The following is a 112,973-nucleotide window of genomic DNA, read 5'->3' on the forward strand; positions in this document are numbered from 1 at the left end:
TCGCTGTAGGTGCGCTCGTAGTCCTCGAGACTCGTCGCCTCGCCCCACACCTGGTTGAAGAGCGTGAGCACGCCCTGCACCACGCCGGGGATCCAGACGACGGTGAACGTCCGGTCACCGCCCGCGATGATCGCCACCCGCCGGTCGACGATGACCGCCTCGTTCAGGTCACGGGTGGTGATCCGCACCTCGGCGCCCGTCGCGGCCACGTGCCGTGCGTGCTGGGCGCTGGTCGGGTCGAGCAGCACGCCCGGCCGGTAGAGCTTGCGGATCCTGCCCTGCATCGGCGGCTGGTTGTGCGAGGCCCACGTGCGCACGTCGCAGGCGGCGAACGTGACTTCGCGGGCCTTGTCGAAGAGGTGCCACGTGCGCTGATACAGCTCGCGGTGCCCGCGTAGCACGACGACTCCAGCACGTGTCTCCATGAGGCTTCTGAGTCTTGTCTCGCCGACCCCACTCCGTCAACGGCCGGTCTTTTGGACACGATTGGGTGAACTGGGATCGACCTGTAGGCGAACAACGCCCAGAACGGTGTCGTGGGGATCACGGAAGGCACTTCGGACTAGTACAACCGGCCCTCTGCCTGCTTACCATTCGGCTGTGACCGCACCGGCCTACCTGGCCTTGTCGATCTGCGCACTGCTGATCGGCGGCATCGTCGGTTACCTCCTCGGACGGGCTCGCAGCCGCAAAACGGCGCGCAAGCCGTCCGGGCCGACGGTGGCCGACCTCATCCAGCGCCTTGTCCACGACTCCCACAACGGCGTAGCCGTCGTGAACCCGTTCGGCGGAGTCGTCCTCTTCAACCCGCGAGCCGACGCGCTCGGTGTCGTGTCGAACAACAGACTCGACGACCGGGCCCGCCTGGCGGCGGAGGGGGTGGCCGAGAGCGGCGAGGCCGTCGAGATCGACCTGATGCCGCTGGAGACGCGAGGCAGGCAACCATCGGCCGTCCGCGCCGAGATCCGGCCGCTGGTCGACGGCTTCACCGTGGTCGACGCCTCCGACGAGTCCGAGTCCGTCCGGCTGGAGGCGACCAGGCGCGACTTCGTGGCCAACGTCAGCCACGAGCTCAAGACCCCGGTCGGCGCGATGGCCCTGCTGGCGGAGGCCCTGCTGGACGCGACCGACGACGTCGAACAGGTCCGCAGCTTCGGCAGCAAGATCCTGCGCGAGGCGACCAGGCTGGGCACGCTCGTCACCGAACTGATCGCGTTGTCGCGGCTGACCGGCGCGGAGAAGCTGCCCGAGCTCAACTCGGTCGACGTGGACGGGGTCGTCCAGGAGGCGCTCGGCCGGACCACGCTCACCCTTGAGCACAGCGGTGTGGAGATCGCCACGGACGAACCGAGCGGCCTGCTCGTCGACGGCGACCGCACGCTGCTGGTCACCGCGTTGAGCAACCTGCTGGAGAACGCCGTGGCGTACTCGTCGCCCGGCAGTCCGGTGTCGATCAGCAGGCGGATGCACGACGGGTATGTCGAGATCGCCGTGACCGACCGCGGCATCGGCATCGCCGAAGACCACCAGCAGCGCGTGTTCGAACGGTTCTACCGGGTGGACAAGGCCCGCTCGCGCGTCACCGGCGGGACGGGCCTGGGCCTCGCGATCGTCAAGCACGTGGCCGCCAACCACGGCGGTGAGGTCAAGCTGTGGAGCAAGCCGGGGACGGGCTCCACGTTCACCCTGCGGATCCCGGCACGACGGGTCAACGGGGACAAGGTTCTCGCGCGGGTACCCGCGCCGAGTGCGGAAATCGGAACTGGAGGAGCGCTGTGACGAGGGTTCTCATTGTCGAGGACGAGGAGTCCTTCGCCGACCCCCTTGCCTTCCTGCTGCGCAAGGAGGGCTTCACCGCGGCCGTGGCGGGCACGGGCCAGCAGGCGCTCGAGGAGTTCGACCGCAACGGGGCGGACATCGTGCTGCTCGACCTGATGCTGCCGGGCATGAGCGGCACGGACGTGTGCAAGGCGCTGCGCCAACGCTCCGCCGTCCCCGTGATCATGGTCACGGCCCGCGACAGTGAGATCGACAAGGTCGTCGGCCTCGAACTGGGCGCCGACGACTACGTCACCAAGCCCTACTCGGCCCGTGAGCTGATCGCGCGCGTGCGCGCCGTGCTGAGGCGTGGCGGCGAGGGCGGCGCCGAGGGCGAGCTGCTGCCGCAGGTCCTGGCGGCAGGCCCGGTCCGGATGGACGTCGAGCGGCACGTGGTGACTGTGGACGGCGCCGAGGTGTCGTTGCCGCTCAAGGAGTTCGACCTGCTCGAGTACCTGCTGCGCAACGTCGGCCGGGTGCTGACCCGCGGCCAGCTGATCGACCGGGTGTGGGGAGCCGACTACGTCGGTGACACCAAGACGCTCGACGTGCACGTCAAGCGGTTGCGCTCGAAGATCGAACCGGACCCGTCGTCCCCGCGGCACCTGGTCACTGTCCGAGGGCTCGGGTACAAGTTCGAGTCCTGACGAGCATGTGCCAGGCGGGCCGTTCCCACCGCCAGGTAACGTTTCGGTTTATGCGCCTTGGCGTACTGGATGTCGGTTCCAACACCGTCCACCTCCTCGTGGTGGACGCGCACCGTGGTGCCCACCCGCTCCCGGCGCGTTCCGAGAAGACGGTGTTGCGGCTGGCCGAGCGCATCACCAAGGCAGGCGACCTGTCGAAACACGGCGCAGACGAGCTGGTGCGCACCGTGGCGACGGCCAAGCGGTCGGCGGCCGAACTCGGCTGCGAGGACTTGATGGCGTTCGCCACATCCGCCGTCCGCGAGGCCGACAACGCTGTTGGCGTACTCGAACGTGTACGCAACGAGACCGGTGTGCACCTGCAGGTGCTGTCCGGTGAGGACGAGGCGAGGCTCACATTCCTCGCCGCCCGCCGGTGGTACGGCTGGTCCGCGGGCAGGCTGCTGGTGCTCGACATCGGTGGCGGCTCGCTGGAACTGGCGGTCGGCCGGGACGAGAATCCGGATCGAGCGATCTCCGTGCCGCTCGGCGCGGGCAGGCTGACCAGGACCCGGTTCCGCGGCGACCCGCCCACCCGCGACGAGATCGCCGAGACAGCGGGCTGGCTGGAAGATCAGCTTGCGCCGGTGGCCAAGAAGATGCTCAAGTACGGCGAACCCGATCGGGTGGTCGCGACGTCGAAGACCTTCCGGTCACTGGCGAGACTCACCGGTGCCGCGCCATCCTCGTCGGGACCACGGGTGCGCCGGGTGCTCACCGACGCCGGCTTGCGCCAGTTGCTCGCGTTCATCTCCAGGATGTCCGCGCACGACCTGGCCGAGCTGGAGGGCGTGAGCGCGAGCCGGGCGCACCAGTTGGTCGCGGGCGCGCTTGTGGCACAGGCCACGATGCGCGCGTTAGGACAGCCGGAACTGGAGATCTGCCCGTGGGCTTTGCGCGAAGGTGTCATCCTGCGGCGGTTGGACCAGGAGCCGAAATGACAACGCGGAGCACTGGACTGTTGCGCCCGCATTGGGCACGGTGGAGGAGATGACTCGAGGAGAGGAAGGCCCGGAGCGCAACCAGCGCACGGTGGCAGAGCTGCTCGCCAAGTACGGCGGCAGCTCCGAGGAGGCCGCGCCGCCGAGACGGCGCCGCCGCCGTGCCGATGACGCCGAGGAGACCGCTCCCCAGGCCATCATCGACCGGGTCATGTCCGACAGCGGCAACCTGCCGAGGATCCCGGCGGAGGAGCCACCCGCCCCGGCCGGCCGACGTCCGCCGCCGCCCGTGACCGGCCGGAGGCGGTCCGGTCCCGGCCACCAGTCGTCGGCGCAGCTGCCGCTGCCCAAGCCGCAACCGCAGGCGCCGTCGCCCGCGGCGCAGCCGACCCAGCGGCAGATGCCGCCGGTTCCGCCGCCGCCCGGCACAGCGGAGCGGCGTCAGCCGACCGAGCAACGCAGGCTGCCCCAGAACCCGGCCCAGGGCTCGGTGCAGAACTCGCAGTCGATACCGCGCCCGAAGCCGCAACCACCGGGCCCGCAGGGCCAACAGAGCGCGCAGTGGCCGACGCCACCGCCGATGGCCCCACCGCCGCCCGCTGCCGAGGCGGGTGGCCTCGCCGCGCGTCTCGACGGCCGTCAGGACAGCCGCGCGGACATGCGCCCGCCGGTCGATCAGCCGCCGATGCCCATGGAGGGCGTCACCGAGCAGATGCCCCGCATCCCGGACGAGCTGCCGCCGGGACCGTCAGGCGGTCCGGGTACCCGCACGGGCCAGCACCCCGCGCCGCACCGCGTCGCACGGACCCAGCGGTCCATGCCGATGCCCCAGCCGGGCTTCCCGCCTCAGGAGTTCCCGCCGCAGGAGTTCCCGCAGCACGAACCGGACGAGCAGGACAACTACCCGACCGAGTTCCACGGTTTCAAGCCGGTCGGCGGGGACCAGTCGACGCAGTTCGTCGAGGGCATCGAACGCGAGGAGGACGACGAGTACGACTCGCGTCCGTCGATGCCGTCGATCGAGCACGACGAGCCGCTCGTCGCGGACGACGACTTCGACGACCTCGACGAGGACGAAGCCGAGGACAAGCCCGAGTCGCCGGTCAAGGAATGGCTGTCCATGGCCGGGCAGCTCGCGATCGGCGTGGTCGGCGGTGCCGCGCTCTGGCTCGGCTTCAACTGGCTGTGGGGCAAGCTGCCCGCGGCCGCGCTGGTCGTCGCGCTGGTCGTGATCGTCGGTCTGGTCTGGGTGGTCCGCAAGATCCGGCGCGCCGACGACCTGCAGACCACGGTCCTGACAGTGCTCGTCGGCCTGGTCGTCACGGTCTCGCCCGCAGCCATGCTGCTGCTCAACAAGTAGTGGGCCGCATCCCGGTCGGGCTGTCGACGGCGTCGGTGTGGCCGCAGAACGCGGCCGCCGGGTTCCAGATCGCGGGCGCGCTCGGCTACGACGGCGTCGAGGTGATGGTCTGGGCGGACGCGATCAGCCAGGACGTGGACGCGTTGCGGCGCTGCGCCCGCAACCACGGCGTGCCCGTGCTCGCGGTGCACGCGCCGTGTTTGCTGATCACGCAACGGATCTGGTCGCCGGACCCGGAGGTGCGGCTGCGCCGTGCGGTGGAGGCGGCGACGGACCTGAACGCGCCGACCGTCGTCGTGCACCCGCCGTTCCGGTGGCAGCGTCGTTACGCCGACAAGTTCCCGGACCTGGTGGCGTCGCTGGAGGACGAATCGGGTGTGGCGATCGCGGTGGAGAACATGTTCCCGGTCAAACCGTTGGCCCGCGCGAGAAGCGTGTCGGCGTTCAAGCCGTCGATCGACCCGACCGAAGCCGGGCACCGGCACTACACACTGGACCTGTCGCACACAGCCGCCGCGCAGGAGGACGCGATGGCGTTGGCGAAGCGGATGGGCCGGGGACTCAGGCACGTGCACCTCGCGGACGGCACGGGCGCTCCGCGGGACGAGCACCTGATCCCCGGGCACGGCACCCAGCCGTGCGACCAGGTCTGTGAAACGTTGGCAGCAAACGGTTTCGACGGCCAAGTGGTACTGGAGATCAATACCCGCAACGCGCGCAGCCCCGCCGAACGGGCCAAGGACCTCGCCGAATCGCTCCTTTTCGCACGTCTGCACCTGGACGCCGGCGAGAACCGTTAACTGTTCGCGCATTCGCCCGGATGCCTGATTGACACTGGATCACCTGCGTACAAAAGGGATACGGCCGAAAGTGATCTTGGTACGTGGTCGTAGAGTCTGTTCGTGCACCCGCTGCGATCGCTGATCCTCGCGGCGGCCGGCAACGACGCGATCCGTCGTCTGGTGGCCACCGCTCCGGTCAGCCGAGAAGTCGTCCGGCGGTTCGTCGCGGGCGAGCGGACAGCCGACGCGATCCGCGTGACGCGGGAAATCGCCGCGTCCGGCCGTTGCGTCACGCTCGACCACCTCGGCGAGGACGTGGCCGATGCGGCACAGGCCAACCGGAACGTGCGCGCCTACACGGATCTGCTGGACGCGCTGCACGCGGAAGGACTCACGGCCAGAGCCGAGGTGAGCGTGAAGCTCTCCGCCGTCGGCCAGAAACTCGACGAACGGCTCGCGCTGGACAATGCGTCGCGCGTATGTGCCGCCGCGGAACAATGCGGCACCACGGTCACGCTGGACATGGAGGACCACACAACCACCGAATCGACTCTGCGTGTGCTGCGCGAGTTGCGCCGCAGCTGGCCGTCGACAGGCGCCGTGCTGCAGAGTTGCCTGCGGCGTGCGCTGGCTGACTGCGAGGCGCTCGCGGACAGCCGGGTCCGGCTGGTGAAGGGCGCTTACGCGGAACCGGAGTCAGTCGCGTTCGACGGTCACGAGGTGGATCGGAACTACGTGCGTTGTGTGAACGCACTCCTTTCCGGCGATGGGTACCCGATGTTCGCAACCCACGATCCCCGTCTGGTGCGTATTGTCGCTGAACGGGCGCGTTGGTATGACCGGAAGCCGGGAACCTACGAGTACCAAATGCTTTTCGGAGTCCGGCAGGACGAACAGCGCCGGCTGGCCAGGGAGGGGGAGACAGTGCGGGTATACGTGCCCTATGGCTCTCAGTGGTACGGGTATTTGATGCGCCGATTGGCCGAAAGACCGGCCAACACAGCATTTTTCGCGCGTGCACTGGTCAGCCATTCGTGAACGGGCGTGGAAGCAACGTGATCTCGTTCAGTACAGCCGCAGCCATCCGCCCACTGGGCGATGGCACATTCACCGCGGAATTGCCGGCCGAATGGACAGTCGGTGGCAAACCGCACGGTGGTTTCCTGCTCGCGCTGCTCGCCAAGACGGCGGTCGCGCTGCACACAGGCAACGGCACACCGCTCGTGGACCCGCTCGCGGTCAGTGCCCAGTTCCTGCACTCGCCCGGTGTCGGCCCGGCCCTGCTGCGCACCGAGGTGCGCAAGACAGGCAGGCAGGCGACCGTGGTCGCGGTCAATCTCGAGCAACGCGGCCGCAGCTGCGTCGAGGCCGTGATCACCACAGGCCGCCTGCCCCGTGACCGCGCGGCGTGGACGGACCTGCCCAACCAACCGGCCGAGCCGCCCGGCAACGCGATCGACATCTCGAACCTGCCGTCGGCGTCGATGTTCCGGCTGACCGAGGGCTGCGACGTCCGCCTGGACCCGTCCGGCGCGGGCTTCCTGCACGGGCACGTCGGCGACCCGCTGCGGCTGCGGCTGTGGGCCAGGCCACGCGGCGAGCACGCGGATCCGTTGTTCGCGCTCGTCGCCGGTGACATCTCGATGCCGGTCACGTTCAACCTCGGCCGCATGGGGTGGTCTCCCGCCGTGCAGCTGACCGCGTTGCTGCGGTCCAGGCCCGCGCCGGGCTGGCTGCGCATCCAGGTCGACTGCCGCGCCGTGCACGGCGCGTGGTTCGACTCGGACGCCACCGTGGTGGACTCGACCGGTCGCCTGGTGTGCCAGGCACGGCAGCTGGCCCTGACAGCGACAACGGGCTGATCTGGCACGCTAATGGGTCATGACGACCATCGCTGTGCTGGGGGCTGGCAAGATCGGTGAGGCGCTGCTGTCCGGGTTGTTGTCCGGTGGGCGCAGCCCGGACGAGCTGCTGTTCACCGAGCGCTACGAGGAGCGCGCGGTGGCGCTGAGCAAGCAGTACGGCGTCCGGGCGGTGGACGTGCCGACCGCGGCGCTCGAGGCCGACGTGCTCGTGGTCGCCGTCAAGCCGCAGGACATCGACCCGGTGCTGGAGGAGCTCGCGCCGGTCGTGAGCGATCGCAACCTCGTCGTGTCGCTCTGTGCCGGCCTGCCCACGTCGTTGTACGAGCGCAAGCTGCCCGACAGCGTGCCGGTGGTGCGCGTGATGCCGAACACGCCGATGCTGGTCGGTCAGGCGATGAGCGTGATCTCCGCGGGCAAGCACGCCCAGCAGCGGCACCTCGAGCTGGTCGAGGAGCTGTTGTCCACGGTCGGCGAGGTGATCAGGGTGCCCGAGGCGCAGCAGGACGCGGTCACGGCACTGTCCGGTTCCGGCCCGGCCTACTTCTTCTACCTGGTCGAGGCCATGATCGACGCGGGCATCCTGCTCGGCATCCCGCGCAACGTCGCCGAGAAGCTGATCATCCAGTCGGCCGTCGGCGCGGCGACGATGATGGCCGAGACGGGCACGCACCCGGTGATCCTGCGTGAGGCCGTCACGTCACCCGCGGGCACCACGATCATGGCCATCCGCGAGCTCGAGCGACACGGTGTGCGCGCCGCGTTGCTCGCCGCGATCGAGGCCGCGCGGGATCGTTCCCAGGAGCTGGGCAAGGCCCACGAGGGTTGACTCGGCGTGTCTGCCCGCCGGTATGCACAAACGCGTTTGGCGGGTCGCATGTGTCACACGTGTCCCGCTACTCTCTGGAGAAGCACGTGCGTGTCGATACTGTCGATGGGGAAGATCGGCAGCGCGACGCGTGGCTAAGGACGCGTGAACCATGCCGACCAACAACAGAAGTGAGCCGACTTCGATCACCCAGGTCCAGTTCCTGACGGTGGCCGAGGTCGCCAAGATGATGCGGGTCTCGAAGATGACCGTCTACCGGCTCGTGCACTCCGGCGAGCTGCCGGCCGTGCGGGTCGGGAAGTCGTTCCGGGTGCCGGAAAAAGCTGTCCACACCTACCTCGAGAACGCCTACTTCGACGCTGGATGAGGGAGCTCGGTGACCGCCGGGTAAACTCGGCGGTCGCTGCGTGTGCCCTGATGTGGCCCTGCGCGGATACGAACCAATCGACAGGTAAGGCGAGGACCCCGTATGGGCTCGGTTATCAAGAAGCGCCGCAAGCGCATGTCCAAGAAGAAGCACCGCAAGCTGCTGCGCAAGACCAGGCACGCGCGTCGCAAGCAGGGCAAGTGACCCCCGGTCTAGACCGATCGGGTGAGAATCGCAAAACCCTGTGTGACCTGCGTTAACACCTCGTATCTCCGGGCCGGTTCAGGCACCTGGGCCAGGTAGGCTACCGGCGGTCAGTTGCGCCTGTAGAGGGGATCGAATGACGCCGAAGGTCGTCTTGGTCACCGGAGCAGGCGGGTACGTCGGAGCACATCTGGCCGCACGCCTCGCCGCCAACCCGGATATCGAACGAGTTCTCGGAGTGGACACCGCTCCGCCCGCCAAGGATCTCCTGAAGACCATGGGGCGGGCGGAGTTCGTCCGCGCCGACATCCGCAACCCGCTGATCGCGAAGGTCATCTCCTCCGCCCGTGTCGACACGGTCGTGCACGCCGCGACCACGGCCAACCCACCGGGACCGGCCCGTCGCACGGCGATCAAAGAGATGAACGTGATCGGCACCATGCAGCTGCTCGCGGCGTGCCAGCGTTCGCCGCAGCTGCGCAAGCTCGTGGTGAAGTCCACCGCCGCTGTCTACGGCGCGGGCGCGCGTGTACCGGCCGTCTGCAGCGAGGACATGGCCCCGAAGGACATCTCCAGCGGAGGCTACGCCAAGGACGCGGTCGAAGTCGAAGGCTACGTGCGCGGTTTCACACGCCGCCGTCCTGACGTCCGTGTGACGACCATGCGGCTGACGAACATGATCGGCCCGGGCATCGACACGGTGCTCACGCGGTACTTCGCGTTGCCCGTCGTGCCGACCGTACTCGGCTACGACGCGCGCGTTCAGCTGTTGCACCCCGAAGACGCGTTGGCCGTTCTCGAGCGCGCCACCACAACTGACCTCCCCGGCGTGTACAACGTAGGTGGGGACGGTGTGCTCACGTTGTCCCAGGCGATTCGCAGGGCCGGTCGCGTTGGTGTGCCGGTGCCGCGAGTCGCGATGCCCACTGCCGCGCGGGTGTTCCGCAACGCGCGGGTCGTGGACTTCTCGGACGACCAGATCCAGTTCCTGAACTACGGCCGGGTTGTGGACACCACCAGGCTGAAGCAGGATTTCGGCTTCACACCGCGGTGGAGCACACGACAGGCGTTCGATGACTACGTACACGGCCGGGGCCTGCGTCCGGTGCTCGATCCGGGCCGCCTCGCCGCACTGGAGAACAGGATCCGCCGAACCGATGGGTGAAAGGGTCATGCAGGAAGCCCGAGTGATTCCGCTGCGCAGCCCCGGACAACGTCGTCGGATGAACCGATCTGTGCCGTCCCCGGTGGACAGTCGCCCACCGGTCGACCCCACCCCGTTGCGTCCCGCACCGGAGCCGACCGGCGTGCAGCAGCAGCTCGCCAACGCCATCGGTTTCCTGCGCAAGCGGCTGACCGGGGACTACGCGGTCGACGAGTTCGGATTCGACGAGCAGCTCACCGAGAACGTCATCCTGCCGCCGCTGCGGATGATCTACGAGAAGTGGTTCCGGGTCGAGGCGATCGGCACCGAGAACCTGCCCGCCGACGGCGGCGCGCTGATCGTGTCGAACCACTCCGGCACGTTGCCGCTGGACTCGGTGATGACCGGCATCGCCGTGCACGACAACACGTCGCCGAACCGCTACCTGCGGATGCTCGGCGCCGACCTGGTGTTCCAGGTGCCGGTGCTCGGCGCGCTGGCCCGCAAGACCGGCCAGACGCTGGCGTGCGGCGCGGACGCGGAGCGGCTGCTCACGGCGGGTGAGCTGGTCGGCGTGTGGCCGGAGGGCTTCAAGGGCGTCGGCAAGTCGTTCAAGGACCGGTACAAGCTGCAGCGGTTCGGCCGGGGCGGGTTCGTCTCGGCGGCGCTGCGCACGGGCGTGCCGATCATCCCGGTGTCGGTGGTGGGCGCCGAGGAGATCTACCCGAAGATCGGGGACATCAAGCCGCTGGCGAGGCTGCTGGGGTTCCCGTACTTCCCGGTCACGCCGACGTTCCCGTTGCTCGGCCCGCTCGGCGCCGTGCCGCTGCCGTCGAAGTGGTACATCGAGTTCGGCGAGCCGATCAGGACCGACCGGCACGACCCGGCCGACGCCGACGACCCGATGATCGTGTTCAACCTGTCCGACCAGGTGCGGGAGACCATCCAGCAGACGCTGTACCGGCGGCTCGGACAGCGGCCGGGCATCTTCAGGGGCTAAAAGGGATCCCGGACGCGTAACTGTCGGTCGTTCCGATTCGTTGTCCGGGTGTGGACAGCGGACCGAGTAGGGACCAGGCCGAGCGTTTCGCCCGTGCGCTGGAAGCCGACGCTGTCGACCCCGAGTTCGCCGCCGAGCTCGCGATCGTCGCCGCACTGGAAAACCTCGACGTAGGCCCGGACGAGCAGGCCCGCGAGCGCATGCTCGCCAAGGCGACGCCGCCACCGGCCGGTTCACGCCGGAGCCGGTTTCTCGTCGCCGCGGCCGCGGCGCTGGTGTTGGTGTTCGCGCTGGCCGGGATGAGCCTGCTGTTGTCACGTGACGCCCTGCCGGGCGACACGTTGTACGGCATCAAGCGGACGGCGGAGGCCGCGTCGCTGGGCCTGACGTTCGGTGACGCGTCGAGAGCGCTCAAGCACCTGGAGTTCGCCAACGCCAGGGTCGACGAGGTGGAGACGCTGGCACAGCGCCACACTGATCCGGCGGAGGCGCCGGTCGGCGGGCATCTGACGGCGTTGACCGACTTCGACGCCGACGCCTCGGAGGCGTCACGCCAGCTGATCGCGCTCGCGACACGCGGTGACGTGCAGCAACTCGATTCGCTGCGCACATGGGCAACGCAGCAGAACACGCGGCTGGGCGCGGTCAACCCACGGCTGCCGGAACAGGTGCAGGCGCGGGTGGCGGCATCACGGCAGCTTCTCGACAGGATCACTGACAGGTCGGCCACGCTGCTCGGGCGGGCGAACTGCTACCAGATCACCACGGGCAACTCGGACGACGTGGGCGCGCTGCCCGCCACCGGTGCCTGCCACCGCGACACCGCGAGCACCATCACATCGGGTGTTCCGACCGTGCCTCCGTCCACCGTGCCGCCGCGTGTGCGGGCCACGTACACGTCACCACCGCCCGTCGCGCCCGAGCCGACGCCGCCCGCCGCCACCGCACCGGCGTTGCCCCTGGTACCGCAGCCTCCGCTGCCCACACCGAGCACACAACGGCCGCCTTCGCCGACGCCTCCGCAGCTGCCCGTTCCGATCCTCGAACTTCCCCCACTGCTGCCCGGACTCCCGGCGATCCGCGTCGGGTAGCTGTGTCGCGGTCAGTACCCTGTGTCGATGGGGGTAACTCGCGATTTTCCCGGAGGCTCGGTGGTGACCCGCAGGCGCGACAAGGAACAGCACCCGGAGCTCGAGCGGCTGGCCGCGCTCGCCGGTGCGGCCTCCGCCGAGGCCGCGGTCGCGATGGAGACCGAGGCACCGCCGGTGACCGGCCCGCCCGATCTGACGGCGGCGGCGTTCTTCGACGTGGACAACACCATGATGATGGGCGCGTCGATCTTCCACTTCGCGCGGGGAATGGCGGCGAGGAAGTTCTTCACCACGGGTGACCTGGCGAAATTCGCGCTGGAACAGGCCAAATTCCGCCTGTTGGGCAGCGAGAGCAAAGAAGGCATCCGCAAGAGCAGGGAAACGGGTCTCGGCTTCATCGCCGGTCACGGCGTCGACGAGATGCGCGCCCACGGCGAGGAGATCTACGACGAGCTGATGGCCGACAAGATCTGGTCGGGCACGAGAGCGCTCGCCCAGATGCACATGGACGCGGGGCAGCGGGTCTGGCTGGTCACGGCGACCCCGGTGGACCTGGCGGTGATCATCGCGAAACGCCTGGGCCTGACCGGTGCGCTGGGAACGGTCCTCGGCAGCGAGAACGGCGTCTACACGGGCAAGCTCGTCGGCGACCTGCTGCACGGCCGCGCGAAAGCACACGCGGTCCGGGCACTGGCCGCACGGGAAGGCCTGGACCTGCGCCGCTGCACGGCGTATTCGGACTCGGTGAACGACGTGCCGATGCTCTCGGTCGTGGGAACCGCGGTGGCGATCAACCCGGACGGCGAACTGCGCGACGAGGCGAAAAGACGCGGCTGGGAGATCCGCGATTTCCGCACCGGCAGGAAAGCCGCGAAAATCGGTGTCCCGTCGGTACTGGGCGCGGGCGCGATAGCGGGTGCGATAGCCGCGGGCATGGCCTACCGCCGCCGCCTGTCCTGACGTTCCGCACCGTGGCCCGAACTGTCACACCCCGCCCATACCGTGGTTGACCGGGGGCACTGAAAACGGAATGTCACACCCCTGTGGTAAAGCCGCCATGGGGTGAATGAGTCGATTACCGCAGGCCGGTCGGCAGCAGTTGGGCCAGCCGCCGCACAGCCCGGTGCTGCAGTGCCTTGATCGCGCCTTCGTTGCGGTGCATCAGCTTGGCCGTCTCGGCGACCGAGAGGCCCTGCAGGAACCGCAGCGCGATGCATTCCCGCTGGTCGTCGCCGAGTTGTTCGATGCACTTGAGCAGTTCGGTGTTGGTGATCTTGGACAGCACCTGTTGTTCGGGCCCGGCCTGCACGGTCCGGTCGTCGTCGACTTCCGCCTTGGTCACCTCGAGGCGGAACCGGCTCGACTTGACGTGGTCGAGCACCAGGTTGCGGGCGATCGTCACCAGCCACGCGCCCACGTCCCGGCCCTGGTAGGTGACGGACGTGATCCGGCGCAGCGCTCTGAGGAACGTCTCGCTCGTGACGTCCTCCGCGAGTTCTCGGTCACCGACTCGGATCAGGACATACCGGTAGACAACGTCGACGTAGCGCCCGTACAGCTTGCCGAACGCCGAGGTGTCGCCGCGCTGAGCACTGTGGACCAGGTCCCAGGCCTGGCGGTGCTCCGCGTCCGGCTCCTGTTCCGCGCCGGCATCCGGCCGTGCCGCGGCGCGGGAACGCGCCTGCCACGACGGTGAAGGCATCGGTACTCCCTCGTCGGTTCTCCGGGCGACCGCACCGCCGCACCAGAGCCAACCGCAGCATACGTGTTGTTACTGCAAAGTAGGTAGCGGGTCGAGCTACTGAGGATGAGACAAGATGGGAGCAGCTGTATGACGGGAGTGGGGCATGCCACACTCCGTGTCGCGATGTTGCCCCGATCGAAGTGAGGTTCGCATGCCAGAGGCGCCGCGGAACGTGTCCGACCTGGTCGCCATCGCGGCCGAGCAGGCCCCGGACCACCTCGCGTTCGCCGAAGTGGCCACTGACCAGGCGTTGAGCTGGGCGAAGCTGGACCGCGCGGTCAACGCGGAGGCCCGCCGCCTGCTCGACGCGGGCATCGAGCCCGGTGACCGCGTCGCCATCCAGCTGCCCACCGGCATCGGTTTCGTCGTCGCGCTCTTCGGCGCGTTGCGGGCAGGTGCGACCGCCGTGCCGATGGCCGCCGAGCTGCCCGAGCGCGAACGCGACCGCGTGATCGGCAGCAGTGAACCCAAGATCGTTATCGACGCGAATCCGGATCTTGACGCGACGGCGGAGGCCGTCCGCTCGGCGCCGGGCGGCGAGGACATCGCCCTGCTCTGCTACACCTCGGGTACGGCGGGCACGCCACGTGGCGCCATGCTGTCGCACCGGGCGCTGCTGGCGAACGTGCAGCAGTGCGCGGCGCTCAGGCCCGCGCCGGTGACGTCCACCGACCGCGTCCTGCTCGCGGTTCCGCTTTTCCACGCGTACGGCCTCGGGCCCGGCTTGTTCCAGGTCGCCTCCGCCGCGGCCAGTGCGGTGCTGATGGACCACTTCAGCGTCGAACCCGCGCTGCAGGCGTGCGAGGACTTCCGGATCACCGCGATCGTCGGCGTGCCGCCGATGTACCAGGCGTTCGCGCAGGTCCCGGCCGAGCGCCTGTCGTCGGCCCTGTCGACCCTGCGGCTGCTGACGTCGGGCGCCGCGCCGCTGGACCCCGGCGTGCTCAGGGCGATGTACCAGGCCACGGGCCTGAACGTCTACGAGGGCTACGGCCTCACCGAGACCGGACCGGTGCTCACCTGGACCCTCGTCGGCGGCGTCGCCAAACCGGGGTCGGTCGGCCGCCCGCTGCCCGGCGTCGAACTGCGCCTGGTCGACAGCGACGGCACGCCCGGCGGCGGTGACGACGATGACGACGACGACGAGGACGCGGGTGTCGTGTCGGTCCGCGGCGCCAACCTGTTCAGCGGCTACTGGCCGGACGGCGCACACGGCCCGGACGCCGAGGGCTGGTTCCGCACCGGTGACGTCGGCTACCTGGACGGCGACGGCGACCTGCACCTGGTCGACCGCGCCAACGACCTGATCATCGTCAACGGCTTCAACGTCTACCCGCACGAGGTCGAGCAGGTGCTCGCCGAACTGTCCGAGGTCGTCGAAGCGGCCGCGGTCGGCGTCCCCGACGAGCGCACAGGCGAGCGGGTCAAGGCGGTTCTGGTTCTGCGCGACGGCGCCGGGCTGACCGAGGACCAGGTCCGCGACCACTGCGCCACGCGGCTGGCGAAGTTCAAGGTCCCCGGTCTCGTCGAGTTCGTCAGCGCGCTGCCGCACTCGATCACCGGCAAGCTGCGGCGCGCCTCGCTGCGCAAGGCGGATAGCGTGTAGCCGTGGCACATGTGACCGTGATGACCAGGGAAGGCTGTCACGCCTGCGAGATCGCCGAGGCGGACATCGCACGCATCTGCGGTGACCTCGGCGTCCCCTGGTCGGCGGAGGACGTCGACGAGGACCCGGAGCTGCGCGCCGAGTACGGCGACCGGGTCCCCGTCATCCTGATCGACGGAACGGAACACGGGTACTGGAAAGTCGAGGAGCCGCGCCTGCGCGCGGCCCTCGGAACGTAACGGAGTTCTTACCGCTGGGTCCGCGACGTGCGATCCACCGGTCGGAGGGCGTCGAATAGAGGGTGTGGAGACCTCTGACGACAGGCTGTCCGCCGGACGCGCGATCTGGGCGGGAGTCCTCGGTGTCGTCGCGGCTGTTGCCGTGGGGCATCTCGTGGCCGGCCTGCTCGACGCCAACGCCTCGCCCCTGCTCGCGGTCGGCAACACCGCGATCGACCTGACCCCCGCCGCGGTGAAGGACTGGGCCATCGCGACGTTCGGCACAGCGGACAAGGCGGTGCTGCTGACCGGCATGGCCGTGGTGTTGTTGGGCGTAGCCGCGTTGGCCGGACTCATGTCACGGCAGAGCCCGGCGCCGGGGACGGTGCTGGCTGTCGTGGTCGGCGCGCTCGGTCTGATCGCGGTCATGGTCCGGCCGGACCTCGGCCAGTTGTCGATCCTCGCGCCGCTCGCGAGCCTGTTCGCGGGCGTCGGGGTGTTCCGGCTGATGCACCGCCTCGCCCGGCCACCGGTGGAGTCGGCCGACCGCCGGAGGTTCCTGCGGGCATCCGCAGGTGTGGTCGCCGGTGTCGGCGTGGCCGGCCTCGGCGGCCAACTCCTGGGCGACCGGACCGACGTGGAGGGCTCACGCGCGGCGGTGGGAGCGCTGACACCGGCCCAGCCCGCCTCGCCGCTGCCGCCAAGTGCGGATTTCCTCCCGAGAACACCGCGCTTCATCACGTCCAACCGGGACTTCTACCGGATCGACACGGCACTGAGCGTGCCGAAGGTACGCGCGGAGGACTGGGCACTGCGCATCCACGGCGCGGTGGACAGGGAACTGACCCTGCGGTACGCGGACATCCGCCAGATGCCCCTCGTCGAACGGACCGTGACGCTCGCGTGCGTGTCCAACGAGGTCGGCGGCGACCTGATCTCGACGTCGAACTTCATCGGAGTGCCACTGAAGGACATCCTCCAGAACGCGGGCGTGAAACCCGGCGCGGACCAACTGTTCTCCACCAGCGCCGACGGCTGGACGTGCGGCACCCCGGTCGCCGACATCATGGACCGGGGCCTGCTCGCCATCGGCATGAACGGCGAACCGCTGCCCGTCGAGCACGGCTTCCCGGCGCGAATGGTCGTCCCAGGCCTCTACGGCTACGTCTCGGCGACGAAGTGGGTGGTGGACATGGAGTTCAACCGGTTCGCCGACAAGCAGGCCTACTGGCTCAACCGAGGCTGGTCCCAGCGCGGCCCGATCAAAACCCAGTCCCGCATCGACACACCGAAAGGCGCGGTGAAAGCGGGAAGGGTCACCATCGCGGGCGTCGCATGGGCCCAGACACGCGGAATCGCCAAGGTGGAAGTCCGCGTGGATGGAAAGGACTGGCTCCCGGCGAGGCTGGCGACCGAGGTGAACCTGAACACGTGGCGAATGTGGGAACTCGACGTCGACCTGGCACGGGGTGAGCGAACGGTGGAATGCCGCGCGACCGACCGAACCGGATACACACAGACGGATGCGATAGCCCTCCCTGCTCCTGATGGCGCCACGGGTTGGCACAGCGTGAGCCTGAGCGTGGAGTGATGTCCGGCTACCCCATCGGGTGATTGCGGTGTGCGGGCGCCACCGCCGCCCCACCCTGTCCACAACTCATCAGTAACCCCTTTGACCAGGCGTTATCCTCGGTAGACTGGAGCAGGGCTGTCCCCCCGGGTTGGGTGGGGGACTGTGGGTGGGCGGGCTTCCTGGAACGGAATTCGCATGGGGTGGCGGGCGGGGCGTGTCACCTAGGTGTGGGTGGCCCAAGAATCGATTTCTAGCTGAAGTCCGTCAACTCACATTCCGTCCACGGCGTGCACGGGGGATGCTGGATGGGTGTGGGCTGCCGGCCTCCTTCCGATCGGACGTGGTGTGAGCCGCGTCAAGCCCGGTTCCAGCGACTTTGTGCATTCGTTCACAAGTGGCTACCGTAAGCACATCGCCCCGGACGCCTTCCAGTCTCCGGTGGTTGTGCGAACAGTCCGGGTTTCGGTGAGGAGTAGCAGCGTGGCGGCAGCGCGTGGGCAGCGTGGCGGTGACCGGGATGTTCCTGCCGCACCCAACGCAGCCGAAGTCACCATGCCGATCCCGCCCATCTCGGACGCTCCCATGCAGCGCGCTCGTGCCATTCCCGAGGCCGCTGTCGCTCGACTGGCCGTCTACCTGCGTGTTCTCTCCGGCATGGCTGAGCAGGGCATCGTCACGCTTTCCAGCGAGGAGCTCGCCGCTGCCGCCGGTGTGAACTCCGCCAAGCTCCGCAAGGACCTTTCGTACATCGGTTCGTACGGCACTCGGGGCGTCGGGTACGAGGTCAGCGTGCTGGTGGACCAGATCGAGCGCATCTTGGGTCTCACTCGCAGCCACAGCGTCGCGGTCGTCGGAATCGGTAACCTCGGACATGCGCTCGCCAACTACGGCGGGTTTCCGAGCAGGGGGTTCCCAGTGGCCGCGCTCTTCGACGTCGACCCCGATCTCGTCGGCGTACCCGTCGGCGGCCTCCCGGTGTCCCACATCGACGACATTCCCCGGATCTGCACCGAGCGGGAGATCTCCATCGGCGTGATCGCCACTCCTCCCGCCGCCGCGCAGGCCGTCTGCGACCGCCTGGTCGCCGGTGGTGTCGCCAGCATCGTGAACTTCGCTCCTGTTGTCCTCCAGGTTCCCGACCACGTCGAGGTCCGCAAGGTCGACCTCGCCGTCGAGTTGCAGATCCTGTCGTTCCACGTCGCGCGCAGGGCGGACAGCATGAACGTCAACGGGTCGGCGTTGGGCAACGTCGACGGGGTGGTGATCGGGCGATGAGTGTCCTCGCGGTTGGCGTGTCGCACCGCACCGCGGACGTGGACCTGCTCGAGCGGGTCGCGGTCCCGGCCGAGCGGGTCGACAAGGTCCTCGCCGACCTCCTCCAGTGCTCGACTGTCTCCGAGGCGATCCTCGTCTCGACCTGCAACCGGGTCGAGGTCTACGCCGTCGTCGAGGCGTTCCACGGTGGCCTGTCCGACGTCGTCGAGGTTCTCTCCCGGCATTCCGGTCAGCCCGTCTCCTCGCTCTACCGGCACCTGTACGTCCACTACGCGGGCGCCGCTGTCGAGCACCTCTTCACCGTCACCGCGGGCCTTGACTCCATGGTCGTCGGTGAGGCGCAGATCCTCGGCCAGGTTCGTACCGCCTACAACGTCGCGCGGGAGCAGGGCACGGTTGGTCGTGTTCTGCACGAGTTGACGCAGAAGGCCTTGCGCGTCGGCAAGCGGGCGCACTCGGAGACCGATCTCGACCAGGCCGGTGGCTCCGTCGTCTCGGAAGCCCTGTCGGACGCCGAGAACGTCCTCGGCGGGCTCGCCGGGCGGACGGCGCTCGTCGTCGGCGCCGGTTCGATGGGTGGTCTCGCCGTCGCGGCCCTGCGCCGCGCGGAGATCGGCTCGGTCGTCATCGCGAACCGCTCGCGTGCCAACGGTTCCCGCCTCGCGAACACGCTCGCCGAAGACGGAATCCCCGCCAGCGCCGTCGGTCTCGAGGACCTCGCCGGTCACATCGCCGCCGCGGATCTGGTCGTCTCGTGCACCGGGGCGATCACGGCGGTCATCCGCCAGACGCACATTCTCAAGCGCGACAAGCCTTTGGTCATCTGCGACCTCGGCCTGCCGCGCGACGTCGAGCACGGCGTCGGTGACATCGCCGATGTCACCGTCGTCGATCTGGAGAGCCTGCAGCGGCGGCTCGCGGACGCGCCCAGCGGCCAGGGCGCCGCCAGGGCCGGGCAGATCGTCGCCGAGGAAGTGCAGGCGTACCTCGCCGCGCAGCGTTCCGCCGAGGTCACCCCGACCGTCACCGCGTTGCGCCGCCGTGCCGCCGAGGTCGTCGACGCCGAACTGCTCCGGCTCGACTCCAAACTCCCCGAACTGGATGGCGTGGTGCGCGAGGAACTCGCGCGGACAGTCCGGCGGGTTGTCGACAAACTGCTGCACACTCCCACTGTCCGGGTCAAGCAACTCGCCGCGAACCCCGCGGGCGCCGGGTACGCCGACGCGCTGCGTGAGCTGTTCGCGCTCGACCCCGCGAAGCCGGACGCCATCACGAAGTCCCATGTGGACGGTGAAATCTGACATGAAGCGGACCATCAGGATCGGAACCCGCGGCAGCGCGTTGGCGCTGACGCAGACCACAATGGTCGCCGACGCGCTTGAGCGCGATGGCGACGTGAACGTCGAGCTCGTCACCGTGAGCACGCCCGGTGACCGCTCGTCGAAGCCGATCGCCGAGATCGGCGTCGGTGTGTTCACGTCGGCCCTTCGCGACGCGCTCGCCGACGACGAGGTGGACGTCGCTGTCCACTCCTACAAGGACTTGCCCACCGCACCGGACTCTCGGCTCGCGCTCGCGGCTGTGCCGCAACGCGAGGACCCGAGGGACGCGTTGGTGGCGCGGGACGGGCTGACGCTCGGCGAGCTGCCGCCCGGATCGACCGTTGGCACGGGTTCCCCGCGCCGAGCCGCCCAGCTGGAAGCGCTGGGCCTCGGGCTGCGGATCGTCGGCCTGCGGGGCAATGTGGACACTCGGGTGCGCAAGGTCACCGACGGCGAACTGGATGCGGTCGTCCTTGCCAAGGCCGGTCTTTCCAGGCTCGGCCGCCTCGACGTGATCACCGAGGTGCTCGAACCGATCCAGATGCTGCCCGCCCCCGCGCAGGGTGCGCTCGCGGTCGAGTGCCGTGTCGACGACGTGGACGTCGAACACCTTCTTCGCTCCATTGTGGACGATCAAGCCACCAGGGCTGCTGTAGCCGCTGAGCGGGCCATGCTGGCCAAGCTCGAAGCGGGCTGCAACGCGCCCGTTGGCGCACTGGCCGATGTCGTGGAGGACCTCGACGACGACGGGCGCGTGGTGATGCGCCTGTCGTTGCGCGGTGTCGCTGCGGTGTACGCGAAGGACGACAGCGGCAACCCCGTTGTCGTCGACCTGATTCGCGCTTCGGCCACTGGTGACCTGACCGCTGCCGAGCAGCTTGGCCGTGACCTGGCCGCGGAACTGCTCGACCTCGGCGCCGGAGTGCTCTCCGGCCCCGAGAGCCGTAGTTGATGGGAAGTGCCCTGAAATGACGACCAATGCACGTAAGGCCCCTGGCCGCGTCGCATTCGTAGGCTCCGGCCCCGGCGACGCCGGGCTGCTGACGGTTCGCGCACGCGAGCTGATCGAGCGTGCCGAGCTCGTGGTGACCGACCCGGACGTACCGGCGGGTGTGCTGGCGTACGCCAAGGCGGACGCGGAGGTGCGGCCCGCTGTCGGCCAGCCCGCCGATGTCGCCAAGGACCTCGCCAACGAGGCGAAGGCCGGCCGTTCGGTGGTCCGCCTCGTCTCCGGTGACCCGTTGACGCAGTCCGCCGTGGTCGCCGAGACCCAGGCGGTCGCCAAGAGCACCGCCTCGTACGACGTGATCCCCGGTGTGCCCGCGGGCACGGCGGTCCCGGCGTACGCCGGTGTCGCGCTCGGCTCGCAACACACCGAAGTGGACGTTCGCGGAACTGTGGACTGGGCCGGTCTCGCCGGTGTGCAGGGCCCGCTCGTCCTGCACGCCAGCGCGAGCCACCTCGCCGAAGCCGCGTCCTCCTTGGTCGAGCACGGTCTCGCGCCGCAGACCCCGGTCGCCGTCACCTCCGACGGCACGGGTTCGTCGCAGCGCACGATCGACACCACGCTCGCTTCCCTTGCCGCGGACGCGGGTGAGCTCGTCGGGCACCTCGTCGTCACTGTGGGGCAAGAGGTCGCCGCCCGCTCCAAGCTGTCGTGGTGGGAGTCCCGCGCGCTCTACGGCTGGAAGGTCCTCGTGCCGCGCACGAAGGACCAGGCGCAGGAGATGAGCGAGCGGCTGCGCATCCACGGCGCGATCCCGTCCGAGGTGCCGACGATCTCCGTCGAGCCGCCGCGCAGCCCCGCGCAGATGGAGCGGTCGGTCAAGGGCCTGGTGGACGGTCGCTACCAGTGGGTCGTCTTCACGTCCACCAACGCCGTCCGCGCTGTGTGGGAGAAGTTCTCCGAGTTCGGTCTGGACGCTCGCGCGTTCTCCGGCGTGAAGATCGCCTGTGTCGGTGAGTCGACGGCGGCCCGCGTGCGGTCGTTCGGCATCATCCCCGAGCTGATCCCGTCGGGTGAGCAGTCCAGTGAGGGCCTGCTCGCGGACTTCCCGCCGTACGACGACATCCTCGACCCGGTCGACCGGGTTCTGTTGCCACGGGCCGACATCGCCACCGAGACGCTGGCGGCCGGTCTGCGCGACCGCGGCTGGGAGATCGACGACGTGACGGCGTACCGCACGGTGCGCGCCGCGCCGCCGCCCGCCGAGACCCGCGAGATGATCAAGACCGGCGGCTTCGACGCGGTCTGCTTCACCTCGTCGTCCACGGTCCGCAACCTCGTGGGTATCGCGGGAAAGCCGCACGCTCGCACGCTCGTCGCCTGCATCGGCCCGAAGACCGCGGAGACCGCGCGTGAGTTCGGTCTGCGCGTGGACGTGCAGCCCGAGGTCCCGCAGATCCCGGCGCTGGTCGACGCGCTCGCCGAGCACGCCGCCCGGCTCCGCGCCGAGGGCGCGCTGCCTCCGCCGCGCAAGACGAAGCGGGCTCGTCGCTGATGTTCCCGAGTCATCGTCCCCGCCGGTTGCGCCGCACCGCGGCGCTCCGGCGGATGGTGAGCGAGACGACGATCCGGCCGGACCAGTTGATCCTGCCGATGTTCGTCAAGGAAGGGCTGACCGAGCCCGTCGCGCTGGCCTCGATGCCCGGTGTGGTCCAGCACAGCCGTGACTCGCTGCGCAAAGCCGCGGTCGAGGCCGTGCAGGCCGGTGTCGGCGGCCTGATGCTGTTCGGTGTGCCGGAGAAGCACGACGCGGTCGGCTCGGGCGGGACGGACCCTGACGGGATCCTGAACGTCGCCCTGCGTGACGTCCGGGCCGAGGTCGGCGACAGCGCGGTGATCATGTCGGACCTGTGCCTCGACGAGTTCACCGACCACGGCCACTGCGGTGTGCTCGACGCGCACGGCAACGTGGACAACGACGCGACGCTGGAGATCTACGCCGAGATGGCGCTGGCCCAGGCACGCGCGGGTGCGCACGTGCTCGGACCGAGCGGCATGATGGACGGCCAGGTCGGCGTGATCCGTGCCGCGCTCGACGACGCGGGTCTCCAGGACATCGGCATCCTCGCCTACTCGTCCAAGTACGCGTCGGCGTTCTTCGGGCCGTTCCGCGACGCGGTGGACTCGCAGCTCAAGGGCGACCGCAAGGCCTACCAGCAGGACCCGGGCAACGTCAGGGAGTCGCTGCGCGAGGTGCAGCTGGACCTGGCCGAGGGCGCGGACATGGTGATGGTCAAGCCCGCCCTGGCCTACCTGGACGTGATCAGGGCGACCGCGGAGATCTCGGACGTGCCGGTGGCGGCCTACCAGGTCTCCGGCGAGTACTCGATGATCGAGGCGGCGGCCGCGAACGGCTGGCTGGACCGGCGCCGCACGATCATGGAAGTGCTCACGTCGATCCGCCGCGCCGGTGCCGACGTGGTGCTCACGTACTGGGCGGTCGAGGTCGCGGGCTGGCTGCGCGAGGGCTGAGGGTACCGTTCGCCTTGTGACGACGAGTTCAGGCAAATCGGGCCCGGTGCCGACGGTGGCGCCGCGGATCGTCAATAGCGCGTTCTGGCTGGCCATCGTCGGTTTGAGCATCATCGTGCTGGTTTCGGTGATCGCACTCGCCGCCAAGGAGCAGACGATCACGCTCACCATCGAGGCCCAGGCCCAGAAACCTCCGGACCAGCGGTTCTCCCCGGAGCAGATCCGCGGCGGGATCACCCTCGGCGTCTGGCTGAACCTGGGGTTCTCGGTCGTGCTCGGTCTGCTGGCCGCCTACTTCGTCCGCGAGGTACGCGCCGGTGACCGCAGGTCGCGGACCAGGTTCACAGTGGTGGCGGGCCTGATCACGGTCATGCTGTTCTTCCTGGGGAGCCTGCTCGCGCTGGTCGGTCTGCTGTGTGTCCTCGTGGCCGTCGGGTTGTTGTTCTCCGCCACCTCGACCCGCTTCCTGAACGAGTAGTAGGGGCTTGCGCCGTGTCTGATCCGCTGTTCCCCGCGCCGAAGTACCCGGTGCCCGACCAGCCGAAGCCGGAGAAACCCCCGGTGCCGAAGGAAGTGAACATCGCCTTCGCGGTCTGGGTGTTCAGCGCGGTGGCGTCCGCGATCGTGCAGGCCGTGCGGGACGCGGACGTGTTCGTCGACCAGTTCATGAGGCAGTACGCGAACCAGCCCGCGGCGCAGCAGTTGCCGCAGGGCACGGTGAAGACGATGTTCTACATCGCGCTGGTCGTCGTCGGGCTGCTGATGTTGTTCTTCGCGTGGAAGATGCGGTCCGGCCGCAACTGGGCGCGGATCCTGCTCACCGCGCTCGCCGTGTTCGGCCTGGTCGCCACGGTCGGCCTGACCGACTGGCTCACGCTGGCGTCGGTGGTGGTCACCGCGACCGGGCTGGTGTACATGTACATGCCCGCGTCCAACGCGTACTTCCGCAGCTTCCGGAAGGTGCCACCCGCACGATGACGGCGCCGGTCTTCTACTCCGAACCCGGCTCCACGTGGTGGCCGGTGCTGTGGGGACCGGTTTTCGCGCTCGTCGGCGCGCTCGTGGAGTGGTTGACCGGGCCCGTGCACGTACTGGCGTGGGTGATCGTCACCTTCCTGTTCGCGGGCGGCGCCGCGGTGTGGGTGCAGGCCAGGCGCCGGATCTGCTCGGTCGAGCTGACCCACCTGACGTTGCGGCAGGGCCGTGAGGAACTGCCGCTCGAGCGGATCGCGGCGGCGGACGAGGAGGTCGGGACGCCGATGGCGGCCCGTGTCCTCGGTGGTGGGCTCGCCGTGCCCCGCAAGTTCGAGTCGGTGCCGTTGAAGCTGACCGACGGCACGTCGGTGCTCGCGTGGGCCAAGGACGGCGAGGCTCTCCGGGCTGCTCTGCGCGATCGGATCGAGTCGTGAGAAGCTGCATGGCGTGACCGCCCAGCCGAAGACCGCATCCGAGCAGGAGCCGGAACTTCCGCCGCTGCCGCCGGTGCGCGCCAAGCTGAACCAGCCGAAGCGAGCCCTCGTCGCCGCCGCGGAGCTGCTGGTCGCGGCGGGGCTGGTCTGGCTGGCGTTCTGGTTGTGGCCGATGAGCGTCGCGACCATCACCACGGTGTTCGACGACGGCCGTCCGCCGCTCGTGTCGCACCGCTACTTCGGGCACTGGATGTCGTTGTCCATCTTGTCCGGGACGGTCGCGGCCGTGCTGATCGTCGACGCCGTCCGCCAGCTGATGCTGGCCGCCAGGGCCCGTCCCAAGCACCAGGCCTGAAGACAGGGCCTCACGCTCCCAGCCAACTCCCAGGTCCCTTCCAGCTGACTGGGATCTGCCGCGTCGAGCATTGCCGCCATGGGACGCGGACGCCGTGCGTGGCTGATCAACGGGGCTCGTCGGGCCTGGAGAACGCCGACGACACGGCGATCGCCCCGCTGACCGCGGTGCAGAACTCGTTGACCGGCTACGGCCAGGTCAACCAGATCCTCGTCCAGGCAACGAGTTCCGACTCGATGTCGGCGGCGCAGGCTGAGATCACGGCGATCCTGACCGCGCGGCACCGGATCTCCGCGAACCAGCCCGCGGACTTCCGGGTGCTGAGCCAGGAGCAGTTGCTGGCGACCAGGACGACGGCGACCGAGACGTTCACCGTGCTGCTGGCGTCGGTCGCGGCGATCTCGTTGCTGGTCGGCGGGATCGGCGTCACGAACATCATGGTCGCGCGGCGTCGCTGCGCCCCATCGAAGCCCTACGACCCGACTAGGAGAAACACAGCGATGAGCCAGCAGAACCCCGAGCACGTGACAGCGACCCCGGTGGCTGGATCGGACGACCTCGACAAGGAACTGACCCAGGCCAAACGCGGCCTGTCCAAGCTGACGATCGGCCTCGGTGTGGTGGCACTGGCCCTGGTGGCGTTCTTCGGCGGGGTCTGGACCCACTCGGCGGTCGCGGGATCGCCGACAGCGGCGCCGCAGCAACCCCAACGCCCCGGCGGCGGCGGTGGCCGGATCATCACCGGGCCGGGCCAGGGGCCGGGTGACGGCCAGGGACAAGGGCCGGGCGGCGGCCAGGGAGGGGGCGGTTTGCGTGGCGGGACGGCTGGCACGGTGGATCGTGTGGAGGGCAACACGATCTACGTGAAGCAGCCGGACGGAACCGAGGTCAAGGTGACCACTTCGGACTCGACCAAGGTGGAGACGACCACGGCGGGCAAGCTGTCCGACGTCACACCCGGCTCGTCCGTCGTGGTCCAGGGGCAGCGCGGCGAGGACGGTGTGACCGCGAACACCATCACCAAACGCCCCACGCCCTGAAGGACCTATGGCCCTTGCCCATGCCGGGTCGTTGACCGTGCGTCAGGCCACTTTCCGGGACCTGTAAGACTGACCGCGTGAGCACAGGTGTTGAGCAGGTCAAGACCTCGGCCCAGTTGTTCGAGCGCGCGAGTGCCGTGATCCCCGGCGGGGTGAACTCGCCGGTGCGGGCGTTCCACTCGGTGGGCGGGACGCCGAGGTTCATGGTCAAGGGCGCGGGCACGTACCTCTGGGACGCCGACGGCAACCGGTACGTCGACCTGGTCAGCTCGTGGGGCCCGATGATCCTCGGCCACGCGCACCCGCAGGTCGTCGAGGCCGTCCGCGAGGCCGCGGTGAACGGGCTGTCCTTCGGCACGCCCACCGCGGGCGAGATCGAGCTCGCCGAGGAGATCGTCGAGCGCGTCGCTCCCGTCGAGCAGGTGCGGCTGGTCAACTCGGGGACCGAGGCCACGATGAGCGCCATCCGCCTGGCGCGGGGCTTCACCGGCCGTACGAAGGTCGTCAAGTTCGCGGGCTGCTACCACGGTCACGTCGACGCCCTGCTGGCCGAAGCGGGGTCCGGCGTGGCCACACTGGGCCTGCCGACCACGCCAGGGGTCACCGGCGCCCAAGCCGGGGACACCATTGTCCTTCCGTACAACGACATCGACGCCGTGCGCGCGGCTTTCGAGGAACACGGCGACACGATCGCCGCTGTCATCACGGAGGCCGCCGCGGGCAACATGGGTGCCGTCGCGCCGGTCAACGGGTTCAACGAAGGACTGCGGTCGCTCACCAACCAGTACGGCGCGCTGCTGATCATCGACGAGGTCATGACGGGCTTCCGGGTCAGCGCCGCGGGCTGGTTCGGCATCGAGGGCGTCCCCGGTGACCTGTACACCTTCGGCAAGGTCATGTCCGGCGGGCTGCCCGCGGCGGCGTTCGGCGGCCGGGCCGACGTGATGGCCAGGCTGGCCCCGCTGGGCCCGGTCTACCAGGCCGGGACGCTGTCCGGGAACCCGGTCGCGGTCGCCGCCGGGCTCGCGAACCTGCGCAACGCCGACGCGGCCGTCTACGACAAGCTCGACGCCAACGCACACAAGCTGGGAGCGCTGTTCACCGACGCGCTCACCGCGAAGAGCGTGCCGCACCGGGTCCAGTACGCGGGCAATCTGGTGAGCGTGTTCTTCACGGAAGACCTGGTCACCGACTACGAAGGTGCCAAGAAAGCCGACACCTGGCGGTTCCCCGCGTTCTTCCACGCGTTGCTCGAACGCGGTGTGTACGGGCCACCCAGCGCCTACGAGGCATGGTTCGTGAACGCGGCCATCGACGACGAGGCGTTCGACGTCATCGCCGACGCGTTGCCCCACGCGGCGGCCGCGGCCGCGGAGGCAGTCAAGTGACCCGCACGATCGTCCACATGCTCCGGCACGGCGAGGTCCACAACCCCACGGGCATCCTGTACGGCCGTCTGCCCGGCTTTCACCTGTCGGACCTGGGTCGCCGTCAGGCGCTGACCGTGGCGGAGTTCCTCAAGGACCGTGACATCACGCACGTCGTGGCGTCGCCGTTGCAGCGTGCGCAGGAGACCGCGCGGCCGATCGCGGACTCGCAGCAGCTCGAACTGGCCACCGACGACCGGCTGATCGAGTCGGAGAACGTGTTCGAGGGCCACAAGGTGTCGGTCGGCGCGGGCTCGTTGAGCTCGCCGAAGCACTGGAAGCACCTGACCAACCCGTTCCGGCCATCCTGGGGCGAGGCGTACCTGAAGATCGCGCACCGCATGCTCGGTGCCGCGCAACGCGCGCGGGCGGCGGCCGTGGGTCACGAGGCGGTGTGCGTGTCGCACCAGCTGCCGATCTGGACGCTGCGCCGCTTCCTGGAGGGCAAGCGGATGTGGCACGACCCTCGCAACCGCGAGTGCTCGCTGGCGTCGCTGACCAGCCTGGAGTTCGAGGACGAGCAGCTGGTCCGGATCCGCTACCAGGAGCCCGCCGGTGCCACGGACCCGAAGGTGACGGGCGCATGAGAAGGCTCGCGATCGCAGCCGCGCTGCTCGTCCTGGCTGGGTGTTCGACAGGCACGGACGCGGTCGTGCGCGGCACGGAGTTCGACTTCGTCGCGCCGGGCGGCAAGCTGGAGATCGCCTACGACGCCGCCGACCGCAAGCCGTTGCCGGACATCACCGGCGACAGCCTGCTGGAGCCCGGCAAGCAGATCAAGCTGTCCGACTACGCGGGCAAGGTCGTCCTGATCAACATCTGGGGCGCGTGGTGCGGGCCGTGCCGCTCGGAAGCCCCGGAGTTGGAGGAGCTGTACAAGGCGCGCAAGGACAAGGGTGTGCAGGTGCTGGGCATCGACGTCCGGGACGACATCCGCACCCAGCCCGAGGACTTCATGCGCGACCGCGGCCTGACCTACCCGTCGATCTACGACCCGGGCAGCCGGTCTCTGCTCGGCCTCAAGGGCTATCCGCGCAACGCGGTGCCCAGCTCGATCATCCTGGACAAGCAGCACCGGGTGGCCCAGGTGTTCCTGATCGGCAAGCTGAAGTCGGACTTCGAGCCGGTCCTCGACAAGCTCCTCGCCGAGAGCTGATGTGACCAGGGACCTAGGTCCCGGGTGCCGGTGGGGGCGGTGTCCAGGTCCGTGCCTACGCTCTGATGCGTGAATCCGACCGAGATCGCCGCGTCGGGGCCGCTGCTGCTCGCCAGTGGCTTGGCCCTGCTCGCGGGCATGATCTCGTTCGCGTCGCCCTGCGTCGTCCCGCTCGTCCCCGGCTACCTGGCCTACCTGGCCGCGCTGGTCGGTGCGGACGCGCCCGCGGTCGGCTCCGAGGAGCAGCCGAAACGCGGCCGCTACCGGGTGCTCGGCGCGGTCGGCCTGTTCGTGCTCGGCTTCACTGTCGTGTTCACGGCGACGGTCGGCGGCCTGGTGTGGTTGTCGGATCAGCTGTTGATCAACCAGGAAGTGCTGCAACGCGTCGGCGGCCTGGTGATGATCCTGATGGCACTGGTCTTCGTCGGCCTCGTCCCGAAGCTGCAGCGTGACGTGCGGTTCCACAAGCTGCCGCGTGGTGGCCTGATCAGCGCCCCGATCCTCGGCGGGATCTTCGGTCTCGGGTGGACGCCGTGCATCGGGCCGACCCTGTCCGGTGTGCTCACGATCGCGGCGAGCACCGGTAGCTCCGGGGCGCGCGGCGTCCTGTTGGTCCTGATCTACTGCGCCGGTCTCGGCGTGCCGTTCCTGCTGATCGCGCTGGGGGCGCGGTGGGCCGTGCGAGCCACCGGCTGGCTGCGCCGCAACGGCCGCAAAGTGCAGATCTTCGGTGGTGTGCTGATGTTCGCGGTCGGCGTGCTGCTGGTCACCGGCCTGTGGGGCGACTTCATCGCCTGGATGCGCTACGCCTTCATCACCGATACGGGGCTGCCCCTGTGACGATTCCCGGGATTCCGTTCCTGCGCAACACATGGCGTGGCCTCACGTCCATGCGGACCGCGCTGATCCTGCTGTTCCTGCTCGCGCTGGCGGCGTTGCCCGGCGCGCTGCTGCCGCAGCGGACGCTGAACGCCAACAAGGTCGCGGACTACATCGCCCAGCACGGCTGGTGGGGCAGGCTGCTCGACCAGTTGCAGTTCTTCAACGTCTACGCCAGCGTGTGGTTCGCGGCGATCTACATGCTGCTGATGATCTCGCTGGTCGGCTGCCTGTTGCCGCGGACGATCGAGTACGCCAAGGCGCTGCGGGCCAAGCCGGTGCTCACCCCACGCAACCTGGCGCGGATGCCGCACCACGCGCAGCACACGGTCGACGTGACGCCGGACGAGGCGGTCGAGCGGGCCACCAAGGCGCTGGGCGGCTGGCGCAAGATCGTGCGCGAAGAGGACGACGGCGCCCGCACCATCTCCGCCGAACGCGGCTACCTGCGGGAAACCGGCAACCTGGTGTTCCACTTCGCCATGCTCGGCCTGATCATCGCGCTGGCCGTCGGCAAGCTCTACGGCTACGAGGGCCAGGTCATCGTCAAGGCCGACGGCAAGCAGGAGTTCTGCAACTCGGGTGTGCTCGGTTACGACTCCTTCCAACCGGGACTGACCGTCGACGGCACGGACCTGACGCCGTTCTGCGTGAAGGTCAAGTCGTTCGACGTGAACTTCCTGCCGACCGGCCAGCCGGACCTGTTCCGGGCGAACCTGGCGTACCAGTCCACCGAGGACCTGGCGACCGGCGCGTGGCAGGACTACGGCCTCGAGGTCAACTCCCCGCTGCGCACCGACGGCGACCGCGTCTACCTGCTCGGCCACGGCTACGCGCCGGTCTTCACCGTGACGTTCCCCAACGGCGAGAAGCGCACGATGGACACCCAGTGGCGCCCGGTGAACCAGGTGACGTTCCTGTCCGAGGGGGCGACGAAGTTCGACCCGCCGGGCATCACGAACACCGAGGAGCGGCGGACCAAGCAGATCGCGGTGACGGGTCTGTTCGCGCCGACCGCCCAGTTGCACGGCGCGCTGCTCAACTCCAGCTTCCCCGACCTGCGCAAGCCGATGGTCGCGGTGGACGTGCTGCGCGGCGATCTCGGCATCGACAACGGCCGGGGCCAGTCGATCTTCACCGTCGACGAGTCGATGGTGGACAGCGGCAGGCTCAAGAAGGTCGCCCGCGAGAACCTCGCGGTCGGCGACCAGATCACGTTGGACGACAAGACCGTGGTCCGGTTCGACGGCGTGCAGCGCTGGGTCTACCTGCAGGTTTCGCATGATCCAGGGCAGATCTGGGTGCTCGTGTTCGCGATCGCGATCATCCTGGGGATCGGGGCGTCGCTGATGATCAAGCGGCGCAGGCTGTGGGTCCGTGTGGTGCCCGCGGCGGATGGCCGTACCGTGGTCGAGGTCGGCGGGCTCGCCCGTACCGACCAGGCCGGATACGGCGAGGAATTCGAACGGCTCTCGGATGCGGTATCCGGAGGGAAGAACTGATGGTCAACGAGACCCTTGCCCAGTTCGGTGACTGGACGTACGGCGCGACTGTCCTGGTCTACGTGCTCGCCATGGCGCTGGCCCTGCTCGAGCAGGCGTTCAGCCGAGCGGAGACCAAACGCGTGGCCGCGCGCAAGCTCGCCACCGTCGGCGCCCCGTCTGTCAACGCCCCGTCTGGCGACGAGCCGTTGGAACCCGCCATCGGGCTGCGCCCGCGTGACGAGCGCGACAAGTGGGAGCGCTACGGCCGGATGGGCGCGGCGCTGATGATCCTCGGCGCGGCGCTGCACTTCAGCTCGCTCGTGCTGCGCGGTCTCGCGGTCGGCCGGGTGCCGTGGGGGAACATGTACGAGTACATGTCCGCGGTGTGCCTGGTCGCCGTGGTCACGTGGGTCGTGCTGATGCGGAAGTTCCCGGTCCGCCGGTTGTCCGTGTTCGTGATGCTGCCGATCGTGATCCTGATGTTCCTCGGCGGCACGCTGCTGTACTCCGAGGCCGCGCCGCTGCAGCCCGCGCTGCGCTCGTACTGGATCATCATCCACGTCGCCGCCGCGATCATCGCGTCCGGTTTGTTCCTGGTCCCCGGTGTGGCCAGCATCCTGTACCTGATCCGCAATCGTTATGACCAGGATCAGGCGAAGTTTGTCCGGCTCGGCACGCGGCTGCCCGCCGCGGACGTGCTCGATCGGGTGGCCTACCGGACCACGATCATCGCCTTCCCGATCTTCACCTTCGGCGTGATCTGCGGCGGAATCTGGGCCGAGGCGGCGTGGGGCCGGTTCTGGGGATGGGACCCGAAGGAGACGGTCGCCTTCATCGCGTGGGTGGTTTACGCGGCCTACCTGCACTCTCGTGCCACCGCGGGCTGGCGTGGCCGCAGGGCGGCGTGGATCAACATCCTCGGGTTCTCCGCGACGGTGTTCAACCTGTTCTTCGTCAACTTGGTGACCGTCGGACTGCACTCGTACGCGAACGGATGAGCGGTGGGAACGGGTAACCCCGTTCGACCTGCGCGCACACCTACGGCTACCGTCGCATGCGTGGTCGAGGTGGTCTCGATCCATGACATCCGCAGGAGGACTCCGGGGTGACTGGACGCTACGACGACTCCGCACAGCGGCCCGGTGCCGCGTGGCAGCAGCCGGCTAGCGGAGACAACCCTCCTCCGGCAACTCCCGACGAGACCGACGACGACACGGCCGCCGACCAGCCGGAGCTGTACGTGGAGCCGTCGACCGACTCGGCCCCGTACCCCAAGCCCGCGGATCCGGGCGAGTCCGGGCAGCACCAGGTGCCCGGCGGCTCCGGCCCGTACCAGGTGCCCGGTGGTTCGGGGCCGTACCAGGTTCCGCAGCAGCCCCCGCAGCAGCCTCCGTCCGGTCAGACCCCCGTCCCCGGTGGTTCCGGTCCCTATCAGGTGCCTGGCGGTTCGGGGCCGTACCAGGTTCCGCAGCAGCCCCCGCAGCAGCCTCCGTCCGGTCAGACCCCCGTCCCCGGTGGTTCCGGCCCGTACCAGGTGCCCGGTGGTTCGGGGCCCTACCAGGTGCCGGGCGGATCAGGCCCGTACCCGGTTCCGCCGCAGCCTGGCTACCAGTACCCGGGGCAGCAGCCGTACCCGCCACAGCCGTTCCCGCAGCAGCCGCCCCCGCAACAGGGCCCGACGCCCACGCCGAACGACCTCTCCAGCTCACGGCTGATCAAGCAGGAGAAGAAGCGGCCGCAGTCGGGGTGGCGCAAGGCCGTGTACATGGCCTCCGGCCGGACGATCAACCTCGGCGAGAGCCAGGAGGACGTCCTGCGGCGTGAGCTGATCTCCCGTGTCAGCCAGCCGCTGCGGGGCTGCTACAAGATCGCGATGCTGAGCCTGAAGGGCGGCGTCGGCAAGACCACCGTGACCACCACGCTGGGCTCTACGTTCTCGTCGCTGCGCGGTGACCGCGTGATCGCGGTCGACGCGAACCCCGACCGCGGCACGCTGTCGCAGAAGATCCCCTTGGAGACGACGGCGACTGTTCGCCACCTGCTGCGCGACGCGAGCAGGGTGACCAAGTACAGCGACGTGCGTGCGTACACCTCGCAGGGTCCGAGCAGGTTGGAGGTCCTCGCCAGCGAGCAGGACCCGGCGGTCTCGGAGGCGTTCAGCGAGGACGACTACCGGCGCACGGTCGCGTTGCTCGAGCACTTCTACAACATCGTGCTGACCGACTGCGGCACCGGACTGATGCACTCCGCCATGAAGGGCGTGCTGGACATCGCCGACTCGCTGGTGGTGGTGTCGTCCGGCTCCGTCGACGGCGCGCGCAGTGCCTCGGCGACGCTGGACTGGCTGGACGCGCACGGCTACGGCAGCCTGGTCGCCAGGTCGGTCGCGGTGATTAACTCGGTCCGGCCGAAGTCCGGCTCGGTGGACCTGGACAAGCTGGCCGCGCACTTCGGCGCGCGGTGCCGTGCGGTGTGCCTGATCCCGTTCGATCCGCACCTGGAAGAAGGTGCGGAGATCGAACTGGATCGGCTGCAGCACGCCACGAAGATGGCGTTGCTGGAAGTCGCGGCCACTGTCGCCGACGACTTCGCCGGCAAGCAGTAACTCCGCTTCGACCTTCAGGCCGGCGGGTCCTCGCCGGCCTTCTTGTTGCGTTCGGCCAACCCCTTCAAGAACTCGGGGTCGTCGTCAGGGGCGATCACACCGCGCTCCCTGCGCGCCGCGACCCCGGCTGCCGCCTGAGCACCGAACGCGCGCCACAGCAGCACCGCGACGGTCAGGGCTCCGACCGCGGCGAGCAAATACAGCATGTCGCCACCTCCTCGGGTTTCGTACCCGAGGTTAGCCCGTTTGCCCGTCTTGTGCCGTCACCCCATGCAGGCGATGGCTGAATGTGACGAGAGCGGGTGTCAGTCGTTGTGGCTGGCTTCGGTGGTGAGCTCGGCGAGCAGGGTCTTGACCTCGGACTCGCGGAACCGGCGGTGCCCACCCGGGGTGCGGATCGAACCGATCCGGCCCGCGGTGGCCCAGCGGGTCACGGTCTTGGGGTCGACCCTGAACAGTGCCGCGACTTCCCCAGGGGTGAGCAGCCGCTCGCCGACGTGGCTGATGGTGGCAGTCATCCGGTGCCTCCTAACACAAAATTCCCGGCGTACCGGTCGCATCGTGTCATCTCGCCCGTCGGGTACTCGAACGGCTAAGTAAAGGTAAAGAGGTAGTAAGGGGCAAAACGCCCACTCTGGACATCGACCCGACTGACCAGGCAAAAGGCGGGTCGGTGGCGATCCACCGGCGCCGTCCGAAGGTAAAACCGGCGCTCCCGCAGCCTGAAACTCGACAAAAATTCTGCGGCAAAGACGGTGAGCCTGGTCACTTAGCCCAGCGAAGCTTTACCTTCACCGACCATACGCCTGATACCGCCGCTTGTGGTGCGGTAACGCGGTCGTAGGCTCTGCCCGTGGACGACTTGGACCGTCGCATCATCAACGAGCTCAGGCTCAACGGCCGCGCCACGTACGCCGAACTCGGCCGCCAGGTCGGCTTGTCCGCGTCGGCCGTGCACGAGCGCGTCGGCAAGCTCGAGACCAGCGGCGTCATCACCGGCTATCACGCGACCGTCGACCCGAGCGCGATCGGGCTCGGCGTGACCGCGCTCGTGGGCATCCAGCCGTCGGACAACGCCGAGGACAACGAGGTCGCCATCAAGCTGGGTCAGCTGTCCGAGGTCGAGTCCTGCTACGCGGTCGCGGGTGACGAGGCCTTCGTGGTGAAGGTGCGCGTGCCCACGGTCGACCAACTCGAACGCACGCTCGGGCGGCTGCGCCGGATCGTCGGCGTCGCGCGCACCAGGACCACGGTGGTGCTGTCCACCAGGTTCGAGGGCCGTCCGAACACCGACAACGCCGAGTAGGCTGCGTGGTTGTGGAAGCCCATTTCGGCAGGGACCTGGCGCTCTACACGGCCGCGCGGATCGCGCTCGTCGCCGTGCTGACGGCCGTGTTCGTGCTGGTCAAGATTCCCTTGCTCGTCGGGCTGGCCGTCGCCGTCGTGGTGGCGTTCCCGCTCAGCCTGCTGCTGTTCCGCGGCCTGAACCAGCGGGTCACCGCCGGGCTGGCCGAGCGCGGCGAGTCCCGGCGCAGCGAGCGGGAGCGGCTGCGTGCGGAACTACGTGGAGACGAACAGGCCTAGCTTTCGATTTCGGGGCAGTCCCGTTCGTGGAGTGGACATGAAATACATGCTGCTGTTGCACGAGCCGGACACCGACTGGACCGCTGTCCCCCAGGAAGAGCTCGACAAGGCGCTCAACGCGCACGGCGAGTTCGTCCAGTACCTCACCGAACGTGGCCGACCCTTCTACGGGGACGCCTTGCGGCCCTCCTACACCGCCACCACGTTGCGTCCGAAGGGCGACGAGGTGCTCGTCACCGACGGGCCGTACGTGGAGCTCAAGGAGCACATAGGCGGGTTCTACGTCATCGAGGCCGACACGCTCGACGAGGCGATCGAGGTCGCCAAGCGGGTGCCGATCGGCTCGGGCGTCGAGATCAGGCCGATTTGGGGCGCATGACGTTCCCCGAGTTGGAACGGGCGCATCGGCGCGAGTGGGCCGCTGTGCTCGCCGCGACGATGCGCCTGACCCGGGACTTCGATGCTGCCGAGGACGCCGTACAGGAGGCGTTCGAGGCCGCGGTGGTCGCGTGGCCGAAGGACGGTGTCCCGCCCAATCCCGTGGGCTGGCTCACCACAACGGCCAAACGCAAGGCGCTCGACCGGATGCGCCGCGCGGACGCGTTGACCCGCAAGCTGCCGTTGCTCGTCGTACCCGACGACGACCCGCAGGTGATCCAGGACCACCGGCTGCGGCTGATCTTCATGTGCTGCCACCCGGCGCTGGCCATGAACGCCCGCGTGGCGCTGACCTTGCGGCTGGTGTGCGGGCTGCCGACGGGGGAGGTCGCTCGGCTGTTCCTGGTGCCGCACGCGACCATGGCGGCCCGGCTGACCACGGCGAAGAAGAAGATCCGGGCCGCGGGCATCCCGTTCCACGTGCCCGACGACCTCGCCACCCGCCTGCCCGCGGTGCTCGCCGTGGTGTACCTGGTCTACACGGCGGGTTCCACGGATCGCGCGGTCGAACTCGCCGAACTGCTCGGGTCGCTGCTGCCGGAACCCGAGGTGCTCGGGCTGCTCGCGTTGATCCGTCTCACCGAGGCGCGCGCCCCGGCCCGGTCGCGTGACGGCGAACCGGTCCCGCTGGCCGCGCAGGATCGCTCGCGCTGGGACCGTGCCGCGATCGACGACGCCCTTCCTCTGGTGGCAAAGGCTTTGCGCGGCGGCGGCCCGTACGCGTTGCAAGCCGCGATCGCCGCGGTGCACGCCGAAGCCCCGGCGTACGCGGCCACCGACTGGCCGCAAATCCTTGCCCTGTACGACGAACTGGTGGCGGTCTACCCGTCGGCCACGGCCGCGTTGGGACGAGCGGTGGCGTTGGCCGAAATCCACGGCCCTGCGGCGGGCCTGGCCGAGGCCGACCGGCTTTCCGCCGAGCTGGGCCACTACTACCTGCTGCCCGCCGCCCGCGCCGAGTTCCTGCGTGCGCTGGGGCGCGTGGCCGAAGCCGCCGAGGCCGACCGGCAGGCGGCGCGGCTGGCCCCGACCGCGGCCGAAACCGAGTTCTTCGCCACACGCGCAGGTGCTGTCGATTCGCCAACGCCCCCGTGATCCTTCAGTGTGGGATGGGTGTTCTGGCGAATAGTCCTATCTGTTGCTGTCGCGACCGTTGCCGCGCTGCTCGCGGGCTGGTTGACAGGAGTGCTCGTTCGTTCCGTGGCACGCCGCCGCTACCGGCGGACGCTGACGAAGCTGCATCAGAACTGCCACAAGCCGTTCGTCGCAGTGCTCGTCGTGGCCGCGAACTACATCGTGCTGTTCGAGTTCGACAACCGCTTGATCGCCGGGATCCGACACGCGCTGCTGCTCGCGCTGCTCGTCGTGGCCGCGTGGCTGGTGGTGAAGGTCCTCTTCGTGATCGAGGACTTCGTGCTGCAGCGGCTGAAGGTCGACGTCCCCGACAACCGGCGGGTCAGACGCCTGCGCACCCAGGTGGCGTTGATGCGCAGGTTGACCACCGCGGCGATCACCGTCATCGCGATCGCCTCGATGTTCATGACCTTCTCCGAACTGCGCACGCTCGGCGCGTCACTGCTCGCGTCGGCCGGGATCCTCGGTGTGATCGCCGGTCTGGCCGCGCAGACCACGTTGACCAACGTCTTCGCGGGCATGCAGCTGGCGCTGACGGACTCGCTGCGTTACGACGATGTCGTTGTCGTCGAAGGGGAGTGGGGGCGCATCGAGGAGATGACCCTGACGTTCGTGGTGGTACAGCTGTGGGACGAGCGCAGGCTGGTGTTGCCGACGACGTACTTCACCAAGACCCCGTTCCAGAACTGGACACGCCACGAGACCCGCGTCATCGGCGCGGTCCAGTTGCACCTGGACTACCGCGCGCCCGTGGAGGCGCTGCGCGTCGAGGCGCAGCGGATCGTCGAGGCATCCGAGCTGTGGGACCGGCGCGAATGGGTGCTCCAGGTGGTGGACTCCACACCGTGGACGATGGTCGTCCGCGTGCTGGCGTCGGCGGCCGACGCCGCCAGCGCGTGGGACCTGCGGTGTGAGGTCAGGGAGAAGCTGATCGTCTTCATGCGGGACAACCACCCCGAGTACCTGCCAGGTGGCGCGGACGACAGCTACCGAGGTGGTCGTGCCGCGTGAACTGCGCTTAGTGTGCGTCTGTGACCACAATCGACCGATGTAGTGAGACCACCCGCGACTGGGTCTGCGAGGCCGTGCGGATCATCGAGGCGGACGCCAACCGCAGCGCCGACACCCACCTGCTGCCCTTCCCGCTGCCCGCGGAATGGGGCGTGCGGCTCTATCTGAAGGACGAGTCGACGCACCCCACCGGCTCGTTGAAGCACCGGCTGGCGCGGTCGCTGTTCCTGTACGCCCTGTGCAACGGCTGGATCACCCAGGGCACCCCGGTGATCGAGGCGTCATCGGGCTCGACAGCGGTGTCCGAGGCGTACTTCGCGCGGCTGCTCGACCTGCCGTTCATCGCGGTCATGCCCGCGTCGACGAGCACGGAGAAGGTGGCGCTGATCGAACGCCAGGGCGGCCGGTGCCACTTCGTCGACGAGCCGAGCGCCATGTACACCGAGTCGCGGCGGCTGGCCACGGAGCTCAACGGTCACTTCATGGACCAGTTCACGCACGCCGAGCGCGCGACGGACTGGCGTGGCAACAACAACATCGCCGAGTCGATGTTCCAGCAGATGCGGCTGGAACCACATCCCGAACCGGCCTGGGTGGTCGTCGGCGCGGGCACCGGCGGTACGAGCGCGACGATCGGTCGTTACCTGCGCTACCAGTCGATGCGCACGCACCTCGCGGTCGTGGACCCGGAACGGTCGGTGTTCTTCGACGCGTGGCGCGACACCCTGCCCGAGCTCACCGGCTGCCGCGGGTCCCGCATCGAGGGCATCGGCAGGCCGCGCGTGGAGCCGTCGTTCGTCGGCCAGGTGATCGACCGGATGATCAAGGTGCCGGACGCCGCGTCGATCGCCGCGATCCGTTACGTCGAACCGACTCTGGGTCGTCGTGTCGGCGGGTCGACCGGGACGAACCTGTGGGGCGCGTTCGAGGTGATCGCCGAGATGATCGCGGCGGGCAAGCAGGGCAGTGTGGTCACCCTGCTGTGCGACGGCGGCGAACGGTACGCGCGCACGTACTACGACGACGCGTGGGTCGAGGCGAACGGCCTCGACCTTGAGCCGTACCACCGGATCCTGGCCGACTTCTTCGAAACCGGCCGCTGGCCGTCCTGAGCTGTCACGCCACGACGAACGCCACGGTGGTGGCGACCGCCCACACCAGCATGGCCAGCGCGGTGTCCTTGAGCACAGGGATCAGCGACGGGCCGGTCGCGCCACTGTAGACAGAGCGGACACTCGGTGAGATCTGCAGACCAGCGAGCACACCGAGCAGGAACCACGGGCTGACGGTGAACGCGAGCACGAACGTGACGACGAACGGCACAAGCGCGAGCATGCTGTAGAAGTTGCGCGTGCCCGCGTCGCCGAGGCGCACGGCCATCGTGCGCTTGCCCGCTTCGCTGTCGCCCGGCAGGTCACGCAGGTTGTTGGCGGCCAGCACAGCCGCGGAGAAGCAACCGAGCGCGACGGACGTGATCACGGCGAGCCACGTGATCCGTCCGGCCTGGACGTACAGGGTGCCGAGCACCGCGACCGGGCCGAAGAACAGGAACACCGCCACTTCGCCAAGACCCAGGTAGCCGTACGGGTTCTTGCCGCCGGTGTAGAACCACGCGCCGAGCAGGCAGACGAAGCCAACGGCAAGGAGCCACCACTGCCCGCTGGTGGCGACGAGGACAAGCCCGGCGACACACGCGACAGCGAAGCACGCGAACGCCGCCGTCCGCACCTTCGCCGGTGGCACGAGACCGGAGCCGACCAGCCGCAACGGGCCGACGCGATCGGCGTCCGTGCCGCGGATGCCGTCGGAGTAGTCGTTGGCGTAGTTCACGCCGACCTGGAAGGCCAGCGCCACCAGCAGGGCGAGCACCGCCTTCCACCACACGAACCCGCCGATCTCCACCGTGGCACCGGTGCCGACCAACACCGGCGCGATCGAGTTGGGCAACGTGCGGACCCGTGCGCCCGCCATCCACTGCGCGACTGTCGCCATGCTGACAGTGTGACAACTCAGCAGGTGGCGGCGCCCGTCACCCCTGACACGTAGGCCTCGGACACGAACTTGCCCGGCGCGATCCGCAGCCACGAGTCGGTCGTGCCCTGACTGCCGGTGACCACCTCGCCCCTAGCCTCACACTCGACCCGGACCTGTGCCGTGTGCCCCGCGATTCCGACCACCGGCTTGTCGGACGAAGTGCCGCCGCGCACGTTCAACGTGTCACCAGGCGTGCTGACGTAACCGAACGGGCCAGGCACGCTCCACAGGTAGGTCACGGTCACCCACGAGTTGCCGGTCAGCTTCAGGCCGTCCCAGAACGTGCCGTCGCCGAGGTCGATCCCCGCCGGGTTGCGCACGTCACGGCCGAACTGGTCCCGCCCGGCGTTGTAGTCGTTCTGGTACGCCGCCTGCGCCTGAGGCGTGCCCCGGGGCAGGTCGTTCCACTCCTGACGCGGCTGGTTCCAGTAGTCGTCACGGGTGTTCCACGGACCCACATCCCACACCGGAGCCCACGCACACCGCCCGTTGCCGGCACAGACCTGCACGGTGTAGCTGCCGCTCCCCTTGGGCGCCAGGCCACGCCGGGACGGCAGCGCCGCGAAGTGGTCGCGTTGGCCGATGATGTGCCCGTTGGCGGTCTTCCCGCCGACCAGGCCCTCCCTGGTGGCGAACACGCGGTACGACAACGCCCGTGGGCTCGCCGTCGGCCGCCGGGGATCCTCGCGCAGGCGCAGCCGGGCGCTTCGGACCTCGCTCTGCTTGGCGAGCACGAGCCGGACCTGCACTGTGCTGACGGGCTCGTCGAGCTGCCCGTTGTCCGTCCACTCTGTCCACTGACCGTCCGGCAGCCTGCCGCGGACGTCCACCTGCGCGCCGGGTGCGTCAGCCTCGAACGCGTTGACCCGCATGGGCAACTCGGCCGGCGAGTAGATCGCCATCCCGGTGTCGTCGGTCGAGATACCGGTGGCCGTGCGGACTACGCCTGTGCTCTCGTCCCTGTACTCGGTGACTGGCACGGCCATCGTGTACTCGTCCGCCGCCGCGGCGGCCGTTGCACCTGCGGGCGTGCACAGGACCGCCGCAGCCACTCCTGCCAGCGTGAACACCGCGATCCGTCTCATTGGGACAGATAGTGCCGCACCGCTGCCCGATCCACCTTTCCAGGACCGCGCAGCGGCAGCGCGATCATCGTCTTGAGCACCTTGGGGACCGCGGGTGCGCCCAGCTCAGCGCGGACGAGGTCACGCAATCGGTCGATTTCCGCGGTGCCGACGACCGCGGCGGCCACGATCTGCCCCCACTCGGGGTGCTCGATGCCGACCACGCACGCCGCGTCGACGTGCCGCTCCAACACCCGCTCGACCGCGTTCGCGGGCACCTTGACCCCGCCGGTGTTGATCATGTCGTCGGCCCGGCCGAGGATCTCCAGCCTGCCGTCGGCGGTGAACCGGCCGAGGTCGGACGTGACGAACCAGCCGTCGACGAAACTCTCCGCGGTCAGGTCGGGGCGGTTGCGGTAACCCCGCGCCAGCGTCGGCCCGGCGATCGCCACCCGGCCGTCGACGAGCTTGACCTCGACCCCGTCCAGCGGCACGCCGTCGTAGACGCAACCGCTTGCGGTCTCGCTCATCCCGTACGCCGACACGACCGCAGCTCCCGTCGCGGCCTCCCGGAGTTCGGGCGACAGGCGTGCACCGCCCATCACGACCCCGTCGAGGCGTTTCAGCGCCGCAAGGCCGTCGGGAACCGCGACGATCCGGGCGAGCTGAGTCGGGACGAGCGCCGTGTAGTGCCGTCCGGGTGTCCGGCACACCTCGTCGACGGCGGCCACGAAGTCCGGCACCTTGAAGCCGTCGGCCAGATCGAGCACCACCGGCACCGTCCCGGCCACGAGCGACCGGACCAGCACCTGGATGCCGCCGATGTACCGCGCGGGCGTCGCCAGCACCCAGCGCCCCGGCCCGCCGAGCCGCTTGTTCGTCGCCTCGGCGGAGGCCACCAGTGCGCTCGCCGAGATCAAGACCCCTTTTGGCGCCCCGGTTGAGCCGGACGTGGCGACCACGACTGCGGTCGGGTCGCCCGCCGAGTCCTCGTCCGGGGAGAGCGGGCCCGCAAGCGATTGCGGGCCGTCCGGCAGCAACGCCGGACCCGCGCCCGCCAACGCGGCGGGCAACCGCTCGTACAGCTCAGCGGCCGCGACCGCCACAACTTCCCTCATCCCACCCCCCTTTTTTTTGGCAACCAATGTGGCATTCGTTGCGTTTCGTGCAACAAAGGCCACATTGGTTGCACGAAAACCACGGCTAGCGTTGCTAGTAGTAGTAGGGGAACGGGGACCAGTCGGGCGTGCGCTTCTGCAGGAACGCGTCCCTGCCCTCGACCGCTTCCTCGGTCATGTACGCCAGCCGCGTGGTCTCGCCCGCGAACAGCTGCTGGCCCACCAGACCGTCGTCGATCAGGTTGAACGCGTACTTCAGCATCCGCTGCGCGGTCGGGGACTTGCCGTTGATCTCCCGCGCCCACTCCAACGCCGTGCGCTCCAGGTCCGCGTGCGGCACGACCTCGTTGACCGCGCCCATCCGGTGCATCTGCTCGGCGGTGTAGTCCCGGCCGAGGAAGAAGATCTCCCTGGCGAACTTCTGGCCGACCTGCCTGGCCAGGTACGCCGAGCCGTAGCCACCGTCGAAGCTGCCCACGTCCGCGTCGGTCTGCTTGAACCGGGCGTGCTCCTCGCTGGCCAGTGTGAGGTCGCACACCACGTGCAGGCTGTGCCCGCCGCCCGCGGCCCAGCCCGGCACCACGCAGATGACCACCTTGGGCATGAACCTGATCAGCCGCTGGCACTCCAGGATGTGCAGCCGCCCCGCCCGCGCCGGGTCGATGGTGTCGGATGTCTCACCGCTGGCGTACTGGTAGCCGGTGCGACCGCGAATACGCTGGTCGCCACCGGAACAGAAGGCCCAGCCACCGTCCTTGGGCGATGGCCCGTTGCCGGTCAGCAGCACACAGCCGACGTCCGAGCTCATCCTGGCGTGGTCGAGCGCGCGGTACAGCTCGTCAACCGTGTGCGGCCGGAAGGCGTTGCGCACCTCGGGACGGTTGAACGCGATGCGCACCGTCCCCTGATCCACCGCGCGGTGGTACGTGATGTCGGTGAAGTCGAAGCCCGGCACGTCACGCCACGCGGCCGGGTCGAACAGCTCCGAAACAACAGTCTCAGACACGTTTGCGAGGATAGGCCGGTGAATCCGTCGACTGCGCAAGCCATGGTCATCGCCGACGAACTGGCGCGCAACGGCGTGCTCCACGTGGTCGTCTGCCCGGGTTCGCGCAACGCGCCGTTGAGCATGGCGCTGGTCGACGCGGACGCGCAGGGCAAGCTCAAGCTGCACGTCCGCGTGGACGAGCGCAGTGCGGGCTTCCTCGCGATGGGCCTGGCCCAGGCGACCGGGCGGCCCGCGGCGGTCGTCTGCACGTCCGGCACCGCGGTCGCCAACTTCCACCCGGCGGTCCTCGAGTCGTACCACTCCGGCGTCGGCCTGATCGTGATCAGCGCGGACCGCCCGCCGGAGCTGCACGGCACCGGCGCGAACCAGACGATCGACCAGCGCAACCTGTTCGCGCCCGCGGCGATCCTGGTGGACTTCCCGGTCGCCGAGCGCCGCGTGGGGCAGAACCCGGTGTGGCGCGGCCTGGTGTGCCGTGCCGTGGCGCAGGCGGAGTCCGGCCGCCCGGTGCAGATCAACGTGCCGTTCCGCGAGCCGCTGGTGCCCACCGCGGAGCCGGACTGGCCGGATTCCCTCGACGGCAGGCCGGACTGCGAGCGCTGGACGACGTCGGCGCCGCCGCGGTCGGTCGCCAGCAGCCGGGTCGACTTCCCGTTGCCCGCGCGGACGCTGATGGTGGTCGGCAGCGGCAGGCAGGACCGGGCAGCGGCCGCGTGCGAGGTCGCCACTCGCGCCGGGTGGCCGATCATCGCCGAACCGGTGGCGACGACCGGGGACGCCAGTGTGCTGCGCTGCGGGCCGCTGCTGCTCGGATCGCTGGAGAAGGCAGAGGATCTGCGGCCGGACGCGGTCGTCGTCGTCGGCAGGCCGACGTTGTCGCGCGGTGTGCGCGGGCTGATGGGCCGCGCGCCGGTGTACGGGATCGGCGACCATCCACAATGGACTGACCCGCAGTTCGTCGCGATCCACGTCCGCGGCTGGCTCGACACCACGGATCTGCGGCACGTGCGTGGTCACGACCCGGAGTGGCTCACGGGGTGGCGCACCGCGGCCGATCGGGCCGCGACCGTGGCGGACAAGCTGCTCGAAGAGGACGGGTGGCCGTCCGGCCTGCGGATCGCGCGCGACCTGGTCGCCGCGTTGCCGACCGGCGCGATGCTTTTCCTGGGATCGTCCAACCCCGTGCGCGATGTCGACCTGGTGGCCGAGGCGCGGACCGACGTGACGGTCCACGCCAACCGGGGCGTGGCGGGCATCGACGGCAACGTCTCCGCGGCGATCGGCCTCGCGCTGGGCTACCGCGACCGCCCCGCGTACGCCCTGCTGGGTGACCTGACTTTCCTGCACGATTCGAATGGTTTGCTGATCGGCCCGACGGAAACCCGGCCGGACCTGACCATCGTGGTTCTCAACGACGACGGCGGCGGGATCTTCTCGTTGCTGGAACAGGGTGCGCCGGAACACGGGAACAGTTTCGAGCGTGTGTTCGGCACACCGCACGGCGCGGATCTCCGGACAATGTGTGCCGCATATCAGGTTCGGCATGTTCTCGCCGAAACGCCCGAACAATTGCGGGAGGCATTGCTGCCGCAGCCGGGATTGCGGGTCGTGGAAGTCCGCGCTGATCGCGCTCGGTTGCGGGACCTGCACGCTCGGTTGCGAGAAGCCGTAGCCAATGCCGCATTTGGGTGATCTCGCCCTATGAGACAGGTACATCGACGGGTACTCACCCCTTCGGTTCGCGGATAGGTTCATGAATACCGTTCGCTGAACATGAGGGGGTAGCAGAAATGCTACTGAGATCCAGGGTGGCAGTCGCCGCGACGGCGGCAGGGCTTGTCACGGCGTTATTCGGAACAAGCGCGAGCGCCGCCCCGGCACCGGGCGCGGCAGGCGTTGGTGACGCCTATTACCCGAACGACGGTAATGGCGGCTATGACGTTTCGCACTACAACATCAGGATCACCTACAACCCCGCGACCGACCTGCTGACCGGGTCGACCACGATCCTGGCCCGCAGCACCCAGGAGCTGTCGAGCTTCAACCTCGACTTCCTGCTGCCGATCAAGTCCGTCCGGGTCAACAACTTCCCCGCCCGCGTCACGGCCAACGCGGGCGAGGTCACCGTCACCCCGCCCGCGGCGATCGGCAACAACCAGAACCTGACCATCGTCGTCCAGTACGAGGGCAAGCCGTCGACGGTGAAGGACGCGGCAGGCGCCAACTACTGGAAGAAGACGCCGGACGGCGCGCTCGCGGTGGACGAGCCGCACATCGCCAAGTGGTGGTTCCCGAGCAACGACCACCCGACCGACAAGGCGACCTACGACGTGTCCGTCGTTGTGCCGCAGGGCGTCGAGGCGTTGTCCAACGGGACGTTCGCCGGGACCCAGCAGACCCTCAACGGCTGGGTCCGCTGGAACTGGCGCACCACCAGTCCACAAGCGACATACCTGGCCTTCCTCGCGGTCGGCCAGTTCGAGATCCGCACCAGCACGGCACCCAACGGCCAGCAGGTGGTCAACGCCTACGGCGACAACCTCGGCGCCAACGGCCCGGCCGCGCGCGCCAGCGTGGAGCGCACGCCCGAGGTGATCGAGTTCCTGGAAACCCAGTTCGGCCCGTACCCGTTCGAGGCACAGGGCGGCGTGGTCTCGACCGGTCTCGGCTTCGCGCTGGAGACCCAGACCCGTCCGGTGTACAGCACGGCGTTCTTCCCGCGCGGTGCCAACACGAGCGTGGTCGCGCACGAGCTGGCGCACCAGTGGTTCGGTGACTCGGTGTCGGTTCAGAGCTGGCGCAACATCTGGCTGAACGAGGGCTTCGCCCGCTACTCGGAGTGGCTGTGGGCGGAGAGCCAGGCCGAGGGCACGGCGGCGGAGATCGCCCAGTACTACTACGACCGCCGTCCGGACACGGACCCGTTCTGGCAGGTCGTCGTCGGCGAGCCCGGTTCGGGCAAGGAGTTCGACATCGCGGTCTACGACCGTGGCGCGCTCGCGGTGCACGCGTTCCGCAACGCTGTCGGTGACGAGGACTTCTTCAAGATCCTCAAGACCTGGCAGGCGACGAAGAAGTACGGCAACGGCAAGATCGAGGAGTTCATCGGCCTGGCCGAGCGGATCTCCGGCAAGCCGCTGTTCGCCCTGTTCCAGACCTGGCTGTTCACCAAGGGCAAGCCGGCACCGGAGGACCTCGGCAACGCGGCCTTCTCGGCTCGTTCGGCGAAGGCGGCGACGCCGCCGAAGGCGATCGAGAAGCTGGACCTGACCCGCGACACCCTGGCCAGGACCGGCCACCTGGGTCACGGTCACTCGGAGCACGACGGCCACGGCCACTGAGGTTCCTGACAGTCGATGATCAGCCGGGCCGGGCAGCGTGTGCTGCCCGGCCCGGCCGTTCACCAGGGAATGACGTTGTCCACGGAGTCGGGGCCGCGGAAGCTGCCGGTGGGGCCGTCGGCGGGAAGCGTGGCGAGCAGGACCGGGACGCGGGCACCGTCGGCTGTCGTGCGGTCGCCGAGGGGGAACGCCGCCCCGGTGTTCTGATCCGTCGGCACAGCGCCTGGGCTGGCCGCGTTCACCTTGATGCCGTCGGCGCGCAACGCGTCGGCGTAGAGCAGGGTCAAGGCGTTGAGTGCGGCCTTGGACGAGCTGTACGCGAGCAGGCCCCGCGATGGGATCGGGCTCGTGAGGTCGTCCAGCAACGTCAACGAGCCCAGCCCGCTGGACATGTTCACGATCCGCGCTCGGTGCGAGCGACGCAGCAACGGCAAACAAGCCGACGTCACCGTGACGACGCCGAAAACGTTGACCTCGTACGTCTCGCGCAGTTGCTCGGCCGTGATCCCGGTCGGCGGGACGTCCCACTCGACCACGATCCCGGCGTTGTTGACCAGCACGTCCAGCTGCCCGGTCTCGGCGCCGATCCGCTCCACGGCCGCGGCGACCGATTCCCGGTCGGTCACGTCGAGCCGCACGAACCGGATGTCCAGATCCGCGTGCCTGGTGAGCTCGTCAGCGGCTCGTTGCCCACGGCCGGGATCACGGGCCCCCAGGTAGACGGTGTGGCCCTGCTCGGCGAGCAGGCGGACGATCTCCCGGCCGATGCCCTTGTTGCCGCCGGTGACCAGCGCGGTGGTGCTCGATTCCATGTCCTCCACTCCAGCCGGTCGCGGGCCGGGAGTAAAAGACCGATCGGGTGTGGCCCCATACCCTGGCGGTATGCCGGAGCCGGAGATCCGTGAACTGCGGTACTTCCACGCGGTCGCCCAGGAGCTGAACATCACCAGAGCGGCGGAGCGGCTCGGGATCGCCCAGCCGCCGCTGTCGAGGGCCGTTCGGCAGCTGGAACGCCGCCTTGGCGTCGACCTGTTCAACCGTCGCGACAACGGGCTGGTGCTCACCGATGCCGGTGAGGTGCTGCTCAAGGAAGCGGTCGTCGTCCTTGCTGCCCTGGACAACGCCGTCCGCGAGACTCGCCGTGCGGGCCTCGCCAAGCTTGTAGTGACCGCCAAACCAGGTGTGGCCACGGATCTGCTGCACCGGGTCTGCGAGCGGTTCCGCGCCGAACCGGACGCGCCGGAGATCCAGGTGGTGGTGAGCGGCTTCGGCGAACAGGCGGACATGGTCCGCGACGGCCGCGCGGACGTGGCGATCGCCGCGTGCGTCGACGGCCGTGGCCTGGCGACCGAGCTGCTGGCCACCGAACCCCGCGTCGCGGCGCTCGCCTCCGGGCATCCGCTGGCGGCGCGTGCCGTCCTCAGCACCGCGGACCTGCTGACCGAACCGGCACCCAGGTGGAGCGACCCGCGAGTCGTCGACCGCGACTACTGGCTGGGCCACCCGGACCGCCCGGCGGACGGCCCGATCGTCCGTGACAGCGCTCAACTCCTGGAAGTCGTCGCACTGGGACAAGCCGTCGCGTTGGTGCCTTCCTCGCTGGCCGCCCGCAACGTCCGGCCCGACGTGGTCTACCGCCCGGTGCCGGACGCCGCGCGGTACCGGACATTGGCCCTCTGGTCGGCGCGACGCCGGTCACCTTGGACAGGCCGGTTCGTCCAGACCGCGAAGACGCAGGCGTCGCCGTCGGTACAGTGCGGGCGTGGCAGTGGGTAGGGCGTCGCAGGTTCGTCGGGTCGCGGCGATCACGTTGGTGTCGATCGGCGCGACCGTGACGCTGCTCGCGGTGACGCTGGTGATCGGGGCGTACCGGGAAGACGCGGGCTTGAGCTCGCGCTCGGTGCGGACCACGGCGGAGGTGCTGTCCGTCGCCTTCGACCGGACGCTTGTGCGGTACCAGACCCCCGACGGCGCCGACCACATTCCGCCGGACGGCGTGGGTTACCCGGCGGGCTTGCAGGCGGGGCAACTGGTCGAGGTCGAGTACGACGCGGCGAAACCGGACCTGGTCAAGGTCGCGGGGCGGGGCGCGTACCTCACGTTGATGCCAGCGGGCACGCTCGTGCTGTTCCTGTGGCTGGTCATCGGGCCAGTCCTGTGGTGGCTGCGGCGGCGGTACGGGACGCTGTTCAGACGTGATCACCCACAGTCGCTGTCTCCTGCCACCAGCTGAGCACCTCGTCGGCCACGCCGGGCGCCGCCACCAGCAAACCGTCCACGGGCAGCGCGGTGTCCTCGCCGTGCCGGTCGAGCACGGACGCCCCCGATTCGATCGCCAACGCGACCGCGCCGGCCACGTCCCACTCGTGGTAGCTGTGCAGTACGGCCGCCGCCGCGTGCCCCAACGCCACCTGCGCGATGGCCAGTGCGGCCGAACCCAGCACACGGACGCCCGCATGGGCACGGGCGGCGCGTTCGATGAACCCGCCCATCCCCGGCCACGGCCCGGTCCTGGTGAGTTCGGTGCACACGATCACGCCCGCCGTGGTGGTCCGGTCGACAAGCGACACCTGGACCCCGTTGGCCCGTGCACCCCGGCCGCGCGCGGCCGCGTAGATCTGCCCGCGGTACGGGTCCGCCACCACCCCGACCACCGGACCTGACGCGTCCACCAACGCGAGGCTGTACGCGCACCACGGCACGCCCGCGACGTAGTTGGCCGTCCCGTCCACCGGGTCGACGACCCAGCGGTACTCGGCAGCGTCCGAACCGATGTCGGCGCCGAACTCCTGGCCGACGACCGGCATACCGGGGAACTCGGCGGTCAACACACGGCGGGTGTGGCGTTCCAGGGTCCGATCGGTGTCGGTGACCCAGTCGAACGGCGAGTCCTTGCCTGCCGGGCGCGCGCCCCGGCCCGCGGTCGCGGTGATCACGTCGGTTGCGTCGTTGGCCAGCCGGCCGGCTACTTCCAGTGCCCGTGACAGCAGTCCTGGTGCGACTGGCCTGGGCGGGCGCGACGACAAGAGGGTCATGCCGACCTAGAGTGACCGCGCTCGGTGTCCGGTATGCGACCGGAAGGTGACCAGCGAAGGATCGCAAGGCCACACGTTGGAAGTTTCGGCTTCGTTCCCCGGCACGTCACGCGCACGTCGCCGGTGTGCTCGGATTCCCGATCATCGTGAGGACCGTGCGAGTCGCCATCGTCACCGAGAGCTTTCTGCCGCAGGTGAACGGCGTGACGAACTCCGTTCTCCGTGTCATCGAGTACCTGCGTGACCACGGTCATCAGGCACTCGTGGTAGCGCCTGGGCCAGGCCCGGACAGCTACCTGCACGCCCCGGTCGTGCGGACCCGTGCGGTCGACGTCCCCGGTGTCACCTCCCTTCCGATCGGCCTACCAGGGCCGCGGATCACCACTGCCCTGCTTGACTTCGAACCCGATGTCGTCCACCTCGCCTCGCCTTTCGTGCTCGGCGCTGGTGGGCTGCGCGCGGCCCGTCTGCTGGACGTGCCGACGGTCGCGGTGTACCAGACCGACGTCGCCGGCTTCGCCGCGTCCTACGGCCTGGCCAGAGGCGCCGCCGTGGCCTGGCGCTGGATCCGCCGCCTGCACACGTACTCCGACCGGACGCTGGCACCGTCGACCGAAGCCGTGCAGTCCCTGGCCCGCCACGGCATCCCCCGGGTGCACCGGTGGGGCCGGGGTGTGGACACCGACCTGTTCAACCCCGACCGACGGGACACGGAGCTACGGCGTGAGCTCGCGCCCAACGGCGAGATGCTCGTCGGCTACGTCGGCAGGCTGGCCCCGGAGAAACAGGTCGCCCGCTTGGCGGCGTTGAACGACATGCCAGGTGTCCGCCTGGTTGTCGTCGGCGACGGCCCGGACATGGCGAACCTGAAGGACAAGCTGCCCGGCGCGGCCTTCCTCGGCTTCCGGACGGGCGTGCCCCTCGCCGAGGCCTACGCGAGCCTGGACGTGTTCGTGCACACCGGTCCGCACGAAACGTTCTGCCAGGCCGTGCAGGAGGCGATGGCGTCCGGTCTGCCGGTGCTCGCCCCGGACGCGGGCGGGCCCCGTGACCTCGTCGACCACGGCAAGACGGGGTACCTCCTCACTGACATGGACGCCCAACTGCGCCCGGTGGTCCAAGGCCTGCTCGACCCGGCTCTGCGATCACGGCTGGCCGCGGCCGGTCGCCGCACCGTGGCGGGCCGCACGTGGACAGCGGTGTGCCACGAGCTGATGGGGCACTACACGGCGGTGACCCGTCTGGCCCAGGCGGCGTGATGCGCGTTGTCCAGCTGGCCAACTTCTACGGCCCGAAGTCCGGCGGACTGCGCACAGCCCTGCACCACCTGGGCGCCGGGTACTGCGCACAGGGCCACGAGGTGATCCTCGTGGTGCCCGGCGATCGGTTCGCCGACGAACCGATGCCCAACGGCGTCCGCCGAATCACGTTGCCCGCCCCCAGGATCCCGGGAACAGGGGGCTACCGTGCGGTCGACCCGTGGCGCGTGCGGACGCTGCTGGCCAGGCTGCGGCCCGACCGCCTCGAGGTCTCGGACAGGTTGACCCTGCGGGGAATGGGCAGATGGGCGAGGGGCAACGGCGTCCCCAGTGTGGTGATCTCCCACGAAAGGCTTGATCGTCTGCTCGAACAGTTCCTCCTTCCGCCACGGTGGGCGCGGAATGTCGCGGACGCCGCGAACCGCCGAATGGCAAGCGACTACGACACAGTGGTGTGCACGACGGAGTTCGCCCGCGAGGAGTTCGACCGGATCGGAGTCGGTAACGTCCGGCGAGTCCCGCTGGGAGTCGACCTGTCGACCTTCACCCCGGCGCGAAGATCCCCGCGGCTGCGCGAAGACCTGGCGTCGGGAGCGGAGACCCTCCTGATCCACTGTGGACGCCTCTCCCCGGAGAAGCACGTGGAACGCAGCGTGGACACCCTGGCCCAACTGCACTCGGAAGGCCACAGCGCCCGCCTGGTCGTCGCGGGCGACGGGCCGAGCATGGGCTCGTTGCGCCGCAGGGCAACCGGCCTGCCGATAACCTTCCTCGGCTTCGTGCAGTCGCGCACCGACGTGGCCCAACTGCTCGCAACGGCGGACGTCTCACTGGCCCCCGGCCCCCACGAGACATTCGGCCTCGCGGCACTGGAAGCCCTGGCCTCCGGAACCCCGATAGTGGTCTCGGCATCATCGGCCCTCCGCGAAATAGTCCGCCCAGGCTGCGGTGCCGCCGTGGACGACCACGCGGGCGCGTTCGCGGACGCGGTCGAAGACCTCCTGGCCGCCCCGGAATCCGGCCGCCGCGAAGCGGCACGAGCGAGGGCGGAGGAGTTCAGTTGGCGCTCTTCGGTCGAGGGAATGCTCAGGGCTCTTGCTCTCGGCTGACCATTCGCCTGCGGCGCGGTTGTAACAGCGTTTTCGCTCATGTGTTCAAGTTACCGGCAAAGATCAAACGGTGACAGGTGGTTCACTCGTTCGTGTCGGCGAGGGCTGGGGAGTCTCTCAGGTGGCGGCGTGCGGTTCGTCGTTCTCGCCTAGAGTTCGGGCATGTCGCGTGCCAGCCTGGACAAGAAGCCGCGCGAGGTCGCCGAGATGTTCGACGGCGTCGCGCGCCGGTACGACCGGACCAACTCGGTCCTCACCCTGGGGTACGACCGGCGCTGGCGCGAGATGACCCGGCGGGTCCTCGACGCCCAGCCGGGCGAGAAGATCCTCGACCTCGCCGCCGGGACCGGGGTGTCGACGGTCGCGTTCGCGCGCACCGGCGCCTACTGCGTCGCTGCCGACTTCTCGGTCGGCATGCTCAGCAGCGGGGCCGCGCGCGAGATCCCGAAGGTCGCGGCCGACGCCATGCGGCTGCCCTTCGCCGACGACTCGTTCGACGCGGTCACGGTGGTCTTCGGGATCCGCAACTTCTTCGACACGCGGGCCGCGCTCGCCGAGATGCTCCGGGTGGTCAAGCCGGGCGGCCGCCTGCTCGTGTGCGAGTTCGCCAACCCGAAGTTCAAGCCGTTCCGCGCGCTGTTCCACTGGGGCATGAAGCGGGTGGCCCCGGTCATCGCGAAGGTCGTCTCGTCCAACCCGGAGGCCTACCGCTACCTCGGCGAGTCGATCAAGGACTGGCATTCCCAGCGCGGCCTCGCCGAGATCGTGGCCAAGGCGGGCTGGGGCGAGGTGGAGTGGATGAACCTCACGTTCGGTGTCGTCGCACTCCACCGCGCCAAGAAGGTCTAGCCGTCTACTTCTTGTCGGTCACCGTGCCTGTGAGATCCAGCGGGTTGCCGGTCGACGGCCACGCCGCCAGTTGCAGCCGCACCGCCTCGGTGGGTTCGGCCTCCTGGTCGGCCACCGTCGGGATGGTGAGCTCGGTGCTCAGCTTTCCCGGGTCGATGGTCGCTGTGAACCGGAGACGGGTCTTCGACAGCGGCCTCGCTGGCAGCGGCTCCTCACCGGAGTTCGCCTTGAACCACTGCGGATCCACGTCGACCGTGGACAGCTCCTGGCCTTGCGCCGGTGGGCTTGTCATGCCGTAGCGGTACAGCTGCGAATCGGCCACGGCCGACGACGTCAGAGTCCACTTCAGCACGCCACCCTCCTCGACCTCGGCATTGGCCGGGGTCGCGGTGATCACCGGTTCCGGGTCGTCGTTGAGCACGGTGAGTCCACCGCCGTACCGGCCTGCGACTGTGCCGTGGACCGCCTTGGCGAGCACTTCCTTGCTGGAGTCGTAGCTCCACCTGGTGTTCCCGGTGACGCTGAGCGGAATCTTGAGCGTCTGCTGGCCGGGGCGGACGGTCTCCAGCTTGCTGGTGACCTTGCCCTTGTCGTCGAACGTGAACAGTCGCACCGTGCCCGTGCCGTTACCCGTCACCGTGACAGGGACTTCGTAGGTGCTCGTGCCGGAGTCGCCTTCCTTCACCGTCAGGTGGCCGATGTCGATCCGTGGCAGGCTGACCGGTCGCGGATCCGGCAGGCCCGGTGCCCAGCCGTGAGCGTCGATCAGCACGGCCGAGCCGGAACCACTGGTCGGAGTCAGGTCGAGCGCGGCCACCTGGCGCAGGTCGATCCCGCGCGACGGCAACGGCACCCGTACTTCCTGGGCCCACTCCGATGACGTGCGGTCGGTCGACGGGAGACCGTCGAGGCTGACCGTGCCCAGTGTCGCCTTGCGGCCGTGGACGTCGGTGATGGCCACGTCGAACTTGTTCCCGGTGGTGTTCGGCGGGACGACCAGCCGCAACGCCAGGTTCCGCGCTCCGGCCAGGGAAACCGGCCGTTCCGGGCGGATCGAGCCAGCGCCGGACAGCTTCACCGCGATCCGGTCGGGGTCGTCGTCGACGCCCCACAACTGCACGTAGTGCGTCTGTGTGCGGAAGCCTCGTGATTCGGTGCACGCCGCAGCGGGGTCCGGTGTGGCGATCCGGCACAGCTGCGCCTGGCCGCTTGCCTTGGTCGCCTGGTTGGGCGCTACGAACGACCCGCGCGCGCCACCGATGGCGTGCGAGAGCACCCGTGCGGGATTGGCGGACGGAGCGCTGGCGCCGGAGCCGTCGAGCAGTGGCAGAACGCGCTGGTCGCCGCCGACGAAAACCTGTGCCGCGGCGGCGATGTAGGTCGCTCCGACGTTCTGCTGCTGTGCCGGGCTCAACCGCGTGGGCGTGCCCGGTGAGCACACCGCGTCGGGCTCCTCGCTCCAGAAGTCGTCATTCGCCGGGGCCACCGCCTGGCCGGGAGTCCATTCGGTGTTGAAGAAGTTGTGGTTGGCGCCGACCACGTAGAGCGCGCTGTGCAACGCGGCGCCACGGCTCACGCCACGGGTCGCGTCGATGAACATCTGGCCCTGCAGGTCGCTCACGTCGCCGTCGCACCCGGGCAGGATCGTCGCCGACGGCACGTCCGGCACCGGGTCGTGGCCGAAGATCGTCGGACCGATCAGCAGCGTGCCCCGGATGTTCCAGCGAACCGGGCCGTTGTAGCCCGTGTCGCCGGGCGGTGGGGTGAGGCTGTCCATGGCCGCGCGGTTGACGCCTTCGCCACCGCGTGAATGTCCCATCAGCAGGACGTTGGACATGTCGGGCACGGGCGAGTTCTTCACGACGTCCGGTGCGGTGTCGCGCCCGGCTCCTGCCCAGTCCGCCCATTTGGCCAAGTGCTGGCGTACCAACGACGAACGGCCCTGCGCACCCTGGTCGATGGTTTCGCCGTCCTGGGCGTTGATGCCGTTCGCCGAGATGGACACCGTGACGTAGCCCTGTGACGCGAGCAGTTGCTGCGCCTGGAGGTATCCGCGGTAGCTCGGGATGGACTTGGTGCCTGCCGGGCACGGCCAGACGAACGGGCCGTCGGCCGGTCCCTCGGGTTTGTAGCAGACCGAGTGCCTGCCGTGCAGGAAGAGCGCCACCGGTCGCTTGCCCGGCGCCCCCACCGGTGCGATCACGTTGGCCTGCATCTCCACGGCCTGCGGGTAGTCCGGCAGCTTGATCGAGTCCAATGTGTACTCACCGGCTGCCGTCCGGAACGGCCCCGGCTTGCCGGGGTCGACCGGTGCCGGTGGCAGCGCGGCCGGGGGTGCCACCGGCCTGGACTGCATCGGCCGCAGCGGTTCGTGTGCGTCCAGGCGTCGGCCGGACGAACGGGCCGCCAGATCGCGGGGGTTGACCACGCGCGTCGTGGTCAGCGTGAAAGTGCGGTGGTCGGCCGACGGCCGGGCGCGGCCGAGCATCTGGTCGCCGTCCCAGAACTCGATGGCCGAGTCGCCCACCGGTATCGGTGTCGGCGATCGCCACACCAGTTGGGTACCGCTGACCGTGAATCCTGACGACGGCCCTTGCGACGGGTCGTGGGGTGGCTGAACTGCTTGCGCGGGCGTGGCCAGGCCGACCACGAGCAGCGCGGGCAGCACCACTCTGGATATTCGCATGTGAATTACCCTCCGGTTGTCCTCCACAACCGGTTGTATCCACACTTTCGTGTGATAGCAAGATTACGGAAAGTGATATCCAGTCCCCTACCGGTTGACCCACCGCTCCCGCCATGCGATGGTCAGCCCGACCGACCGCAGCGGTTCGCCCGACTCGACGAGGTACGCCACGACCTCCTGTTCGACCTGGGAACACAGGCTGCTGAGCCGGTCGGGAACGTCGACTCGGTCGATCGCCGGGTCCAGTGCGACGGACACTTTCGCCCGCCCGCGGACCAGTCCGCTCTGCGCGAGCCGGGCGCGCGTGTAGTCCACGCGGCCGCGGCTGACGTGCCCACCGGCGAGCAGGTGATCCACGACCACGCCGGGCACGTCTCGCATCGACGGGAGGTGCCACGAGATCCAGATCGGCCGGTGCACGGTGTCATCGGCCCTGGTCACACACGGATCGACGGGCCCGGTCCGCAGCAGCTGGTAGTCCGTCGCGGGCGTGTCGTCCATCGGACTGGTGCGCCGCGCACCCCGCCGTGCGGTCAGACCGCAGTCACGGGCGAGAGCACCGAGCCCCGAACCGATTGGCAAACATGTGCCAGACACCTCGCCGAGACCGTGCCGGGCGGGTGCGACCGGTGCGACGACGTTGACGAACGCGATCTCCTGCAGCGTCGCCTCGGAGACCGACAGCAGCCCGATGTTGCGGGCCAGCAGGTCGGCCGCGATCACCGCGGACGCCCCGACCCTGGCTGGTCCGACGAACGTCAGCAGCTGAGCCCGATCGGGTACGCCACTCGGCGCCCAGCCGAACAGCTCCTCCTTCTTGCGCTGGTAGACATCCGGTTCGTGCCGCAGGACCGACCACCATTCGCCGCGCACCCGGCCGAACCGCCGGTCGGTGACCTGCAGACCCAGGCCGTACTCGGCGGCCACCCAGGCGATGTTGCGGACCAGGGTGAGGCGTTTGCGCGGATTGCTTGTGTCCAAAGCGATCAACATCCGCAACGCGAGACCGTTGGCCACCCGCGGCGCCTCACCGGATCCGTCGATGCGGAAGCGCGGCGGCGGATCCTTGAACGGTGCCACCGGCGACTGGAGGAACAGGATCGGCACCTCGTCGCCCGCTGCCGTCGTCATCACCTTGTACGCCAACGTGATCATCAGGCAGTCGGCGTAGTCCGGGCACCACGGCTCGTGGCCGAGCGTCAGCAGGATCTCGGTGCTGTGCGCGGAGTCGTACAGGAAGTCCGGGTTGATCATCACGCTGCCGCCGAACCACCCGCCGCCGTCGTCCTGCGCGATCACCCCGGTGGGCGGGTATCCCGGTGTCACGGGCGACCACGTGCGCAACTGGAACCCGACGCCACCGGTCCTGACCGACAGGTACTCGCCGATCGCGGCCGACGCCTCGATGCCGGGCTGCGGCCCGGTGAGGTGCCCGACGCTGAACTGGATAGCCGGGCTGGCCGAGCCCGCGGCTCGCGCGGCGATCTTGGCGAGCGCGGGGTACTGGCGGGTCGGGCTACTCACGCGCATCACGCCCCAACGTGGAGAAGTTGACGACACAGTCCCGTTTTCGCCTGCCTGGCCGGCCGGTGATCTCGGCGACGAGCCAGTTCGGGCTGACCGTGCTGACCGGCACCCGGATGCGCCGTTTCACCGCGTTGGTGACGTTGTTCGCGACCATCGAGACGGCGAGCAGCACCAGCAGCCAGATGGCGGCCTCGAACGGCAGACCCAGTGCGTCCGCCTTCACCGCGGCGACGCACAACGCGAGCGAACCGGCGATGATCATGGACAGATACGCGACGTACCGTGGAAAGAGCCGCAGCCTGCCGAGCACCGACCGCGCCGACGGGATCTCGAGCCTGGCCAGCAGCAGGCCGGGGACGAGCAGCAGGACGGTGACGATCGCGTCGGCCGACGAGACCGGCGAGTGCTCGTCGAACGTCGGTTTGAGCCTGCTGCCGACGTCGTCGAGGAAGAAGATGCCGCGGAACACGTCCGGTTGCAGGATCACGCCGAACGCCAGCACCAGCACGGTGACCGCGAGCAGCATCTTCGAGACGTTCGACGCCAGCGAAGGCGGATCGTCGACCAGGGCGATGTACAGGTTCGCCTCCACCGGCTCGACCGACTGCGGATCGGCGCCGAACGGCCTGCGCCGCCAGTGCGCGTGCCCGGCGTTGTCGCGCGGGTCGTTGTCCACGTACAAGTCTCTGTCCATATTGGACGATTCGAGGTCGTCGGCCAGCTGCCGCAGCACCGGTGGGGTGAACACGCCGTCCGCGAGCTTGCGGTAGTGGTCGGCCTCGTACTTCTGCGAGAAGTCGGACAGCCACGCGATCAGCGTGCCGTTGTTCGCGGGGAACACCGGGCGCCTGCGGGTGAAGCCCGCGTAGCACTCGTCGAGGTACGTCTTGAACGCGTCGAGGTCCCGCTGCCGCCTGCGGCCGAACTCCGCCAGCCGCGAGCCGATGCTCTGCAGTTCCTGTTCGAGCAGCTTGGGGGAGACGGAGTTCAGCGCGTCGTACTCGTCCGCGACCGCGCGGATGTCGTTGACGAGCGTCCGCAACGCGGGCCCGTCGACGTCGCTGGTCAGGAAGAACCGCCGCACCGCGATCTCCGGCGGGACCTCGATGGTGACGTGGTAGGAGTTGACCGCGCGCGGGATGACTGTCTGGTACCGCACGGTGAACTCGTGCCGGGGAAGCAGGCCGCGGCGGATCGTGGCGCGGTCGCGCAGGTCCTGTGAGCGCGCGGGCATCACGGGCGCGTCGAACTGCAGGAACACCTGTGGCTTGAAGGTCGGGACTTCGACGACCAGCATGTACTCCGACGACGCGATGTCCAGCAGCCGGAGGAAAGCGCTGTCCGGCGGGAAGAGGTGGACGAGTGCGTGCTCGGCTCGTTCCCTGATGCTCTCCGAGTCCGTCGCCCTGGTGCGGCGGGTGTGGTCGGTCGGCAGCTTCGGCGGCTGGCCGCCGTTGTCGATCATGTTCGCGATCGCCGCCTGGATCAGCCAGCGGGAGCGGTGCAGGCCGTGGCGGACGCCGTAGAGCGGGTCGTCGGGGTCGGCGGTGCGGGGATCCGCGTCGAGGAACATCCGGAACGCCTTGGCCATGCCTTGGATCAGTGCGGTCGCGGTCTCCTGGTGGGTGGCGCGGGGCATGACGGCGCTGTGGGCGTCGCGCACGACGACCGGCGCCTGATCCGTCCGGGCCTGGCGGGCGACGGGGAGCCAGACGGTTTCGGGTTCACCGGTGGAGTCGGGGTCGGTCCGCAACGCCTGCAGCTGGTCGTCGCAGAGAGTGGTGAGGTCGACGTCGATGCTGACCGATCGGGTCATGTGGGTGGAGTCGACCAGCGTCAACGCCTCGGTCATCCGGTCGACGTGTTCCAGTCGCAACGCGAGCGCGAGCAGGTTGAGCCCGAGCGCTTCCTGGTAGGTGTTCTGGGGTGGGGGCGAGGTCGGAATCGGCGTCTGCCACAACGCCGACCGCAACCGGTCCAGGGCCATGGGATACCTCCGTGCCCATCGTGTCCCAGGTCACCTCCGCGGCGCAGCTAGAATTGCCCCAAGGGGAGATCGTGAAACTCTTCACAAGGGAGCGGCTGTGGGTACGCGACGACGCCCGGGTGACGACGCCGAAGTGATCGTCGTCGGCGCCGGCCCGGCCGGATCGACCGCGGCGGCGTACCTCGCCCGAGCCGGTGTGGACGTGTTGCTGCTGGAGAAATCCCAGTTCCCCCGCGACAAGGTCTGTGGTGACGGCCTGACCCCGCGCGGCGTGAAGCAGCTGATCGACCTGGGCGTCGACACCAGTGAAGAAGCAGGCTGGGTGCACAACCACGCACTGCGGATCATCACCGGTGACCTGCAGCTGCACCTGCCATGGCCGGAGCTGTCCTCGATGCCGCCGTACGGCATGGCACGAACCCGCCATGACCTTGACGAACTGCTGGCCAAGGTGGCGGAGCGGTCAGGCGCCCGCCTCCAGCAGAACACGACGGTGATCGGCGCTGTGCAGAACCACGTCGGCCGCGTGACCGGCGTAAGAGCCAAGATCGGCCCGGACAGGACAGAGGTGACGTACTCGGCGCCGCTGGTGCTGGCCTGCGACGGCGTCTCGGCCCGCCTCGCCCTCTCGGTGGGAATCGACAAGCACGAGAATCGCCCGATGGGAGTAGCGGTCCGGCAGTACTACGCCTCCCCGAGGTCGAAGGACGACTTCATCGAAGGCCACCTGGAGCTGTGGGACAGGAGCGACCCGGCGAACCCGAGGCTGTTGCCCGGCTACGGCTGGGTCTTCCCGCTGGGAGACGGAACGGTGAACGTCGGCCTGGGAATGCTCTCGACCTCGGCGGCATTCCGCGGCACGGACTACCGGGCGCTGCTGCGCCAATGGCTCGACGGAACCCCGGAGGAGTGGGGCTTCCGCGAGGAGAACGCGCTGGGCAAGGTGGGCGGAGCGGGCCTGCCGATGGGCTTCAACAGAACCCCGCACTACCGCGACGGGATGCTGCTGCTGGGCGACGCGGGTGGAATGGTGAGCCCCTTCAACGGCGAGGGCATCCAGTCGGCGATGGAGTCGGCGAAGATCGCGGCGGAATGCGTGGTCCAAGCCCTGGCCCGGACCGAAGGCCCCTCCCGTGAACGCGCACTGCACGCGTACCCGGCGCGGATGCGCGAGCTCTACGGCGGCTACTACCGAATCGCCAACCTCTTCGCGAAGATCATCGGAAAACCGAGGATCATGCGCGCCGCGACGAAGTACGGGCTGCGGATAAACGCGCTGGTCCCGCTGGTGCACAAGGGAATGTCCGGCTGCTTCGACCCGAAGGACGGCGACGTCGTCGACCGGATGATCTCAGTCGCCAGCAGGATCACCCCCGCTCTGCGCTGACCGCGGCCGTCTCGGTCACCGGCACACTGTCCTGAAACGAACCTGAATCGAACCCGCCACCGCGCGGGTGCGATCGGTCTCACACGGACGTGTCTGTGCCCTGGGGGTTCCCTCCTGTGAGCCAAGTCTTAGACTTCCGTCACGTCCTGTGAATCGCTTCACACGGTCATGGGACAGCTTGTGAAGACTTTCACAAGCTCGGCGACAAGCGTTCGCGCTGGTCGGAGCCTGAAAGGGCTGGGGATGGTGTGCTTTGTTAGGCGTGCCTAACCAGGAGGGGTGTGAGCAAGACCCCTTAGGGTGCCGACGAGGGCGATCGATGCGCGGAAAGGACGGCGTTGTCAATGGTGGGCGACGTGCTGGCCCAAGGCAGTGGTTCAGACCTCGGCTCGTATCTCCCGATGGTGTTCCTGCTGGCACTGGGAGTGCTGTTCGCGGGGGTCTCGGCGACGCTTGGCGCTCTGGTCGGGCCGAAGCGGTACAACAAGGCGAAGTACGAGGCCTATGAGTGCGGCATCGAGCCGTCGCCGCAGCCCGTCGTCGGCGGTGGGCGCGTCCCGGTCGCGTACTACCTCACCGCGATGCTGTTCATCCTGTTCGACATCGAGATGGTCTTCCTCTACCCGTTCGCGGTCACCGCGGACGCCCTCGGCGTGTTCGGGGTGGTTGAGATCGTCCTGTTCATCGCGACCGTCGGTTTCGCCTACGCGTACGTCTGGCGCCGCGGCGGACTGGACTGGAACTAGAGGGGCAAGCATGGGAATCGAAGAGAAGCTCCTCCCCAACGGAGTCATGCTGGCCGGCTTGGAGAAGCTGGTGAACTGGGCCCGGAAGAACTCCGTGTGGCCCGCCACGTTCGGTCTGGCCTGCTGCGCCATCGAGATGATGACGGTCGGCGGCGCGCGCTACGACTACGCGCGGTTCGGCATGGAGCGCTTCAGCGCCAGCCCCCGCCAGGCCGACCTGATGATCGTCGCCGGCCGGGTCACCAACAAGATGGCCCCCGTCCTGCGGCAGATCTACGACCAGATGCCCGAGCCCAAGTGGGTCATCGCGATGGGTGTCTGCGCCTCGTCCGGCGGCATGTTCAACAACTACGCGGTTGTCCAGGGCGTCGACCACGTCGTCCCCGTCGACATCTACCTGCCGGGCTGCCCGCCGCGCCCGGAGATGCTGCTCGACGCGATCCTCAAGCTGCACCAGCGGATCTCCGAGGAGCCGCTCGGCCCTCGCCGCGCCGCGAAGCTGCTGGAAGAGGGCTTCCAGAAGGAAGAGCTGATCCCGTCCTCCGAGCGCTACGCCAAGAAGAAGGGCTGAGCGGTGACCACTCCAGGCGACGAGCACTCGAGTGCCGAGCGGCCGGACGAAGGCCTCGAAGCCCGCGACACGACACCGAAACCCGGCGTGGTGTCGGGCAGGTCCCGCAAGGGCATGTTCGGTGTCTCAGACGCCGGTGACACGTCCGGCTTCGGTGGCCTCCGGTTGCCGCAGTACAGCCCGCCTCCGGCCGAGCGGCCGTACGGCGGCTGGTTCGACGAGGTCACTGACGAGATGATGGCGGCCTTCTCCCGCCGTGGCATCCCGGCCGAGGCCGTCCTGCAGGTCACTGTGGACCGCGGCGAGATCACGTACTACGTGGCGCGGGAGCACCTGCTCAAGATCTGCCAGGCGCTGCGTGACGAGCCCGCGCTGAAGTTCGAGTTCTGCGCGTCGGTGTCCGGCGTGGACTACGGCGTCGACGTGCCGCAGCGGCTGCACTCGGTCTACCACCTGCAGTCCATGACCTACCGGCGCCGGATCCGCGTCGAGGTCGCGCTCGACGTCGACGACCCGCACGTGCCCAGCGTCGTCGAGATCTACCCGACGGCCGACTGGCAGGAGCGGGAGACCTGGGACATGTTCGGGATCGTCTACGACGGGCACCCCGCGCTGACCCGCATCCTCATGCCGGACGACTGGGACGGCCACCCGCAGCGCAAGGACTACCCGCTCGGCGGCATCCCGGTTGAGTACAAGGGCGCGGAGATCCCCCCGCCCGACCAGCGGAGGTCTTACTCGTGACCACAAACCCGACTGACGCCACCACGCCAGACGCGAGCACCACCACGGGCGACCCGTACGCCGCCGAAGCGCGGCAGACGACCGAGGGACCGGTCTACACGTTGACCGGTGGCGACTGGGACCAGGTCCTCGAGGACGCCGCGCACGACGAGCGCATGGTGATCAACCTCGGCCCGCAGCACCCGTCCACGCACGGCGTGCTCCGCCTGGTGATCGAGATCGAGGGCGAGACCGTCACGCAGGCCCGGTCGGTGATCGGCTACCTGCACACCGGGATCGAGAAGAACTGCGAATACCGGACGTGGACGCAGGGCGTCACCTTCATCACGCGCACGGACTACCTCGCGCCGTTGTCGCACGAGGCCGCGTACTGCATGGGTGTCGAGAAGCTGCTGGGCATCGAGGCCCCGCGCCGCGCGCAGTTGATCCGCCAGCTGCTGCTGGAGATCAACCGGATCTCGTCGCACTTCGTCTACCTCGCCACCGGCGGCATGGAGCTGGGCTCCACCACCGCCGCCGCGCTCGGTTTCCGTGAGCGCGAGGTGCTGCTGCACACGCTCGAGTACATCACCGGCCTGCGGATGAACCACGCGTTCATCCGGCCAGGCGGCGTGGCTCAGGACCTTCCGGAGGACTGGAAGGACTACCTGACCAAGTTCGTGAAGACGATGGAAGAGCGCATCAGGATGTACCACAAGCTGTTCACCGGACAGCCTGTGTGGCGCAACCGCCTCAAGGACGTCGGCTACCTGCCGCTGGACGGCTGCCTGGCGCTGGGCATCACCGGCCCGGTGCTGAGGTCCGCCGGTCTGGCGTGGGACCTGCGCAAGGTCGAGCCGTACCTGGCGTACGACGAGGTCGATTTCGAGGTGCCGACGTCCACCGACGCGGACTGCTGGGCGCGCTATCTCATCCGGATGGAGGAGATGGACCAGTCGCTCAAGATCATCAAGCAGACGATGAAGCTGCTCGAGCCGGGCCCGGTCATGGTGGAGGACAAGAAGGTCGCGTGGCCCGCCCAGCTGACCATCGGTCCGGACGGCATGGGCAACTCGCTCGAGCACGTCCGCAAGATCATGGGCCAGTCGATGGAGTCGCTGATCCACCACTTCAAGCTGGTCACCGAGGGCTTCCACGTCCCGGCAGGCCAGGTCTACCAGCCGATCGAGTCGCCGCGCGGCGAGCTCGGCTACCACCTGGTTTCCGACGGCGGCACGCGGCCGCTGCGCGTGCACGCCCGCGAACCAAGTTTCGTGAACCTGCAGGCAATGCCCGCCATGTCCGAGGGCGGGCTGATCGCGGACCTGATCGCCGCGGTCGCTTCGATCGATCCAGTCATGGGTGGTGTGGACCGATGACCACTTCCGGGCCGGGGCAGACCTACGGCGGTTCCACCGTCGGCAGCGAGCCCACTCACCAGTCGACAGTCGACGACTCGCGCGAAGCAGCCGTCGCGTCCGTGCTTCCCGAGGCGCAGACGCAGAAGCTGGTCGCCGAGGTCGTCGAGGACCTCAGCGTCTTCGACGGGATCGTCGAGCGGGCGCAGGCGATCATCGCCCGCTACCCGCAGTCGCGCTCGGCGCTGCTGCCGATGCTGCACCTGGTGCAGTCGGTGCAGGGCTACGTCAGCCACGCCGGGATCCAGTTCTGTGCGAGGGAACTGAAGCTGGCCGACGCCGAGGTCAGCGCGGTGGCGACGTTCTACACGATGTACAAGCGCAAGCCCTGCGGCGAGCACCTGGTCAGCGTGTGCACGAACACCCTCTGCGCGGCGCTCGGCGGCGACGACATCTACGCGAAGCTGCGCGACCACCTCGGTGAGCCCGGCAAACCGTTGGGCCACGAGGAGACCGCGGGCACGCCGGGCGAGCCCGGCTCGATCACGATCGAGCACGCGGAATGCCTCGCCGCCTGCGACCTCGGCCCGGTGCTGCAGGTCAACTACGAGTTCTACGACAACCAGACGCCGGAGAAGGCGGTCGAGCTGGTCGACGCGTTGCGGCGGGGTGAGAAGCCCGCGCCGACCCGCGGCGCCCCGCTGTCCGACTTCAAGGACGTCTCGCTGCAGCTGGCAGGCTTCTTCGAGCGCGAGTCCGATGTGGACGGTCCGTCGCAGGCGACCGAGACGCTCGCCGGAGCGCAACTGGCCTCCGACCGCGGCTGGACCGCTCCCACGATGCCCGAGAGCGTGGCGTTCCCCGAGCTGGAGAAGAAATGACCACAGTCGACCCGGTGACGCCGGTTCTCACCAAGCGCTGGCTGTCTCCCCGCTCCTGGTCCATCCAGACGTACGAGCAGCTGGAGGGCTACACCGCCGTCCGCAAGGCGCTGGCGGTCACGCCGGAGCAGGTCGTGCAGGTGGTCAAGGACTCCGGGCTGCGCGGCCGTGGCGGCGCGGGCTTCCCGTCCGGCCTGAAGTGGTCCTTCATGCCGCCCAACGAGGACAAGCCGCACTACCTGGTGATCAACGCCGACGAGGGCGAACCGGGGACCTGCAAGGACATCCCGCTGATGATGGCGGACCCGCACTCGCTGATCGAAGGCTGCATCATCGCGTCCTACGCGATGCGCTCCCACCACTGCTTCATCTACGTGCGCGGTGAGGCCCTGCACTGCATCCGCAGGCTCAACCAGGCCGTCGCAGAGGCCAAGGCGGCCGGGTACCTCGGCACGAACGTCTTCGGCTCCGGCTTCGACATCGAGATCACCGTGCACGCGGGCGCCGGCGCGTACATCTGCGGCGAGGAGACGGCTCTGCTCGACTCGCTGGAGGGCCGCAGGGGCCAGCCTCGCCTGAAACCGCCCTTCCCGGCGGCGGCGGGGCTCTACGCCGCTCCCACCACAGTGAACAACGTCGAGACGATCGCGTCGGTTCCCTACATCATCAACGGCGGTTCCGACTGGTTCCGCAAGATGGGCACCGAGAAGTCGCCCGGCCCGAAGATCTACTCGATCTCCGGCCACGTCGAGAAGCCGGGCCAGTACGAGGCGCCGCTGGGGACCACGCTGCGCCAGCTGCTGGAGATGGCCGGTGGCATGAAGGACGGCATCCCGCTGAAGTTCTGGACGCCGGGTGGTTCGTCCACCCCGATGTTCACGACGGAGCACCTGGACGTGGCGCTGGACTTCGAAGGCGCGGCGGCGGCGGGCTCCATGCTCGGCACCACCGCGGTCCAGGTCTTCAACGAGACGGTGTCCGTGCCGTGGGCCGTGATGAAGTGGACGCAGTTCTACAAGCACGAGTCCTGCGGCAAGTGCACGCCGTGCCGTGAGGGCACGTACTGGCTGGTGCAGATCCTCGAGCGGATGGTCGCGGGCAACGGCACCGAAGAGGACATCGACACGTTGCTCGACGTCTGCGACAACGTGATCGGCCGGTCGTTCTGCGCGCTCGGGGACGGTGCGGTGAGCCCGATCCAGAGCGGCATCAAGTACTTCAGGGACGAGTTCCTCGCGCTGTGCCAGCGCAACCGCGAGAAGAACCGCAAGCCTGCACTGGCGGGAGCGAACTGATGACCGTTGCACCCGAGAAGAACGAGCTCGTCGTCCCGGAGGGGCACGTCAAGCTCGTCATCGACGGTATCGAGGTGGTGGCTCCCAAGGGCGAGCTGCTGATCCGGACCGCCGAGCGGATGGGGATCACGATCCCCCGGTTCTGCGACCACCCGCTGCTCGACCCGGCAGGCGCCTGCCGCCAGTGCCTGGTCGAGGTGGAGATGGGCGGCAGGCCGATGCCGAAGCCGCAGGCGTCCTGCACGATCACGGTCGCCGACGGCATGGTCGTCAAGACGCAGATCACGTCGCCGGTCGCGGACAAGGCGCAGCAGGGTGTGATGGAGCTGCTGCTCATCAACCACCCGCTGGACTGCCCGATCTGCGACAAGGGCGGTGAGTGCCCGCTGCAGAACCAGGCGTTGGCGCACGGCCGCACGGACTCCCGGTTCGTGGACAAGAAGCGGACGTTCCCGAAGCCGATCCCGATCTCGACGCAGGTGCTGCTGGACCGTGAGCGCTGCGTGCTCTGCCAGCGCTGCACCCGGTTCTCCGCGCAGATCGCCGGTGACCCGTTCATCGAGTTGCTGGAGCGCGGTGCGCAGCAGCAGATCGGGATCGCCGAGGAGAAGCCGTTCCAGAGCTACTTCTCCGGCAACACCATCCAGATCTGCCCGGTCGGCGCTCTCACGAGCGCCGCGTACCGGTTCCGGTCGCGGCCGTTCGACCTGGTGTCCACCCCGAGCGTGTGCGAGCACTGCTCCTCCGGCTGTGCCGAGCGCACGGACTGGCGGCGCGGCAAGGTGATGCGCAAGCTCGCGGGCAACGACCCCGAGGTCAACGAGGAGTGGATCTGCGACAAGGGCCGCTTCGCCTTCCGCTACGCCACCGCCGGTGACCGCGTGCTGCGGCCGCAGGTGCGGGACAAGGAGTCCGGCGAGCTGCGGGACGCGTCGTGGACGGAGGCGCTGCAGGTCGCCGCGGAGGCGCTGACCAAGGCCCGCGGCGCGGCCGGTGTGCTGACCGGTGGCCGGTTGACGGTCGAGGACGCCTACGCGTACTCGAAGTTCGCCAGGGTGGCGCTGGGGACCAACGACATCGACTTCCGCGCCCGGCCGCACTCGGTCGAGGAGCAGGAGTTCCTGGCGTCGACGGTGGTCGGCACGAACCCGGACAACGGCGGGGTGACCTTCACGGCCATCGAAGCCGCGCCGACGGTGCTGTGCGTGGCGTTCGAGCCGGAGGAGGAAGCGCCGATCGTCTTCCTGCGGCTGCGCAAGGCGGCCCGCAAGGGCCGGACCAAGGTCGTCCACATCGGACAGTGGAGCACCCCGTCGGTCGAGAAGACCTTCGGCACGCTGCTGGCCACGCCGCCCGGCGGCGAAGCGGCCGCGGTGGACGCGCTGGGCGAGCACGCGGCGGACGTGGTCGACGGCCTCGGCAAGCCCGGCTCGGTGGTTCTGGTCGGCGAGCGCGCCGCGCAGGTGCCCGGTCTGTTCTCGGCTTTGCTGCGGCTGTCGGAGAGGACCGGCGCCAGGATCGCGTGGATCCCGCGGCGTGCCGGTGAGCGCGGTGCGGTCGAAGTCGGTGCGCTGCCGACGCTGCTGCCCGGCGGCAGGCTCGTCGCCGACGCCGCGGCCCGCGCCGAGGTCGAGCAGGCGTGGGGCCTCGAGCCCGGTTCGCTGCCCGCCGCGGCAGGCCGTGACACCACCGGAATCGTCGAGGCCGCCGCGAACGGCGAGCTGAAGGCACTGGTCGTCGGCGGCGTCGACCCGTACGACCTGCCGGACCCGCAGCGGGCGCTCGAAGCGTTGGCGGCAGCGGACTTCGTGCTCAGCCTCGAGCTGCGGCACAGTGCGGTCAGCGAGTACGCGGACGTGGTCCTGCCGATCGCGCCGTCGGTCGAGAAGGCGGGGACCTTCCTCAACTGGGAAGGCCGCCGTCGCGAGTTCGGCACCACGTTGGACGGCACCGGCGCACTGCCGGACTGCCGGGTGCTGGACACGCTCGCGGTCGAGATGGACGCGGACCTCTTCACCCAGACACCGACCGCCGCCGCGGGCGACCTGGCCAGACTGGGCGAGACCAGCACGGCCAAGGCCGCCGCTCCGGCGCTCGAGTCCCGTCAGCAGGGCCTGCCGCAGAACGACGGCCAGGCGCTGTTGGCCACGTGGCGCCAGCTGCTGGACAACGGGTCGCTGCAGGACGACGAGCCCCACCTGGCCGGAACGGCCCGCAAGGTCGTGGCCCGCTTGTCCGCGCACACGGCCACGGTCCTCGGCGTGGACAAGGCGGAAGCCGTGACGGTCTCGACGGCCAAGGGCGCGGTCACCGTGCCGGTCGAGTACGCGGACCTGCCCGACGGCGTCGTGTGGCTGCCAGGAAACTCCGGCGACGCAACGGTTCGCCGCACTCTCGGAGCCGTCCACGGCACCCCCGTGAACGTCCACCCAGGAGGGACCGCATGACCAGGGCAGAGCTGCTGGCCGACGACCCGATCTGGCTGATCCTGCTGAAGGTCCTGTTCATCTTCCTGTTCGCGCTGCTCACCGCGATGATCACGGTGTGGGCCGAGCGGCGGCTGATCGGCCGGATGCAGAACCGCCCGGGTCCCAACCGGGTCGGCCCGTTCGGTCTGCTGCAGCCGATCGCCGACGCGATCAAGATGCCGTTCAAGGAAGAGATCGTTCCGCGCACGGCCGACAAGGTGACGTACCGGCTCGCTCCGGTGATCGCTGGCGCCGACGATGATCGGCCTGTCGGTGTGATGCCGTTCGGCCCGGAGGTCTCGATCTTCGGTGAGCGGACCGTGCTGCAGCTGGTCGACCTGCCGGTCGGCGCGCTGGTGGTGCTGGCCGCCGCGTCGATCGGCGTGTACGGCGTGATCCTGGCAGGCTGGTCGTCCGGAACCCCGTACCCGTTGCTCGGTGGTCTGCGATCGGCCGCGCAGGTGATCTCGTACGAGATCGCGATGGGTCTGGCGATCGTCGCGGTGATCCTGCAGTCGCACTCGTTGTCGCTCGGCGACATCGTCGACTCGCAGCACGGCCTGTGGTTCGGTGTGGCGCTGTTCCCGGCGTTCTTCATCTATCTGGTCGCCATGGTCGGTGAGACCAACCGGGCGCCGTTCGACCTGCCCGAGGCGGAGTCGGAGCTGGTCGCGGGCTTCCACACCGAGTACAGCTCGATGAAGTTCGTGATCTTCTACATCGCCGAGTACATCAACATGATCGTGGTCTGCGCGATGGGCACGACGCTGTTCCTCGGCGGCTACATGGCGCCGTGGCCGATCTCGCTGATCGGTGACAACTACTTCAACAGCGGCTGGTGGCCGATGTTGTGGTTCATCGCCAAGATCGGCCTCGGGATGTTCCTCTTCATCTGGCTGCGTGGCACGCTCCCGCGTTACCGCTACGACCAGTTCATGAAGCTGGGCTGGAAGTTCCTCGTGCCGCTGAGCCTGCTGTTCATCGTGGTGCTCACGATCATCAACGCGTGGCCGCAGATGCAGGGCACCGGCAGGCTGATCTCGGTCGGCTTCGGCATCCTCGTGCTCATCGGGCTGGCGTTCATGGCGCCCGACCGCAGGGACTCGCGGGCGGGCCGGGTGCCGATGTCCGGCGGTGGCTTCCCGGTGCCGCCGATCGACTTGCAGATTCCGAACAAACCGAGGCGGACCAGGCAGGCCCGCTCACGCGCCGGACGCCGCCAGACGGTGGCGGCCGGGGCCAAGGAGGGCGACGATGGGGTTTCTTGATCCGGTAAAGGGTTTCGGCGTCACCTTCGGGATGATGTTCAAGAAGGTGGCCACCGAGAAGTACCCCGAGGTCAAGAAGGTCACCGCACCTCGGTACCACGGCAAGCACCAGCTCAACAGGCACCCCGACGGCCTGGAGAAGTGCGTCGGGTGCGAGCTGTGCGCGTGGGCCTGTCCGGCGGACGCGATCTTCGTCGAAGGTGGCGACAACACCGACGAGGAGCGTTATTCCCCGGGTGAGCGCTACGGAGCGGACTACCAGATCAACTACCTGCGGTGCATCGGCTGTGGCCTGTGCATCGAGGCGTGCCCGACCCGCTCGCTCACCATGACCAACGAGCACGAGCTGGCCAACGACAACCGCCAAGTCCTGATCTTCACGAAGGAAGACCTGCTCGCCCCGCTGCTGCCGGGCATGGAGATGCCGCCGCACCCGATGCGCCTCGGTGACAACGAGCAGGACTACTACGTGAAGGGTCCGGAGCTGGCCAAGCGGGCGCAGGAGGAAGCCAAGTGAGCTCCGCGATGCTGCTTGCCGCGAACGAGGTCGCGAAGGTCTCCACCGGCGAGGCGATCTCGTTCTGGGTGCTGGCTCCGCTGGCCCTCGGTGGCGCGCTCGGCATGATCTTCGCCCGCAACGCCGTGCACTCGGCGTTGTTCCTGGTGATGACCATGCTGTCGCTCGGCGTGATGTACATGATCCAGCAGGCGCCGTTCCTCGGCTTCGTGCAGATCATCGTCTACACCGGCGCGATCATGATGCTGTTCCTGTTCGTGCTGATGCTGGTCGGCAGGGATTCCTCCGACTCGGTGGTCGAAGTGCTGCGCGGGCAACGGATCTGGGCGGCCGTGCTGGGCATCGGCCTGGCCGGTCTGCTGGTCTCGGGGGTCGCGGAGGCGCTGACCTCGGTCCGCCCGGTCGGCCTGAACGAGCAGAACGCGGGCGGCGGCAACGTCGCGAGCATCGGCAAGTCGATCTTCACCGACTACCTGTTCCCGTTCGAGCTCACCTCGGCACTGCTGATCACCGCCGCGCTCGGCGCGATGGTGCTGGGCTACACGGACAAGTCGAAGCGCAGGACCCAGCGGGAAACCGCGGACGCGCGCTTCCGCGGCGAGCACGACCGGCCGAGCCCGCTGCCCGGCCCGGGTGTGTACGCCACCGCCAACTCGGTCGCCGTCCCGGCTCTGCTGCCGGACGGCTCGATCGCGCCGGAGTCGGTGTCGGCGATCATCGAGGCGACCGCCTCACGTGAGCTGGCCGCCGACGTCAAGTCCGTCGCGGGCTCCGAGCCCGGTCCCGACGCGCACGCGCTGAAGGCGGGTTCCACAGAGGAGGGTGACAAGTGACCCCCACGTACTACCTGCTGCTCTCGGCGCTGCTGTTCACCATCGGCGCGGTGGGCGTGCTGGTCCGGCGCAACGCGATCGTGGTGTTCATGTGCGTCGAGCTGATGCTCAACGCGGTGAACCTGACCCTGGTGACCTTCGCCAGGATCAACGGTTCGCTGGACGGCCAGGTGATGGCGTTCTTCGTGATGGTCGTCGCCGCCGCCGAGGTCGTGGTCGGCCTGGCGATCATCATGTCCATCTTCCGCACCCGTCGCACGGCCTCGGTCGACGACGCGAACTTGCTGAAGTACTAGAGGGGTAGCAGGTGTCCCAGACATTCAGCCTTGCCGCCGCGGAGCAGGTGATCCCGGCGAGCGGACTGGCGAGTTCGGCGTGGCTTCTGATCGCGCTGCCCGCCTTCGGCGCACTCGTTCTGCTGGTAGGCGGCCGTCGCACCAACGCGTGGGGCCACCTGCTCGGCATCACCACGGTCGTCGCGTCGTTCGCCATCGGCATCGCGCTGTTCTTCGGCTCCGGCAGCAACCAGATCCAGGAAGCGAACCTGTTCTCCTGGATCGACGTCAACGCGCTGAAAGTCGACTTCGGACTGCGCCTCGACCCGCTGTCGATCACGTTCGTCCTGCTGATCACGGGTGTCGGTTCGCTGATCCACATCTACTCGGTCGGCTACATGGCCGACGACGACGGCAGGCGCCGGTTCTTCGGCTACCTGAACCTGTTCGTCGCGGCGATGCTGATCCTGGTGCTCGGCAACAGCTTCGTGACGCTGTACCTGGGCTGGGAGGGTGTCGGTCTCGCCTCGTACCTGCTGATCGGCTGGTACCAGAACCGCCCGTCGGCCGCGACCGCGGCCAAGAAGGCGTTCCTGATGAACCGCGTCGGTGACGTCGGTCTGGCCGTCGCGATCTTCCTGCTGTTCAAGAACCTGGGCACCACGCAGTACGCCGAGGTCTTCGCCCGCGTCGGCGAGCTGTCGCCGGGCACGGTCACCGCGATCACGATCCTGTTGCTGCTCGGTGCCTGCGGTAAGTCGGGCCAGTTCCCGCTGCAGGCGTGGTTGCCGGACGCGATGGAGGGCCCGACCCCGGTCTCCGCCCTGATCCACGCCGCGACGATGGTGACCGCGGGCGTCTACCTGATCGCCCGCGCCAACCCGCTGTACAACCTGTCCGCCGACGGCCGCCTGGTCGTGATCGTCATCGGCGCGATCACGTTGCTGATCGGGTGCGTCATCGGTTGCGCGTACGACGACATCAAGAAAGTCCTGGCGTACTCGACCGTTTCGCAGATCGGCTACATGATCCTGGCGGTCGGTCTCGGCCCGTTCGGCTACGCGCTGGGCATCATGCACCTCGTCGCACACGGCTTCTTCAAGGCCGGGCTGTTCCTCGGGGCCGGTTCGGTGATGCATGCCATGAAGGACGAAGTGGACATGCGCAAGTACGGCGGCCTGTGGCGGATCATGCCGATCACGTTCGGCACGTTCCTGCTCGGCTACCTCGCGCTGATCGGTATCCCGCCGTTCTCCGGCTTCTTCACCAAGGACGCGATCATCGCGGCCGCGTTCGGCCAGGAAGGCTGGCGCGCCTGGGTGTTCGGCGGCGCGGCGCTGCTCGGTGCCGGGCTGACCGCGTTCTACATGACGCGACTGGTGCTGATGACGTTCTTCGGCAAGCAGCGCTGGAAGGACCTGAAGGCCGAGGACGGCTCGGACTTCCACCCGCACGAGTCCAAGCCGGTGATGACCGTCCCGATGATCGTCCTGGCGATCGGCTCGATCGGTGCCGGTTTCTTCTTCACCCAGGGCGAAAGGTTCGTCAACTGGCTGGCCCCGTCGCTGCAGCCGCTCGAGAAAGTCGAGCACGGCGTCCTCTCGCACGGGTTGATCCAGATCCTGGTGATCGGCCTGTCGGTGCTGGGCGTGCTGCTCGCGTGGCTGTTCGTCGGCCGCAAGGACGTGCCGGTGGTCAAGCCCGCGAGGGTGTCGCCGGTCGTCAAGGCCGCCCGCGCGGACCTGTACGGCAACCACCTCAACGAGGCCTTGGTCTCCAGGCCGGGTACCTGGCTGGCCCGCGCGCTGGTCTACGTGGACAACAAGGGCGTCGACGGCCTGGTGAACGGGATCGCGGCGTCGTTCGGCGGTAGCTCCGGCAGACTGCGCCGGCTGCAGACCGGGTTCGTGCGTTCGTACGCGCTGAGCATGCTGGCGAGCGGGATCCTCGTGGTCGCCGCGCTGCTGATGGTGAGGTTCTCCTGATGAACACCCAACCCGCTGCGATGATCGCGGGTACCTCCGGCGGCGGCTCGGGCCTGCTGCTCGCGCTGCTGCTGTTGCCGCTGCTCGGCGGCATCGTGGTGGCGTTCCTCAAAGACGACCGGATGGCCAAGCTGACCGCGCTGACGGTCTCCCTGGTCGAGCTGGTCCTGGTCGTCCCGGCGTGGATCACGTACGTGCCCAACGGGTCCCGGATCCAGTTGGCGCTGTCGGTGGACTGGATCCCGAACTTCGGCATCCACTTCTCGCTGGGCATCGACGGCATCGCGCTGACGATGATCGCGCTGATCGGCATCCTCACGCCGATCGTGATCGGCGGCTCGTGGGCCGACAAGCTGCCGGAAGGCCGTGGCGCGGCGGGGTTCTACTCGCTGCTGCTGGTGATGCAGACGGGCATGGTCGGCGTGTTCGCCGCGACCGACGTGTTCCTGTTCTACGTGTTCTTCGAGGCAGTGCTGGTCCCGATGTACTTCCTGGTCGGCCGCTTCGGCGGGCCGCGCAGGCAGTACGCGGCGATGAAGTTCTTCCTGTACTCGCTGCTCGGCGGGTTGATCATGCTCGCGTCGGTGATCGGCCTGTACGTGGTCAGCAAGGACTACAACAACGGTGTCGGCACGCTGGACTGGCAGACGCTGTCGACCGTGATGGACCAGGCGCCGCTGAGCACCCAGATCTGGCTGTTCCTCGGTTTCTTCGTGGCCTTCGCGATCAAGGCGCCGCTGGTGCCGCTGCACACCTGGCTGCCGGACGCCACCGCGGAGGCCCCGATCGGCACGGGTGTCCTGCTGGTCGGTGTGCTGGACAAGATCGGCACGTTCGGGTTCCTGCGTTACTGCCTGCCGTTGTTCCCGGCGGCCAGCAAGGAACTCGCGCCGCTGGTGTTGATCCTCTCGGTGCTCGGCATCGTCTACGGCGCACTGCTCGCGGCGGGCCAGAACGACATGAAGCGGTTGATGGCGTACATCTCCATCGCCCACTTCGGGTTCATCGGCCTGGGCATCTTCGCCTTCTCGACGCAGTCGATCGCGGGTTCGGCGCTGTACATGGTCAACCACGGTCTGGCGACCGGAATGCTGTTCCTGGTCGTGGGCATGGTGATCGCCCGCGGCGACTCGCGGTCGATCCGCGACTACGGCGGTCTGGCGAAGCTGACGCCGGTGCTGGCGGGCCTGTTCCTGTTCGCCGGTCTGGCCGCGCTGTCGTTGCCGGGCCTGAACTCGTTCGTCAGCGAGTTCCTGGTGCTGGTCGGGTCGTACCCGAACGCGCCGGTCTACGCGATCATCGGCGCGGTCGGCATGATCCTCGCCGCGGCCTACGTGCTGTGGGCCTACCAGCGGGTCTTCCAGGGCCCGGTGCGCGGCAACGCGTTGGTGGGCTTGAGCGGCGGGCCGGGCACGGCGGGTGATCCGGCCAAGGCCTCGATCGCGGACCTGGGTGTGCGCGAGAAGGTCGTCCTGGCCCCGCTGGTCGTCCTGATCATCTTCCTGGGCTTCTACCCCGCGCCGGTGTTGGACGTGCTCCAGCCGACGGTGGACGCAACGCTGCAGTCGGTCGGCCTGGCCGACCCAGTGGGAGGCAAGTGACGTGCTGGCTCTACAACCACCACAACAGGCACCGATCGAAGCGCCGCAGATCGAGTACTCGGCGATCCTGCCGATCCTGATCCTGCTCGGCGCGGCCTGTGTCGGCGTGCTGATCGAGGCGTTCGTGTCCAAGGCGAACCGGTGGGCGGCGCAGGTGACGCTGTCGCTGCTGGCGATCCTGGGCGCGGGCGTGGCGTTCATCGTCTACGTCACGGACAACCCGCCGCAGCGCGGTCTGACCACGCTGTACAAGACCATCGCGGTCGACAGGCCTGCCCTGTTCCTGTGGGGCACGTTGTTGGCACTGGGTCTCGGCGCACTGCTGCTGATCGCGGACCGGACGATCGAGCGAGGCGGCGCGTTCGTGGCACAGGCCGGTATCCGGCCGGGCACGATCCAGGACCGCGTGCAGGCGGCGTCCGGCGGCATGCAGACCGAGGTCTTCCCGCTGACGATGTTCGCGTTGTCCGGGATGATGGTCTTCTGCGCGGCCAACGACCTGCTGACGATGTTCATCGCGCTGGAGGTGCTCAGCCTCCCGCTGTACCTGATGTGTGGCCTGGCCAGGCGGCGCAGGCTGATCTCGCAGGAGTCGGCGGTCAAGTACTTCCTGCTCGGCGCGTTCGCCTCGGCGTTCTTCCTCTACGGACTGGCGTTGCTGTACGGCTACGCGGGTTCGGTGAAGCTGGCCGACATCGCCAACGCGGCGGCGGGTTCGGCGGCGTCCGACACGTTGCTGTTCGCGGGCTTCGGTCTGCTGGTGGTCGGCCTGCTGTTCAAGGCGTCGGTCGGTCCGTTCCACGCCTGGACGCCGGACGTGTACCAGGGTGCGCCGACGCCGATCACGGCGTTCATGGCGGCCTGCACGAAGGTCGCCGCGTTCGGTGGGATCCTGCGCGTGCTGACGGTCGGCTTCGAGTCGACAAGCTGGGAATGGCGCGGCGTGCTGTGGGTCGTGGCGATCGCCTCCATGGTGATCGGCGCGGTGCTCGGCCTGACGCAGACCGACGTGAAGCGCATGCTGGCGTACTCGTCGATCGCACACGCGGGCTTCCTGCTCGTCGGTGCGCTGGCGCTGCGTCCGGAAGGCCTGTCGGGCACGCTGTTCTACCTGCTGACCTACGGCTTCACCACGCTGGCCGCGTTCGGCGCGGTGAGCCTGGTGCGTGACTCGTCCGGTGAGGCGACGCACCTGTCGCAGTGGGCGGGCCTGGCCAAGCGGTCGCCGGTGCTGGCCGCGGTGTTCACGTTCCTGCTGCTCGCGATGGCGGGTATCCCGCTGACGAGCGGGTTCGTGGGCAAGTTCGTGGTGTTCTCGGCCGGTATCCAGGACGGGATGACGCCGCTGGTGGTGATCGCCCTGCTGGCCTCGGCCGTGGCGGCGTTCTTCTACCTGCGGGTGATCGTGTTGATGTACTTCAGCGAACCGGCGCCGGATGGCCCGACCGTGACCGTGCCTGGCACGTTCACGACCGCGGCCATCACCCTCGGCGTGCTCGTCACGCTGATCCTCGGGGTCGTGCCCGCCTTCGCGTTGGACTGGGCGGGAACGGGGACGTTCGCCTTCTAGGCGCTGATCAACCTTCGCGGGTCCGGCCAGACTGAGAACTGGTCGGACCCGCTTTGGCATATGGAGACGGTGTGGATGTAGTCGTCGGGCTCGTCGTCCTCGTCGAGCGTGGTGAGCTCGGCGCTGTACAGCGCGGGTTCGCGGTTTCCGGGTAGCAGGAACTCCAGTGCCCACGCCGTGAGCCCGCTCGCGAGCGCTTCGATGCCGCCCGCCGCGGGGATGACCTGGGTTTGCCTGACGATCTCGTAGTGGGTGACGCGGCTGTCCCGCTTGCGCAGTTCGAACAGGGTGTAAGCGTATCGAGTAGTCATTGGTACCCTCCGTGCTTGATAGTGAGCGCTCAGTATCGCTGATAAGTATCTACGAGGCAATCCACGGACGGGTGACATGACACCGACATCCAGCACTGTGCAGGCGTGGGAGCTGGGCATACGCCTGAAGGAACGACGCGAGGAACTGGGGATGACCGCTGCGGCAGCGGGAAAGGCAACCGGACTTGGGGGCACCAACCTGTCGGCGATAGAGACCGGTAAGCGCAAGTTGCCCCCTTTTCGGATGGCGGACATCGCGGAGGTCTACGGGTTGACCGACCAGGAGATGTTCCCTTTGGAGGCACTTCGAGCGGGCGCGGATCGTCGTGAGTGGTACCACGACTACAGCCTCATCTATTCGGATGAGTTCATCAGGTTCCTCGGACTTGAATCCGGGGCGGTCGGTGTCCGGAACTACGAAGGCGAAGTCATCCCCGGCCTACTGCAGACCGCGGATTACGCCAAGGCCATGATCAAGGGCGGCGGGCCCTACATCCGGCCTGTGGAAGTGGATGTTCGAGTGGAATCCCGGATGCTCCGCCAAGACCGGTTGGTCGGTGAGTGCCCGCTCAGGCTGTCGGCAGTGGTTGGTGAGGCAGCCTTGCGGCAGCAGGTGGGTGGTCGGGGAGTCATGCGTGGGCAGCTGAAGCGGCTCGCGGAGATGGCCGTCGGATCGGTTGATGTCCGGGTCATGCCATTCAGCGCCGGTGCGCATCCCCTGATCGGCAACTCGGCGATCCTGCTCAGCTTCCTGTCACCCCGGCTGCCTGACCTCCTTTGGCAGGAAACTGTTACCTCGCAGACCATCGTCGACAAGCGCAGTAAGCTCCTGGAAGTATCTGCCAGCTTCGACCACGCTATGGAGCGTGCGTTGAGTCACGCGGACTCGATGGCGCTCATCCGCCGAGTGCTCAAGGAGTTGGAATGACACGTGGGTGGTTCAAGTCCAGCCGCAGCAATCCCAACGGCGCCTGCGTCGAGATCAACCTCGACGACCCTCAATTCGTGCGCGTCCGGGACAGCAAAAATCCCACTTCCGGTGAGCTTCGCCTCCCTCCCATTGCCTGGCGGAGTGCCTTGCGCCACGGTCTGACTACCTGACCAGTGTTGTCGCGCTCGCTGCGTTTACGCTGGAGGGGCTGGTAACACTGCTGCGGGAGCGACGACGACGTGACAGCCGAACAAACGCCTGCCGTTCCTGGCTCGGGCCTGCCTCTGGGCCTGAGTGCTGCTGACCCTGACCTGGTGCGAGCCGTCGGCGTCGCCCTCTCCGATGTCGAGAAGATCCTGCACGGGGTCGCCGACAGCGAGGTCTCCTTCATCGACGAGGCAGCGTTGCACCTGGTCAACGCGGGCGGCAAGCGTTTTCGCCCGTTGTTCACCCTGATTTCCTCGCATGTCGCGGACGGGCCATTGCCCGAGGTCATCACGGCCGCCGCGTCCGTGGAGCTGGTGCACCTGGCCACGCTGTACCACGACGACGTGATGGACGAGGCGACCATGCGCCGCGGCGCGGACAGCGTGAACGCCAAATGGGACAACACCATCGCCATCCTGACCGGGGACTTCCTGTTCGCGCACGCGTCCGGCCTGGTCGCCGACCTCGGCACCGACGCGGCCCGGATCATCGCCGAGACGTTCTCCGAGCTGGTCACCGGCCAGATGCGGGAGACCGTCGGCCCGGCGGCCGGTGAGGACCCGGTCGAGCACTACCTGTCGGTGATCGGCCAGAAGACCGGTTCGCTGATCGCGACCGCCGGTCGCTACGCGGGCATGTTCTCCAACGCCACGGCCGAGCAGACCGAGGCGTTGCACTGCTACGGCAAGATCATCGGTGCCGCGTTCCAGATCTCCGACGACATCATCGACATCGCGTCCCCCGCGGCGGAGTCGGGCAAGACCCCTGGCACCGACCTGCGGGAAGGCGTCAAAACCCTGCCGATGATCCACGCGCTCGGGCAGCCGGGCAACGACCGCCTCGCCGAACTGCTCGCGGGGCCGATCTCCGACGACGCCGAGGTGGCGGAAGCACTCGACCTGCTGCGGAACTCCACAGGTCTGCAGCAGGCACGCCAGACGCTGGAGGAGTACGCCGAGCGCGCGCACACGGCGCTGGCCCCGCTGCCTTCAGGCGCTGCTCGTGACGCTCTGGAGCTGCTGACGCGTTATGTCATCGAGCGGACTCGCTGAGTCTTGAGACGGTGATCTCGCCGGGCCCGTAGGGTGGAATCCGAGGGTGAGGTCCACGAGGGAGCAAGTGCATGCAGATCTTCGGTCAGGTCTGGCTCTGGAGCCTGGGCTCCTTTCTCCTCGGGGTGTTGTTCACCTGGTTACTGCTGGTCAACCCGGCACGCAAGCGGGTGACCGAGCTGGAGGAGGCGGCCACGCGCCAGCCACTCGAACCCCGTGACGCCCGGGAGAACCACCTGCCGACGCGGGTGGCCGAGCCGGTGCGCCAGCCGGGCGTCAACGAGACGGACCGCTTCCTCGACGATCTCTTCGACGCGCCCAAGCCACCTGTGGCCCAGCCGCCGCTCCTGCCGCCCCCGCCTCCTCCGTCCGGCTCGCCGCCCCCGACGGCGACGCTCTTCCAGCCGCTCGCCGCGCCTCCCGAGGTGCAGGCCGAGCCGCGTCCGCAGTCGTTCTCGTCCCGTCTGGACCCGGTGGCGCCGCCGGAACCGCCGATTCCCGACGAGAGCGACACGGAGCTGTCGGACACCCCGTTCCGGGAGTTCACCGAGAGCACGACGGTGTTCGTCCCACCGGCGGGTGTGCTGATCCCGGAGAAACCGGAGTCGGCAGGGCCGGGCGACGACTGGTTCGCGAAGGAAGAGGACCCCGATCCGCACCTGATCACGGACGTCGACGACGACGAGCAGGTCGACGCGAGCGGGACGATCTTCACCCAGCACACCACGCCGATCCCGGACGAAGTGATCCGCTCGCTGGACAACGAGAACCACGAACCAGCACCGGAACCCGCGCATGCCCACGAGCAGCCGGAGCCCGCGCACTCCTACGAGCAGGCACAGCCCGCCCACTCCTACGAATCGCAGGACACGGCGCCGGAACCCGCGCACTCCTACGTCTCGTCGGAGCCCGAGCCCACGCACCACTACGACTCGCAGCCATCGGCGCCCGAGGCGACTTACTCCTACGAGCCCGAGCCCGCGCGCCACGTCGACGCCCAGGAGTCCCTGGCCGCACCTGTGCAGCACTACGAGGCTCATGTGCCCGCAGCGGAAGCCGTGCACCACTACGAGCCGGAACTGCCCGAGCCGGAGATCGAGCTCACCCAGCGCTTCGAGGCGCCGCCTGCCGCGGCGCCGCAGGAGGACCTCGGCCGGTCGCTGTTCGAACCTGTCGTTCCGGTGGCCGAACAGGCCGCTGCCGCGGAATCCGCGGCGCAGGGCGAGTTCGTGCCGCCTGGCCCGTTCGGTCCGGGCTCGGCCATGCCGCTGCCCGGTGGCGGTGCGCCGGCTCCGGAGTTCGGCGTCAAAGCGAGCGTGACTGCGCTGCGTTACTGCACACAGGACAATCCGCAGTTTGACCGGATTGTTGCGGAGGTGTGGTTCCGTACTCCCAGCGACGCGGAGCGTGTCGGTTTTCGTGTCCTGTCATAGGTTTTCGGATTCCGAGGCCCGTTCGGATACCCCCAATGTCGGAGTGACTCGCGCCATACGGTCCGTTACGGTTCTGCCATGGCGGACCAGATAGCCCGGCTGGCAGTCCGGCATTGGGCTTTGTGGCAGCTCCCGAAACGAGCTCTGGTCGCATATGTGCTCGCCGTCGAACTGGCCGCCGTCGCGGGCGTGGTCGCCGCCCTTGTGCTGATTCCGATCCCGTCGTCGAATCTGGCCCCGTTTCTGCTGCTCACCAGCTGCATTCTGGTTTACTCCGAGCTGTCGATGCCGATCGAACGGCTGCGCAGGGTGGCCAGGCCGTTCGTTGACCTGAACGCCGTCTGGATGTTCGCGGGCATTCTGCTGCTGCACCCCGCGCTGTCGGCCGTGGTGATCGCGGTGTCGTACGCCGTGCAGTGGGTCAGACTCCGGCCGGTGCCGCCGTTCCGGTTGTTCTTCTCCGCGTCGGCGACGATCGCCGCGAGCTACGCGGCGTGCGCGTTCTCGAGGGTGACTGATCCGGTGCCGTTCGAGCGGATGCCCCGTGACGTGGCGTCGTTCGGGCTCGTCGTCGGCGCCGGGCTGGTGTTCCTGGTCGTGAACTCGATCATCACGACGACGTTCCACTACTTCGCGGCAGGGCACCGGCGGATCACCGACGCGTTGGCCACGGGAGTCGAGCACGCGCTGGAGGCCGCGACGGTCGCGCTGGGGATCATGCTCGCGTGGGCGCTCGTCGACTGGCCGATCGTGCTCGTCCTCATCATCGGGATAACACTCGTACTGCACAGAAGTGTGCTAATCCGACAGCTGCGCGACCAGGCGAGAACGGATCCGAAAACCGGCCTGTTGAATTCGGCGTCCTGGTCGAAGGACGCGGCGGTCCAGTTGGAGCGCAAGCAGAACTCGGCACTGCTGATGCTCGATCTCGACAATTTCAAGTCGATCAACGACAGGTACGGTCACCTGATCGGCGACAAACACCTGAAAGGCGTCGCCGACGTTCTGCGTGCGGAAGTCCGGGTGACCGACATGGTCGGCCGGTTCGGCGGGGAGGAATTCGTCATCCTGCTGCCGGAAACCTCGCAGGAGGACGCCATCGCCATCGCCGAGCGCATCCGCCGCAAAGTCGAGGGCTTCGCGGTCGACGGCTTCGGCACAGTGACGGTCTCGGTGGGCGTCGCGGCCCACCCGGACCACGGCACGACGCTGGAGGAGGTCGTGAACGCCGCGGACGTGGCCATGCTGGCGGCCAAGACGGCGGGCCGCAACCGGACTCTGCTTTTCGCTGCCCCGGGAGCCTGAGGTTGGTAGCGTGCTCCGAGCAGGAGGTTTCACAGCGGATGATTGGCGACTGATGGCAGAAACGTTCGGCCTCTCCTTCGCGGCGGTCGACATCCTGTCCGAAGGACTCAGGCTCAATTGCCGCGTCTATCCGTTCACCATTCCCAGTTTCGGGGAGTACGCGGACGACCGGGTGCGAATCGCGGGGGCGATCAAGGAAGACCTGATCAACCGAGGACTGGCCGACCACCGGGGGCCAGGCCCGGAAGTGGTGGGCGCGCTGCGGATGCTGACCGACTACCACGTCTCGGTGGCGGTGATGGGCGACGTCGAAAGCGGGCGGAAGATCTACGCGAGGGCAGCGGCGGCAGGAAACAAAGCGATGATCGTCCGCCAGGAAGACCAACTGCTGAAGTTCGCACTGGTCCGCCCGGAAGGCCTCGCAAGGGCAGTGGCGGCCCTGCTGCCGCCCCTGAAACCGGGCCCAGGCCAATCGGTGACGATAACCCGCCCGACAGCCCACCCGGTGACAGCGGAAGACGACGACAACATGACCTTCCGCCAACCCGTCGCCCGAAGCCAGACGACAAACCCGGCCCAACTGCGCGGAGCGGAAGAGATACTGCGCCGCAAACGCCTGGGCTCCGGCCACTTCGCCGTGACAGGAAGAGACAGAAACGGCAACACGAGACAGGCCCCAGGCCTGGGCTGGATCGACACGGACGCAGGCCGCTACCTGGTCCAGAACCTGGACAGGCCCGACATGGAAGGCGGCACGTTCTTCCCAGCGGACGGACAACGAATGATCAACCAGCTCAACGAACTTCTGATGTCCGTCAGCTAAGCCCTCGTGAGTGGTTATCCGGGTTAGAACCCGGATAACCACTCACGGAGGGCACTTGCTAGGCGACGGTCCAGGTGTCGCGCCCACGAAGCAGCGACTGCAGGTCGGCGGGCTTGGCCGCCTTCGCCGTCGACACCTGGTTACGCGCCAAGTCGTCGTACGTCGCCCGTTGAACGTTGCGGAAGATGCCGGTGACCGTGTGCGAAAGGTCCTCGCCACCAACCCGGGACAACGCGAACGAGTACGTCGGGTCGTCGATGGTCGCGTCGTGCACGACCAGGTTCTCTTCACCGACCTCGGAGACCTTCGCCACCTGCAGTCCGCCGAACCCGGTGCGCACCACGCCGTAGTCCTTGTCCGGGCCGAAGCGGATCGGCTCACCCTGCGACAGCGGGATCAGCCTGCGCTCCTTCTCCTCCTGGTCCTTCAGCACGTCGAAGGCGCCGTCGTTGAAGATCGGGCAGTTCTGGTAGATCTCCACCAGCGCCGAGCCCCTGTGCTGCGCCGCCGCCTGGAGGACTTCGGTCAGCCCCTTGCGGTCGGAGTCCAGCGCGCGCCCCACGAACGTCGCTTCCGCGCCCAGCGCCAGCGAGATCGGGTTGAACGGGTGGTCGAGCGAGCCCATCGGGGTCGACTTGGTGATCTTGCCGGTTTCCGACGTCGGGGAGTACTGCCCCTTGGTCAGGCCGTAGATCCGGTTGTTGAACAGCAGGATCTTCAGGTTCACGTTCCGGCGCAGTGCGTGGATCAGGTGGTTTCCGCCGATCGACAGCGCGTCGCCGTCACCGGTCACCACCCACACCGACAGGTCGGGGCGTGCCACCGCGAGACCCGTCGCGATCGACGGCGCGCGGCCGTGGATCGAATGCACGCCATAGGTGTTCATGTAGTACGGGAAACGCGACGAGCATCCGATGCCCGACACGAACACGATGTTCTCGCGTTTGAGGCCCAGTGTCGGCATGAACGCCTGCACCGCGTTCAACACGATGTAGTCGCCGCAGCCTGGGCACCAGCGGACCTCCTGGTCCGACTTGTAGTCCTTGGCGGTCTGCTTCTCGTCCGTGGTCGGTATCCCGGCCAGTCCGGGCAGCCCGAGGTCGATGGCGGTCATGCCGGGACCCCCTTCACAACGTCTGTGAACACCCCTTGCAACTCCTCGGCCTTGAAGGGCAGTCCGGCGACCTTGGTGTAGCTGATCGCGTCCACCAGGAACTTCGCCCTGATCAGCAGGGCGAGCTGGCCGAGGTTCATCTCCGGGATCACCACCCGGTCGTACGAGCGCAGCACGTCACCGAGGTTCGCGGGGAACGGGTTGAGGTGCCGCAGGTGTGCCTGTGCGATCGCGTGCCCGATTTTGCGGACGCGGCGGCAGGCGGCGCCGATCGGTCCGTACGTCGAACCCCAGCCGAGGACGAGCACCCGGGCCTTGCCGGACGGGTCGTCGACTTCGAGGTCGGGCACCTTGATCCCGTCGATCTTGGCCTGGCGCAAGCGAACCATGTGGTCGTGGTTAGCCGGATCGTAGGAAATCGAACCCTTCCCGTCCTGCTTCTCCAGTCCACCGATCCGGTGCTGCAGGCCGGGCGTTCCGGGGATCGCCCATTCGCGCGCCAGCGTCTCAGGATCCCGCACGTACGGCCAGTGCTCGCCGGAGCCGTCGGTGGCGTTGGGTTCGGTGGCGAACGTCACCCGCAGGTCCGGCAGCGTCTCGACGTCGGGGATCAGCCACGGCTCGGAGCCGTTGGCGATCGCGCCGTCCGACAGCAGCAGCACCGGCGTGCGGTACTCCAGCGCGATCCGCGCGGCGTCGATGGCGGCGTCGAAGCAGTCGGCCGGCGACTGCGGCGCGACGATCGGCACCGGCGATTCGCCGTTGCGGCCGTACATGGCCTGCAGCAGATCGGCCTGTTCGGTCTTGGTCGGCAGACCGGTCGACGGGCCGCCGCGCTGCACGTCGACGACCAGCAGCGGCAGCTCGGTCATCACCGCGAGGCCGATCGTCTCGGACTTCAACGCGATACCCGGCCCCGACGTGGATGTCACGCCGAGCGCGCCGCCGTAGGACGCGCCGAGCGCCATGCCGATGCCTGCGATCTCGTCCTCGGCCTGGATCGTGGTCACGCCGAAGTTCTTGTGCTTGGACAACTCGTGCAGGATGTCCGACGCCGGGGTGATCGGGTACGTGCCGAGCACGATCTCCAGCTCCGAGCGCTGCCCGGCCGCGACGATCCCGTACGCCAGAGCGGTGTTGCCGGTGATCTGCCGGTACGTGCCCTGGTTCAGCTTGGCCGGGGCCACCTGGTAGGTCACCGCGAACGACTCGGTCGTCTCGCCGTAGTTCCAGCCCGCGCGGAAGGCCAGGATGTTGGCTTCGGCGATGTCGGGCTTCTTGGCGAACTTCTCCCGCAGGAACCGCTCGGTGCCCTCGGTCGGCCGGTGGTACATCCACGACAGCAGGCCGAGCGCGAACATGTTCTTCGCGCGTTCCGCGTCCTTCTTCGACAGGCCGGTCTCCTCGAGCGCGCCACGGGTGATGGTCGCCATCGCGACCTTGTGCACCTGGTAGGAGTCCAGCGAGTCGTCCTCGAGCGGGTTCGCGTCGTAGCCGACTTTCTGCAGGTTGCGCTTGTTGAACTCGTCGGTGTTGACGATCAGCGTCCCGCCGGGCGGGAGTTCGTCGATGTTGGCCTTGAGCGCGGCCGGGTTCATCGCGACGAGCACGTCGGGACGGTCACCGGGGGTGAGGATGTCGTAGTCCGCGAAGTGGAGCTGGAAGCTCGACACACCGGGGAGGGTGCCCTGCGGCGCCCGGATCTCGGCCGGGAAGTTCGGCTGCGTCGCGAGGTCGTTGCCGAAGGCCGCGGCCTCGGATGTGAACCGGTCACCAGTGAGCTGCATACCGTCACCGGAGTCACCCGCGAACCGGATCACCACCCGGTCGAGCTTCGTGATCTCGGTGTGCCTGCTCGACTTCAGCCCGTGTCCGTTGGTTTCACCCTCGACACCTGTGCTCATTGGGCTCGCCTGATCCCTCTCTGCCGCAACCGTTGGAGTCAGTTGCTTTACCCCGACTTCGAGCGTAGTCCCCGAAGTTCGCGCCAGCCTCGCACCTGGCTGCAGTCGGACTAGTCATTACCTGTTACCAAAGGTAGGCACCGGGTTCGGACCGGCACCTGCTAAGCGGTCTACGTCACATGCCACAATTATATGTTACCGGCGGTAACACCTACTCCCGGCTGGTGATCCGCGTTCGCAGCCTGGTCAGGCGCTCGGCGAACTCCGCCGACGAGATGCTCGCCAACTGTGCTCTCAACTCGGTTTCAACGGCCGTCGCATGATCAACATTTCCCGAGGTCACGCGCAAAGTTTCTTTCGTCGTGCCGACGAGGTCCCGAGGTGCGCCCGCCGCGCCTGCCGCCAGTTGGACGGCCACGGCGACCGGATCGTCCGCGACCTGCCACACGAGGCCGTGCTGAACTGCGGCGCCGGCGTCGAGAACATGGCTGAACAAGGTCATCGCGACGGCCGTCTGCTTGCTCACAGTGCGTTGCAGCATCCAGGTCATGCCGCCACCCGGGTGAATCCCAATCTGCAAGAACCTGGCGTCGAATCTTGCTTTCGGTCCGGCTATGCGCATGTCGCATGCGAGCGCCACGTTCAGGCCCGCCCCAACGGCTGCCCCGTTGACCGCCGCGATGGTCGGCAGGCCGCAGTTCGCGAGTGCGAGGAAGCTCGCGTAGATCCCGCGCAGCCCCTCTTCCTGCGCGTCGCCGAGCGCGGACAGGTCGGCGCCCGCGCAGAACGCCGGTGGCGCGCCCGTGACGACGATCGCGTGCACGCTCTCGTCGTTCTCGCACGTCTCCACGGCTTCGACCACAGCCGCGGCCATGGGCAGCGTCAATGCGTTGCGGCGGTCCGGAGCGTTGAAAGTCAGGACCGCGACGCCGCCGTCACGGTCAAGCAGCACCTCGGTCATGCGGTGAACGGTACTTCTCAGCGGGGCTCGGGCGCGGGGGACCGTTCCAGCAGCGTGGACAGCACGACCGTCGACACTGTGCGGTCGATCATGTCGACGCCGCGCAGCCGTTCCAGGGCGTCCTCGAGGTGGTGGATGTCCCCCGCCCGCAGGTGCACGATCGCGTCCGCCGCGCCGGAAACGGTGTACGCGGCGACGACCTCGGGCAACGGTTCGAGGCTCGCGCGGATCTGCACCGGCGAGACGTTGCCGCGGTAGCGCACCTCGACGAAGGCCTCGGTGCCCCATCCCAGGGCTTCCGGGTCGACCACCGCGGTGAAGCCGCGCAGCACCCCGCGGTCCAGTAACCGGTCGACCCGCCGCTTCACGGCGGGAGCGGACAGGCCGACGACCTTGCCGATCTCGGCGTAGCTCGATCGGGCGTCGGCGACGAGCTGCGAAACGATTCGCTGATCTATCGAGTCCACGCGCAACATTCTGCACGTTGAAGCGCAATATTACGAGCTTGATCCATACTGGAAGGGGGTTCTACATTTCGATCCATGACATCTGCGGTCCGGATGCCCACGACGCGGCGGTATCTGATGTGCGCCCCGAAGTACTTCGAGGTGGCGTACTCGATCAACCCGTGGATGGATCCGAGCAAACCGGTGAACCACGACCTGGTGATGCTGCAGTGGCAGAAGCTGCGCGACACCTACGTCGAACTGGGCCACAAGGTGGAACAGATCGAGCCGCAGCCGGGACTGCCCGACATGGTCTTCTCGGCGAACTCGGCGACCGTGATCGACGGGCGGGTGCTCGGCGCCCGGTTCCGCGCCGAGCAGCGCGCGGCGGAAGCCGACCACTACCGCAGGTGGTTCAACGAGAACGGCTACCACAACATCGTGATGCCCGCGTGCGTCAACGAGGCGGAAGGCGACTTCGCCTGGACCGGCCGCTACCTGCTGGCCGGAACGGGCTTCCGCACGGACCCGGGAGCCCACGCGGAAGCCCAGGAAGTCCTCGGCGTGCCGGTGGTGTCGCTGCACCTGACCGATCCGCGCTACTACCACCTGGACACGGCGTTGTTCGTGCTCAACGAGGACGAGCCGAACATCGCCTACTACCCGGGCGCGTTCTCCGAAGGCTCGCAGCGAGTCCTGCGCCGCCTGTTCCCGGACGCGGTGATCGCCACGGACCACGACGCGGAGACGTTCGGTCTGAACGCCGTGTCCGACGGCCGCAACGTCATCCTGCCGACGGAGTCGACCGGGCTTGCGGCCCAACTGACCGACCGCGGCTATGAGACGATCTTCGTGGACATCTCGGAGCTGAAGAAGTCCGGCGGCGGACCCAAGTGCTGCACGATGGAGATCCGCGGCTGACCAGGATCACCCTTTCGTGATCTTTTGAACGCCTGTTCGACTGTGGGATACTGAAGCCATGCCCGAAGAAGACAGCCTGGAGCGGAAGGTCCGGAAGCTCGATGTGCAGCACGCCGAAACCCGCTGGCTGACGCTTCGGTTAGACGACGACGTCAAGGAGTTGCGCGAGGATCTCCGTGAGGTCAAAGCGACCCAGCGTGAGCATACGACGCTTCTGAACGAGCACAGTGCAACGCTCCTTGAGCACACAGCCATCCTGAACCGCCACTCGGAAATCCTGAACCAACACTCGACAATCCTGAACGAGCACAGTGCCAAGCTCCAGGAACACGACGCGCGGTTCGACTCGGTCGACGGCCAACTCCGGTCGCTGACCCAGATGGTCGGCCAGGTGCTCGACCGGCTTCCGGAGAAGCCGAGCGGAACCTGATCCCGATCTCGTGACGAACCAAAGTCCCGGGCACTGTGCGTGTGGTGCCCGGGACTTGTCCGCGCTTAAGGGGTGACAAATTCCGTGAGAGCCGTCATCACCTGCGGCAACGGACCCTGGTGCAGGACGCCGAGACGTTGTGTGGCCCGAGTGAGCGCCACGTACAACTCCGCCGCTCCGCGCGGACCATCGGCGAGGATCTGATCCGGGTTCACGACAAGCACCGCGTCGTACTCGAGGCCCTTGGTGTCCGACGCCGGGATCGTCCCCGGAGTGCCTGGCGGGCCGATCACCACGCTCGTGCCCTCGCGACCGGCTTCGTCCCGGACGAACTCCTCGATGGCAGCCGCCAGGTCGTCCTCGGTGACCCGCCTCGACCACGGCCGGACACCGTTCGAGCGGACCGACTCCGGCGGCTGGACGCCCGGCGCGAACTCGGCCAGCACCGACGCGGCGACGGCCATGATCTCCGCCGGAGTGCGGTAGTTCACCGTCAACGAGCGGTACTCCCAACGGCCCGGCACGTACGGATCCAACATCGCGCCCCACGACGTCGCCCCGGCAGGCGCCCTGCGCTGGGCGAGGTCACCGACGACGGTGAAGGACTTGCCGGGGCAGCGCCGCATCAGCACCCGCCAGTCCATTTCGGACAGCTCCTGCGCCTCGTCGACCACCACGTGCCGGTAGGTCCAGTCGCGGTCCGCCGACGCGCGTTCGACGAGGTCCCTCGTGTCCTCCTCGACGAACCGGACCGCGAGGTCCTCGGCGCGGAGCAGGTCCGTCGCGAACAGGTGGTCCTCGTCGTCCATGTGGTCCTGGCGGTTGACGAAGCTGTCCAGCACGTTCGCGGCGTACTCCGCCTCGGCCTGCTGCTCCCGTGCGACGGCACGGGCGGCTGCGTCGTCGGCCGCCTTGTCCCGGCCGAGCAGGTCGACCAGCTCGTCGAGCAGCGGCACATCCGAGACGGTCCACGCCTCACCGTCCACACGGAACAGCGACTCGGCCGCGCCCGCGGCACGCAGCCGTTCCTCCGACGCGTACAGCTGGGCCAACAGCGTTTCCGGCGTCAGGATCGGCCAGAGTTCGTCGAGCGCGGCGGTGAAGGCGTCGTCGTCCGCGAGTTCCTTGAGCAGGCCCTTGCGCATGTCCTCCCAGCCTTCTTTGTCCGAACGGGTCAGCCAGCCCTTGCCGATCCGGCCGATCGCCCGCTCGGTCAGCACGTACGTGATGATCTCGACGAACGTCACGCGAGCCTCGTTGTGCGGCAGACCGGTCGCGCGCGCCTCGTCCCTGGCCCACTCCGCGGTCGCCGCGTCGATCCGGACCGTGACGTCCTTCAACTGGATCGGGATCGGCTCCTCGGGCAGCCGCTGCCGATCGCCGACGGCCGCCTTGAGCACGTCGAGCATCTTCAACGACCCCTTGAGCCGCGCGGCCTCCGGTGAGTCCTCCGCCGTGACGCGCAGACCGGGCACGAGGTCACCTGGCGTCATGAACACCACGTCGGACTCGCCCAACGACGGCAGCACCTGCCCGATGTGGTTGAGGAACGCGGGGTTGGGGCCGACCACGAGCACGCCGTGGCGTTCCATCCGCTCCCGCTGGGTGTACATCAGATACGCGACGCGGTGCAGCGCCACAACGGTCTTGCCCGTGCCAGGACCACCCTCGATCACCAGTACACCCGGGTGGCCGAGGCGGATGATCTCGTCCTGCTCGGCCTGGATCGTCGCCACGATGTCCCGCATGCCCTCGCCACGCGGCGCGTTGACCGCCGCGAGGAGAGCAGCGTCACCCCGCTCGTGTTCACCGGGACGGCCAAGCACCTCGTCGGTGAAGTCGAGCACCTGACGGCCACGCGTGTGGAACTGGCGGCGGCGCCGCATGTTCTCCGGGTTCGCGCCGGTGGCGACGTAGAACGGACGGGCCGCCGGTGCCCGCCAGTCGAGCAGCACCGGGTCGTACTCGTTGTCCTCGTCGAACAGACCGATCCGGCCGATGTAGGAGTGCTCACCCGTGATGGCGTCGAGCCGCCCGAAGCACAGGCCGTTGTCCGCGACGTCCAGCCGCTTCATCTCCCTGGCCCGAGCGCGTACCTCGACATCGCGTTCCATGGGCGACACCCCCTTGCCACCCAGAGCCGCCTCGAACTCGCCCTTCACCCGTGCCCGCTCGGCGTCAAGCCGCTCGTACAGCCCGGCCACATAAGCCCGCTCGGACCGTAGTTCCTCGTCGTACTCGTGCTCTGATTCGACAACCAGCTTCGCTGCCACATTCGTCCCATCGGTGCGGATCCTGCGTGCCACAGCCGTCGCCTCCCCACGTCAGCCGTACGCAACGTCGAGCATTCTGCGGCACAACCGGGGCCTTGCCACAAGCCCCAGGGTGCGCTATACGTTGAACATGGAGGGGAGTGAGCCGTCCTCCCACGCCCACAATCCCGCTTTCACAAACGACAAAAGCCGGTCGATAAAAGCCCGTGCCCCATTCACCTGTCGCTGTGCTGTACAGCACCCTGGGAACCGGCGACATCAAATGAGGCGACATGACGGAGCGTAACGCGCAGTGACACCCAAAGCGCCCAGAGCAAGGCTGGTGAAAGGGAAAATGACCAGCGCTGGGTCGAGAGGAGCTCGCACCGTGGGGGGCTTGGGGGGCTCGGCCCCCCAAAATAGTGGAGGGCGACCCTGCGAAGTTGCAAAGCAACTGAGCAGGGTCACCCCGAGCCCGTGGCGGGTGACGGATTTGAACCGCCGTAGCTTGCGCGGCTGATTTACAGTCAGCTCCCTTTGGCCACTCGGGCAACCCGCCGTGGTGCGTGCTGAACTGTACCCAATGCTCCTGGGCGGGTGCCAACGGGTATCCCGTTCGGGGTTCCCCGGTAGCATCTTCAGGGCTTTTGGTGGTGGATCGACTCGGAGGTGCGGTGACGTGGCGGACCCGTCGTTCGACGTGGTGAGCAAGGTCGACCGGCAGGAGGTGACCAACGCGATCAACCAGGCAGGCAAGGAGCTGTCGACCCGGTTCGACTTCCGTGGCACCGGCGCCGAGATCGACTGGACCGGTGAGGAGGCCATCTCCGTCCAGGCCGAGACCGAGGAGCGCTGTCTCGCCGCCATCGAGGTCTTCAAGGAGAAGCTGATCAAGCGCGGCATCTCCCTCAAGGCCTTCGAGGCCGACGAGCCCAAGGTGTCCGGCAAGATCTACAAGGCTTCCGGCAAGATCCTGCAGGGCATCGCCGCCGACAAGGCCAAGGAGATCGCCAAGGCCGTCCGCGACAGCGGCCTCAAGGGCGTCCAGGCGCAGATCCAGGGCGACCAGCTCCGGGTCTCCGGCAAGAAGAAGGACCACCTGCAGGACGTCATCTCACTGCTGAAGTCCAAGGACTTCGGGATCGCCCTCCAGTTCACCAATTACCGCTGATGCGCGGGATCGTGCTCGCCGGGGGCAGCGGCACCCGGCTGCACCCGATCACGCAGGCGACGTCCAAGCAGCTGCTCCCGGTGTACGACAAGCCGATGATCTACTACCCGATCTCGGTTCTGATGCTCTCCGGGATCAGGGACATCCTCATCATCTCCACCCCGACGGATCTGCCCAACTTCGCGCGGCTCCTCGGTGACGGCTCGCAGTTCGGGGTCACCTTCTCCTACGCCGAGCAGGCCGCCCCCAACGGTCTCGCCGAGGCGTTCATCATCGGCGCGGAGTTCGTCGGTGACGACAAGGTCGCGCTCGTGCTCGGCGACAACATCTTCTACGGCCAGGGTTTCTCCAAGATCCTGCAGCGTGAGGCCGCTCAGTTGGATGGCGCCACGCTGTTCGGCTATCCGGTCAAGGATCCGCAGCGGTACGGCGTCGGCGAGGTCGACGCCACCGGGCAGTTGATCTCCATCGAGGAGAAACCCGCTGTCCCGCGCTCCAACAAGGCGATCACCGGTCTTTACTTCTACGACAGCGAGGTCGTGGAGATCGCGCGGGGCCTGGCGCCGTCCGCTCGTGGTGAGTTGGAGATCACCGACGTCAACGTCGCGTACCTGCGGCAGGGCCGGGCGAAGCTGATCGACCTGGGCCGTGGGTTCGCCTGGTTGGACACCGGCACCCACGACTCGCTGCTGGAGGCCGGGCAGTTCGTCCAGGTGCTTGAGCACCGGCAGGGTGTGCGCATCGCGTGCCTTGAGGAAGTCGCGTTGGCTATGGGCTACATCACTGCCGACGAGTGCTACGCGCTGGGCGCCAAGCTCGCGAAGTCGGGCTACGGCGACTACGTGATGACGGTCGCCAGGGCCGCGGGCTCATCGGGCGACTAGTGCCGGGCCGGCGTCGAGCAGGTCGTAGCCCAGCTCGACGTCGCCGCGGATCATCACGTCCACCGATCTCGGTGGTGTCCTGGCGGCCATCAGCAGGCAGAACGCCTCGGTGTCCATCGTCATCTCGACTGTGATCACACCGTGGTCCTCAAGCGGCAGTGACCACGTTCCGCCACCTGGCCCTGCCAGCACCAACCGCACAACAATGTCCGGCTGTGCCATACGGCGGTACGCGGCCGCGTAGGGCAGGAGGCTGGCGGCGAAACCTGCGATCGCGTGGAGGTGCTCCGGTGGGGGCGGCGGTAGCTCCTTGTACGTCGCCATGGCGATGTCGCGTGCGCAGATCCACGTCTCGTACGCGCGGGCCAGCATCAGCTCCGGTGGCAGTGGTTTCCTTGTCAGCGCGCAGCAGATCGCGTCGGCTTGCTGCTGCCAGGTTTTCTGGTCGCGTACGCCCAGTTGGTCGGCGACGAGTCTGTCGGCCGCGGTCAGACGGCTGAGTTGCTCTGTGACGTCGTCGTCCGCGTCGAGTTCCTTCAGCAACGCGCTCAACGCCGAGACGGTCGCCGCGTACGCCCTGGCGTAGTCCGGGATGTCCGGCCGGTCGGTGGCCGCGAGCACCTTGTCACGAATCTCCTCGGGCGGCTGGGTTTCCTGCGGGGCAAGGGAACGTGTGGCCTCGGCCAGTCCACGCACGTCGGCGCGGCAGGTTTCACACGTCCTCAGGTGCGCTTCGACCGCATCAGCCTCGTCCGGGGAACACGCACACGTCGTCCAGGCAGCAAGCAGCGACGACACCGCCGCGTGACTGGTCGTCACAGGGCTGCCGCCAGCTCGCGCAGGCCGGCGCGCAGCCGTGCTTTCGCTGTGCCCGCCGGGATGCCGAGTTCGATCGCGATCTGCTGGTACGTCCGGCCGTCGAAGTACGCCAGTTCCACCGCCTGCCGGGTCAGGTCCGGCAGCGCGGCCAACGCGACCGGCCGGTCGGCGGTCACCCGGTCACCCGGAGCGATGTTGTTCTCCCGCAACCAGTCGACCGCCAGCCGATGGGCCAGCATCGCCAGCCAGCACTTGAGGCTGGCCTGTGACGGGTCGTAGGCCAGCGGGCGGTCCCACAGGCGTACGAACGCGTCGACGGTGATGTCCGAGGCCACCGCGGTGTCGCCTGTCACGCACAGCGCGACGGCGTAAACGCTTGCGCCGTATGACTCGTACACCTCGGCCAGGGCGCTGTGGTCCCCGTATACCAACCGTTGCCGGCTGTCACCGTCCATGCTTCGGACAATCCCAAAGCGAGCGGTCCCAGCACACCGCCAGAAGCTCACAGCCCGCGATGGGCCATGTCCTCCAGTCGACGGATGCGTTCGGCGATCGGCGGATGGGTGTCGAACAGCCGTGCCAGTTGCTCACCCGGGCGGAACGGGTTGGCGATCATCAGGTGCGACTGCGACGCGATCGCCGGTTCGGGCGCCAGTGGGGCCTGCCGCGTGCCGACCTCCAGCTTGCGCAGTGCCGACGCCAACGCCAACGGGTCGCCGGTCAGCTCGGCGCCGGACTCGTCCGCCTGGTACTCCCGTGACCTGCTGACCGCCATCCGCACGACACCCGCGGCCACCGGGCCGAGGATCGCGATCATCAGCATCGCCAGCGGGTTCGGCCGGTCGTCGTCGCTGCCGCCGAACAGGCCGAACAGCATCGCGAAGTTGGCGAGGAACCCGATCACGCTGGCCAGCGCGCCCGCCACGCACGAGATGAGGATGTCGCGGTTGTAGACGTGTGACAGCTCGTGCCCGAGCACAGCGCGTAGCTCACGCTCGTCGAGGAGCTCCAGAATCCCTGTGGTGCAGCACACTGCGGCGTTGCGCGGGTTACGCCCCGTCGCGAACGCGTTCGGCGCCTGCGTCGGGCTGATGTACAGCCGGGGCATCGGCTGGCGTGCGGTGTTGGCGAGCTCACGCACGATGCGGTACATCGCAGGCTGTTCCCACTGCGACACAGGCCGTGCACGCATCGCGCGCAACGCGATCTTGTCGGAGTTGAAGTAGGCGTACGCGTTCACACCGAGCGCGATCAGCAGGCCGATGACCAGCGCGGTTCGCCCGAACAGCGAGCTGACCAGCAGGATGAGCGCACTCATGCCGCCGAGCAGGAGAGCCGTCTTCAACCCGTTGTAGTGCTTGTGCACGGCGCCTCCTTCCCGAGTCCTTACGAAACAACGCTCTCGTAAAGGAGGAAGTTCCTGTTAGGACCCGGCGTGGCCGAGCCGCCAGTAGGTGGCGGGACGCACACTCGCCCGGTCGATGCCCTTGTCGACAAGCACTTCGCGCACGGCCTGCATGGCCTGGCGCTCACCGGCGGCCCAGACAGCGGGCTTGCCGTCGGGGAACTCCGCGGCCGACAGCGCGTTCACCAACGGCTCGCTGCTGCCTGCCGGAACGCCGTTTCGGTGCACCCAGGTCACGTCCAGGTCCTGCTGCTCCGCGGCGTCCTCGATCTCGACGAACGCCCGGATCGTCGCGCCCGGCAGTGCCCGCATGATCGACCCGATCGCAGGCAGGGCTGTCTCGTCCCCGATCAGGAGGTGCCACGGCGCGTCGGCGTCGGGCTGGTAGGCGGGCGAGGGGCCGACGAAGATCACCTCGTCGCCCGGCTTGGCTCCCGTCGCCCACCTCGAGGCCGGCCCGTGGTCGCCGTGCAGCACGAAATCGAAGTCGATCTCGTTGGCAACGGGGTCGTGCCTGCTGATCGTGTACGTGCGCATGTACGGCCGGACCTGCGACATCGCCACCCGCGCCGTCTCCAGCGTGAGCGGTTCCGGGAGCACGGCGCCGGGCTCGTAGAGGTAGAGCATCACGTTCTCGTCCGTGCCCGCACCGGCGAAGTCGTCGATCCCCGGCCCACCGACGGTGATCCGCGCCATCCTCGGGGTGATCCGCTCGATACGGGTCACCGGCGCCCGCCACAGTTTGGTGGGCTGCCTGCGTGCCCGGCGTCGTTCAGTACTCATCGCCGCTCAATCTAGGTCGCGCCCGCCGGGGCGTTCTACCAGGGGAACGGATACCGCGCGTCACTTCGTGACCACGCACCTGGCTGGATCTTCGTCCGGATGGGCGTACTTGCCTGTGGCCGCGATAACAGATCGGTCTCAACTCGATTCAGTGCCGGATAAAGTCTGGGCCGCGGCAGCGATCCGCCGCGGATTCTTCGCTACCAGCCGGTTCGGGCGTGGAACATTCGCCTGCCGTTCAAGGGGTTGGAAAGTGATCTACGTCAGCTCGGTGCCGGGTTCCGAACGAGCCTGGTTGTCACCGGTTCGCGAGGTCGACGGGGACTCTGTGCCGTCGGAATGGGTGGCTATTTCGCCTGATCGGGGTACAGTGACCCGACTGCCAAAGCTGTGGTGACGCTGTGGTGATGCCGCGACGTACCCGAGATGCCCGTACCCCGGTCGGACGAGGAGGCGGCATGGCGGAGCGACCGGATGTCGTGGAGCCGGTAGATGAGACCCCGCTTGTCCGTCGTTTCCGACTTTACTCCGTCAGCGTTGTCGTCATCGGTCTGCTCGGGGCGTTGCTGGTCTCGTGGTGGATGCCGCCGACGAACTACACGACCGACCACATCTGGACCGGCCTGCTGCTCGTCCTCGGCTTCCTGATCGCCGAACAGCTCGCCATCAACGTCGACGTCCGCAGCGGCGTGAGCTGGTCGATCTCGTTCACCGAGATCCCGCTCGCCATCGGACTGTTCGTCGCGCCCTTCGAACTCGTGCTGCTCGCGCACGTCATCGCGGGTGTCAGCACCCTGCTTGTCCGCGGTGTGCACGACCGCGTTCTCTACAACGCGGGCGTGCTCGTGATCGAGATCAGTACGGCTTTCGCTGTGCTGCAAGCCTTCCGGCTCAGCCTCGACGGTGTCGGTCCCGACTGGGCCGGACCGTTCGTCGGCGCGTTCGCCGCTCCGGTGTCCAGCACGCTGCTCGGCCTGGTCACGGTGTACGTGCTGGGCAGGCGGATCCGGCTGTCCGCCGGAATCCTGCTGGTCGGCCGCACCCTCGTGCTCGGCATGGTCAACTCCGCGGTCGGCGTCGTCGGCTACGTGGTGACCGTCCAGGAGGAGGGCGGCTGGCCGCTGATCCTGCTCGCGCTGTCCGGCTTCGGCGCCCTGTACGTCGCCTACTCCGGGCTGCTGCGCGACCAACGCGACCTGGAGGCGTTGTCCCAGGTCAGCTTGATCGTGGCCCGCTCGGGCCAGCAGGCCGCCGCGAAGCCCGCCACCGGCCTCGACGACATCTCCGCGGGCGTGGCCGACGACGAGTGGCACGCGATCGCCGAACGGATCAAGGACCAGCTGTCCGCGACGAGAGTCGTGCTGCACATCAGGTTCGACCCGCAGGCGCCGATGCGGACCGTGGTCGCCGGGACGGACCTGACGCAGGAGCTCCACACCGGTGACGTGACCGGATCCAAGGGCGACCCGCTGCTGCGCCTGCCCGGTTCGCACGTACGGCACTTCCGCCGGATCGACGCGATGCCGGAGATCCGTCAGTCATTGTTACGTAGGGACGCGACCGAAGCGCTTGTTGTTCCATTGCGTAGTGCGAGCCATTTGCTCGGCGTCGTCGAGGCGCACGACAGGCAAAGCCGTTGGCGTGGCTTCGGCACTGCGGACATGCGCCTGATCGGCACCATGGCGAGCCATCTCGCGACGGCGTTGGACAACCGCAGGTTGTTGTCACGGTTGCGGCACGACGCGTACCACGACCCGCTGACCGGCCTGCTCAACCGCCCTGGGTTCCGGCAGGCCGCGACCGAGATGCTGCGGTCGGACCCGCAGGCCATGGTCGTCCGGATCGATCTTGACGTGCTGTCGACGGTCAGCGACGCGCTCGGCTACGCGTGGGGCGACCGGATGGTCTCCGCGGCCGCGCGCCGCATCCGCGACACCCTCGGCCCCGAGAGCATGATCGCCAGACTGGAGGGCATGGCGTTCGCCGCGCTGCTGCGCGGGCGTCCGATCGACGAGATGCACGCACTCGCGGAACGCCTGCGGGACATGCTGATCGCGCCGTACATCGTGGAGCGCCTGACGCTCGACGCCGGTGCGGTCGTCGGGTTCGTCTCCGCGGCGATGGAGGACGAGCAGACCGTCGTCGACGTGGACACGCTCCTGCAGCACGCTGACGTGGCCGTGCGCGCCGCGAAGGCGGGCGGCGAGCCTGTCCGTGCGTACATGCCCAGCATGGGGCAGATCTTCCTGCGCCGGTTCCAGCTGGTCACCCAGTTCCGGCACGCGGTGGAGACCGGCCAGGTCAAGGTGCACTACCAGCCGAAGGTCGCGCTGCCCAGCCGCAACGTGCTCGGCGTGGAAGCGCTGGTGCGCTGGACGCACCCGGAGTACGGCGACCTGCACCCGGACGAGTTCGTGCCCGCGATCGAGGCCGCGGGCCTGGTCGGCGCGCTGACCGGGTTCGTGATGGAGCAGGCGCTGACCAAGGTCCGCAAGTGGCTCGACAAGGGCCTGCGGATCTCGGCCGCGGTCAACATCTCCGTGCGCAGCCTGGCCGAACAGGACTTCCCCGAACAGGTCTCGGACCTGCTGACGCGCTACGGCGTCCCACCGGAGCTGCTGACGCTGGAACTGACCGAGTCCGGCGTGATGGCCGACCCGCAGAAGGCGCTGCCCGTGCTGCGCAGGCTGCACGCGTTGGGTGTCGTGCTTGCCGTCGACGACTTCGGCACCGGCTACAGCTCGCTGGCGTACCTGCGGCAGCTGCCGGTGGACGAGGTCAAGATCGACAAGAGCTTCGTCTTCGGGATGGGCACGGACCTGTCGGACCTCGCGGTGGTGCGCTCGATCGTCGAACTGGGCCACTCGCTGGGCCTGTCCGTGGTCGCCGAGGGCGTCGAGGAGGACGTGGCGCGTGACCAGCTGTCCGCGATGGGCTGCGACGTCATCCAGGGCTACCTGATCTCCCGTCCGCTGTCGGAGAGCAGGTTGGAGGCCTGGTTGCAGGCTCGGACCACCAAGACCCCGGGCCGCATGGACGAGACCGTGCTCACCTTGCTGTCCTAGAAGGGGACCCCCGTTTTATTCCGCTCGCGGGAGCATGTAGAGTTCACCTCGCTCCTAGAGCACGCCCCAATAGCTCAGTCGGTAGAGCGTCTCCATGGTAAGGAGAAGGTCTACGGTTCGATTCCGTATTGGGGCTCTGTGGGCCTAGCCGTGACGTCCACCCAGACGTTGCGGCTTGATCCATGTGTGGCGGTGTAGCTCAGGTGGTAGAGCAAACGGCTCATAATCGTTGTGTCGGCGGTTCAAGTCCGCCCACCGCTACGTGAATGGGTGAAGTGTGCTCGCGTGCGATGCGCACGCTCGCCCTCTTCACTTCGCATTACACTGGGGGCGCGGCCCCCAGACCCCGCCCAGGGGGCAAGCCCCCTGGACCCCCCTCGAAGGCGACGCCTTCGAACCAGGTGGCTGGGAAATTCCGTTGTCTAGAGAGGTACTGCTGTGGCTGCCACTGACGTGCGACCGAAGATCACGCTCGCGTGCGAGGTGTGCAAGCACCGCAACTACATCACCAAGAAGAACCGGCGCAACGACCCGGACCGCATCGAGCTGAAGAAGTTCTGCCCGAACTGCGGCACGCACCGCGCGCACAAGGAAACTCGCTGAGCTAGCTCCTCATGGCTCTCGATCCCTCCTTCATCGGACGCAGCTACCCGGCCTCACCGGTCTACCAGGTCAGCCGGGCCAAGATCCGAGAGTTCGCTGAGGCGATCGGTGACGACAACCCGCTCTACTCCGACCCGGCTGCCGCGCAGGCCGCCGGGTATTCGGATGTCGTCACCCCGCCGACGTTCCTCACCATCATCAACCTGGCCGCGATCAACGTCGTGATCGAGGACCCGGAGCTGGGGCTGGACTACAGCCGGATGGTGCACGGCGACCAGAGCTTCGTCTACAACCGCCAGGTGTGCGCGGGTGACGAGCTGCGTGTGGTCGTCCACATCGAGGACATCATGCACCGCGCGAGCAACGACTTCATCAACATGCGGGCGGACATAGTCGACGCGGATGACGAGATCGTCGTCATCTCGTACGCCCAACTTGTCGTGCGTGACGCCGCGAAGCCGGAAGAGGCCGCCGTATGACCGCCGTCGGTGACGAGCTGCCGTCGTTGTCCGTGCAGGTCACGCGCAAGGACCTCGTGCGCTACGCGGGCGCGTCGCTCGACTTCAACCCGATCCACTGGAACGAGCCGTTCGCCAAGGAAGTCGGCCTTCCCGACGTGATCGCGCACGGCATGCTGACCATGGCGCTGGCCGGTCGGGTCGTCACGCAGTGGGTCAGCGACCCGGGCAAGGTCCTCCAGTACGGCGTCCGGTTCACCCGTCCCGTCGTGGTTCCCAACGACGACAAGGGCGCGACCGTCGAGCTGGCGGGCAAGGTCCGCGAGGTCAACGAAGACGGCACCGTGCGCGTCGACATCACCGCCAAGTTCGACGGCAAGACCGTCCTCGGCAAGGCCCAGGCCCTCCTCAAACTTCCCTGACCCTCCGGTGTTGGCAACCAATGTGGCCTTTGTTGCACAAAACGCAACAAAGGCCACATTGGTTGCACGCTAGTCCCTGGCTTCCCGCAGCAGGTCGCCCATCCTTGCCATGCCCGTGGCCAGGTCCTCGTCGCCGAGCGCGTAGGACAACCGGAAGTAGCCGGACGTGCCGAACGCCTCGCCCGGTACCACCGCGACCTCGGCGTGTTCGAGGATCAACGCGGCCAGCTCCGTGCTCGTCTGTGCTCGGACGCCGCGGATCTCCTTGCCCAGCAAGCCCTTCACTGACGGGTAGACGTAGAACGCACCCTTCGGCGTCGGGACCTCGACGCCGGGGATGGCCGAGAGCAACTCCACGATCGCCCGGCGGCGGCGGTCGAACGCCGTGTGCATCTCCCGCACGGCGTCCAGCGGGCCCGACACGGCCGCCAGGGCGGCCCGCTGGGACACGTTCGCCACGTTCGACGACAGGTGCGACTGGAGGTTCGCCGCGGCCTTCGTGACGTCCTGGGGGGCGATCATCCAGCCGACCCGCCAGCCGGTCATCGCGTACGTCTTGGCGACGCCGTTGACGATCACGCACGTGTCCGCCAGTTCCGGCACCACGACCGGCATGGACTCGGCCTTGGCGCCGTCGTAGACCAGGTGCTCGTAGATCTCGTCCGCGATCACCCAGATGCCGTGCTCGACCGCCCACCTGCCGATCGCCTCGACCTGCTCACGCGGGTACACCGCGCCGGTCGGGTTGGACGGCGACACGAACATCAGCGCCTTGGTGCGTGGCGTGCGGGCCGCTTCCAGTTGCTCGACGGTGACCAGGTAGCCCTGGGTCTCGTCGGTCACCACGGGCACCGGCACGCCGCCTGCCAGCGTGATCGACTCCGGGTACGTGGTCCAGTACGGCGCAGGCAGGATCACCTCGTCGCCGGGGTCGAGCAGGGTCGCGCAGGTCTGGTAGACCGCGTGCTTGCCGCCGTTGGTGACGATGACCTGGCTGGCGTCGATCTCGTAGCCGCTGTCGCGTTTGGTCTTCTCCGCGATCGCCGCCCGCAGCTCCGGCAACCCCGCCGCAGGCGTGTAGCGGTGGTTGCGCGGGTCCGCCGCGGCCTCGACGGCCGCCTGCACGATCGCGTCCGGCGTGGGGAAGTCGGGCTCGCCCGCGCCGAAGCCGATCACCGGCCGCCCGGCCGCCTTGAGCGCCTTCGCCTTGGCGTCGACCGCGAGGGTCGCCGACTCGCTGATGCCGCCGATCCGAGCCGACACCCTGGGCTTGACCTGCTGTTCGTCGACTGATGACATGACCGCATCGTCGCAGACGGGCCGGGCCGCGCGGCGGCAAGGTGACCGCGATTTCAAGGGCACCTTGCCCTTGCCGTACACTTTCGAACTCGGAACGAAAGTCACTTTGCCCCACGCGGTCGGCTCTGACAGAGTGGGGACAGTGGATCTCGTCCACCGGGTGGCCGAGAGGCCTTCCCGGGCAGCGGGATGCGCATAGGGGCGTAGCTCAATTGGCAGAGCAGCGGTCTCCAAAACCGCAGGTTGCAGGTTCAAGTCCTGTCGCCCCTGCAACGAAGGGTCAAGGCTGGCGAGCGGAGGAACTGGCGTGAGCGAGGAGCCGGGCAAGGATCGGGACGAGGACAAGAAGCCTCAGCCCCGTCCGGTCACCGCCGCTGCGCGGCGTGAACGCCGTGCGTCGGCGCGTCCTGCCGCGCGCAAGGACGCCGCGCCGGCCGCCAAGGCCAAGCCCAAGTCGAAGCCCGCCGAAGGCGAGGCGCTGGCCGAGGGCAAGAAGGGCCGCGCCACCCCGTCGCGTGACGGCAAGGAGAAGCGCCCGGGGATGTTCTCCCGGCTCTTCCGGTTCCTCAAAGAGGTCGTCGCCGAGCTGCGCAAGGTCATCTGGCCGACCCGCAAGCAGATGATCACCTACACCGCGGTGGTCCTGGTCTTCCTCGCCGTGATGGTGGCCATCATCGCCGGGCTCGACCTCGGCATCGGCAAGGGCGTGCAGTCGATCTTCGGATAGGACCGGGCCGCACGCGAGCGTAGAGATAGGAAGCGAGATCACAGTGACCTCCGAGAACGGCGCCGCTGGCGGCCAGGGGCTGACCAGTCCGGCCGACGACGAGGTCGTCGCCACTCAGGACGAGGAGACCCTCGCCCAGGCGGAGACCGACGAGGACGTCGACGTCGCCGACGAGCAGGCTGCCGAGGACGAGACCGCCGAGGATGAGACCGCGGACGACGAGACCGCGGACGAGACGGTGGTCGCGGAAGCCGACGAGGACCCCGTCGCCGAACTGCGCGATGCGCTTCGCCGAGCCCCGGGCGACTGGTACGTGATCCACTCCTACGCCGGTTACGAGAACAAGGTCAAGACCAACCTCGAGACCCGGATCCAGACCCTCGACATGGAGGACTACATCTTCCAGGTCGAGGTACCGACCGAAGAGGTCACCGAGATCAAGAACGGCCAGCGCAAGCAGGTGCAGCGCAAGGTTCTGCCCGGCTACATCCTGGTCAGGATGGACCTCAACGACCCGTCGTGGAGCGCGGTCCGCAACACCCCTGGCGTCACCGGCTTCGTCGGTGCCACGTCCAAGCCGTCTCCGCTGACCATCGACGAGGTGGCGAAGTTCCTGCTGCCGCAGGTCGAGCAGACCAAGCCCGCCGCGGGCAAGGCGCCGACGGCGGCGGCGAAGCCCACCGTCGAGGTCGACTTCGAGGTCGGCGAGTCGGTTACAGTTATGGACGGCCCGTTCGCCACGCTCCCCGCGACCATCAACGAGGTCAACGCGGACGCGCAGAAGCTCAAGGTCCTGGTGTCGATCTTCGGTCGGGAGACCCCGGTCGAGCTGTCGTTCAGCCAGGTCTCCAAGATCTGACCGGCCTCACTGTGTGAAGGCCGGCGGCCGCGCGGCGGCACGGCAGGTTCGTCGCGCGGACCCACGCAGGAAACAGGAATACGAGAATGCCACCCAAGAAGAAGAAGCTTGCAGCGATCATCAAGCTGCAGATCACGGCGGGTCAGGCCACCCCGGCCCCGCCGGTCGGCCCCGCGCTGGGCCAGCACGGCGTCAACATCATGGAGTTCTGCAAGGCCTACAACGCCGCGACCGAGTCGCAGCGTGGCACCGTGGTGCCGGTCGAGATCTCCGTGTATGAGGACCGCTCGTTCGACTTCAAGCTCAAGACCCCGCCGGCCGCGAAGCTGCTGCTGAAGGCCGCCGGTGTCGACAAGGGCAGCGGCGAGCCGCACCGGACCAAGGTCGCCAAGGTGACCTGGGACCAGGTGAAGGAGATCGCCCAGCAGAAGCAGGCCGACCTCAACGCCAACGACATCGACCAGGCCGCCAAGATCATCGCGGGCACCGCCCGTTCGATGGGCATCACGGTCGAATAAGAACTTTCTGCAAGAACCCGTGGGAGGGCCGAGCGCGGCCCGTCACCACAACTGTTAGTTAGGGAAACAGCATGGCAAAGCGCAGCAAGGCCTATCGTCAGGCCGCCGAGCTGGTGGACAAGGAGCGGCTGTACTCGCCGCTCGAGGCCGCCAAGCTCGCCAAGGAGACCTCCAAGGTGAAGATGGACGCGACCGTCGAGGTCGCGATCCGCCTGGGCGTCGACCCCCGCAAGGCCGACCAGATGGTCCGCGGCACCGTGAACCTGCCGCACGGAACCGGTAAGACCGCACGCGTCATCGTGTTCGCGACGGGCGACAAGGCCGCCGAGGCCGAGGCCGCCGGTGCGGACGCCGTGGGCGCGGAGGACCTGATCGAGCGCATCCAGGGTGGCTGGCTCGACTTCGACGCCGCGATCGCCACCCCGGACCAGATGGCCAAGGTCGGCCGGATCGCCCGCATCCTCGGCCCGCGTGGCCTGATGCCGAACCCGAAGACCGGCACGGTCACCCCCGCGGTGGCCAAGGCCGTCGCCGACATCAAGGGCGGAAAGATCAACTTCCGCGTGGACAAGCAGGCCAACCTGCACCTGGTGATCGGCAAGGCGTCGTTCGACGACGACAAGCTGGTCGAGAACTACGCGGCGGCGCTGGACGAGATCCTGCGTGCCAAGCCGTCCTCGGCCAAGGGCAAGTACCTGAAGAAGGTCACCTTCACCACGACGATGGGCCCCGGTATCCCGGTGGACCCGGCTCGTACCCGCAACCTGCTCGCCGACGAGGCCGCCGCAGTCTGAGCGACCCCTAGGCAGAAAGGCGGACCCACCAGGGTCCGCCTTTTTCACGCCTGTCGATGTTGCACGCTCGTATACACGAGCCATGTACATGGAGGTGTAACAGCAGTGAAGCTGCCACGGCAGCAACGGCGGGAACAGTTGCTCGCGCAGGCGACAAACGTCTTCGCGAACGCGGGCTACGCCTCAGCCGGGCTGGATGACGTCGCCGCGGCGGCCGGGGTGAGCCGGATGATCCTCTACCGGCACTTCGAGTCCAAAGCGGACCTCTACCGGTCGGCGTGCGAACGCGCGGGCGAAAGGCTTGCGGCAGCGACAGGTGACGAGCTGACCGAGTCCACTGTGGGCGCTCTGGTGATGTGGGCGGCGAAGGAGACCGCGGAGTTCCGGCTGTTGTTCCACCAGGCCGCGCGTGAACCGGAGTTCCGCGCGGACATCGACGCCTTGCGCGCCGAACTGATCGAGACCCTGCGGCACCGGATGCGTGACCTGATCCCCGACCGCCGCTGGGCGAAGTGGGCCGCGAACCTGGCGCTCACCGTGACCGTTGAGGCGACGATGGCGTGGCTCGAAGTCGGCAGCCCCGACCCGGACCAGGCGGTGGAGCGGATCACCGAAACCGTTCAGGCCGTCATTACCGCGGCCATCCGCCACTGAACCGGCCCAAGGGAACAAGCCCTCGCCAGAACAAGGGATTCTCCCCGAAGACACCACAGGACCCGCGTCCTAACGTGCACCCATGGGGAGACATCTGGTCGCGCTCGTCATGACGTTGGGCGCAATGCAGGCCTATCACCAACTGGACCTCCCGCCAGGCCCCGAACCGATCCCCTTCGCCGTCGCCCTGTTCCTGGCGGCAGCACGTGGACACCGAGCGTTGGCCATCGGCGCCGCGCTGGTCGCTTTGGTCATGGTGATCGTCCCCAGGAGCCAGTACGACGACCTGCCGCAGGTGGTGCCGGTGCTGGCGGTGGTAATCGCGTTGGGCGAGCTGGCGCGGATCCGGAAGGCGTACCTGCACCAAGCACGGCAACGAGCCGTGGACGCCGAACGGCTGAGGATCTCGCGTGAACTGCACGACGTTCTGGTCCACCACATGTCGGTCATCAACATCCAGGCCGGGGCCGCCATGCTCAGGCCGGCGCGCACCTCCGAGGCGCTCACGGTGATCAAGCAGGCCAGCCGGGAGGCACTGGACGAGGTCCGGTCCACGATCGGCGTGCTCAGGGCGCCGGGCCTCAGGCACATCGACGAGCTGCTTGACCGCGTCCGTACCGACGGTCTCGTTGTGAACAAACGGGTTCGGGGTCTCTCAGTGCTGCCGGTCGACGTGGACCAGGCCGCGTACCGGATCGTGCAGGAAGCCCTGACCAACGTCGTTCGGCACGCGGCTGCGACCAGGGTCACCGTCCGCCTGGATTGCCGCCCTGAAGAGGTGACAGTCCAGATCCACGACAACGGCAAAGGAGGCGACGTGTCGCCAGGCAACGGGTTGACAGGGATGCGGGAACGGGTGACTGCGCTCGGCGGTGACCTGCGGACGTCAGGTGCGGTGGGTTTCCTTGTCCAGGCGAGGATTCCGCTGTGATCCGAGTGCTGCTCGTCGACGACCAGAAGCTGGTTCGCAGTGGCCTGCGGGCGATCCTGGACGGCGAGGACGACATCGACGTCGTCGGCGAAGCGGGCGACGGTGCGCGAGCGCTGCGGTCGGCCGTCGAACTGCGGCCGGACGTGGTCCTGATGGACGTCAAGATGCCGGGCATGGACGGCCTGGCGGCGACTCGGCGGATCCTGGCCGACACGCGTTGCCGTGGCAGCAAGATCGTGGTGCTGACCACGTTCGACCTGGACGAGTACGTCTACGAGGCGCTGCGGTTGGGTGCGAGCGGGTTCTTGCTCAAGGACAGCGACCCGATCGAGCTCATCCACGGTGTGCGCGTCGTCGCTCGTGGGGACGCGATGCTGGCGCCCCAGGTCACCGCGCGCCTGATCGGCGAGTTCGCGCATCGAGTCAGGCCTGCCCGCAAGCGGTTCGACGTCCTGACCGAGCGCGAACGTGAGGTGATGGACCTGGTCGCCGCCGGGCGGTCCAACGACGAGATCGCCGCCGAGCTGGTGGTCAGTCCCGCGACGGTGAAGACGCACGTCAGCCGGATCCTCACCAAGCTCGGTGTTCGAGACCGGGTGCACCTGGTTGTGCTCGCGCATACGACTTGAGGTGTACGCGGATCGGTCGCACGGCCGACGAGAACGGCACGGGGACGCCGGATTCTCGAACCATGAAATGGATCCTTCCTTTACTGGTGGCACTGGCGGTGCCAGTGCCTGCCGCCGTGGCCGAGCCGGACTGCCGGACGGTCGCGCAGCTCACGCCGGACGAACGACTCGGTCAGCTGGTCATGCTCGGAGGCGAGACCACGCGGGCTCGTGACCTGCACGCGGGCATGGTCAGCCTGCCGGACATGCCGGACCTCGCGGCCGCTGCGGACTTCACTCGCAGGCAAGGCGAGAACGTGCTGGTCGGCGGCGACTTCGAGCACGGTGCGGTCCAGCGCATCGCCGGGACTACCGCGTACCCGCGGCCGATGGGCCTCGGTGCCGCGCGGGACCCCGGCAAGGCCGCCGCTGCCGCGTTGGGCACGGCTGGTGAGCTCAGGCAGGCCGGTGTCCGGCTGAACCTGGCGCCGTTGGCGGACGTCAACAGCGATCCCGGCTTCCCGTTCGGCGTGCGGTCGTACGGCGAGGACCCCGCTCTGATCTCCCGCCTGGTCGCCGCCCAGGTACTGGCCTACCGGTCGGCCGGCGTGGTGCCCGCCGTGAAGCACTTTCCCGGACACGGCGGTGTCAACGCGGATCCCCATCTGGAACTGCCCACAGTGGACGCCGACATGGCGACCATGGAACGCGTGCACTTCCCGCCGTTCCGCGCGGCGATCGCGGCGGGTGCGCCGATGATCATGACGGCGCACATCGTGTTGAAGTCCGTTGACCCGGTCATGCCGTCGAGCCTGTCCGCCAAGGTGACCACCGGAATCCTGCGCGACCGGATGGGCTTCGACGGGGTCGTGATCACCGACTCCATCCAGATGGGCGCCATCAGGAACACCTGGGGACTGGGCAGCGCGGCGGTCCGCGCGATCGAGGCGGGCGCGGATGTCGTGCTGTCCACCGGGCCGCACAGTGATCACGTGGAGATCGTCAACGCCTTGCGCGCGGCTCTCCCGCAGGAGCGGATCGACCGGTCGGCGGCCCGTGTCCTGCGGCTGAAGTGCCAGTACCGCGGCAGGGGCCCGTCGGTGAAAGTCGATCCCGACCCGATCGCGCTGGACTCGATCACGTTGCTGGACAACCGGTCCAAGGCGCTGCCGTTCAGCAGGGGCGTGCGGACGTCGGTGATGGGCGTGCGGGACGTCGAACCGCTGGCGCGGGCGGTGGGCGGCGTGAGCTGGTGGCAGGCGTCCGGCGACGACCCGGCCGACGCGGAGATCGCCGAGGCGGTGCGGCAAGCCGGGGACCAGGTCCTGGTGGCGACCTACTCCCGTGGCCCGAGCTTGCCGCCAGGGCAGGTCAAGCTGGTCAACGCGGTCAAAGCCGCTGGTAAGCGCGTCGCTGCCGTGTCCATCGGAGTGCCGTACGACGTCAACTCCTACTCCGACCTGGGTGCGGCGCTGGCTGCCTACGCTCAGACCCAGGTCTGGGGTCCGCCACCACCGGCGAACCCCACCGTGCTGCGGGCCGTGGCCAGGGTCGTGTTCGGCGCACAGCCAGGTGGCAAGCTGCCGGTCACCGTCAGCGCTCGGTACCCGTATGGGCTAGGACTGCGGTACTAGCGCGAGCTGACCGTGGTCGGCGACACGGTGGTGGACGTGCCGGTGCACTCCTTGGTCTGGTGGCCGGAGATGATCCACGCGCTGCCGAACGGCGTGAACGTGAACGTGCCCAGTGCCATGGTCCCCGGTTTCACCCGCAGTGCGCAGGAGTCCACTTCGATGAGCTGTTTGCCCTGCGTGTCGACCCTGGGGACGCTGGCGAGCGGGGACACCTGCGACTGGAGTTTGCCGACCGCGGCCGTGCAGTCCGGTGCCTCGAAGTTGCGGGCGAACGCGGCCTCGGCCTCCTTGGTGAACAGGTAGCAGGCGACCTTCGGCTGGCCGAGCGAGATGCTGCGATACAGCGTGTCCATCACTTCGTTCGGCCTGCCGGGCTCGCGGCCGGGATCCTTGATCGAGCCGGGGCCCGCACCGCCCTGCACGGTGTTGTCGTCCGGCGGTGGACCGAAGTAGTGGTTGTAGGCCCAGATCAGACCGATGATCACGAGCGCGTACACCACCAGCTTGCGGAAGCCCTTGCTGAGCAGGATCTTCTGCCACGTCGGCTTCTTCTTCGGCGGCGGTTGCGGCGGTGCGAGCGGCTGCGGCTGTCCCTGTCCCTGCGCCTCCTGGAACCTCAGGAACTGCTGGAACTGTTGGAACTGCTCGAACTGACGCTGCTGCTCGGGGTCGACCGGCGCCGGGTCAACCCGCGCGGGGTCGTACGGAACCGGGTGGTTGGGACGCTCGTCTTCGGCCACGCCCACCATCATGCCGGGGGCGATTTGGAGAGGCAGCTCTGTGTCCCGTATCGTTGTCCTCGTTCTACCGAAGACCGCTGGTCTCTTCCCCCGTGAAGATGAAGATCCCGCAAGGGTGGCCCGCGCAGGAGGAACGAGCTGAGATCTTCTTTCTTACGCCCGTGCCTGTCTGTGCGCCGGGCGTTTCGTCTTTTCCGGGCTTGAGCACGAGCGGTCGTAGCCCAGAGAGGAGGCGAACATGGCGAAGCCGGACAAGGTGGCCGCAGTCGCCGAGATCGCGGACAAGTTCCGTACGAGCTCGGCAGCCGTCGTCACGCAGTACAGCGGCCTCTCCGTGTCGCAGCTCACCACGCTGCGCCGCGCTCTCGGCACCAACGCGTCCTACCGCGTTGCGAAGAACACCCTGGTCAAGCTGGCCGCCGCGGATGCCGGAGTGCAGGGCCTCGACGCCCTGTTCGAAGGCCCGACGGCCATCACGTTCGTCGACGGCGAGCCCGTCGACGCGGCCAAGGCGCTTCGTGACTTCGCGAAGGACAACAAAGGCCTGGTCATCAAGGGCGGCTACATGGAAGGCCGCGCGCTCTCTGTCGAAGAGGTCGCGCAGATAGCTGACCTGGACAGCCGTGACGTGCTGCTCGCCAAGCTGGCGGGCGCGATGCAGGGCAACCTCGCCAAGGCCGCCGGGCTGTTCGCCGCCCCGGCCACGCAGGTCGCCCGCCTGGCTGCCGCGCTGCAGGAGAAGAAAGCAGCAGAAGCTCCCGCCGAGAGCTGAAGTTCACCCCCACCCGCTTAGTCAGAGAAAGGAGCCGCCACCATGGCGAAGCTCAGCACCGACGAGCTGCTCGACGCGTTCAAGGAGATGACGCTGCTCGAGCTGTCGAACTTCCTGAAGGAATTCGAAACCACCTTCGACGTCAAGGCCGCCGCGCCGGTGGCGCAGGTCGTCCAGGGCGGTGGCGGCGGTGCCGCTCCGGAGGCCGCCGAGGAGCAGGACGAGTTCGACGTCGTCCTCGAGTCCGCCGGTGACAAGAAGATCCAGGTCATCAAGGTCGTCCGCGAGGTCGTCTCGGGCCTGGGCCTGAAGGAGGCCAAGGAGCTCGTCGAGAGCGCCCCGAAGCCGGTCCTGGAGAAGGTCGCCAAGGAGGCCGCCGAGGCCGCCAAGGAGAAGCTCGAGGCCGTCGGCGCCAAGATCACCCTCAAGTGATCCCAGCAGTGATCACCGCGGCCATGGCCGCATAGCAAGACCCGAAAGGGCCGCCCTGCGCACGGGGCGGCCCTTTTTGCTGTCCGTCGAACCCGTGATCCCTTCGGCGAATCCGGTTGTCCACAACTGGCCAGTAACCCTTTGACCTGGGGTTATCCCCGATAGACTGGAGCCGGGGACGCCCCCCGGGTTGGGCGGGGGCCTGTTTTCGGGCGATTCGGGCAGCGGGTGGGGTTGGTGTTATCGCCAGCCGGTGACCTCGGTCAGCCGGGCTGAGGTGATCCTGGCGCCGCTGTTCTGGCTGCCGCCGTAGGCGTGGAACGCCAGTGAGCACCAGCCCGCGCATCCTGCTGATCCCGCCGGGCGGTTGGTTGCGACCGCGCTGCCGCTGTTACCGCCGACGGTGTCGTTCTGGTAGTACAGCCGCAAGGCTCCTGATGTCCGGATTTGGTCCGTGGACAGCCATTGCTGCTTGTTCTTGTCGCCGCCGTAGCCCTGGATCGTGGTGGCGGTGCCGTTCAGGGACGCGGTTGTCGCGTACGCGCCGTACCAGCCGACGGTGTTGCCGATCGTGCAGTTCAGCTTCGCGCCGCCGTAGTCCTCGTCCGCTGAGCCATTGGTCCTGTAGCCGTTGCTGACGCGCAGCGTTGTCGCTGTGCAGGAGCCGTACGGTGCTGTGTCGCCGTTGTAACCCGGGTAGAAGCGGAGTCCTTCGTAGAAGGCTGAGCCGCTCCACACGCAGTGTCCCGCTGTCAGTACGAGGGAGGCGCCGAACATCCAGCCCGTGCAGTGCTGGCGTTCTGTTCCTCCGGAGGTGCGGGTGATCAGCACCGTCGCGCGGGCTGGGAAGTTCGTCGTCGGGTTCACCCGCACCCGGTTGTCCGGGCCGATGATCGACTGGATGCCCACTCCGCTGAAGCCCTCGATCTTGTGCCCCGGCGCCACCGGGTCCGCTCCGACGAGTGCGGGGTCCTGGATACCGCTGCCCTCGTATGACGGGACGCCGGTCAGCGTGCCGCTCGCGTTCGCGGGCGCTGCCATGACGACCCCGGCTACCAGGACTCCGCTGAGTAATGCCACCAGACGGTTACCCATGTTTTTCTCCGTCCGTTGCAGGGATGACAACTGACGGTATCCAGCACGTATCGCTACGCACAGCGTCCTTCGTAGCCAATACGCCCCTTTGCCCCGACTGGTCTAGGGTGCAGGTCCAGGTGGCTCATGTGGCGTCCGCCGTACCAGGCAGTAACCCTGGCGGGCTCCGCTCGTTGGTGAGACAGGGAACGCGAGCTCGGGAGGATCGATGGGCGCCGAAGTGGTGGTCGAGGGTCTCACCAAGTCCTTCGGGCGGCAGACCATCTGGCGGGATGTCACCCTGACCCTGCCTCCCGGCGAGGTCAGCGTCATGCTCGGCCCGTCGGGTACTGGTAAGTCCGTCTTCCTCAAGTCCATGATCGGCTTGCTCAAGCCGGACCGGGGCAAGTGCGTCGTCAACGGCGTCGACGTCGTCTCGTGTTCGGAGAGCAAGCTCTACGAGACCCGCAAGCTGTTCGGCGTCCTGTTCCAGGACGGCGCGCTGTTCGGGTCCATGAACCTGTACGACAACGTCGCCTTCCCGCTGCGTGAGCACACCCGCAAGTCCGAGACCGAGATCAAACGCATCGTCCTCGAGAAGATGGACATGGTCGGTCTCGCGGGCGCCGAGAAGAAGCTCCCCGGTGAGATCTCCGGCGGTATGCGCAAACGTGCCGGTCTGGCCCGCGCGCTCGTGCTCGACCCCGAGATCATCCTGTGCGACGAGCCGGACTCCGGTCTCGACCCCGTCCGCACCGCGTACATCAGCCAGCTGCTGATCGACCTCAACGCCCAGGTCGACGCCACGATCCTGATCGTCACGCACAACATCAACCTGGCTCGGACCGTGCCGGACAACCTCGGCATGCTCTACCGCCGTGAGCTGGTCATGTTCGGGCCGCGTGAGGTGCTGCTGACCTCCGACGAGCCCGCTGTCCAGCAGTTCCTCAACGGCAGCCGGTTCGGCCCGATCGGCATGTCCGAGGAGAAGGACGTCGCCACGCTCGCCGCCGAGCAGGAGCTGGCCGACTCGGGCCACCACGACGGGTCCGCCGAGGAGGTGACCGGCGTCGTCCCGCAGCTCCAGCCGACGCCCGGCCTGCCGGAGCGGATGGGTGTCCGGCGCCGCAAGGACCGGGTGATGAGCATCCTGCACTCGCTTCCCCCCGCCGCGCAGGAGAGCATCATCGAGAGCCTCACCCCCGAGGACCAGCAGCGTTACGGCGTCCGCCCGCACATGGCGGCCGCGACCGTCCCGGCTGGAGCCAGACCGTCGCCCGCGCCCCGGCCGCAGCAGGGTGGTCAGCGGTTCCAGGGTGACCTCGACGTCGCCGAGATCCCGCAGTCCCCGTGGCGTCCGCCCCGGCAACAAGGTCCAGGCGGTGGCGCGTGACCGTTCGTCCCACCAGGTCGTCATTCCCTGGTGCTGGCGCGCTTCGTGAGACCGGCCAGATGTTCGCCCTCGGTCTTGACGTCGTGCGCGGGTTCTTCCAGCGACCGTTCCAGTTCCGCGAGTTCATCCAGCAGTCCTGGTTCATCGCGAGCGTCTCGATCCTGCCGACCGCGCTGGTCGCGATCCCGTTCGGCGCGGTCATCGCGCTGCAGCTGGGTTCGCTGGTCACACAGCTCGGCGCGCAGTCGTTCATGGGTGCCGCGAGCGTGCTCGCGATCATCCAGCAGGCGGCGCCGTTGGTGACGGCGTTGCTTGTGGCCGGTGCCGGTGGCTCGGCCATGTGCGCGGACATCGGTGCGCGGACCATCCGCGAGGAGATCGACGCGATGGAGGTGCTCGGCGTGTCCGCCGTGCAGCGCCTCGTCGTGCCGCGTGTGCTCGCGTCGATGCTCGTCGCCGTGCTGCTCAACGGCCTGGTCAGCGTCGTCGGTGTGCTCGGTGGGTACTTCTTCAACGTGAT

Annotated in this window: 114 protein-coding genes and 4 tRNA genes (2 of these 118 running past the window's edge); 91 read left to right on the forward strand and 27 right to left on the reverse strand. The window is 68.3% G+C overall.

Going from position 1 to position 112,973, the window contains the following annotated elements; all coding sequences use genetic code 11:
* Positions 1–425 carry the 5' portion of a response regulator transcription factor gene (locus ALI144C_RS45520; RefSeq protein ID WP_076993451.1) on the reverse strand. Its footprint begins 187 nt before the window's first position, so only the first 425 of its 612 coding nucleotides appear in the window; the start codon lies at positions 423–425; the stop codon falls past the left edge of the window.
* Positions 426–600: 175 nt separating this feature from the next.
* Here ALI144C_RS45520 and ALI144C_RS45525 point away from each other — a divergent pair, with 175 nt between their 5' ends.
* The 14 genes from ALI144C_RS45525 to ALI144C_RS45590 all read left to right on the forward strand — a co-directional run bounded on the left by ALI144C_RS45525 (position 601) and on the right by ALI144C_RS45590 (position 13,044).
* The gene (locus ALI144C_RS45525) at positions 601–1,779 is read left to right on the forward strand and encodes a sensor histidine kinase (protein WP_076993452.1); all 1,179 of its coding nucleotides are present in this window, start codon (positions 601–603) and stop codon (positions 1,777–1,779) included.
* Positions 1,776–2,465: a response regulator transcription factor gene (locus tag ALI144C_RS45530; protein WP_054295905.1), complete on the forward strand. Its 690-nt coding sequence runs from the start codon at positions 1,776–1,778 to the stop codon at positions 2,463–2,465. The genes ALI144C_RS45525 and ALI144C_RS45530 overlap by 4 nt, the downstream gene beginning before the upstream one ends.
* Positions 2,466–2,515: 50 nt before the next feature.
* Positions 2,516–3,445, forward strand: a complete 930-nt coding sequence (locus tag ALI144C_RS45535) for a Ppx/GppA phosphatase family protein (protein WP_076993453.1) — start codon at positions 2,516–2,518, stop codon at positions 3,443–3,445.
* Between the two features lie 49 nt (positions 3,446–3,494).
* Positions 3,495–4,805 carry a hypothetical protein gene (locus ALI144C_RS58145; RefSeq protein WP_237774625.1) on the forward strand — a complete coding sequence of 437 codons (1,311 nt, stop codon included), beginning with the start codon at positions 3,495–3,497 and terminating at the stop codon, positions 4,803–4,805.
* Entirely contained in the window at positions 4,805–5,605 is an 801-nt protein-coding gene (locus tag ALI144C_RS45545) for a sugar phosphate isomerase/epimerase family protein (protein ID WP_076993455.1), read from the forward strand. The genes ALI144C_RS58145 and ALI144C_RS45545 overlap by 1 nt, the downstream gene beginning before the upstream one ends.
* A gap of 102 nt (positions 5,606–5,707) precedes the next feature.
* A complete protein-coding gene (locus ALI144C_RS45550) occupies positions 5,708–6,625 on the forward strand; it encodes a proline dehydrogenase family protein (protein WP_076993456.1) in 918 nt (305 codons plus the stop codon).
* 20 nt (positions 6,626–6,645) lie between these two features.
* Positions 6,646–7,449: a thioesterase family protein gene (locus ALI144C_RS45555; protein ID WP_193441283.1), complete on the forward strand. Its 804-nt coding sequence runs from the start codon at positions 6,646–6,648 to the stop codon at positions 7,447–7,449.
* Between the two features lie 19 nt (positions 7,450–7,468).
* A complete protein-coding gene (gene proC / locus ALI144C_RS45560; protein ID WP_076993458.1) occupies positions 7,469–8,278 on the forward strand; it encodes a pyrroline-5-carboxylate reductase in 810 nt (269 codons plus the stop codon).
* A gap of 151 nt (positions 8,279–8,429) precedes the next feature.
* Complete coding sequence (locus tag ALI144C_RS45565; RefSeq protein ID WP_054295899.1) at positions 8,430–8,645, forward strand: helix-turn-helix domain-containing protein; 216 nt, start codon at positions 8,430–8,432, stop codon at positions 8,643–8,645.
* Positions 8,646–8,747: 102 nt separating this feature from the next.
* Positions 8,748–8,849: a 30S ribosomal protein bS22 gene (locus ALI144C_RS45570; protein ID WP_076993459.1), complete on the forward strand. Its 102-nt coding sequence runs from the start codon at positions 8,748–8,750 to the stop codon at positions 8,847–8,849.
* 136 nt (positions 8,850–8,985) lie between these two features.
* On the forward strand, positions 8,986–10,014 hold the full coding sequence (locus ALI144C_RS45575; protein WP_076993460.1) for an NAD-dependent epimerase/dehydratase family protein: 1,029 nt from the start codon (positions 8,986–8,988) through the stop codon (positions 10,012–10,014).
* Between the two features lie 58 nt (positions 10,015–10,072).
* The gene (locus ALI144C_RS45580) at positions 10,073–10,993 is read left to right on the forward strand and encodes a lysophospholipid acyltransferase family protein (RefSeq protein WP_237774626.1); all 921 of its coding nucleotides are present in this window, start codon (positions 10,073–10,075) and stop codon (positions 10,991–10,993) included.
* A 50-nt stretch (positions 10,994–11,043) separates the two neighbouring features.
* Positions 11,044–12,084, forward strand: a complete 1,041-nt coding sequence (locus ALI144C_RS45585; protein WP_083753954.1) for a DUF5667 domain-containing protein — start codon at positions 11,044–11,046, stop codon at positions 12,082–12,084.
* A gap of 27 nt (positions 12,085–12,111) precedes the next feature.
* Positions 12,112–13,044 (forward strand): HAD family hydrolase, encoded by a 933-nt coding sequence (locus ALI144C_RS45590; RefSeq protein WP_076993771.1) that lies wholly within the window; start codon positions 12,112–12,114, stop codon positions 13,042–13,044.
* Between the two features lie 115 nt (positions 13,045–13,159).
* On the opposite strand, the gene ALI144C_RS45595 is transcribed toward ALI144C_RS45590, so the two are convergent.
* The gene (locus ALI144C_RS45595; RefSeq protein ID WP_076993462.1) at positions 13,160–13,786 is read right to left on the reverse strand and encodes a sigma-70 family RNA polymerase sigma factor; all 627 of its coding nucleotides are present in this window, start codon (positions 13,784–13,786) and stop codon (positions 13,160–13,162) included.
* Positions 13,787–13,979: 193 nt separating this feature from the next.
* Between ALI144C_RS45595 and ALI144C_RS45600 the strand changes: the two genes are divergently transcribed.
* From ALI144C_RS45600 to ALI144C_RS45700, 20 genes are all read left to right on the forward strand, one after another.
* On the forward strand, positions 13,980–15,434 hold the full coding sequence (locus tag ALI144C_RS45600) for an AMP-binding protein (RefSeq protein ID WP_076993463.1): 1,455 nt from the start codon (positions 13,980–13,982) through the stop codon (positions 15,432–15,434).
* Positions 15,435–15,436: 2 nt separating this feature from the next.
* The gene (locus tag ALI144C_RS45605; RefSeq protein WP_143231255.1) at positions 15,437–15,673 is read left to right on the forward strand and encodes a glutaredoxin family protein; all 237 of its coding nucleotides are present in this window, start codon (positions 15,437–15,439) and stop codon (positions 15,671–15,673) included.
* 64 nt (positions 15,674–15,737) lie between these two features.
* A complete protein-coding gene (locus ALI144C_RS45610; RefSeq protein WP_076993464.1) occupies positions 15,738–17,243 on the forward strand; it encodes a molybdopterin-dependent oxidoreductase in 1,506 nt (501 codons plus the stop codon).
* Between the two features lie 462 nt (positions 17,244–17,705).
* Positions 17,706–18,500 (forward strand): redox-sensing transcriptional repressor Rex, encoded by a 795-nt coding sequence (locus tag ALI144C_RS45615; protein WP_076993465.1) that lies wholly within the window; start codon positions 17,706–17,708, stop codon positions 18,498–18,500.
* Entirely contained in the window at positions 18,497–19,801 is a 1,305-nt protein-coding gene (locus tag ALI144C_RS45620) for a glutamyl-tRNA reductase (RefSeq protein ID WP_076993466.1), read from the forward strand. Before ALI144C_RS45615 ends, ALI144C_RS45620 begins: the two co-directional genes overlap by 4 nt.
* 1 nt (position 19,802) lies before the next feature.
* Positions 19,803–20,774, forward strand: a complete 972-nt coding sequence (gene hemC, locus ALI144C_RS45625; RefSeq protein WP_076993467.1) for a hydroxymethylbilane synthase — start codon at positions 19,803–19,805, stop codon at positions 20,772–20,774.
* Between the two features lie 16 nt (positions 20,775–20,790).
* Positions 20,791–22,323 (forward strand): uroporphyrinogen-III synthase, encoded by a 1,533-nt coding sequence (locus ALI144C_RS45630; RefSeq protein ID WP_076993468.1) that lies wholly within the window; start codon positions 20,791–20,793, stop codon positions 22,321–22,323.
* On the forward strand, positions 22,323–23,300 hold the full coding sequence (hemB, locus tag ALI144C_RS45635; protein ID WP_076993469.1) for a porphobilinogen synthase: 978 nt from the start codon (positions 22,323–22,325) through the stop codon (positions 23,298–23,300). The genes ALI144C_RS45630 and hemB overlap by 1 nt, the downstream gene beginning before the upstream one ends.
* A 16-nt stretch (positions 23,301–23,316) precedes the next feature.
* Positions 23,317–23,778 (forward strand): hypothetical protein, encoded by a 462-nt coding sequence (locus ALI144C_RS45640; protein ID WP_143231256.1) that lies wholly within the window; start codon positions 23,317–23,319, stop codon positions 23,776–23,778.
* A gap of 14 nt (positions 23,779–23,792) precedes the next feature.
* The gene (locus ALI144C_RS45645) at positions 23,793–24,278 is read left to right on the forward strand and encodes a hypothetical protein (protein WP_076993471.1); all 486 of its coding nucleotides are present in this window, start codon (positions 23,793–23,795) and stop codon (positions 24,276–24,278) included.
* The gene (locus ALI144C_RS45650; protein ID WP_076993472.1) at positions 24,275–24,709 is read left to right on the forward strand and encodes a hypothetical protein; all 435 of its coding nucleotides are present in this window, start codon (positions 24,275–24,277) and stop codon (positions 24,707–24,709) included. The genes ALI144C_RS45645 and ALI144C_RS45650 overlap by 4 nt, the downstream gene beginning before the upstream one ends.
* Positions 24,710–24,722: 13 nt before the next feature.
* Entirely contained in the window at positions 24,723–25,064 is a 342-nt protein-coding gene (locus ALI144C_RS45655; protein WP_076993473.1) for a hypothetical protein, read from the forward strand.
* A 98-nt stretch (positions 25,065–25,162) separates the two neighbouring features.
* Positions 25,163–26,104, forward strand: a complete 942-nt coding sequence (locus ALI144C_RS58150) for an ABC transporter permease (protein WP_237774627.1) — start codon at positions 25,163–25,165, stop codon at positions 26,102–26,104.
* Between the two features lie 77 nt (positions 26,105–26,181).
* Positions 26,182–27,492 carry a glutamate-1-semialdehyde 2,1-aminomutase gene (gene hemL / locus ALI144C_RS45670; protein ID WP_076993474.1) on the forward strand — a complete coding sequence of 437 codons (1,311 nt, stop codon included), beginning with the start codon at positions 26,182–26,184 and terminating at the stop codon, positions 27,490–27,492.
* A 17-nt stretch (positions 27,493–27,509) separates the two neighbouring features.
* Positions 27,510–28,118, forward strand: coding sequence for a histidine phosphatase family protein (locus ALI144C_RS45675; protein WP_076993774.1), 609 nt, complete (start codon positions 27,510–27,512; stop codon positions 28,116–28,118).
* Positions 28,115–28,687 carry a TlpA disulfide reductase family protein gene (locus ALI144C_RS45680; RefSeq protein ID WP_076993475.1) on the forward strand — a complete coding sequence of 191 codons (573 nt, stop codon included), beginning with the start codon at positions 28,115–28,117 and terminating at the stop codon, positions 28,685–28,687. Before ALI144C_RS45675 ends, ALI144C_RS45680 begins: the two co-directional genes overlap by 4 nt.
* Positions 28,688–28,756: 69 nt before the next feature.
* Positions 28,757–29,527, forward strand: a complete 771-nt coding sequence (locus ALI144C_RS45685; RefSeq protein WP_076993476.1) for a cytochrome c biogenesis CcdA family protein — start codon at positions 28,757–28,759, stop codon at positions 29,525–29,527.
* A gap of 50 nt (positions 29,528–29,577) precedes the next feature.
* Entirely contained in the window at positions 29,578–31,068 is a 1,491-nt protein-coding gene (gene resB, locus ALI144C_RS45690) for a cytochrome c biogenesis protein ResB (protein ID WP_083754010.1), read from the forward strand.
* The gene (gene ccsB, locus ALI144C_RS45695) at positions 31,065–32,048 is read left to right on the forward strand and encodes a c-type cytochrome biogenesis protein CcsB (RefSeq protein ID WP_076993775.1); all 984 of its coding nucleotides are present in this window, start codon (positions 31,065–31,067) and stop codon (positions 32,046–32,048) included. The genes resB and ccsB overlap by 4 nt, the downstream gene beginning before the upstream one ends.
* Before the next feature lie 107 nt (positions 32,049–32,155).
* The gene (locus ALI144C_RS45700; RefSeq protein WP_076993477.1) at positions 32,156–33,655 is read left to right on the forward strand and encodes a MinD/ParA family ATP-binding protein; all 1,500 of its coding nucleotides are present in this window, start codon (positions 32,156–32,158) and stop codon (positions 33,653–33,655) included.
* A 14-nt stretch (positions 33,656–33,669) separates the two neighbouring features.
* On the opposite strand, the gene ALI144C_RS45705 is transcribed toward ALI144C_RS45700, so the two are convergent.
* Together ALI144C_RS45705 and ALI144C_RS45710 are read right to left on the reverse strand one after the other, a co-directional pair.
* Positions 33,670–33,861, reverse strand: a complete 192-nt coding sequence (locus ALI144C_RS45705; RefSeq protein ID WP_076993478.1) for a hypothetical protein — start codon at positions 33,859–33,861, stop codon at positions 33,670–33,672.
* A gap of 99 nt (positions 33,862–33,960) precedes the next feature.
* Positions 33,961–34,173: a BldC family transcriptional regulator gene (locus tag ALI144C_RS45710; protein ID WP_076993479.1), complete on the reverse strand. Its 213-nt coding sequence runs from the start codon at positions 34,171–34,173 to the stop codon at positions 33,961–33,963.
* Between the two features lie 335 nt (positions 34,174–34,508).
* On the opposite strand from ALI144C_RS45710, the gene ALI144C_RS45715 reads away from it, so the two are divergent.
* From ALI144C_RS45715 to ALI144C_RS45740, 6 genes are read left to right on the forward strand one after another with little or no spacing between them, the layout of a single operon-like run.
* Positions 34,509–34,961: an Lrp/AsnC family transcriptional regulator gene (locus tag ALI144C_RS45715; protein ID WP_076993480.1), complete on the forward strand. Its 453-nt coding sequence runs from the start codon at positions 34,509–34,511 to the stop codon at positions 34,959–34,961.
* Positions 34,962–34,972: 11 nt separating this feature from the next.
* Positions 34,973–35,239 carry a DUF4229 domain-containing protein gene (locus ALI144C_RS45720; protein ID WP_143231257.1) on the forward strand — a complete coding sequence of 89 codons (267 nt, stop codon included), beginning with the start codon at positions 34,973–34,975 and terminating at the stop codon, positions 35,237–35,239.
* Positions 35,240–35,276: 37 nt separating this feature from the next.
* Positions 35,277–35,618, forward strand: coding sequence for a YciI family protein (locus ALI144C_RS45725; RefSeq protein WP_076993482.1), 342 nt, complete (start codon positions 35,277–35,279; stop codon positions 35,616–35,618).
* Positions 35,615–36,772 (forward strand): RNA polymerase sigma factor, encoded by a 1,158-nt coding sequence (locus tag ALI144C_RS45730; protein WP_076993483.1) that lies wholly within the window; start codon positions 35,615–35,617, stop codon positions 36,770–36,772. The genes ALI144C_RS45725 and ALI144C_RS45730 overlap by 4 nt, the downstream gene beginning before the upstream one ends.
* Before the next feature lie 18 nt (positions 36,773–36,790).
* On the forward strand, positions 36,791–37,822 hold the full coding sequence (locus tag ALI144C_RS45735) for a mechanosensitive ion channel family protein (protein ID WP_202819207.1): 1,032 nt from the start codon (positions 36,791–36,793) through the stop codon (positions 37,820–37,822).
* 20 nt (positions 37,823–37,842) lie between these two features.
* A complete protein-coding gene (locus ALI144C_RS45740; protein ID WP_076993484.1) occupies positions 37,843–38,934 on the forward strand; it encodes a PLP-dependent cysteine synthase family protein in 1,092 nt (363 codons plus the stop codon).
* Between the two features lie 4 nt (positions 38,935–38,938).
* On the opposite strand, the gene ALI144C_RS45745 is transcribed toward ALI144C_RS45740, so the two are convergent.
* The 4 genes from ALI144C_RS45745 to ALI144C_RS45760 form a co-directional block, all read right to left on the reverse strand.
* Positions 38,939–39,814 (reverse strand): 1,4-dihydroxy-2-naphthoate polyprenyltransferase, encoded by an 876-nt coding sequence (locus ALI144C_RS45745; protein WP_076993485.1) that lies wholly within the window; start codon positions 39,812–39,814, stop codon positions 38,939–38,941.
* A gap of 17 nt (positions 39,815–39,831) precedes the next feature.
* Positions 39,832–40,941 carry a hypothetical protein gene (locus ALI144C_RS45750; protein WP_076993486.1) on the reverse strand — a complete coding sequence of 370 codons (1,110 nt, stop codon included), beginning with the start codon at positions 40,939–40,941 and terminating at the stop codon, positions 39,832–39,834.
* Positions 40,938–42,038, reverse strand: coding sequence for an o-succinylbenzoate--CoA ligase (gene menE, locus ALI144C_RS45755; protein WP_076993487.1), 1,101 nt, complete (start codon positions 42,036–42,038; stop codon positions 40,938–40,940). Before menE ends, ALI144C_RS45750 begins: the two co-directional genes overlap by 4 nt.
* A 94-nt stretch (positions 42,039–42,132) precedes the next feature.
* On the reverse strand, positions 42,133–43,044 hold the full coding sequence (locus ALI144C_RS45760; RefSeq protein WP_076993488.1) for a 1,4-dihydroxy-2-naphthoyl-CoA synthase: 912 nt from the start codon (positions 43,042–43,044) through the stop codon (positions 42,133–42,135).
* 18 nt (positions 43,045–43,062) lie between these two features.
* Between ALI144C_RS45760 and menD the strand changes: the two genes are divergently transcribed.
* Both menD and ALI144C_RS45770 read left to right on the forward strand, forming a co-directional pair.
* Positions 43,063–44,739, forward strand: coding sequence for a 2-succinyl-5-enolpyruvyl-6-hydroxy-3-cyclohexene-1-carboxylic-acid synthase (menD, locus tag ALI144C_RS45765; protein WP_076993489.1), 1,677 nt, complete (start codon positions 43,063–43,065; stop codon positions 44,737–44,739).
* A gap of 98 nt (positions 44,740–44,837) precedes the next feature.
* Positions 44,838–46,388: a M1 family metallopeptidase gene (locus ALI144C_RS45770; protein WP_076993490.1), complete on the forward strand. Its 1,551-nt coding sequence runs from the start codon at positions 44,838–44,840 to the stop codon at positions 46,386–46,388.
* A 59-nt stretch (positions 46,389–46,447) separates the two neighbouring features.
* On the opposite strand, the gene ALI144C_RS45775 is transcribed toward ALI144C_RS45770, so the two are convergent.
* Positions 46,448–47,200: an SDR family oxidoreductase gene (locus tag ALI144C_RS45775; RefSeq protein ID WP_076993491.1), complete on the reverse strand. Its 753-nt coding sequence runs from the start codon at positions 47,198–47,200 to the stop codon at positions 46,448–46,450.
* A 70-nt stretch (positions 47,201–47,270) separates the two neighbouring features.
* Between ALI144C_RS45775 and ALI144C_RS45780 the strand changes: the two genes are divergently transcribed.
* Both ALI144C_RS45780 and ALI144C_RS45785 read left to right on the forward strand, forming a co-directional pair.
* The gene (locus ALI144C_RS45780; RefSeq protein ID WP_076993492.1) at positions 47,271–48,164 is read left to right on the forward strand and encodes a LysR family transcriptional regulator; all 894 of its coding nucleotides are present in this window, start codon (positions 47,271–47,273) and stop codon (positions 48,162–48,164) included.
* Entirely contained in the window at positions 48,151–48,621 is a 471-nt protein-coding gene (locus tag ALI144C_RS45785; protein WP_330359651.1) for a DUF3592 domain-containing protein, read from the forward strand. Before ALI144C_RS45780 ends, ALI144C_RS45785 begins: the two co-directional genes overlap by 14 nt.
* On the opposite strand, the gene ALI144C_RS45790 is transcribed toward ALI144C_RS45785, so the two are convergent.
* Entirely contained in the window at positions 48,578–49,423 is an 846-nt protein-coding gene (locus ALI144C_RS45790) for an inositol monophosphatase family protein (RefSeq protein ID WP_076993494.1), read from the reverse strand. The genes ALI144C_RS45785 and ALI144C_RS45790 overlap by 44 nt on opposite strands.
* Before the next feature lie 155 nt (positions 49,424–49,578).
* On the opposite strand from ALI144C_RS45790, the gene ALI144C_RS45795 reads away from it, so the two are divergent.
* The 3 genes from ALI144C_RS45795 to ALI144C_RS45805 all read left to right on the forward strand — a co-directional run bounded on the left by ALI144C_RS45795 (position 49,579) and on the right by ALI144C_RS45805 (position 52,640).
* The gene (locus tag ALI144C_RS45795; RefSeq protein WP_202819208.1) at positions 49,579–50,682 is read left to right on the forward strand and encodes a glycosyltransferase family 4 protein; all 1,104 of its coding nucleotides are present in this window, start codon (positions 49,579–49,581) and stop codon (positions 50,680–50,682) included.
* Positions 50,682–51,791: a glycosyltransferase gene (locus ALI144C_RS45800; protein WP_076993495.1), complete on the forward strand. Its 1,110-nt coding sequence runs from the start codon at positions 50,682–50,684 to the stop codon at positions 51,789–51,791. The genes ALI144C_RS45795 and ALI144C_RS45800 overlap by 1 nt, the downstream gene beginning before the upstream one ends.
* Positions 51,792–51,953: 162 nt before the next feature.
* Entirely contained in the window at positions 51,954–52,640 is a 687-nt protein-coding gene (locus ALI144C_RS45805; protein WP_076993496.1) for a demethylmenaquinone methyltransferase, read from the forward strand.
* 4 nt (positions 52,641–52,644) lie between these two features.
* On the opposite strand, the gene ALI144C_RS45810 is transcribed toward ALI144C_RS45805, so the two are convergent.
* The 3 genes from ALI144C_RS45810 to ALI144C_RS45820 all read right to left on the reverse strand — a co-directional run bounded on the left by ALI144C_RS45810 (position 52,645) and on the right by ALI144C_RS45820 (position 58,840).
* Positions 52,645–55,326: an alpha/beta hydrolase family protein gene (locus ALI144C_RS45810; RefSeq protein WP_076993497.1), complete on the reverse strand. Its 2,682-nt coding sequence runs from the start codon at positions 55,324–55,326 to the stop codon at positions 52,645–52,647.
* A gap of 87 nt (positions 55,327–55,413) precedes the next feature.
* On the reverse strand, positions 55,414–56,850 hold the full coding sequence (locus tag ALI144C_RS45815; protein WP_143231259.1) for a hypothetical protein: 1,437 nt from the start codon (positions 56,848–56,850) through the stop codon (positions 55,414–55,416).
* A complete protein-coding gene (locus ALI144C_RS45820) occupies positions 56,843–58,840 on the reverse strand; it encodes a hypothetical protein (protein WP_076993499.1) in 1,998 nt (665 codons plus the stop codon). Before ALI144C_RS45820 ends, ALI144C_RS45815 begins: the two co-directional genes overlap by 8 nt.
* Before the next feature lie 97 nt (positions 58,841–58,937).
* On the opposite strand from ALI144C_RS45820, the gene ALI144C_RS45825 reads away from it, so the two are divergent.
* The 15 genes from ALI144C_RS45825 (at position 58,938) to nuoN (ending at position 76,318) form a co-directional block, all read left to right on the forward strand.
* Entirely contained in the window at positions 58,938–60,227 is a 1,290-nt protein-coding gene (locus ALI144C_RS45825; RefSeq protein WP_076993500.1) for a geranylgeranyl reductase family protein, read from the forward strand.
* A gap of 344 nt (positions 60,228–60,571) precedes the next feature.
* The gene (locus ALI144C_RS45830; RefSeq protein ID WP_076993501.1) at positions 60,572–60,973 is read left to right on the forward strand and encodes an NADH-quinone oxidoreductase subunit A; all 402 of its coding nucleotides are present in this window, start codon (positions 60,572–60,574) and stop codon (positions 60,971–60,973) included.
* 10 nt (positions 60,974–60,983) lie between these two features.
* Positions 60,984–61,544: a NuoB/complex I 20 kDa subunit family protein gene (locus tag ALI144C_RS45835; RefSeq protein WP_076993502.1), complete on the forward strand. Its 561-nt coding sequence runs from the start codon at positions 60,984–60,986 to the stop codon at positions 61,542–61,544.
* 3 nt (positions 61,545–61,547) lie between these two features.
* The gene (locus ALI144C_RS45840; RefSeq protein ID WP_076993503.1) at positions 61,548–62,288 is read left to right on the forward strand and encodes an NADH-quinone oxidoreductase subunit C; all 741 of its coding nucleotides are present in this window, start codon (positions 61,548–61,550) and stop codon (positions 62,286–62,288) included.
* On the forward strand, positions 62,285–63,646 hold the full coding sequence (locus ALI144C_RS45845; protein ID WP_076993504.1) for an NADH-quinone oxidoreductase subunit D: 1,362 nt from the start codon (positions 62,285–62,287) through the stop codon (positions 63,644–63,646). Before ALI144C_RS45840 ends, ALI144C_RS45845 begins: the two co-directional genes overlap by 4 nt.
* Positions 63,643–64,506 carry an NADH-quinone oxidoreductase subunit NuoE gene (gene nuoE / locus ALI144C_RS45850; RefSeq protein ID WP_076993505.1) on the forward strand — a complete coding sequence of 288 codons (864 nt, stop codon included), beginning with the start codon at positions 63,643–63,645 and terminating at the stop codon, positions 64,504–64,506. Before ALI144C_RS45845 ends, nuoE begins: the two co-directional genes overlap by 4 nt.
* Positions 64,503–65,801, forward strand: coding sequence for an NADH-quinone oxidoreductase subunit NuoF (gene nuoF, locus ALI144C_RS45855; protein WP_076993506.1), 1,299 nt, complete (start codon positions 64,503–64,505; stop codon positions 65,799–65,801). Before nuoE ends, nuoF begins: the two co-directional genes overlap by 4 nt.
* Entirely contained in the window at positions 65,801–68,248 is a 2,448-nt protein-coding gene (locus ALI144C_RS45860) for an NADH-quinone oxidoreductase subunit G (protein WP_076993507.1), read from the forward strand. The genes nuoF and ALI144C_RS45860 overlap by 1 nt, the downstream gene beginning before the upstream one ends.
* Positions 68,245–69,537, forward strand: a complete 1,293-nt coding sequence (nuoH, locus tag ALI144C_RS45865; protein WP_076993508.1) for an NADH-quinone oxidoreductase subunit NuoH — start codon at positions 68,245–68,247, stop codon at positions 69,535–69,537. Before ALI144C_RS45860 ends, nuoH begins: the two co-directional genes overlap by 4 nt.
* Positions 69,524–70,054 carry an NADH-quinone oxidoreductase subunit NuoI gene (gene nuoI / locus ALI144C_RS45870; protein ID WP_076993509.1) on the forward strand — a complete coding sequence of 177 codons (531 nt, stop codon included), beginning with the start codon at positions 69,524–69,526 and terminating at the stop codon, positions 70,052–70,054. Before nuoH ends, nuoI begins: the two co-directional genes overlap by 14 nt.
* 8 nt (positions 70,055–70,062) lie before the next feature.
* Positions 70,063–70,887, forward strand: coding sequence for an NADH-quinone oxidoreductase subunit J (locus ALI144C_RS45875; RefSeq protein WP_076993779.1), 825 nt, complete (start codon positions 70,063–70,065; stop codon positions 70,885–70,887).
* The gene (gene nuoK / locus ALI144C_RS45880; protein WP_042182552.1) at positions 70,884–71,183 is read left to right on the forward strand and encodes an NADH-quinone oxidoreductase subunit NuoK; all 300 of its coding nucleotides are present in this window, start codon (positions 70,884–70,886) and stop codon (positions 71,181–71,183) included. Before ALI144C_RS45875 ends, nuoK begins: the two co-directional genes overlap by 4 nt.
* A gap of 65 nt (positions 71,184–71,248) precedes the next feature.
* Positions 71,249–73,147 (forward strand): NADH-quinone oxidoreductase subunit L, encoded by a 1,899-nt coding sequence (nuoL, locus tag ALI144C_RS45885; RefSeq protein WP_076993780.1) that lies wholly within the window; start codon positions 71,249–71,251, stop codon positions 73,145–73,147.
* On the forward strand, positions 73,147–74,748 hold the full coding sequence (locus ALI144C_RS45890; protein ID WP_237774628.1) for an NADH-quinone oxidoreductase subunit M: 1,602 nt from the start codon (positions 73,147–73,149) through the stop codon (positions 74,746–74,748). The genes nuoL and ALI144C_RS45890 overlap by 1 nt, the downstream gene beginning before the upstream one ends.
* 1 nt (position 74,749) lies before the next feature.
* The gene (gene nuoN, locus ALI144C_RS45895) at positions 74,750–76,318 is read left to right on the forward strand and encodes an NADH-quinone oxidoreductase subunit NuoN (RefSeq protein WP_076993510.1); all 1,569 of its coding nucleotides are present in this window, start codon (positions 74,750–74,752) and stop codon (positions 76,316–76,318) included.
* Here nuoN and ALI144C_RS45900 read toward each other — a convergent pair.
* Positions 76,315–76,629: a hypothetical protein gene (locus ALI144C_RS45900; RefSeq protein WP_076993511.1), complete on the reverse strand. Its 315-nt coding sequence runs from the start codon at positions 76,627–76,629 to the stop codon at positions 76,315–76,317. The genes nuoN and ALI144C_RS45900 overlap by 4 nt on opposite strands.
* Positions 76,630–76,705: 76 nt before the next feature.
* On the opposite strand from ALI144C_RS45900, the gene ALI144C_RS45905 reads away from it, so the two are divergent.
* The 6 genes from ALI144C_RS45905 (at position 76,706) to ALI144C_RS45930 (ending at position 82,380) form a co-directional block, all read left to right on the forward strand.
* Positions 76,706–77,557 carry a Scr1 family TA system antitoxin-like transcriptional regulator gene (locus ALI144C_RS45905; RefSeq protein WP_076993512.1) on the forward strand — a complete coding sequence of 284 codons (852 nt, stop codon included), beginning with the start codon at positions 76,706–76,708 and terminating at the stop codon, positions 77,555–77,557.
* Positions 77,554–77,730 carry a DUF397 domain-containing protein gene (locus ALI144C_RS45910; protein WP_076993513.1) on the forward strand — a complete coding sequence of 59 codons (177 nt, stop codon included), beginning with the start codon at positions 77,554–77,556 and terminating at the stop codon, positions 77,728–77,730. Before ALI144C_RS45905 ends, ALI144C_RS45910 begins: the two co-directional genes overlap by 4 nt.
* A 69-nt stretch (positions 77,731–77,799) precedes the next feature.
* Complete coding sequence (locus tag ALI144C_RS45915) at positions 77,800–78,819, forward strand: polyprenyl synthetase family protein (protein ID WP_143231260.1); 1,020 nt, start codon at positions 77,800–77,802, stop codon at positions 78,817–78,819.
* A gap of 71 nt (positions 78,820–78,890) precedes the next feature.
* On the forward strand, positions 78,891–80,252 hold the full coding sequence (locus tag ALI144C_RS56460) for a sunset domain-containing protein (RefSeq protein ID WP_193441277.1): 1,362 nt from the start codon (positions 78,891–78,893) through the stop codon (positions 80,250–80,252).
* Positions 80,253–80,330: 78 nt separating this feature from the next.
* Positions 80,331–81,557 carry a GGDEF domain-containing protein gene (locus ALI144C_RS45925; RefSeq protein ID WP_237774629.1) on the forward strand — a complete coding sequence of 409 codons (1,227 nt, stop codon included), beginning with the start codon at positions 80,331–80,333 and terminating at the stop codon, positions 81,555–81,557.
* Positions 81,558–81,609: 52 nt separating this feature from the next.
* Positions 81,610–82,380: an ESX secretion-associated protein EspG gene (locus ALI144C_RS45930; RefSeq protein WP_076993514.1), complete on the forward strand. Its 771-nt coding sequence runs from the start codon at positions 81,610–81,612 to the stop codon at positions 82,378–82,380.
* Between the two features lie 58 nt (positions 82,381–82,438).
* Here the strand turns inward: ALI144C_RS45930 and ALI144C_RS45935 are convergent, their stop codons facing one another.
* The 4 genes from ALI144C_RS45935 to ALI144C_RS45950 form a co-directional block, all read right to left on the reverse strand.
* Positions 82,439–83,494 (reverse strand): 2-oxoacid:ferredoxin oxidoreductase subunit beta, encoded by a 1,056-nt coding sequence (locus ALI144C_RS45935; protein ID WP_076993515.1) that lies wholly within the window; start codon positions 83,492–83,494, stop codon positions 82,439–82,441.
* Positions 83,491–85,398 carry a 2-oxoacid:acceptor oxidoreductase subunit alpha gene (locus ALI144C_RS45940; protein WP_076993516.1) on the reverse strand — a complete coding sequence of 636 codons (1,908 nt, stop codon included), beginning with the start codon at positions 85,396–85,398 and terminating at the stop codon, positions 83,491–83,493. The genes ALI144C_RS45935 and ALI144C_RS45940 overlap by 4 nt, the downstream gene beginning before the upstream one ends.
* 211 nt (positions 85,399–85,609) lie before the next feature.
* Entirely contained in the window at positions 85,610–86,359 is a 750-nt protein-coding gene (locus tag ALI144C_RS45945; protein ID WP_076993517.1) for an enoyl-CoA hydratase, read from the reverse strand.
* Positions 86,360–86,376: 17 nt separating this feature from the next.
* Positions 86,377–86,826 (reverse strand): Lrp/AsnC family transcriptional regulator, encoded by a 450-nt coding sequence (locus tag ALI144C_RS45950; protein ID WP_076993784.1) that lies wholly within the window; start codon positions 86,824–86,826, stop codon positions 86,377–86,379.
* Positions 86,827–86,901: 75 nt separating this feature from the next.
* Between ALI144C_RS45950 and ddaH the strand changes: the two genes are divergently transcribed.
* On the forward strand, positions 86,902–87,726 hold the full coding sequence (gene ddaH / locus ALI144C_RS45955; RefSeq protein WP_076993518.1) for a dimethylargininase: 825 nt from the start codon (positions 86,902–86,904) through the stop codon (positions 87,724–87,726).
* Positions 87,727–87,784: 58 nt separating this feature from the next.
* Entirely contained in the window at positions 87,785–88,156 is a 372-nt protein-coding gene (locus ALI144C_RS45960; RefSeq protein WP_076993519.1) for a hypothetical protein, read from the forward strand.
* A gap of 65 nt (positions 88,157–88,221) precedes the next feature.
* On the opposite strand, the gene helR is transcribed toward ALI144C_RS45960, so the two are convergent.
* Positions 88,222–90,429, reverse strand: coding sequence for an RNA polymerase recycling motor ATPase HelR (helR, locus tag ALI144C_RS45965; RefSeq protein ID WP_269086741.1), 2,208 nt, complete (start codon positions 90,427–90,429; stop codon positions 88,222–88,224).
* A gap of 457 nt (positions 90,430–90,886) precedes the next feature.
* A tRNA-Tyr gene (locus tag ALI144C_RS45970) sits at positions 90,887–90,967 on the reverse strand.
* A 120-nt stretch (positions 90,968–91,087) separates the two neighbouring features.
* Between ALI144C_RS45970 and ALI144C_RS45975 the strand changes: the two genes are divergently transcribed.
* A complete protein-coding gene (locus ALI144C_RS45975; protein WP_076993520.1) occupies positions 91,088–91,579 on the forward strand; it encodes a YajQ family cyclic di-GMP-binding protein in 492 nt (163 codons plus the stop codon).
* Positions 91,579–92,463, forward strand: a complete 885-nt coding sequence (gene rfbA, locus ALI144C_RS45980) for a glucose-1-phosphate thymidylyltransferase RfbA (RefSeq protein WP_076993521.1) — start codon at positions 91,579–91,581, stop codon at positions 92,461–92,463. The genes ALI144C_RS45975 and rfbA overlap by 1 nt, the downstream gene beginning before the upstream one ends.
* Here rfbA and ALI144C_RS45985 read toward each other — a convergent pair.
* From ALI144C_RS45985 to ALI144C_RS46000, 4 genes are read right to left on the reverse strand one after another with little or no spacing between them, the layout of a single operon-like run.
* A complete protein-coding gene (locus ALI144C_RS45985; protein WP_143231261.1) occupies positions 92,449–93,282 on the reverse strand; it encodes an anti-sigma factor family protein in 834 nt (277 codons plus the stop codon). The two genes, rfbA and ALI144C_RS45985, sit on opposite strands and share 15 nt — an antisense overlap.
* Entirely contained in the window at positions 93,279–93,737 is a 459-nt protein-coding gene (locus ALI144C_RS45990) for an RNA polymerase sigma factor (protein ID WP_076993523.1), read from the reverse strand. Before ALI144C_RS45990 ends, ALI144C_RS45985 begins: the two co-directional genes overlap by 4 nt.
* Before the next feature lie 47 nt (positions 93,738–93,784).
* A complete protein-coding gene (htpX, locus tag ALI144C_RS45995; RefSeq protein ID WP_076993524.1) occupies positions 93,785–94,648 on the reverse strand; it encodes a zinc metalloprotease HtpX in 864 nt (287 codons plus the stop codon).
* 57 nt (positions 94,649–94,705) lie between these two features.
* Entirely contained in the window at positions 94,706–95,470 is a 765-nt protein-coding gene (locus tag ALI144C_RS46000) for a siderophore-interacting protein (RefSeq protein WP_076993525.1), read from the reverse strand.
* A 458-nt stretch (positions 95,471–95,928) separates the two neighbouring features.
* On the opposite strand from ALI144C_RS46000, the gene ALI144C_RS46005 reads away from it, so the two are divergent.
* The 6 genes from ALI144C_RS46005 (at position 95,929) to ALI144C_RS46030 (ending at position 100,018) form a co-directional block, all read left to right on the forward strand.
* Positions 95,929–98,535, forward strand: a complete 2,607-nt coding sequence (locus ALI144C_RS46005; RefSeq protein ID WP_076993526.1) for a putative bifunctional diguanylate cyclase/phosphodiesterase — start codon at positions 95,929–95,931, stop codon at positions 98,533–98,535.
* 63 nt (positions 98,536–98,598) lie between these two features.
* Positions 98,599–98,671 (forward strand) — tRNA-Thr (locus ALI144C_RS46010).
* Between the two features lie 52 nt (positions 98,672–98,723).
* Positions 98,724–98,796 (forward strand) — tRNA-Met (locus ALI144C_RS46015).
* 177 nt (positions 98,797–98,973) lie between these two features.
* Entirely contained in the window at positions 98,974–99,138 is a 165-nt protein-coding gene (gene rpmG, locus ALI144C_RS46020) for a 50S ribosomal protein L33 (protein ID WP_033384328.1), read from the forward strand.
* An 11-nt stretch (positions 99,139–99,149) separates the two neighbouring features.
* On the forward strand, positions 99,150–99,617 hold the full coding sequence (locus ALI144C_RS46025) for an FAS1-like dehydratase domain-containing protein (protein ID WP_076993527.1): 468 nt from the start codon (positions 99,150–99,152) through the stop codon (positions 99,615–99,617).
* Entirely contained in the window at positions 99,614–100,018 is a 405-nt protein-coding gene (locus ALI144C_RS46030) for a MaoC family dehydratase (protein WP_076993528.1), read from the forward strand. The genes ALI144C_RS46025 and ALI144C_RS46030 overlap by 4 nt, the downstream gene beginning before the upstream one ends.
* Before the next feature lie 69 nt (positions 100,019–100,087).
* On the opposite strand, the gene ALI144C_RS46035 is transcribed toward ALI144C_RS46030, so the two are convergent.
* Positions 100,088–101,317, reverse strand: a complete 1,230-nt coding sequence (locus ALI144C_RS46035) for a pyridoxal phosphate-dependent aminotransferase (RefSeq protein WP_076993529.1) — start codon at positions 101,315–101,317, stop codon at positions 100,088–100,090.
* A gap of 197 nt (positions 101,318–101,514) precedes the next feature.
* On the opposite strand from ALI144C_RS46035, the gene ALI144C_RS46040 reads away from it, so the two are divergent.
* From ALI144C_RS46040 to ALI144C_RS46080, 9 genes are all read left to right on the forward strand, one after another.
* Positions 101,515–101,587: transfer RNA gene (locus ALI144C_RS46040), tRNA-Trp, on the forward strand.
* A 37-nt stretch (positions 101,588–101,624) separates the two neighbouring features.
* Positions 101,625–102,044, forward strand: coding sequence for a preprotein translocase subunit SecE (gene secE / locus ALI144C_RS46045; protein WP_076993530.1), 420 nt, complete (start codon positions 101,625–101,627; stop codon positions 102,042–102,044).
* A gap of 43 nt (positions 102,045–102,087) precedes the next feature.
* Positions 102,088–102,903: a transcription termination/antitermination protein NusG gene (nusG, locus tag ALI144C_RS46050; protein ID WP_076993531.1), complete on the forward strand. Its 816-nt coding sequence runs from the start codon at positions 102,088–102,090 to the stop codon at positions 102,901–102,903.
* An 86-nt stretch (positions 102,904–102,989) separates the two neighbouring features.
* On the forward strand, positions 102,990–103,421 hold the full coding sequence (gene rplK, locus ALI144C_RS46055; RefSeq protein ID WP_076993532.1) for a 50S ribosomal protein L11: 432 nt from the start codon (positions 102,990–102,992) through the stop codon (positions 103,419–103,421).
* Between the two features lie 71 nt (positions 103,422–103,492).
* Complete coding sequence (gene rplA / locus ALI144C_RS46060) at positions 103,493–104,215, forward strand: 50S ribosomal protein L1 (protein WP_054295817.1); 723 nt, start codon at positions 103,493–103,495, stop codon at positions 104,213–104,215.
* A gap of 105 nt (positions 104,216–104,320) precedes the next feature.
* Positions 104,321–104,869, forward strand: a complete 549-nt coding sequence (locus ALI144C_RS46065; RefSeq protein ID WP_076993533.1) for a TetR/AcrR family transcriptional regulator — start codon at positions 104,321–104,323, stop codon at positions 104,867–104,869.
* 82 nt (positions 104,870–104,951) lie between these two features.
* Positions 104,952–105,800, forward strand: coding sequence for a sensor histidine kinase (locus ALI144C_RS46070; protein WP_083753958.1), 849 nt, complete (start codon positions 104,952–104,954; stop codon positions 105,798–105,800).
* Positions 105,797–106,429, forward strand: a complete 633-nt coding sequence (locus ALI144C_RS46075) for a response regulator (protein WP_076993535.1) — start codon at positions 105,797–105,799, stop codon at positions 106,427–106,429. The genes ALI144C_RS46070 and ALI144C_RS46075 overlap by 4 nt, the downstream gene beginning before the upstream one ends.
* A 62-nt stretch (positions 106,430–106,491) precedes the next feature.
* The gene (locus ALI144C_RS46080; protein WP_083753959.1) at positions 106,492–108,042 is read left to right on the forward strand and encodes a glycoside hydrolase family 3 protein; all 1,551 of its coding nucleotides are present in this window, start codon (positions 106,492–106,494) and stop codon (positions 108,040–108,042) included.
* Here ALI144C_RS46080 and ALI144C_RS46085 read toward each other — a convergent pair.
* The gene (locus tag ALI144C_RS46085) at positions 108,039–108,782 is read right to left on the reverse strand and encodes a hypothetical protein (RefSeq protein WP_143231262.1); all 744 of its coding nucleotides are present in this window, start codon (positions 108,780–108,782) and stop codon (positions 108,039–108,041) included. The two genes, ALI144C_RS46080 and ALI144C_RS46085, sit on opposite strands and share 4 nt — an antisense overlap.
* A gap of 238 nt (positions 108,783–109,020) precedes the next feature.
* Here ALI144C_RS46085 and rplJ point away from each other — a divergent pair, with 238 nt between their 5' ends.
* Positions 109,021–109,554, forward strand: a complete 534-nt coding sequence (gene rplJ / locus ALI144C_RS46090) for a 50S ribosomal protein L10 (protein ID WP_076993538.1) — start codon at positions 109,021–109,023, stop codon at positions 109,552–109,554.
* A 42-nt stretch (positions 109,555–109,596) separates the two neighbouring features.
* The gene (gene rplL / locus ALI144C_RS46095; protein WP_076993539.1) at positions 109,597–109,986 is read left to right on the forward strand and encodes a 50S ribosomal protein L7/L12; all 390 of its coding nucleotides are present in this window, start codon (positions 109,597–109,599) and stop codon (positions 109,984–109,986) included.
* Between the two features lie 240 nt (positions 109,987–110,226).
* On the opposite strand, the gene ALI144C_RS46100 is transcribed toward rplL, so the two are convergent.
* Entirely contained in the window at positions 110,227–111,081 is an 855-nt protein-coding gene (locus tag ALI144C_RS46100; protein ID WP_143231263.1) for a trypsin-like serine peptidase, read from the reverse strand.
* 208 nt (positions 111,082–111,289) lie between these two features.
* Here ALI144C_RS46100 and ALI144C_RS46105 point away from each other — a divergent pair, with 208 nt between their 5' ends.
* Together ALI144C_RS46105 and ALI144C_RS46110 are read left to right on the forward strand one after the other, a co-directional pair.
* The gene (locus tag ALI144C_RS46105; protein ID WP_076993541.1) at positions 111,290–112,453 is read left to right on the forward strand and encodes an ABC transporter ATP-binding protein; all 1,164 of its coding nucleotides are present in this window, start codon (positions 111,290–111,292) and stop codon (positions 112,451–112,453) included.
* 59 nt (positions 112,454–112,512) lie between these two features.
* Positions 112,513–112,973, forward strand: partial view of an MlaE family ABC transporter permease gene (locus ALI144C_RS46110; RefSeq protein ID WP_083472461.1) — the 5' portion only. Its footprint extends 271 nt past the window's final position; only the first 461 of its 732 coding nucleotides appear in the window; its start codon is at positions 112,513–112,515; its stop codon lies off the right edge, out of view.

Source organism: Actinosynnema sp. ALI-1.44 (assembly GCF_001984155.1).
GTDB lineage: Bacteria > Actinomycetota > Actinomycetes > Mycobacteriales > Pseudonocardiaceae > Kibdelosporangium.

Bases quoted from the DNA above. Each gene is read 5' to 3' on its own strand.
- ALI144C_RS56460 (WP_193441277.1), top strand. From the start codon at position 78,891: ATGCAGATCTTCGGTCAGGTCTGGCTCTGGAGCCTGGGCTCCTTTCTC.
- nuoF (WP_076993506.1), top strand. From the start codon at position 64,503: ATGACCACAGTCGACCCGGTGACGCCGGTTCTCACCAAGCGCTGGCTG.
- ALI144C_RS46080 (WP_083753959.1), top strand. From the start codon at position 106,492: ATGAAATGGATCCTTCCTTTACTGGTGGCACTGGCGGTGCCAGTGCCT.
- ALI144C_RS45750 (WP_076993486.1), bottom strand. From the start codon at position 40,941: ATGAGACGGATCGCGGTGTTCACGCTGGCAGGAGTGGCTGCGGCGGTC.
- ALI144C_RS46100 (WP_143231263.1), bottom strand. From the start codon at position 111,081: ATGGGTAACCGTCTGGTGGCATTACTCAGCGGAGTCCTGGTAGCCGGG.
- ALI144C_RS45800 (WP_076993495.1), top strand. From the start codon at position 50,682: ATGCGCGTTGTCCAGCTGGCCAACTTCTACGGCCCGAAGTCCGGCGGA.
- ddaH (WP_076993518.1), top strand. From the start codon at position 86,902: ATGACATCTGCGGTCCGGATGCCCACGACGCGGCGGTATCTGATGTGC.
- ALI144C_RS45930 (WP_076993514.1), top strand. From the start codon at position 81,610: ATGGCAGAAACGTTCGGCCTCTCCTTCGCGGCGGTCGACATCCTGTCC.
- ALI144C_RS45935 (WP_076993515.1), bottom strand. From the start codon at position 83,494: ATGACCGCCATCGACCTCGGGCTGCCCGGACTGGCCGGGATACCGACC.
- ALI144C_RS45940 (WP_076993516.1), bottom strand. From the start codon at position 85,398: ATGAGCACAGGTGTCGAGGGTGAAACCAACGGACACGGGCTGAAGTCG.
- ALI144C_RS45675 (WP_076993774.1), top strand. From the start codon at position 27,510: ATGCTCCGGCACGGCGAGGTCCACAACCCCACGGGCATCCTGTACGGC.
- ALI144C_RS46105 (WP_076993541.1), top strand. From the start codon at position 111,290: ATGGGCGCCGAAGTGGTGGTCGAGGGTCTCACCAAGTCCTTCGGGCGG.
- ALI144C_RS45575 (WP_076993460.1), top strand. From the start codon at position 8,986: ATGACGCCGAAGGTCGTCTTGGTCACCGGAGCAGGCGGGTACGTCGGA.
- ALI144C_RS45710 (WP_076993479.1), bottom strand. From the start codon at position 34,173: ATGACTGCCACCATCAGCCACGTCGGCGAGCGGCTGCTCACCCCTGGG.
- ALI144C_RS45835 (WP_076993502.1), top strand. From the start codon at position 60,984: ATGGGAATCGAAGAGAAGCTCCTCCCCAACGGAGTCATGCTGGCCGGC.
- menE (WP_076993487.1), bottom strand. From the start codon at position 42,038: ATGAGGGAAGTTGTGGCGGTCGCGGCCGCTGAGCTGTACGAGCGGTTG.
- rplA (WP_054295817.1), top strand. From the start codon at position 103,493: ATGGCAAAGCGCAGCAAGGCCTATCGTCAGGCCGCCGAGCTGGTGGAC.
- ALI144C_RS45905 (WP_076993512.1), top strand. From the start codon at position 76,706: ATGACACCGACATCCAGCACTGTGCAGGCGTGGGAGCTGGGCATACGC.
- rfbA (WP_076993521.1), top strand. From the start codon at position 91,579: ATGCGCGGGATCGTGCTCGCCGGGGGCAGCGGCACCCGGCTGCACCCG.
- ALI144C_RS45890 (WP_237774628.1), top strand. From the start codon at position 73,147: ATGAACACCCAACCCGCTGCGATGATCGCGGGTACCTCCGGCGGCGGC.
- proC (WP_076993458.1), top strand. From the start codon at position 7,469: ATGACGACCATCGCTGTGCTGGGGGCTGGCAAGATCGGTGAGGCGCTG.
- nuoE (WP_076993505.1), top strand. From the start codon at position 63,643: ATGACCACTTCCGGGCCGGGGCAGACCTACGGCGGTTCCACCGTCGGC.
- ALI144C_RS45705 (WP_076993478.1), bottom strand. From the start codon at position 33,861: ATGCTGTATTTGCTCGCCGCGGTCGGAGCCCTGACCGTCGCGGTGCTG.
- ALI144C_RS45820 (WP_076993499.1), bottom strand. From the start codon at position 58,840: ATGGCCCTGGACCGGTTGCGGTCGGCGTTGTGGCAGACGCCGATTCCG.
- ALI144C_RS46030 (WP_076993528.1), top strand. From the start codon at position 99,614: ATGACCGCCGTCGGTGACGAGCTGCCGTCGTTGTCCGTGCAGGTCACG.
- nuoI (WP_076993509.1), top strand. From the start codon at position 69,524: ATGGGGTTTCTTGATCCGGTAAAGGGTTTCGGCGTCACCTTCGGGATG.
- ALI144C_RS45620 (WP_076993466.1), top strand. From the start codon at position 18,497: ATGAGTGTCCTCGCGGTTGGCGTGTCGCACCGCACCGCGGACGTGGAC.
- ALI144C_RS45580 (WP_237774626.1), top strand. From the start codon at position 10,073: ATGAACCGATCTGTGCCGTCCCCGGTGGACAGTCGCCCACCGGTCGAC.
- ALI144C_RS45805 (WP_076993496.1), top strand. From the start codon at position 51,954: ATGTCGCGTGCCAGCCTGGACAAGAAGCCGCGCGAGGTCGCCGAGATG.
- ALI144C_RS45830 (WP_076993501.1), top strand. From the start codon at position 60,572: ATGGTGGGCGACGTGCTGGCCCAAGGCAGTGGTTCAGACCTCGGCTCG.
- ALI144C_RS45780 (WP_076993492.1), top strand. From the start codon at position 47,271: ATGCCGGAGCCGGAGATCCGTGAACTGCGGTACTTCCACGCGGTCGCC.
- ALI144C_RS45590 (WP_076993771.1), top strand. From the start codon at position 12,112: ATGGGGGTAACTCGCGATTTTCCCGGAGGCTCGGTGGTGACCCGCAGG.
- ALI144C_RS46070 (WP_083753958.1), top strand. From the start codon at position 104,952: ATGGGGAGACATCTGGTCGCGCTCGTCATGACGTTGGGCGCAATGCAG.
- ALI144C_RS45650 (WP_076993472.1), top strand. From the start codon at position 24,275: ATGACGGCGCCGGTCTTCTACTCCGAACCCGGCTCCACGTGGTGGCCG.
- rplK (WP_076993532.1), top strand. From the start codon at position 102,990: ATGCCACCCAAGAAGAAGAAGCTTGCAGCGATCATCAAGCTGCAGATC.
- ALI144C_RS45595 (WP_076993462.1), bottom strand. From the start codon at position 13,786: ATGCCTTCACCGTCGTGGCAGGCGCGTTCCCGCGCCGCGGCACGGCCG.
- ALI144C_RS45860 (WP_076993507.1), top strand. From the start codon at position 65,801: ATGACCGTTGCACCCGAGAAGAACGAGCTCGTCGTCCCGGAGGGGCAC.
- ALI144C_RS45745 (WP_076993485.1), bottom strand. From the start codon at position 39,814: ATGGCGACAGTCGCGCAGTGGATGGCGGGCGCACGGGTCCGCACGTTG.
- ALI144C_RS45910 (WP_076993513.1), top strand. From the start codon at position 77,554: ATGACACGTGGGTGGTTCAAGTCCAGCCGCAGCAATCCCAACGGCGCC.
- ALI144C_RS45775 (WP_076993491.1), bottom strand. From the start codon at position 47,200: ATGGAATCGAGCACCACCGCGCTGGTCACCGGCGGCAACAAGGGCATC.
- hemB (WP_076993469.1), top strand. From the start codon at position 22,323: ATGTTCCCGAGTCATCGTCCCCGCCGGTTGCGCCGCACCGCGGCGCTC.
- rplJ (WP_076993538.1), top strand. From the start codon at position 109,021: ATGGCGAAGCCGGACAAGGTGGCCGCAGTCGCCGAGATCGCGGACAAG.
- ALI144C_RS46005 (WP_076993526.1), top strand. From the start codon at position 95,929: ATGGCGGAGCGACCGGATGTCGTGGAGCCGGTAGATGAGACCCCGCTT.
- ALI144C_RS58145 (WP_237774625.1), top strand. From the start codon at position 3,495: ATGACTCGAGGAGAGGAAGGCCCGGAGCGCAACCAGCGCACGGTGGCA.
- ALI144C_RS46035 (WP_076993529.1), bottom strand. From the start codon at position 101,317: ATGTCATCAGTCGACGAACAGCAGGTCAAGCCCAGGGTGTCGGCTCGG.
- ALI144C_RS45570 (WP_076993459.1), top strand. From the start codon at position 8,748: ATGGGCTCGGTTATCAAGAAGCGCCGCAAGCGCATGTCCAAGAAGAAG.
- ALI144C_RS45810 (WP_076993497.1), bottom strand. From the start codon at position 55,326: ATGCGAATATCCAGAGTGGTGCTGCCCGCGCTGCTCGTGGTCGGCCTG.
- hemC (WP_076993467.1), top strand. From the start codon at position 19,803: ATGAAGCGGACCATCAGGATCGGAACCCGCGGCAGCGCGTTGGCGCTG.
- ALI144C_RS45990 (WP_076993523.1), bottom strand. From the start codon at position 93,737: ATGGACGGTGACAGCCGGCAACGGTTGGTATACGGGGACCACAGCGCC.
- nuoH (WP_076993508.1), top strand. From the start codon at position 68,245: ATGACCAGGGCAGAGCTGCTGGCCGACGACCCGATCTGGCTGATCCTG.
- ALI144C_RS46025 (WP_076993527.1), top strand. From the start codon at position 99,150: ATGGCTCTCGATCCCTCCTTCATCGGACGCAGCTACCCGGCCTCACCG.
- ALI144C_RS45565 (WP_054295899.1), top strand. From the start codon at position 8,430: ATGCCGACCAACAACAGAAGTGAGCCGACTTCGATCACCCAGGTCCAG.
- ALI144C_RS45960 (WP_076993519.1), top strand. From the start codon at position 87,785: ATGCCCGAAGAAGACAGCCTGGAGCGGAAGGTCCGGAAGCTCGATGTG.
- ALI144C_RS45770 (WP_076993490.1), top strand. From the start codon at position 44,838: ATGCTACTGAGATCCAGGGTGGCAGTCGCCGCGACGGCGGCAGGGCTT.
- ALI144C_RS45925 (WP_237774629.1), top strand. From the start codon at position 80,331: ATGGCGGACCAGATAGCCCGGCTGGCAGTCCGGCATTGGGCTTTGTGG.
- ALI144C_RS45730 (WP_076993483.1), top strand. From the start codon at position 35,615: ATGACGTTCCCCGAGTTGGAACGGGCGCATCGGCGCGAGTGGGCCGCT.
- ALI144C_RS45900 (WP_076993511.1), bottom strand. From the start codon at position 76,629: ATGACTACTCGATACGCTTACACCCTGTTCGAACTGCGCAAGCGGGAC.
- ALI144C_RS45945 (WP_076993517.1), bottom strand. From the start codon at position 86,359: ATGACCGAGGTGCTGCTTGACCGTGACGGCGGCGTCGCGGTCCTGACT.
- ALI144C_RS45875 (WP_076993779.1), top strand. From the start codon at position 70,063: ATGCTGCTTGCCGCGAACGAGGTCGCGAAGGTCTCCACCGGCGAGGCG.
- ALI144C_RS45535 (WP_076993453.1), top strand. From the start codon at position 2,516: ATGCGCCTTGGCGTACTGGATGTCGGTTCCAACACCGTCCACCTCCTC.
- ALI144C_RS45600 (WP_076993463.1), top strand. From the start codon at position 13,980: ATGCCAGAGGCGCCGCGGAACGTGTCCGACCTGGTCGCCATCGCGGCC.
- resB (WP_083754010.1), top strand. From the start codon at position 29,578: ATGCGGACCGCGCTGATCCTGCTGTTCCTGCTCGCGCTGGCGGCGTTG.
- ALI144C_RS45680 (WP_076993475.1), top strand. From the start codon at position 28,115: ATGAGAAGGCTCGCGATCGCAGCCGCGCTGCTCGTCCTGGCTGGGTGT.
- ALI144C_RS45725 (WP_076993482.1), top strand. From the start codon at position 35,277: ATGAAATACATGCTGCTGTTGCACGAGCCGGACACCGACTGGACCGCT.
- ALI144C_RS45790 (WP_076993494.1), bottom strand. From the start codon at position 49,423: ATGACCCTCTTGTCGTCGCGCCCGCCCAGGCCAGTCGCACCAGGACTG.
- ALI144C_RS46000 (WP_076993525.1), bottom strand. From the start codon at position 95,470: ATGAGTACTGAACGACGCCGGGCACGCAGGCAGCCCACCAAACTGTGG.
- rplL (WP_076993539.1), top strand. From the start codon at position 109,597: ATGGCGAAGCTCAGCACCGACGAGCTGCTCGACGCGTTCAAGGAGATG.
- ALI144C_RS45630 (WP_076993468.1), top strand. From the start codon at position 20,791: ATGACGACCAATGCACGTAAGGCCCCTGGCCGCGTCGCATTCGTAGGC.